88 protein-coding genes and 1 pseudogene (1 of these 89 running past the window's edge) are annotated in these 92,852 nt (G+C 62.8%); 42 read left to right on the top strand and 47 right to left on the bottom strand.

Translation table 11 applies throughout. The annotated features are described in order from the left end of the window. On the bottom strand, window positions 1-738 hold a 738-nt coding region (locus I6F36_RS25820), incomplete at its 3' end, for a mannose-1-phosphate guanylyltransferase (RefSeq protein WP_225172431.1). A 7-nt stretch (window positions 739-745) separates the two neighbouring features. Next, window positions 746-1,735 (bottom strand): SDR family NAD(P)-dependent oxidoreductase, encoded by a 990-nt coding sequence (locus I6F36_RS25815; protein WP_225129368.1) that lies wholly within the window; start codon window positions 1,733-1,735, stop codon window positions 746-748. 225 nt (window positions 1,736-1,960) lie between these two features. Here I6F36_RS25815 and I6F36_RS25810 point away from each other — a divergent pair, with 225 nt between their 5' ends. Together I6F36_RS25810 and I6F36_RS25805 are read left to right on the top strand one after the other, a co-directional pair. After that, the gene (locus tag I6F36_RS25810; protein ID WP_225114168.1) at window positions 1,961-2,920 is read left to right on the top strand and encodes a lysylphosphatidylglycerol synthase transmembrane domain-containing protein; all 960 of its coding nucleotides are present in this window, start codon (window positions 1,961-1,963) and stop codon (window positions 2,918-2,920) included. Continuing rightward, window positions 2,917-3,936: a glycosyltransferase family 4 protein gene (locus tag I6F36_RS25805; RefSeq protein WP_225135851.1), complete on the top strand. Its 1,020-nt coding sequence runs from the start codon at window positions 2,917-2,919 to the stop codon at window positions 3,934-3,936. Before I6F36_RS25810 ends, I6F36_RS25805 begins: the two co-directional genes overlap by 4 nt. Here the strand turns inward: I6F36_RS25805 and I6F36_RS25800 are convergent. The 5 genes from I6F36_RS25800 to rfaD form a co-directional block, all read right to left on the bottom strand. After that, on the bottom strand, window positions 3,924-4,871 hold the full coding sequence (locus I6F36_RS25800; protein WP_225135849.1) for an NAD-dependent epimerase/dehydratase family protein: 948 nt from the start codon (window positions 4,869-4,871) through the stop codon (window positions 3,924-3,926). The genes I6F36_RS25805 and I6F36_RS25800 overlap by 13 nt on opposite strands. Window positions 4,872-4,906: 35 nt before the next feature. Next, entirely contained in the window at window positions 4,907-6,820 is a 1,914-nt protein-coding gene (locus tag I6F36_RS25795) for an SDR family NAD(P)-dependent oxidoreductase (RefSeq protein ID WP_198400047.1), read from the bottom strand. An 84-nt stretch (window positions 6,821-6,904) separates the two neighbouring features. Beyond that, complete coding sequence (locus tag I6F36_RS25790) at window positions 6,905-8,191, bottom strand: O-antigen ligase family protein (protein ID WP_225135847.1); 1,287 nt, start codon at window positions 8,189-8,191, stop codon at window positions 6,905-6,907. After that, window positions 8,188-9,672 (bottom strand): D-glycero-beta-D-manno-heptose-7-phosphate kinase, encoded by a 1,485-nt coding sequence (gene rfaE1, locus I6F36_RS25785; protein WP_225135933.1) that lies wholly within the window; start codon window positions 9,670-9,672, stop codon window positions 8,188-8,190. The genes I6F36_RS25790 and rfaE1 overlap by 4 nt, the downstream gene beginning before the upstream one ends. Before the next feature lie 13 nt (window positions 9,673-9,685). Further along, entirely contained in the window at window positions 9,686-10,666 is a 981-nt protein-coding gene (gene rfaD / locus I6F36_RS25780) for an ADP-glyceromanno-heptose 6-epimerase (RefSeq protein WP_225135846.1), read from the bottom strand. 158 nt (window positions 10,667-10,824) lie between these two features. On the opposite strand from rfaD, the gene waaF reads away from it, so the two are divergent. Next, entirely contained in the window at window positions 10,825-11,886 is a 1,062-nt protein-coding gene (waaF, locus tag I6F36_RS25775) for a lipopolysaccharide heptosyltransferase II (protein WP_225135844.1), read from the top strand. 184 nt (window positions 11,887-12,070) lie between these two features. Here the strand turns inward: waaF and I6F36_RS25770 are convergent, their stop codons facing one another. Next, complete coding sequence (locus I6F36_RS25770; protein WP_225135842.1) at window positions 12,071-13,108, bottom strand: glycosyltransferase family 4 protein; 1,038 nt, start codon at window positions 13,106-13,108, stop codon at window positions 12,071-12,073. 126 nt (window positions 13,109-13,234) lie between these two features. Here I6F36_RS25770 and galE point away from each other — a divergent pair, with 126 nt between their 5' ends. The 3 genes from galE (at window position 13,235) to I6F36_RS25755 (ending at window position 16,905) form a co-directional block, all read left to right on the top strand. Next, window positions 13,235-14,248 carry a UDP-glucose 4-epimerase GalE gene (galE, locus tag I6F36_RS25765; RefSeq protein WP_225135840.1) on the top strand — a complete coding sequence of 338 codons (1,014 nt, stop codon included), beginning with the start codon at window positions 13,235-13,237 and terminating at the stop codon, window positions 14,246-14,248. A 119-nt stretch (window positions 14,249-14,367) separates the two neighbouring features. Next, window positions 14,368-16,170: an ABC transporter ATP-binding protein gene (locus I6F36_RS25760; protein ID WP_225135838.1), complete on the top strand. Its 1,803-nt coding sequence runs from the start codon at window positions 14,368-14,370 to the stop codon at window positions 16,168-16,170. Between the two features lie 33 nt (window positions 16,171-16,203). Next, a complete protein-coding gene (locus tag I6F36_RS25755; RefSeq protein ID WP_225135836.1) occupies window positions 16,204-16,905 on the top strand; it encodes a fumarylacetoacetate hydrolase family protein in 702 nt (233 codons plus the stop codon). Window positions 16,906-16,977: 72 nt separating this feature from the next. Here the strand turns inward: I6F36_RS25755 and I6F36_RS25750 are convergent, their stop codons facing one another. Then, a complete protein-coding gene (locus I6F36_RS25750) occupies window positions 16,978-17,436 on the bottom strand; it encodes a nuclear transport factor 2 family protein (RefSeq protein WP_036015790.1) in 459 nt (152 codons plus the stop codon). A 166-nt stretch (window positions 17,437-17,602) separates the two neighbouring features. On the opposite strand from I6F36_RS25750, the gene I6F36_RS25745 reads away from it, so the two are divergent. Further along, window positions 17,603-18,151 carry a Spy/CpxP family protein refolding chaperone gene (locus I6F36_RS25745; protein ID WP_036015773.1) on the top strand — a complete coding sequence of 183 codons (549 nt, stop codon included), beginning with the start codon at window positions 17,603-17,605 and terminating at the stop codon, window positions 18,149-18,151. A 93-nt stretch (window positions 18,152-18,244) separates the two neighbouring features. Here the strand turns inward: I6F36_RS25745 and I6F36_RS25740 are convergent, their stop codons facing one another. From I6F36_RS25740 to I6F36_RS25730, 3 genes are all read right to left on the bottom strand, one after another. Continuing rightward, a complete protein-coding gene (locus I6F36_RS25740) occupies window positions 18,245-19,174 on the bottom strand; it encodes an aspartyl/asparaginyl beta-hydroxylase domain-containing protein (protein WP_036043270.1) in 930 nt (309 codons plus the stop codon). A gap of 142 nt (window positions 19,175-19,316) precedes the next feature. Then, window positions 19,317-19,472, bottom strand: a complete 156-nt coding sequence (locus I6F36_RS25735; RefSeq protein WP_007612486.1) for a hypothetical protein — start codon at window positions 19,470-19,472, stop codon at window positions 19,317-19,319. A 146-nt stretch (window positions 19,473-19,618) separates the two neighbouring features. Then, the gene (locus I6F36_RS25730; protein ID WP_225135834.1) at window positions 19,619-20,542 is read right to left on the bottom strand and encodes a LysR family transcriptional regulator; all 924 of its coding nucleotides are present in this window, start codon (window positions 20,540-20,542) and stop codon (window positions 19,619-19,621) included. A 212-nt stretch (window positions 20,543-20,754) separates the two neighbouring features. Between I6F36_RS25730 and I6F36_RS25725 the strand changes: the two genes are divergently transcribed. From I6F36_RS25725 to I6F36_RS25715, 3 genes are all read left to right on the top strand, one after another. Beyond that, window positions 20,755-21,465 (top strand): SDR family NAD(P)-dependent oxidoreductase, encoded by a 711-nt coding sequence (locus I6F36_RS25725; RefSeq protein WP_225172430.1) that lies wholly within the window; start codon window positions 20,755-20,757, stop codon window positions 21,463-21,465. Window positions 21,466-21,481: 16 nt separating this feature from the next. Further along, entirely contained in the window at window positions 21,482-21,718 is a 237-nt protein-coding gene (locus I6F36_RS25720) for a 4-oxalocrotonate tautomerase family protein (protein ID WP_225135829.1), read from the top strand. 184 nt (window positions 21,719-21,902) lie between these two features. Further along, entirely contained in the window at window positions 21,903-22,187 is a 285-nt protein-coding gene (locus I6F36_RS25715) for a YbfB/YjiJ family MFS transporter (protein WP_346656676.1), read from the top strand. A 16-nt stretch (window positions 22,188-22,203) separates the two neighbouring features. On the opposite strand, the gene I6F36_RS25710 is transcribed toward I6F36_RS25715, so the two are convergent. The 7 genes from I6F36_RS25710 to I6F36_RS25680 form a co-directional block, all read right to left on the bottom strand. Next, window positions 22,204-22,533 carry a phasin family protein gene (locus I6F36_RS25710; protein ID WP_225172429.1) on the bottom strand — a complete coding sequence of 110 codons (330 nt, stop codon included), beginning with the start codon at window positions 22,531-22,533 and terminating at the stop codon, window positions 22,204-22,206. Next, complete coding sequence (locus tag I6F36_RS25705) at window positions 22,530-22,823, bottom strand: hypothetical protein (protein ID WP_225172428.1); 294 nt, start codon at window positions 22,821-22,823, stop codon at window positions 22,530-22,532. Before I6F36_RS25705 ends, I6F36_RS25710 begins: the two co-directional genes overlap by 4 nt. Continuing rightward, on the bottom strand, window positions 22,792-23,454 hold the full coding sequence (locus I6F36_RS25700) for a ParA family protein (RefSeq protein ID WP_225135825.1): 663 nt from the start codon (window positions 23,452-23,454) through the stop codon (window positions 22,792-22,794). Before I6F36_RS25700 ends, I6F36_RS25705 begins: the two co-directional genes overlap by 32 nt. A gap of 142 nt (window positions 23,455-23,596) precedes the next feature. Then, window positions 23,597-25,057 (bottom strand): NAD(P)/FAD-dependent oxidoreductase, encoded by a 1,461-nt coding sequence (locus tag I6F36_RS25695; RefSeq protein WP_225135823.1) that lies wholly within the window; start codon window positions 25,055-25,057, stop codon window positions 23,597-23,599. A gap of 159 nt (window positions 25,058-25,216) precedes the next feature. Beyond that, entirely contained in the window at window positions 25,217-26,638 is a 1,422-nt protein-coding gene (ahcY, locus tag I6F36_RS25690) for an adenosylhomocysteinase (protein ID WP_036015760.1), read from the bottom strand. Between the two features lie 123 nt (window positions 26,639-26,761). Beyond that, window positions 26,762-27,958: a methionine adenosyltransferase gene (gene metK, locus I6F36_RS25685; protein ID WP_128266405.1), complete on the bottom strand. Its 1,197-nt coding sequence runs from the start codon at window positions 27,956-27,958 to the stop codon at window positions 26,762-26,764. 60 nt (window positions 27,959-28,018) lie between these two features. Next, window positions 28,019-29,374, bottom strand: a complete 1,356-nt coding sequence (locus I6F36_RS25680) for a hypothetical protein (protein ID WP_225112032.1) — start codon at window positions 29,372-29,374, stop codon at window positions 28,019-28,021. A gap of 318 nt (window positions 29,375-29,692) precedes the next feature. Here I6F36_RS25680 and I6F36_RS25675 point away from each other — a divergent pair, with 318 nt between their 5' ends. Then, window positions 29,693-29,839 (top strand): hypothetical protein, encoded by a 147-nt coding sequence (locus I6F36_RS25675; RefSeq protein WP_157784118.1) that lies wholly within the window; start codon window positions 29,693-29,695, stop codon window positions 29,837-29,839. A gap of 160 nt (window positions 29,840-29,999) precedes the next feature. Here I6F36_RS25675 and I6F36_RS25670 read toward each other — a convergent pair whose 3' ends face one another. The 6 genes from I6F36_RS25670 to I6F36_RS25645 form a co-directional block, all read right to left on the bottom strand. Then, the gene (locus tag I6F36_RS25670) at window positions 30,000-31,118 is read right to left on the bottom strand and encodes a cobalamin-independent methionine synthase II family protein (protein WP_036043303.1); all 1,119 of its coding nucleotides are present in this window, start codon (window positions 31,116-31,118) and stop codon (window positions 30,000-30,002) included. A 19-nt stretch (window positions 31,119-31,137) separates the two neighbouring features. After that, window positions 31,138-31,854 (bottom strand): ABC transporter ATP-binding protein, encoded by a 717-nt coding sequence (locus I6F36_RS25665; protein ID WP_036029900.1) that lies wholly within the window; start codon window positions 31,852-31,854, stop codon window positions 31,138-31,140. Beyond that, window positions 31,847-32,602, bottom strand: a complete 756-nt coding sequence (locus tag I6F36_RS25660; protein WP_036015732.1) for an ABC transporter ATP-binding protein — start codon at window positions 32,600-32,602, stop codon at window positions 31,847-31,849. Before I6F36_RS25660 ends, I6F36_RS25665 begins: the two co-directional genes overlap by 8 nt. After that, window positions 32,599-33,627, bottom strand: coding sequence for a branched-chain amino acid ABC transporter permease (locus I6F36_RS25655; protein ID WP_225172427.1), 1,029 nt, complete (start codon window positions 33,625-33,627; stop codon window positions 32,599-32,601). The genes I6F36_RS25660 and I6F36_RS25655 overlap by 4 nt, the downstream gene beginning before the upstream one ends. An 8-nt stretch (window positions 33,628-33,635) precedes the next feature. Next, a complete protein-coding gene (locus tag I6F36_RS25650; protein ID WP_036015727.1) occupies window positions 33,636-34,505 on the bottom strand; it encodes a branched-chain amino acid ABC transporter permease in 870 nt (289 codons plus the stop codon). A gap of 162 nt (window positions 34,506-34,667) precedes the next feature. Beyond that, window positions 34,668-35,837: an ABC transporter substrate-binding protein gene (locus I6F36_RS25645; RefSeq protein WP_225135817.1), complete on the bottom strand. Its 1,170-nt coding sequence runs from the start codon at window positions 35,835-35,837 to the stop codon at window positions 34,668-34,670. A 576-nt stretch (window positions 35,838-36,413) separates the two neighbouring features. Here I6F36_RS25645 and I6F36_RS25640 point away from each other — a divergent pair. After that, window positions 36,414-36,695, top strand: coding sequence for a hypothetical protein (locus tag I6F36_RS25640; RefSeq protein ID WP_036015722.1), 282 nt, complete (start codon window positions 36,414-36,416; stop codon window positions 36,693-36,695). 72 nt (window positions 36,696-36,767) lie between these two features. On the opposite strand, the gene purU is transcribed toward I6F36_RS25640, so the two are convergent. Continuing rightward, complete coding sequence (purU, locus tag I6F36_RS25635; RefSeq protein ID WP_036015720.1) at window positions 36,768-37,631, bottom strand: formyltetrahydrofolate deformylase; 864 nt, start codon at window positions 37,629-37,631, stop codon at window positions 36,768-36,770. A gap of 141 nt (window positions 37,632-37,772) precedes the next feature. On the opposite strand from purU, the gene I6F36_RS25630 reads away from it, so the two are divergent. Together I6F36_RS25630 and I6F36_RS25625 are read left to right on the top strand one after the other, a co-directional pair. Continuing rightward, window positions 37,773-38,615: a uroporphyrinogen-III synthase gene (locus I6F36_RS25630; RefSeq protein WP_225135815.1), complete on the top strand. Its 843-nt coding sequence runs from the start codon at window positions 37,773-37,775 to the stop codon at window positions 38,613-38,615. 124 nt (window positions 38,616-38,739) lie between these two features. After that, entirely contained in the window at window positions 38,740-40,002 is a 1,263-nt protein-coding gene (locus I6F36_RS25625; RefSeq protein WP_225172426.1) for an MFS transporter, read from the top strand. Between the two features lie 19 nt (window positions 40,003-40,021). Here I6F36_RS25625 and I6F36_RS25620 read toward each other — a convergent pair whose 3' ends face one another. From I6F36_RS25620 to I6F36_RS25605, 4 genes are all read right to left on the bottom strand, one after another. Then, window positions 40,022-40,429, bottom strand: coding sequence for a DoxX family protein (locus tag I6F36_RS25620; RefSeq protein ID WP_225135814.1), 408 nt, complete (start codon window positions 40,427-40,429; stop codon window positions 40,022-40,024). A gap of 3 nt (window positions 40,430-40,432) precedes the next feature. After that, a complete protein-coding gene (locus I6F36_RS25615; RefSeq protein ID WP_036015710.1) occupies window positions 40,433-40,651 on the bottom strand; it encodes a DUF4287 domain-containing protein in 219 nt (72 codons plus the stop codon). A gap of 61 nt (window positions 40,652-40,712) precedes the next feature. Then, window positions 40,713-41,420, bottom strand: a complete 708-nt coding sequence (locus I6F36_RS39895; protein ID WP_036029878.1) for a helix-turn-helix domain-containing protein — start codon at window positions 41,418-41,420, stop codon at window positions 40,713-40,715. A gap of 22 nt (window positions 41,421-41,442) precedes the next feature. Beyond that, window positions 41,443-42,123 carry a Crp/Fnr family transcriptional regulator gene (locus I6F36_RS25605; RefSeq protein WP_225135812.1) on the bottom strand — a complete coding sequence of 227 codons (681 nt, stop codon included), beginning with the start codon at window positions 42,121-42,123 and terminating at the stop codon, window positions 41,443-41,445. A gap of 333 nt (window positions 42,124-42,456) precedes the next feature. On the opposite strand from I6F36_RS25605, the gene I6F36_RS25600 reads away from it, so the two are divergent. From I6F36_RS25600 to I6F36_RS25575, 6 genes are all read left to right on the top strand, one after another. Beyond that, window positions 42,457-43,278, top strand: a complete 822-nt coding sequence (locus I6F36_RS25600) for an ABC transporter ATP-binding protein (protein ID WP_225135811.1) — start codon at window positions 42,457-42,459, stop codon at window positions 43,276-43,278. Further along, window positions 43,275-45,206: a long-chain fatty acid--CoA ligase gene (locus I6F36_RS25595; RefSeq protein WP_225135809.1), complete on the top strand. Its 1,932-nt coding sequence runs from the start codon at window positions 43,275-43,277 to the stop codon at window positions 45,204-45,206. Before I6F36_RS25600 ends, I6F36_RS25595 begins: the two co-directional genes overlap by 4 nt. A 118-nt stretch (window positions 45,207-45,324) precedes the next feature. Then, window positions 45,325-46,218, top strand: coding sequence for a branched-chain amino acid ABC transporter permease (locus I6F36_RS25590; RefSeq protein ID WP_036029874.1), 894 nt, complete (start codon window positions 45,325-45,327; stop codon window positions 46,216-46,218). 3 nt (window positions 46,219-46,221) lie between these two features. Further along, a complete protein-coding gene (locus I6F36_RS25585) occupies window positions 46,222-47,295 on the top strand; it encodes a branched-chain amino acid ABC transporter permease (protein ID WP_036015700.1) in 1,074 nt (357 codons plus the stop codon). Between the two features lie 42 nt (window positions 47,296-47,337). Then, window positions 47,338-48,621: an ABC transporter substrate-binding protein gene (locus I6F36_RS25580; protein ID WP_036015698.1), complete on the top strand. Its 1,284-nt coding sequence runs from the start codon at window positions 47,338-47,340 to the stop codon at window positions 48,619-48,621. A gap of 160 nt (window positions 48,622-48,781) precedes the next feature. After that, a complete protein-coding gene (locus I6F36_RS25575; protein WP_225135808.1) occupies window positions 48,782-49,621 on the top strand; it encodes an ABC transporter ATP-binding protein in 840 nt (279 codons plus the stop codon). Between the two features lie 12 nt (window positions 49,622-49,633). Here I6F36_RS25575 and I6F36_RS25570 read toward each other — a convergent pair whose 3' ends face one another. Beyond that, window positions 49,634-50,785 carry an AGE family epimerase/isomerase gene (locus I6F36_RS25570; RefSeq protein ID WP_225135805.1) on the bottom strand — a complete coding sequence of 384 codons (1,152 nt, stop codon included), beginning with the start codon at window positions 50,783-50,785 and terminating at the stop codon, window positions 49,634-49,636. An 86-nt stretch (window positions 50,786-50,871) separates the two neighbouring features. Here I6F36_RS25570 and I6F36_RS25565 point away from each other — a divergent pair, with 86 nt between their 5' ends. Next, the gene (locus I6F36_RS25565; protein WP_225172425.1) at window positions 50,872-52,095 is read left to right on the top strand and encodes a phenylacetate--CoA ligase family protein; all 1,224 of its coding nucleotides are present in this window, start codon (window positions 50,872-50,874) and stop codon (window positions 52,093-52,095) included. 147 nt (window positions 52,096-52,242) lie between these two features. On the opposite strand, the gene I6F36_RS25560 is transcribed toward I6F36_RS25565, so the two are convergent. The 3 genes from I6F36_RS25560 to I6F36_RS25550 form a co-directional block, all read right to left on the bottom strand. Then, on the bottom strand, window positions 52,243-52,677 hold the full coding sequence (locus I6F36_RS25560) for a hypothetical protein (RefSeq protein WP_225135801.1): 435 nt from the start codon (window positions 52,675-52,677) through the stop codon (window positions 52,243-52,245). Between the two features lie 155 nt (window positions 52,678-52,832). After that, complete coding sequence (locus tag I6F36_RS25555) at window positions 52,833-53,405, bottom strand: hypothetical protein (protein WP_225172424.1); 573 nt, start codon at window positions 53,403-53,405, stop codon at window positions 52,833-52,835. 611 nt (window positions 53,406-54,016) lie between these two features. Further along, on the bottom strand, window positions 54,017-54,226 hold the full coding sequence (locus tag I6F36_RS25550) for a helix-turn-helix transcriptional regulator (protein WP_225135797.1): 210 nt from the start codon (window positions 54,224-54,226) through the stop codon (window positions 54,017-54,019). A 128-nt stretch (window positions 54,227-54,354) separates the two neighbouring features. Here I6F36_RS25550 and I6F36_RS25545 point away from each other — a divergent pair, with 128 nt between their 5' ends. From I6F36_RS25545 to I6F36_RS25530, 4 genes are all read left to right on the top strand, one after another. Continuing rightward, complete coding sequence (locus I6F36_RS25545) at window positions 54,355-55,194, top strand: YqaJ viral recombinase family protein (protein ID WP_225172423.1); 840 nt, start codon at window positions 54,355-54,357, stop codon at window positions 55,192-55,194. Beyond that, entirely contained in the window at window positions 55,178-56,344 is a 1,167-nt protein-coding gene (locus I6F36_RS25540) for an ERF family protein (RefSeq protein WP_225135795.1), read from the top strand. Before I6F36_RS25545 ends, I6F36_RS25540 begins: the two co-directional genes overlap by 17 nt. Before the next feature lie 348 nt (window positions 56,345-56,692). Continuing rightward, the gene (locus tag I6F36_RS25535) at window positions 56,693-58,348 is read left to right on the top strand and encodes a recombinase family protein (protein WP_225135793.1); all 1,656 of its coding nucleotides are present in this window, start codon (window positions 56,693-56,695) and stop codon (window positions 58,346-58,348) included. Window positions 58,349-59,052: 704 nt separating this feature from the next. Continuing rightward, window positions 59,053-59,259, top strand: a complete 207-nt coding sequence (locus tag I6F36_RS25530; RefSeq protein WP_225135791.1) for a hypothetical protein — start codon at window positions 59,053-59,055, stop codon at window positions 59,257-59,259. Between the two features lie 108 nt (window positions 59,260-59,367). Here the strand turns inward: I6F36_RS25530 and I6F36_RS25525 are convergent, their stop codons facing one another. Further along, window positions 59,368-59,577, bottom strand: coding sequence for a hypothetical protein (locus I6F36_RS25525; protein WP_225172422.1), 210 nt, complete (start codon window positions 59,575-59,577; stop codon window positions 59,368-59,370). 789 nt (window positions 59,578-60,366) lie between these two features. Here I6F36_RS25525 and I6F36_RS25520 point away from each other — a divergent pair. Continuing rightward, entirely contained in the window at window positions 60,367-60,537 is a 171-nt protein-coding gene (locus tag I6F36_RS25520) for a hypothetical protein (protein WP_225135789.1), read from the top strand. A 516-nt stretch (window positions 60,538-61,053) separates the two neighbouring features. Here the strand turns inward: I6F36_RS25520 and I6F36_RS25515 are convergent. From I6F36_RS25515 to rfbF, 7 genes and pseudogenes are all read right to left on the bottom strand, one after another. Further along, window positions 61,054-62,163: pseudogene (locus I6F36_RS25515) on the bottom strand (IS3 family transposase). A 36-nt stretch (window positions 62,164-62,199) separates the two neighbouring features. After that, window positions 62,200-64,407: a hypothetical protein gene (locus I6F36_RS25510; RefSeq protein ID WP_225136913.1), complete on the bottom strand. Its 2,208-nt coding sequence runs from the start codon at window positions 64,405-64,407 to the stop codon at window positions 62,200-62,202. Window positions 64,408-64,619: 212 nt separating this feature from the next. Continuing rightward, entirely contained in the window at window positions 64,620-66,695 is a 2,076-nt protein-coding gene (locus tag I6F36_RS25505; RefSeq protein WP_225136917.1) for a hypothetical protein, read from the bottom strand. Next, complete coding sequence (locus I6F36_RS25500) at window positions 66,692-67,516, bottom strand: glycosyltransferase family A protein (protein WP_225136919.1); 825 nt, start codon at window positions 67,514-67,516, stop codon at window positions 66,692-66,694. Before I6F36_RS25500 ends, I6F36_RS25505 begins: the two co-directional genes overlap by 4 nt. Before the next feature lies 1 nt (window position 67,517). Beyond that, entirely contained in the window at window positions 67,518-68,816 is a 1,299-nt protein-coding gene (locus I6F36_RS25495) for a class I SAM-dependent methyltransferase (protein WP_225136921.1), read from the bottom strand. Further along, window positions 68,740-69,846: a CDP-glucose 4,6-dehydratase gene (gene rfbG, locus I6F36_RS25490; RefSeq protein ID WP_225136923.1), complete on the bottom strand. Its 1,107-nt coding sequence runs from the start codon at window positions 69,844-69,846 to the stop codon at window positions 68,740-68,742. The genes I6F36_RS25495 and rfbG overlap by 77 nt, the downstream gene beginning before the upstream one ends. Further along, a complete protein-coding gene (gene rfbF, locus I6F36_RS25485; protein ID WP_225136925.1) occupies window positions 69,843-70,652 on the bottom strand; it encodes a glucose-1-phosphate cytidylyltransferase in 810 nt (269 codons plus the stop codon). The genes rfbG and rfbF overlap by 4 nt, the downstream gene beginning before the upstream one ends. A 135-nt stretch (window positions 70,653-70,787) precedes the next feature. Between rfbF and I6F36_RS25480 the strand changes: the two genes are divergently transcribed. The 5 genes from I6F36_RS25480 (at window position 70,788) to I6F36_RS25460 (ending at window position 75,407) form a co-directional block, all read left to right on the top strand. Then, window positions 70,788-71,648, top strand: a complete 861-nt coding sequence (locus I6F36_RS25480) for an NAD-dependent epimerase/dehydratase family protein (protein ID WP_225136927.1) — start codon at window positions 70,788-70,790, stop codon at window positions 71,646-71,648. Continuing rightward, window positions 71,648-72,682: a glycosyltransferase family 2 protein gene (locus I6F36_RS25475; protein ID WP_225136929.1), complete on the top strand. Its 1,035-nt coding sequence runs from the start codon at window positions 71,648-71,650 to the stop codon at window positions 72,680-72,682. The genes I6F36_RS25480 and I6F36_RS25475 overlap by 1 nt, the downstream gene beginning before the upstream one ends. 103 nt (window positions 72,683-72,785) lie before the next feature. Beyond that, window positions 72,786-73,910: a DegT/DnrJ/EryC1/StrS aminotransferase family protein gene (locus I6F36_RS25470; protein ID WP_225172421.1), complete on the top strand. Its 1,125-nt coding sequence runs from the start codon at window positions 72,786-72,788 to the stop codon at window positions 73,908-73,910. A 4-nt stretch (window positions 73,911-73,914) separates the two neighbouring features. Beyond that, complete coding sequence (locus tag I6F36_RS25465; RefSeq protein WP_225136931.1) at window positions 73,915-74,661, top strand: formyltransferase family protein; 747 nt, start codon at window positions 73,915-73,917, stop codon at window positions 74,659-74,661. Next, window positions 74,658-75,407 (top strand): cephalosporin hydroxylase family protein, encoded by a 750-nt coding sequence (locus I6F36_RS25460; protein ID WP_225136932.1) that lies wholly within the window; start codon window positions 74,658-74,660, stop codon window positions 75,405-75,407. The genes I6F36_RS25465 and I6F36_RS25460 overlap by 4 nt, the downstream gene beginning before the upstream one ends. 94 nt (window positions 75,408-75,501) lie before the next feature. On the opposite strand, the gene rfbC is transcribed toward I6F36_RS25460, so the two are convergent. After that, window positions 75,502-76,047 carry a dTDP-4-dehydrorhamnose 3,5-epimerase gene (gene rfbC, locus I6F36_RS25455; RefSeq protein WP_225136933.1) on the bottom strand — a complete coding sequence of 182 codons (546 nt, stop codon included), beginning with the start codon at window positions 76,045-76,047 and terminating at the stop codon, window positions 75,502-75,504. A gap of 240 nt (window positions 76,048-76,287) precedes the next feature. On the opposite strand from rfbC, the gene I6F36_RS25450 reads away from it, so the two are divergent. The 11 genes from I6F36_RS25450 (at window position 76,288) to pseF (ending at window position 88,960) form a co-directional block, all read left to right on the top strand. Beyond that, window positions 76,288-78,516 carry a hypothetical protein gene (locus tag I6F36_RS25450; RefSeq protein ID WP_225172420.1) on the top strand — a complete coding sequence of 743 codons (2,229 nt, stop codon included), beginning with the start codon at window positions 76,288-76,290 and terminating at the stop codon, window positions 78,514-78,516. Between the two features lie 310 nt (window positions 78,517-78,826). Then, window positions 78,827-80,203, top strand: coding sequence for a CBS domain-containing protein (locus tag I6F36_RS25445; RefSeq protein ID WP_225136935.1), 1,377 nt, complete (start codon window positions 78,827-78,829; stop codon window positions 80,201-80,203). Window positions 80,204-80,225: 22 nt separating this feature from the next. After that, window positions 80,226-82,145, top strand: a complete 1,920-nt coding sequence (locus tag I6F36_RS25440; RefSeq protein WP_225136936.1) for an N-acetylneuraminate synthase family protein — start codon at window positions 80,226-80,228, stop codon at window positions 82,143-82,145. Continuing rightward, a complete protein-coding gene (locus tag I6F36_RS25435) occupies window positions 82,145-82,834 on the top strand; it encodes an acylneuraminate cytidylyltransferase family protein (RefSeq protein WP_225136937.1) in 690 nt (229 codons plus the stop codon). Before I6F36_RS25440 ends, I6F36_RS25435 begins: the two co-directional genes overlap by 1 nt. After that, window positions 82,827-83,591 (top strand): SDR family oxidoreductase, encoded by a 765-nt coding sequence (locus I6F36_RS25430; protein ID WP_225136938.1) that lies wholly within the window; start codon window positions 82,827-82,829, stop codon window positions 83,589-83,591. Before I6F36_RS25435 ends, I6F36_RS25430 begins: the two co-directional genes overlap by 8 nt. Next, a complete protein-coding gene (locus I6F36_RS25425) occupies window positions 83,588-84,436 on the top strand; it encodes a TIM barrel protein (protein ID WP_225172419.1) in 849 nt (282 codons plus the stop codon). The genes I6F36_RS25430 and I6F36_RS25425 overlap by 4 nt, the downstream gene beginning before the upstream one ends. Further along, window positions 84,433-85,194, top strand: a complete 762-nt coding sequence (locus I6F36_RS25420; RefSeq protein ID WP_225136940.1) for an SDR family NAD(P)-dependent oxidoreductase — start codon at window positions 84,433-84,435, stop codon at window positions 85,192-85,194. The genes I6F36_RS25425 and I6F36_RS25420 overlap by 4 nt, the downstream gene beginning before the upstream one ends. Window positions 85,195-85,207: 13 nt before the next feature. Further along, window positions 85,208-86,047: an SDR family oxidoreductase gene (locus I6F36_RS25415; protein WP_225136941.1), complete on the top strand. Its 840-nt coding sequence runs from the start codon at window positions 85,208-85,210 to the stop codon at window positions 86,045-86,047. Between the two features lie 50 nt (window positions 86,048-86,097). Then, the gene (gene pseB, locus I6F36_RS25410; protein WP_225172418.1) at window positions 86,098-87,099 is read left to right on the top strand and encodes a UDP-N-acetylglucosamine 4,6-dehydratase (inverting); all 1,002 of its coding nucleotides are present in this window, start codon (window positions 86,098-86,100) and stop codon (window positions 87,097-87,099) included. Then, complete coding sequence (pseC, locus tag I6F36_RS25405; RefSeq protein WP_225136944.1) at window positions 87,096-88,274, top strand: UDP-4-amino-4,6-dideoxy-N-acetyl-beta-L-altrosamine transaminase; 1,179 nt, start codon at window positions 87,096-87,098, stop codon at window positions 88,272-88,274. The genes pseB and pseC overlap by 4 nt, the downstream gene beginning before the upstream one ends. Then, window positions 88,271-88,960 (top strand): pseudaminic acid cytidylyltransferase, encoded by a 690-nt coding sequence (pseF, locus tag I6F36_RS25400; protein WP_225136946.1) that lies wholly within the window; start codon window positions 88,271-88,273, stop codon window positions 88,958-88,960. Before pseC ends, pseF begins: the two co-directional genes overlap by 4 nt. A 33-nt stretch (window positions 88,961-88,993) precedes the next feature. Here the strand turns inward: pseF and I6F36_RS25395 are convergent, their stop codons facing one another. From I6F36_RS25395 to I6F36_RS25380, 4 genes are all read right to left on the bottom strand, one after another. Beyond that, the gene (locus I6F36_RS25395; RefSeq protein ID WP_225172417.1) at window positions 88,994-89,758 is read right to left on the bottom strand and encodes a class I SAM-dependent methyltransferase; all 765 of its coding nucleotides are present in this window, start codon (window positions 89,756-89,758) and stop codon (window positions 88,994-88,996) included. 116 nt (window positions 89,759-89,874) lie between these two features. Continuing rightward, window positions 89,875-91,083 carry an HAD-IIIA family hydrolase gene (locus I6F36_RS25390; RefSeq protein ID WP_225136949.1) on the bottom strand — a complete coding sequence of 403 codons (1,209 nt, stop codon included), beginning with the start codon at window positions 91,081-91,083 and terminating at the stop codon, window positions 89,875-89,877. A gap of 16 nt (window positions 91,084-91,099) precedes the next feature. Beyond that, a complete protein-coding gene (locus I6F36_RS25385) occupies window positions 91,100-91,948 on the bottom strand; it encodes a hypothetical protein (protein ID WP_225136952.1) in 849 nt (282 codons plus the stop codon). After that, window positions 91,941-92,852, bottom strand: the 3' portion of a protein-coding gene (locus I6F36_RS25380) for a DUF6418 domain-containing protein (protein WP_225172416.1). 519 nt of this gene lie beyond the right edge of the window; only the last 912 of its 1,431 coding nucleotides appear in the window; the start codon falls outside the window, past its right edge; its stop codon occupies window positions 91,941-91,943. The genes I6F36_RS25385 and I6F36_RS25380 overlap by 8 nt, the downstream gene beginning before the upstream one ends.

Genomic DNA, 92,852 nt, shown 5'->3' with positions numbered 1-92,852 from the left:
CGCCTTGGCCGCGCCGAACGCCTCGGGCTCCAGCGTGACGAAGCCGAGATCGCGGCCGGCATTGTTGACGGCATTGGTGACGGCCTCGACGCTTGCCGCATCGACCCTGCGATATTCGTCGAGCAGCACGCTCGCCGGGAACATGAAGTTGCCGCTGTTCCAGAGATAGCCCGAATTGACGTAGTCGGAGGCCTTCACCGCATCCGGCTTCTCGACGAAGCGCGCAACCGCCTGCACCTCGCCCGCGATCACGTCGCCCGGATTGATGTAGCCATATTCCGTTGCCGGCCGTTCCGGCTTGACGCCGAAGGTGACGATGCGCCCGGCATTCGCGGCGGTGAGGCCCTCGCGACAGGCGGCGACGAAGGCAGCATTATTCTGCACGACGTGATCGGCGGCGAGCGCGAGCACGATCGCCTCGCTGGCGCGGTTCTGCGCGAACACCGCGCCGGCCGCGATGGCAGGGCCGGAATCGCGCCGCATCGGCTCGAGGATCACGTCGGCCTCGAAGCCGATCTCGGCGAGCTGCTCCAGCACCATGAAGCGATAGGAGGCGTTGGTGATGACGATCGGCCGGTCGAACAGGGCAGCGTCGGACACGCGCAGCAGCGTGTCCTGGAACGTCGAGCGCGTGCCGAACAGCGGCAGGAACTGCTTGGGCCGAACCTCGCGCGAAGCGGGCCACAGCCGCGTGCCGGCACCGCCGCACATGATCAGGGGGATTATGCGTTTGTCCATCGTGATCTCAAACCTTGAAATGGTCCCGATACCAGGTGACGAAGTTATGAACCCCATGCTCGATCGGCGTTGACGGTGCAAAGCCGGTGTCGCGCGAGAGATCCTCGACATCCGCGAACGTTTCCAGCACATCTCCCGGCTGCATCGGCAGCAATTCTTTGATCGCCGTCCGGCCCAGCTCCCGCTCCAGAAGACCGACGACGTGCATCAGTTCCTCCGGATGATGATTGCCGACATTGTAGAGCTTTGACGGCGCATTTGCGGCAGCCGGATCGTCCGCAGGCACGAGATCGATCAGCTTGGACACGACGCGCGTCACATCGTCGATATAGGTGAAATCGCGGCGCATTTTGCCATGGTTGAAGAGCCGGATCGGCTTGCCGGCCATGATGGCGCTCGCGAACAGAAACATGGCCATGTCGGGGCGGCCCCATGGCCCGTAGATGGTGAAGAACCGCAGCCCCGTGACCGGCAGGCGATAAAGATGGCTGTAGGACTGCGCCATCACCTCGTTCGCCTTTTTGGTCGCGGCGTAGAAGCTGACCGGATGGTCGGTGCGGTCCGCAACCGCAAATGGCAGTTTTGTGTTGGCGCCGTAAACGGAGGATGACGAGGCGTAGACCAGATGACCGCAGCCATTGTTGCGGCAGCCCTCCAGCACGTTGAGAAAGCCGACGAGATTGGAATCGGCGTAGGTCTGCGGCTGCTCGATCGAGTAGCGCACGCCGGCCTGCGCGGCCAGATGCACGACTTTGGCAAAACGATGCTGCGCGAACAGCGCCGCCATGGTCTCGCGGTCGGCGAGATCGGCCTCGACGAACGAGAAACGCGGTTGGTCCCGGAGCAGAGCAAGGCGCGCTTTCTTCAGCGCCGGATCGTAATAGCTGTTGAGATTGTCGAGCCCGACGACGGCGCGACCTTCGCCCAGGAGCTGCCGGGCGACGTGGAAGCCGATGAAGCCGGCCGCACCCGTGACCAAAATCGCCCGATCCGTCATCCTGTTCCCTGGGTGATCCCTCGCCCGATCCTGTCTAGCCGCCACCTCGACGGGGTCGCAATAGGCTCCCCGCTCCTTCACGCGGTCTCCTCATGGCGTCCTTAACGACGGCTCCTCGACGAGAGCTATTGCAAGATCGGCGCCAAAACCATACCAAAGCGGCCGAATTCGGCGCCTCGCGTCGGGTTGCCTCCAATCTTAGCAAACCCTGTTCATGCGGACGAGATGCGCCGAATCCTGTTGTCGACGGCCAAGATCCTGATTTCCGCGGCGCTGCTCTATCTGGCGCTGCGCAAGGTCGACCTGTCCGAGCTGTTTTCCCGATTCACCCTGACCAGCCTGTTCTGGCTCGGTGTGGCGATCGCGGTCACGTTCCTGCAGATCTTCGTCGGCGTGCTGCGCTGGCGCGAGATCAGCGCCGCCTGCGGCGCGCCGCTCGAGCTCGGCCGCGCCATGCGATACAACGTGATCGGCTCGTTCTTCAACCAGACGCTGCCGTCGGCGATCGGCGGCGATGCCGTGCGCCTGTGGCTGGTCGCCCGCGCCGGCGCCGGCTGGCGCACGGCGACCTACTCGATCTTCGTCGACCGCGCCATCGGCCTGGTCGCGCTCGCGATCTTGATCGTCGCCAGCCTGCCCTGGAGCTACACCCTCATCACCGATCCGCACGGTCGCTCGGCGCTGCTGCTCATCGACCTCCTGGCGCTCGCCGGCGGCCTCGGCTTCCTGATCTTCGGCGCGCTGAAATGGCGCTGGCTGAAGACCTGGTGGGCAACGCATCACATCCACGCCTGCGCCGTCATCGCCAATCGCGTGATCTTCAGCGGCACAAGCGGCCCCGTCGTCGCGATCCTGTCGGTCCTCGTTCACGTGCTCGCCGTCGTCATCGCCTGGTGCGTCGTGCAGTCGATTGGGGCCCCGGTTCGCTTCAGCGACGTCTTTCTGCTCGTGCCGCCGGTGATGCTGATCACGATGATGCCGATCTCGATCGCCGGCTGGGGCGTGCGTGAGGCCACGATGAGCCTTGCGTTCGGCTTCGCGGGACTTTCCGCCAACGAGGGCGTCAACGTCTCGCTGCTGTTCGGCGCCGTGTTCTTCCTGGTCGGGGCAGTCGGCGGCCTGGTCTGGATCCTCAGCGCCGAGAAAGCCGCGCAAGGGTCGGCCCCGATCGGAGTGCCGGAGTGAATTCGGCTGCCGATGCGCTCGCCGGCGCGGCCCTGCTGCTTGCCGTTGCGGCGGCCGCGCTGATCTCGGCGCTCGTGACCTGGACCAGCCGCCCCCTGCTGCAGCGCTACGCGCTGGCGCGGCCGAATGCGCGGTCCTCCCATCGCGTCCCGACCCCGCAGGGCGCCGGCATCGCGGTGATCGCCGCGACGCTGATCGTTGCCTCGCTGTGGGGGGTCTCCGCCAATGTCGCGATCCCGCCGGCGCTGGTCGCTGCGACAATCGTGATCGCGCTGGTCGGCTTCGTCGACGACATCGTATCGCTGCCCGTGCTGGTGCGCCTGGTGCTGCAGGCCGCCTGCGTCGGCGCCGTGGTGTTCACCGCCCCCGACACCGCGCGCATCGTGCCGGCGCTCCCGCTCGCGCTGGAGCGCGGCCTCATCGTCCTTGCCGGCGTCTGGTTCGTGAACCTCGTCAACTTCATGGACGGGCTCGACCTGATGACGGTGGCGGAAGTCGTTCCGGTCACCGCTGCGCTGCTGCTGCTGGGAATGCTCGGGGATCTCCCATGGCCGGCCGTGCTGATCGCCACCGCGCTGTGCGGCGCCATGCTCGGCTTTGCGCCGTTCAACCGTCCTGTCGCAAAAGTCTTCCTGGGCGATGTCGGCAGCCTGCCGATCGGCCTCCTGCTCGGCTGGTGCCTGCTCGAGCTCGCCTGGCACGGACAAGCGGCTGCGGCGCTGCTGCTGCCGGCCTACTACCTCGCCGATGCCACCATCACGCTGTTTCGGCGCATCGCGCGCCGCGAGCCGTTCTGGTCGGCGCACCGTTCGCATTTCTATCAGCGCGCGACCGACAACGGTTTCTCGGTGTCCCGGGTGAGCGGCGAAGTCTTCCTGCTTAACCTCGTGCTCGCAGGGCTGGCGATCCTCGCCGTTCGCGCCGCGACGGTGGCCGTCACGCTGCCCGCGCTGATCGCCGGCGCGATCGCGGTCGCCCTCCTGCTGCGCCGCTTCTCCCGCCCTCAGGCGTCCTGAGCCGACACGGCGAGCCGCAGCCCCTCATCGAGCGAAACCTCCGGCCGCCACCCGGTCGCGAGCGCCTTCGAGACGTCGAGCTCGAGCGAGCCGATCAGGCTGTCATGCATGTCCTGCCGGCCGATCATTCGGAAAAGCGCGCTGAGCAGGCCCGGCGGCACGCCGAACAGTCGCGGGCGCTTGCCGGAGGCCTTCGCCAGACGCGCGATGAATTCGGGCGTCGAGAACTGCTCGCTGTCGGCGAGCAGGAATATCTCGAAATGGCCGGCCGCATCTGGATGAGCGAGCCGGTGCAGGATGAAGGAGGACAGGTTCTGCACGGCAAGGAAGGCGCGGCGATTGCGGATCGCGGCGAACGGCAACGGCACCCCAAGGTTCATCGCGCGCGTCAACAGAGCGAAACTTCCCTTGGCGCTCGCGCCATAGACCATGGGCGGCCTGATCACGGAGATCTTCATGTCGCTCTCGCCCGCGAGCGTCCTCAGGCCCGCCTCGGCCGCCGCCTTGGACGTCCCGTAGAGGCCGCGCGGCGTCGGGACGTCGTTCTCGCTGAACGGGGCCCTGCCCTCGTTGCTGCGGCCATGCACCAGCACGGTGCTGATGAAGATGAAATGGCGCACGCCCGCCCTCGCCGCGCAGCGCGCCAGGTGCACCGTGCCGGCGGTGTTGACGTCCTGGTAGAGCTGGGCTGCATGCTCCTCGCGCCTGTGATGCACGCGCGCGGCAAGGTGAACCACCGCCTCCACCCCCTCGAGCGCGGCCCGCCAGTCGGTGTCGCGGCCGATCGATTCGATCACGACCTCGCCGTCGATGCCCTGCCGCTTGCGGACGACGGGGCGGACCGACCATCCCTTGCGCACCAGCGCCTGCCCGAGGTGACGGCCGATGAAGCCGCTCGCTCCTGTCACCAGCACGACCGGTTTGCGTTCGCTCATCGTCGCTCCCCGAGCGCTGGATTGCGCAACAATGGTCAGGCCGCCGTGGATCCAAATTCCGGCACGGCATCCTTCAGGATGGTCCTGATGGTGGCGCGATCGTCGCGCGCGATCGCCTGCTCAAGCGCCGCATTCCATTTGCGCAGCGTCTGCATCGGCGGCTCGTTCGGCTGCGCGGCCATGATGCCGGGCACGCCGATCTCGCGGGTCGGCTCCTCCGAGGCAAACAGGATCTCGTGCAGGCGCTCGCCCGGCCGCATGCCGGTGAACACGATCTCGATGTCGTAGCCCGGCTGCAGCCCGGACAGGCGGATCATGCGCTCGGCGAGATCGACGATCTTCACCGGCTGGCCCATGTTGAGCACGTAGACCGAGACGTCGGGACGCTGCGTCCCAAGCGCATGCGTCGCCGCGGTGATGACGAGATCGCAGGCCTCGCGGATGGTCATGAAGTAACGGACCATGTCGGGATGAGTTACCGTCACCGGCCCGCCGGCCTCGATCTGGGCCTTGAACTTCGGCACCACCGACCCGTTCGAGGCCAGCACGTTGCCAAACCGGACCGAGATCAGCCGCATCGGCGGCTTGCTGCCGTTCGCTCCGGCTGCGAGGTCGCGATCGAGCGCCTGGCAGTACATTTCGGCAAAGCGCTTGGTGAGGCCGAGCATCGACACCGGCTCGATTGCCTTGTCGGTAGAGATCATCACCATCGCCTCGGCGCCGGCGGCAACGGCGGCGTCCGCGACGTTGATGGAACCGAAGATGTTGGTTTTGACGCCCTCACTCCAATCGCGCTCGAGGATCGGCACGTGTTTGAGCGCCGCGGCATGGAAGACGATGTCGGGCTTGAACTCGGCCATCAGGCGCATGACGCGCTCGCGGTCGCGAATGTCGGCAATCCGGCCTTCGATCTGTGCGGTGGCACCACGCGCGGCCAGCGCCTCGGTGACCGCGTAGAGAGCCGGCTCGGAATTTTCCACGATCAAGAGACGTGCCGCGCCGAAGGCGACCACACGCTCGCAGATCTCGGATCCGATCGAGCCGCCGCCGCCGGTGACGATCACGGCCTTGCTCCTGATCAAGGCCTCCAGGCGCGCATAGTCGATCTTCTCGCTCGGACGCAGCAGGAGGTCCTCGACCGCAACCGCCGTGAGCCTTGGCGTATCGCCGCTCTCCAGCGAGGGCATCCGGCTCACGATCACACCCAGTTTGCGCGCCCGCATCAGGATCGATTCCGGATGCGACTCCGGCTCGAAAGCCGATGGTGTCATGATGAGGCGCGCGATGGGCTTGTCGCGCTTGGCGAAATCCGAGATCACGTCCTCGACGTCGTCGATGCCGCCCAGCACCGGCACGTTGCGAATGAGCTGGCCCCGATCGGCAGGCGATGGTGACAAGACGCCGATCGGCCAGATGCGCTTGATCGCTCCGCTCTCGATGCCGCGCAGCAGCACTTCGGCATCCGCGGCGCGGCCGATCAGCAGCGTCGGCGCGGCCTCCCCGCCCCTCGCGTGACGCCGCACCCGCGTATAGCGGAAGTAGCGGTACGCCATGCGCAGCGCGCTGAGGAAGAAGATCTCGAGAAACCAGTAGAGGACGATCGTCACCTTGCCGAGAAAGAAGGCGCCGCGAACGTTGGGGGCAACGAGGATGTAGTCGAGCACGAGCAGCGCAACCGTGAGCACGGTCGCCGCGCGAATGATGTTCAGCGCATCAGGCAGCGAGATGAAACGCCATTTCGTCGTGGTCAGATTGCAGAGGAAGAACACGACCACGCTGAAGGCGAGGAAGTAGGGCAGGATCTGGAACAGCAGCGGCAATCGAGCGTAGAAATCGTCGCCACCCTCGAATCGCAGATAGAAGGCGGCAAAAAGCGCCGCCGTGGTCGCCAGCAGGTCGTGGAGCGCGATCAGGAAATTGCGCGAGGTGAGATGCGAAAGTCGCGTCATCCGCCGACCGATGAAAACCCAGTTAAATGCAACTTGACCGCGCTGATAGCCCATCTCGACAAGACTTGCCAGCCGCGTGGCCCCTCAGGAACCGGCTTCCCTCATCTTCGCCCCGAGCTGTTGTTCCCGGATCACCATTCCGCCGGCGACGCCGACGCCAATGACGTACATCCAGCCCTCGTGGAAGTCGAACAGATGCGAGTTGAACAGCGAGGTAAAGACGTTCTGCACCACGACTAGGAGTCCGATCCAATTGGCAAGCCCGTCGCCGCGAAACAACCGCAGATGCAATATCCAAATCGCGTAGAGAATGGCGACACCGATCGCGCCCCATTGCACCGCAACGTTCAGCGTCTGGTTGTGCGGGTTGCCGATCACCTCGGCTGACGCCCGCCCCTGACCGGCGGGCGTCGCGACGCGTTCGAACAACCCGCGGGTCGAACCGGTGCCGTGCCCCAGGATCGGCGCCTCCGCGAAGAAGCCGAGCGACTTCCGCCAGAACTCGAGCCGCATGCCCATCGAGGTTGCCTCGCCCCGTTCCACATAGCCGGTGTAATCGGTGGTAAACCTCTCGGCGGTGTGGCGCAATTGCGGCGAGGCCTGCCAGGCGAGAACGGCGCCGACGAGCAGCGCGCCGGAGATGATCGCGATGCTGCGCCATTTGAGGTGAAGCAGTGCAAACACGCCGAACATGATCGGAATGGTGACGAGCGCGGTGCGCGACACCACCACGAAGGTCATATTGATGAAGAAGCTAAGCGCCAGCGCCGTCAGCAACGCGGCGAACCAGTATCGCTTCTCGCGCAACAGCATCACGATCGGATAGGCGAGCGCCACCGCGCAAAGCGCGAATTCCTGGCTCTGGTCAATGTAGTTCTTGACGAAGATGCCGCGCTCGGGCGGATCGGTCTTGAGCGCGAGGTTCGGGTAGAAGGCGACCAGCCAGGACATCACCGACAGCAAGGCGCAGGACACCAGGAAGGCGATGAATATCCAGTGGCCACGCGGCGAGCGCTCGAAATGATAGAGCAGGACCGGCAGCACGAGCAGCTTGACGGTCGGATTGACCGCGTAGAAGCGCGCACCCCAGGCCGCGTCCGACCATAGCGTCCCCAGCAGCGCGAGAACGACCAGCGCGATCGGCGCAATGCAGATCGGACGCTTCAAGGACTGCAGGAAGTCGCGTAGATCGAGGAACGGCACCATGCAGATCAGCATCAGCGCGTTGAAGATCCCCGCAAGCGATGTCGACCAGGGCAGCGAGGCCGCAGTCAGGATCGCAAACAGATCGACTGTTTCACGCCAGGCCGCCGGACTGCGCAGGCGCCGCCGCAACATCTGGCCGGGGGTCTCGCGTGCGAGCGCCGTCACTTGCCCCCTCCCCGGGCGCGATGAACCAGCGCCGTCGTGCTGAAGCCCTGGAGAATGTCGACCAGCACGACCGCCCCGCCCGCGGCCTCGACCACCTCATGGCCGACGACCTGTTCGCGTGTGTAATCGCCGCCCTTCACCAGCACGCCGGGGTTGATCCTGGTGATCAGGTCGATCGGCGTGTCCTCAGTGAAGATGACGACGAGATCGACGGCCTCCAGTGCGGCGAGCACCTCGGCACGCGCGCGCTCGTCCTGGACCGGACGATCGGCACCTTTCAGCCGCCGCACCGAGGCGTCGCTGTTGAGCCCCACGATCAGGCGGTCGCAGGCGGCGCGCGCCGCGGTCAGCACCTTGACGTGGCCGGGATGAAGGATGTCGAAACAGCCGTTGGTGAAGCCGACGCGCAGGCCCTGCCTTTTCCATTCGGCGAGCTGCGCGTCGAGTGCTGCCGGGTCGAGCACGATCTTCTCTTCGGCCGCGAGCGTGGCATGCGGCAGGATCTTGCGTCGCAGCTCGGCCGCGCTGACGCTGGCGGTGCCCTGCTTGCCGACCGCGACGGCGGCGGCGGCGTTGGCCATGCGCAGTGCCGTGTCCCAGTCCGCGCCGGCCGCGAGCGACACCGCAACCGCAGCGGCGACGGTGTCACCGGCGCCCGAGACGTCGCGCACCTTCACCGGGACGGCCGGCACGTGGACGGCCCCGCCATTCCGCGGCACCAAGGTCATGCCGTGCTCGCCCTGGGTGACCAGGATCGCCTCGCAATCGGCGAGCCGCATCACGTCCTCGCTGGCCTCGACGATGCTCTGCACCGTGTCGGCGCGGCTGTGGGTCGCTTCCGAGAATTCCTTGCGGTTGGGCGTGAGCAGCGTGGCGCCGCGATAGATCGCCCAGTTCAGGCTCTTGGGATCGACGATGACGGGCTTGCCGAGCTTGCGCGCGGCATCGATGGTGTGGCGGATCACGCGCGCCGTCAGCACGCCCTTGGCATAGTCGGACAGCAGCACGATGTCGGCGCGCGCGATCTGCGGCAGGATCGCGTCGATCAACTTCGTTTCGACCTCCTCGGACGCAGCCAGCGCCTGCTCCCAATCCGCGCGCAGCATGTGCGTGGAAAAATGTTCGGAGACGAAGCGGACCTTTCGCGTGGTCGGCCGCGAGGCGTCGCGCACCAGCACGCTCTCGATGCCGGCTTGATCATTGAGCGCGGCCTCGAGCCGCGTGCCGGCGCCGTCCTCGCCGACGAGGCCGACGAAGATGCAGCGCGCGCCGAGCGAAGCGACGTTGCGCGCGACGTTGCCGGCGCCGCCGACGTGGATCTCGCTGCGCTGGGCGGCGATGACGGGCGCCGGCGCTTCCGGCGAGATCCGCGACACCTCGCCGTAGACGAACTCGTCCAGCATGATGTCGCCGATGCACAGCACCGTACGGCCTGAGATGGCTTGCGCGAGGGCATCGAAATCGAGAATGGGCGTCGGCATGGTCGAAAGGGCCTCAGCGAAAGCGGTCGGGCCGGTCGAGATAATCCCCGACATAGGCCTTCACCGCGTCCTCGAGCGTCGTGAAGCCGCCGTTATAGCCGGCGCGGAGCAGACGATCGACCTCGCTCTGGGTGAAATACTGGTAAGCGCCGCGGATCTGCTCGGGCATGTCGATATATTCGATGTTGGGCCTGGTGCCGAGCGCGGCATAGGCAGCCAGCATCAGGTCCTTGAAGCTGCGCGCCTTGCCGGTGCCGACGTTGAACAGGCCGGACACCGACGGCGTCGCGAGCAGCCACAGGACCACGCGCACGACGTCGTCGACATAGATGAAATCACGGCGCTGGTCGCCGTCCTCGATGCCCTCGCGATGCGACTTGAACAGCTGCACGACGCGGCCTGCCCTCACGTCGTCAAAGCGCCGCGCCAGCACGCTCATCATTGAGCCCTTGTGATATTCGTTGGGGCCGAACACGTTGAAGAATTTCAGGCCGGCCCATTGCGGCGGGAGCCGATCGCCGCGCGCCACACGTTCGGCGACAGCGAGATCGAACAGGTGCTTGCTCCAGCCGTAGAGATTCATCGGCCGCAATTTCTTCAGCGCCGAAAGCGAGGAATCGTCGTCGAAGCCTTCCGTGCCGTCGCCATAGGTCGCCGCCGAGGACGCGTAGATGAACGGCACCGCGTTCATCGTGCACCAGTCCAGCAGGCGCATCGACAGGCGGAAATTGGTCTCGACGACGAGATCACCGTCGGTCGCCGTGGTCGCGGAAATCGCCCCGAGATGGATCATGGCCTCCAGCTTGCGGCCCTTTAGCCAGTCAATCAGCTCGGTCGGGGGAACGATATCCACAAGCTGCCGCTTGGCGAGATTGCGCCACTTGCCTTCGGTTCCGAGGAGATCACAGATCACGACGTCGCTGCGACCGGCCTCGTTCAGCGCGGCCACGACATTCGATCCGATAAAACCGGCCCCGCCGGTCACCAGCAACATTCCACCTACCTGCCCGATTTTAGGTGCCCGATCCTGCCCTAGCGCATGATCCGCCAAAGTGTAAGCTGTTTTGGGATTGCTCTTCTGCCGCCTTTACCTGCCGGCCCGGAGCGGCTAACCGAGCCGCCATATCGGCACGTGTTCGGCCCTCATAACGAATGAATATTGATTCGCAACTTGGTAGTGATGCAGATCGGAGCGACACACGCCCGATCCTGATCGTCCCCTACATGTGGATCGGCGATTTCGTGCGGAATCACACCGTCGTGCGGGTCCTGAAGGAGCGCTGGCCGAATCGGCCGGTCGATCTCCTCACCACCTCCCTGTGCGCCCCGCTGGTGGACTACATGCCCGGGGTGCGCGCCGGCATCGTCTGGGATATGCCGCGCAGCCGGCTGGCCGTCGCACGCCAGTTCGGCTTGGCAGGGCTGCTGCGGAAACAGAATTACGGCACTGCCCTGGTGCTGCCCCGGACCTGGAAAGCGGCCATCGCGCCGGCACTCGCCGGTATTCCTGAACGGATCGGCTTCGTCGGCGAGCTCCGGTTCGGCCTGCTCAACCGCTGGCGCTGGGGTGAGAAGAAGCTGCCCCGCTTCATCGACAAGAACGCCGCCCTCGCCCAGCCCGACGGCGCGCCCCTGCCCGCGGAATGGCCGGTGCCGCAACTGCGCGTCCCGGCCGAACAGATCGCCCGCTGGCGCGAGGCCAATGGTCTCGGCGCCGGCGCTGCGGTGGCGCTCGCCCCGGGCTCGGTCGGCGTCTCCAAGCGCTGGACCTCTTATCCCGAAGCCGCTCGCCTGCTGGTCGAGCGCGGCCTCGAGGTCTGGGTGGTCGGCGGTCCCGCCGAAAAGGAGCTCGCCCAGGAGATCGTCGCCGCCGGCGGCCCGGGCGTCCGCGATCTCACCGGCTCGGACTTGCGCAATGGCATCCTCGCCATGGCCGCCGCCGGCGTTGCCATCTCCAACGATTCCGGCCTGATGCACATCGCAGCCGCCCTGGGCACGCCGACCATGGGCATCTTCGGTCCCACCAGCCCCTATCTCTGGGCCCCGCTGAACGGCCTCGCCGCGACACTGGTGCAGGACAAGGAAAAGCTGTCCTGCCAGCCCTGCCAGAGCACGGTCTGCAAGGTGAACGACCACCGCTGCATGCGGAATATTGCGGCAAGCGAGGTGGTGGGGATTGCGGAGAGGGTGCTGGGGGAAGCGGGAAGCGGGTGACGAACTGAGGCGATCGTGGCTCGCCCGATGATGACATCCTGCCACTGTTTTGCCCGACGAGTCAAAATTCGTTCGAAAAATCCGCAATCTCTCGAACTCTCCGCCAACTCCTTGATTTTGCTGACCCCGGCTACTGTGCATGGGGTTGTTTTCGCGGTTTTGTTTGCGACAGGCGAAAACGGCCTCAGAGCAGCGGCCGATAGACCGCGCCGATCCGCGCCGCCTCGGCATCGAGGCTGAACTTCTCGAGCACCCGCGCCCGCCCGCGCTCGCCCATCGCGATCGCCACGGCCACATCACGCATCAGCGGCTCGAGCGCCGCAGCGAGCGCGTCGGCATCTCCCGTCGGGATCAGCACGCCGGTGACACCATCCTCGACGACGAGCTCCGCCGCGCCGGCGCGCGCGGCCACGAGCGCGCTGCCCGCCGCCATCGCCTCGATCAGCGTCAGCCCAAAGCCTTCGTTGCGCGAGGTGAAGGCGTAGATGGTCAGGCGCTGATACCAGCGCTGCACTGCTTCGATCGGCAGCTCGCCGGTGATGACGACGCGCGATTGCAGGTTTGCTGCCTCGATGCGCTTCTTCAGGTCGTTGGCAAAGGGCGTCTGCTCGGCCGTGACCTGCCCGACGATGACAGCGGTGAAATCCGGATAACGCGGCAGCAGACGGCACATCGCATCGACGAACAGATCGGTGCCCTTCTGCGCCCGCACGCGGCCGAAACAGCCGATGGCGTAGCGGCCGGGCAGCGCGGCTTCCGCGAAAGCCGCAGCGCGATCGGCGGGCGGCGCGTAGACGTCGGTGTCGACGCCGTGCGGGATCACCGTCGCCTTCACCTTCAGGAACGAGGCCGAGAGATCTGACGTTGCGATGATCGCGTCCATGCGCCGGATCAGCCAGCGCGTGATCCAGCTGTGATGCCGCTGCGCCGCCGAGGTGAACACGAGCTTGAGCGGCCAGCCGAGCGCGCGCAAGCCAACGCCCGCGATCATCTCGTTGTTGCGGCGCGCATGCCAGATCACAGGCCGCGTGCGGCGCCAGAGCTTGAGGAGATCTCCGATGCTCAGGCGCGCGATCCCCGCCGGCGCGTCCGAGCCGAACCAGGCGGCGCGGTACAGCTTTGCCAGCCGCGGCGCCACCATCCGGTTGGTCGCGGTGACCCCGGAATAGCGCCTGTGCAGATTTGGCACGATCAATTCGAGATCGCCGGGGAAACCCGCCACGTCACACTCCATTTCGCAAAGTCCCTATACGCAACATTAAGCATAGTGACCAGTTCAGCTGTGCCGATACCCCCTCTTCACCACGCAAGCGCTAGCCTTGCGCGTTGATCGAAGACGGGTGAGATCATGACTGTGCTAGTCACCGGCGGCGCCGGCTATATCGGAAGTCATACGGTCCTGGCGCTGGCGGAAGCCGGCGAGGACGTCGTCGTGATCGACGATCTCTCCACCGGTTTCTCGGCCTACCTGCCCGAAGGCGTGCCGCTGTTCATCGGCGATGCCGGCGACGAGAACCTGCTCGAAGGCGTGATCGCCCAGCACGACATCGAGAGCATCATCCATTTCGCAGGCTCGGTCGTCGTGCCGGATTCGATGCGCGATCCGCTCGGCTATTACCGCAACAACTTCACCACCGCGCGCAACCTGCTCAACGTCGCGGTCAAGCGCGGCATTGGCCGTTTCATCTTTTCCTCGACCGCTGCGGTCTACGGCAATCCGGACCAGGTGCCGGTGCCCGAGCACGCGCCGACGCGGCCGCTATCGCCTTACGGCTCCTCGAAGCTGATGACCGAGATCATGCTGCACGACGTTGCAGCCGCCTACGGCATGCAATACGTGACCCTGCGTTATTTCAACGTCGCCGGCGCCGATCCGCAGGCGCGCATCGGGCTAGCCACCGTCGGCGCCACGCACCTGCTCAAGATTGCGGTTGAGGCCGCCACCGGCCAGCGCGCCAAGATTGACGTGTTCGGCACCGACTATCCGACCCCGGACGGCAGCTGCATCCGCGACTTCATCCACGTCACGGACCTGTCGCAGGCCCATCGCTCGGCACTCGCTTATCTGCGCAATGGCGGCGCCTCGTCCACGCTCAATTGCGGCTATGGCCGCGGCTATTCGGTGCTGGAGACCATCGACGCGGTGCGCCGGGTTTCGGGCCGCAGCTTCGCCGTGCAATACGCCCCGCGCCGGCCCGGCGACATCATGACCATGGTCGCCGACACCAGCCGCATCCGCAGCCTGCTCGACTGGCGGCCGCAATACGACGACCTCGAGACCATCGCAGCCCATGCGCTGGCCTGGGAGGACAAGTTGTTCCGCGAGCGCCACGGCGAGTTCCGCCACGCCGCCTCCGCCTAGAATCATCCCAAGCGCAAGCCCTTAATTGGGCTTGAAAAACCCGGCTTGAGCGGGCACAGAGGCCCATCGATCCCTGACGCGCGGGCAGGCTTTTGTCCTGCGCCGTCAATGGACACCGGATGGCCCAGTTTCCAAAGAAAATCACCGACGATCCCTACGCGGCAGCGGTCCTGATTCGCCGCCTGATCACGGAACAGGGCATCGTCTATTGGCGGCGCTATCTCGTCGCCTTCGCGCTGATGGCGCTCGCCGCCGGCGCGACCGCAGGCGCGACCTACGTGCTCGGCCAGGTCATCAACCAGGCCTATGTCGACAAGAACATCCCGGGCATCGCGATGTTCTCGGGGATCACGGTCGTTCTGCTCTTCATCAAAGGCGTGGCGACCTACGGCCACATGGTGATCCTGACCAAGATCAGCAACGCCATCCTCGCCACCAACCAGCGCCAGCTGTTCGCCAAGCTGATGCGCGAGAGCGTCGGCTTCTTTTCCGAGCGGCACTCCTCCGAATTCCTGGCGCGGCTGACCGCCGGCGCCAAGTCGATCACCGACGTCCTCAACATGCTGGTCAACGCCGTCGGGCGCGACCTCCTGATGCTGCTCGCCATGATCGGCGTGATGGTGTGGCAGGATCCGCTGATGTCGTTCATCGGCCTCGTCGCAGTGCCCCCGGCGATGCTGGTGCTGCGCAAGCTGGTCAAGCGCATCAAGGGCCTCGCCTTCAACCAGTTCACCGGCACCGCCGACATCATGGAGACGATGCAGGAATCACTTCAGGGCATCCGCACCGTCAAGGCGTTCACGCTCGAAGAGACCATGCAGAGGCGCATCGACGAGAACATCGCGGTCGTCGAACGCAACGCCAACAAGATGGCCCGCGTCGCCAACCGCTCCAACCCGCTGATGGAGATGCTGGGCGGCTTCGCCGTCGCGGGCTGCCTGATGTATGGCGGCTATGCCGTGGTCGCGCTCAACGCCACGCCCGGCGCGTTCTTCTCCTTCATGACCGCATTCCTGATGGCGACCGAGCCGGCCAAGCGGCTGGCCCGGCTCAACATCGATCTCAACAGCCAGCTCGTCGGCGCCCGTATGCTGCTCGAGGTCGTCGACAGCCCCGCGAGCGAGCAGTCCGACGATGACAAGCCGGCGCTGAAGCTGACAGATGCCCGTATCGAGCTGCGCGATGTCAGTTTCTCCTATCGCTCGGGCGAGACGGTGCTCAACCGGATGAGCTTCGTCGCGGAGCCCGGCAAGGTGACTGCGCTGGTCGGCCCCTCCGGCGGCGGCAAGTCGACCGTGCTGGGCCTGCTCCTGCGCTTCTACGAGGTGACGCTGGGCGACATCGTGATCGACGGCCAGCCGATCTCGTCGGTCTCGCGCAAATCGCTGCGCGCCCAGACCGCCTATGTCGGCCAGGACGTCTATCTGTTCCGCGACACCATCCGCAACAACATCGCCTTTGGCAAGCCGGACGCCAGCGAGGACGAGATCGTCGAGGCGGCGAAGGCGGCCTGCGTGCACGACTTCATCACAGGCTTTCCGCTCGGCTACGACACGCCCGTCGGCGAGCACGGCACCCAGCTCTCGGGCGGACAGCGCCAGCGCATTGCGGTCGCGCGCGCGCTGCTCAAGAACGCGCCGATCATCCTCCTGGACGAAGCCACTGCCGCGCTCGATTCCGAATCCGAGCGGCAGGTGCAGGAGGCGATCGAGCATCTCTGCCAGAACCGCACCACCATCGTGATCGCGCACCGCCTGCACACCATCATGCACGCAGACAGCATCCTGGTGGTCGAAGGCGGCGAGATCGTCGAGCAGGGCCGCCATGACGAGCTGCTCCGTCGCGGCGGCCGCTATGCCTCGTTCTTCCGCCTGCAGCATCACGACGCCGGCGCTCTGGCGCCGATCAGTGCAACCGCATAAAGTTCGTTCCACCTCAAGAGCAGCGAGACCCGCATGAACGCCGCCTCCTACGTCATCCCGCTTCCGCCCCAGGCTTCGCTTCCCGTCGTCGGCGAGAGCGGCCGTTATCCGGTACGCCGCATCTGGTGCGTCGGCCGCAACTATCTCGAGCACATCCGCGAGATGGGCAATGACGAGCGCGCCCCGCCGTTCTTCTTCGCCAAGCATGCCGACATGCTGGTGCCCGACGGCGCCACCATTCCCTATCCGCCTCTGACCAAGGATCTGCATCACGAGGTCGAGCTGGTCGTCGCGATGAAGAGCGGTGGACTGAACATTCCCGCCGACAAGGCTCTGGACCACGTCTACGGCTACGCCGTCGGCATCGACCTCACCCGGCGCGATCTCCAGATCGCCTCGCGCAAGAAGGAGCGCCCGTGGGAGATCGGCAAGTCGTTCGACTATTCGGCGCCCTGCTCCGCGCTGCAGGCGGCCTCGAAGATCGGTCATCCCTCCAAGGGCAAGATCTGGCTGACGGTCAACGGCAAGGAAGCGCAGAAGGGCGACCTCACCGAGTTGATCTGGAATGTGCCCGAGATCATCTGGCAGCTCTCCCAGCAGGTGAAGCTCGCCGCCGGCGACATCATCATGACCGGCACGCCCGCCGGCGTGTCGCAGCTCCAGCCTGGCGACAAGCTCGAATGCGGCGTCGACGGCATCGGCACGCTGAAGGTCAGCATCGGCCAGCCGGAATAAGGCTCGCTGCAGCTCGAACTCAGAAGGCCCCGGAATGGGGCCTTTTGCATGTCGATCGTACACGCGGTCGAGCTACCAGGCCTTTACCGGCCGATTGGCGTGGCTCGCCTGCGGCACACCGCGATTGAGCGACATGTGCGAATGCACGCACAGCCAGCCATCGCCGTTCCTCGAAAACACCATCGTCGCGCGGCCTGGGCGCGCGAACGTACTGCCATCGGGATGATAGCCCGTGCTCGTCCACGGCGCGACGACGGTTGCCATCATACCGTCCGGTGATGCCAGAACGGAGGTCTGATCGAGGACGAAACGGAAGTCGGTCGTCTTCGGCCAGACATTGTCCCATTGGGTTTTGACCCATTGATCGAGGCCGGGGATGACGTCGCTATGGGTGCCGAAGGCGAGCACGTCCGGATCGAAGAGCGGCCGCGCCGAGGCGTAATCGACCTCTCGGACATAACCCGCGAAGGTGTCCAGCCATCGGCGGAAGAACTGCGTGATCTCAGTATTCGCGGTCGGCAAAGAGGCCATCACCTGCTCCACATTCTGCAACTCAATCACGGCGATCTTTGTTGCCATGGGCCGGACGATCCAGCAAGATTTGTGCTCCGGGATCACTCGATCGCGACAGGTGTCACGTCACAGCCGGGTTCGATGCTTCGACATCGGCCGGCTCCATTTTGTGGGAGCCAGATTCATGAACCGCGTCCTTCTGCTTGCAGCCTCCCTCCTCCTCACGGGCAGCACAGCCGGCGCGCAGTCCAGTCAACCCTATGCCGGCCTTGAGAAGCGCCCCATCAAGGCGCTGTCACAGCAACAGATCGACGATCTCCGCGCCGGACGCGGTATGGGCTTGGCTCTCGCTGCGGAGCTCAATGGATATCCCGGTCCCAGCCACGTCCTCGAGCTCAGTGATCGTCTCGGCCTGACCGCCGATCAGCGCGCCGAGGTTCAACGGCTGTTCGATGCCATGAAACAGGAAGCCGTTCCGCTGGGTAACAAGCTCGTCGAGCAAGAGAGAGCGCTGGAAGACCTCTTCTCTTCCCGCAGGGTCACATCGGAAGCGCTCAAGACCAGCATTGGCGCCATTGCCGAAACTCAGGGGCAGCTCCGCGAGAGCCACCTCAAATACCACCTCTCAACCGCTGCCGTGCTCGATCAGAGCCAGATGCAGCGATATGCAGAGTTACGGGGCTATCAGCGTCCCGACGGCTCCGCAGGGCACAAGCACAAGCACCATCACTAGACAATGCCGACCGAGATCAGACGATCGCGCTAGGGCGGATCGAGATGAGGCAACGGCCGACCAAGCTTCGCTGATCCGCCCCGCGCATTTGCCTCAATTCAGTGCCGAATACACGATGAGGCCGAGGATCAAGGCCGTCAGCGAGTATTTGAGCGTGTAGTAGACGTTGCGGTTCCACTCCTTCACCTTGCGGCTGGCGAGGTGGATCTCGTAGAGCTTGCCGAACACCTTGTTGAGCACGCCGACGTGCTCACCGTCGACATTCTGGGTCGCCGACGCCTTGACGATGTGATGGCTGACCCAGCGGTTGATCGCGGTCATGAAGCCGTACTTCATCGGGCGCTCGACGTCGCAGAACAGGATGATGCGGTTGACGTCGGTCGCATTCTCGGCGCTGTGGATGAAGGTCTCGTCGAACATGAAGGCCTCGCCATCACGCCAGACGCATTCGACGCCATCGACGAGGATCCGGCACTTGTTCGAGTTCGGCGTGACCAGGCCGAGGTGATAGCGCAGAGACCCGGCGAAGGGATCACGGTGAGCGCCGAGCTTGCCGCCGGGCGGCAGCATCGCGAACATCGCGCCATGCACGCTCGGGATCGATTTGAGTAGCTCCACCGTCTTCGGGCACAGCGTGTTCGCCGACGGCAGGAAGTCGTCGTACCATTTCAGGTAGAACCGCTTCCAGCCGCTCTTGAAGAACGAGTAGAAGCCCCAATCGTTGTTCTTCGCCGCCGCGCGGATAAAACCTTCATCGAACAGGCGCACAGCTTCGTCGCGGATGGTCTCCCAGTTCTCGCGGAGGGGCTTCAGCTCCGGAAACTGATCGACCGAGATCACCGGCTTGTTCGGCACCGCCGAGCCCGCATACATCAGCACATTGTAAGGTGCGAGATAGGTCGAGTGATCGCCGAGCTGGCGCGCGAAGCGCAGCCGCTGCTTGCCGCGGAAGTGGACGTAAATCGTCGAAGCCGCAAGCACGTACAAAATGACGAGCTGCGGCGCAAAAAGCTGTTTCAACATTTCCCCAATCCCCAAGTGACCCAGCCGGGGTGTCGTGTAGCCCGACCCGGCCGGAGCGGCAAGATATTCACCGCTGGGTTGCAATCACGCCGGGGAGAGCAAGGGGATGGACTGGGGTCTAAACCGGCCGAAACGAGCCGAATCAAGCCCGCGACAGCGCCTGCAGGCCCTTGAAGGTCAGGCGCTTGGGGTCGGTGACGCCGGCGAGATAGAGGCGGCGGATGAAGGCGATGACGGCGTCGCGGTCGCAATCGGTCAGCGCGACGACGGCGTCGACCGCTATTCTCTGGGCTTCCATTGGGCTCACCTCGGCCTTACGAGTAACCCCGGCCGAGACAGGGTAGGACTTATCCGTTAAATCGGCGTTAACCGTTCAGGAACCATCGCCGATTCAGCCGCCCCGCCGTATACGCGAAAACGCGCATTGCGGGGGCATGAAGCGGCTCAACGCGCCTTGGTCCTCTGCTTCAGCAGCGCAAACTGCTTCTTCAGCCGGGGCACGGCGAAGTCGGTGAAGGCGCGCACCTTGGGCACCGAAAGCCGGCCCTGCGGGCAGATCAGATGCGCCGGCATCTCCGGATCCTCGTCGTCCGCCAGCACGATCTCGAGCTCGCGGCGCGAGACCTGCTCGGCCACTTGGTACGAATACATCCGCGCCACGCCGCGCCCGGCCACAGTGGAGGCCACTGCCGCATAGGTGCTGTTGACGACGAGCCGCGGGGTGAACTGCACGGTGCGCGGCGCCGATGAGCCCGGCTGCGGCGCAAAGGTCCAGGAATTGGGCAGATGCGCCATCGCGACGATCTGGTGTTTGGCGAGATCGCCCGGCTCGGTGATGCGCGGATGTTGTTTCAGGTAGCGGGGAGCTGCCACCACGACGCGGCTGATCCCGCCGACCCGCATCGCCACCATCGCCGAATCCGCCAGCGGACCGATGCGAAGCGCGATATCGACGCCTTCCTCGATCAGATTGACCGCACGGTCGAACAGCAGGAGTTTTGCCGATACGGTCGGATAGGCGTCGAGAAACGTGTCGAGGATCGGCCGCAGTACCATCTCGCCGGAGACCACCGGAGCGGTGATCGTGAGCAGACCACGCGGAGCCGTGCGCGGTCCGGCCGCGATGTCCTCGGCCTCCTCCAGATCGGTGAGCACGCGGCGGCAGATCGCGACATAACGCTCGCCTTCCTCGCTCAGCTTAATCGAGCGTGTCGTCCGGTGCAGCAGCTCGGCGCCGACCCGCTGCTCCAGAAAGGCGATGGCGCGGCTCACCGCAGCCGGCGATCGGCCGAGCTTGCGTCCTGCGGCAGCCAAGCTGCCCTCGTCCACCGCAAGGACAAACACCTTCATCGCGTCCAGACGATCCATGCGCTCGCCGCAGCCCCCTGAGATTTCGGCTGAAAGCTAGGCGTTTGCGCCGGCTGCGACAACCTCCGCAAGGATCGATCCGGCATTCGTTCGCGTCGCGAAAGAGTGTCTGCCGGGCAGCGGATATTCGCAAGCAAGCCGCCGCAGCGTACCTCAACGCCCAAGCCAGCCGCCGCTGGCGCAGGTTTTCAAGCCAACAACAGGAGCCCGTCATGGGTATCGAGCAGAAGGTCGCCATCATCACCGGTGCATCGCAGGGTATCGGCGCCGCCCTGGTCCAGGGTTTTCGCGATCGCAACTATCGCGTCGTCGCAACGGCGCGCTCCATCAAGCCGTCGGGTGACGACGACGTCCTCGCCGTTGCAGGCGACATCGCCGAGCGGTCCACCGCAGAGCGCGTGGTGTCGCAAGCGATCGCCCGCTTCGGCCGAGTCGACACGCTGGTCAACAACGCGGGCATCTTCGTCGCAAAACCGTTTACCCAGTACACGGCCGAGGACTATGCCGCAGCTATGGGCACCAATGTCGCGGGCTTCTTCAACATCACGCAGCTTGCCATCGCCGAAATGGAGAAGCAGGGGTCTGGCCACGTCGTCCAAATCACGACGACGCTGGTCGATCAGGCCAATTCGAATGTGCCCTCGGTGCTGGCCTCGCTGAGCAAGGGCGGGCTGAACGCCGCGACCAAGTCGCTCGCGATCGAATACGCCAGGCGCGGCATCCGCGTGAATGCGGTGTCGCCCGGCATCATCAAGTCGCCGATGCACCCGATCGCGACGCATGCCCAGCTCGACGCACTGCACCCGGTCGGCCATATGGGGGAGATGTCTGACATCGTCGATGCCGTGCTCTATCTCGAGGGCGCCTCCTTTGTCACCGGCGAAATTCTGCATGTCGACGGCGGCCAGAGCGCCGGCCACTGAGCGGAGGAGAACGACAATGCCCATCGTCACCATTCAAGTGACCCGCGACGGAACGGCGCCGGGTGCGGCGTCGCTCACGGCGGAGGAGAAGGCCGCACTGATCAAGGGCTCGAGCGAGCTGCTGCGCGACGTGCTCGGCAAGCCGCTCGAGTCCACCTTCGTCGTGATCGAGGAGGTCGACACCGACAATTGGGGCTGGGGCGGCCTGCCCGTGCAGGAATTCCGCCGCCACCGCGCCGCCCAGGCAGGATGATCTGCACGCCGTCGCGCGCAAGAGGATGACATGACCTCGGCACGATCGTCAGCCCGCTCGTCACCGGCCATCTCGGCGACCGCTCGGGTTTTGGTCCCGCCCTTCGCGCGGCATTCCTGATCGAGGCCGCGGCCGTGCTGTTGCGACCGCCAGCACCGCGCCGCTGTCGCTGATCGTGTTGAGCGTGGTGGTCGGCGGCTTCACGCCGGCCATCGTGATGCTGGTGCTCGGACGCATCCACGAGTTCGTGCCTAATTCGACCGAACAGCAGCGCACGACCTGGAGCTACGCCACCACAAGCTTTGCGCTGTTTCAGGCGGCCGCCGCTTACGGCTTCTCCTGGATCGATGCGCAAACCGGCGGAGACTATCTCGTCCTGTTCGGCCTCGGCGGCGGTGCGGTGGTGCTGGCACTGGCAATCGATCTCGGCCGCGCCCTGATCGTTGCGCGCAGATCCTGCGTGCGATGATGGCAGGCGAGCTGCATCACCTGGCACTGGGCTTTGCCATGCTTTGAGCAAGCGACCTCAGCAACTCGGTTTGCTTCAGGACCAACTCACATTGCTTTCGCGCATGCGTGCCCGACAGCTCAACCAACTCTGCCAGAGTCTTTGCACGCCCTAGCTCCCGCGCATACTCCAAGGTCGCGCCTGCATTGACCTTCATCAGTTCGAGCACGACGGTGCGACACTCGGCTGCCGTCCCAATCGCGTCGATGAGATCGCTTTCCACGACGACGGTTTCATTGGCCTCTGATGTCACACTGGCCAGCCGTGATTTTGCGAGGTCGTTGGCGAAGTTGAGCGTAGCGCTCATGCCAAAGCGCAGGCTTGATATCCCTTAGCCATGTCCACGATGAGATCAGTGCTGCTCGAAGGTTCAGGTCTTGCAACGATGACGCTGGCCGCTTCTTGTACCGGAACAGTCATCGGAGCAGGCGCTTCTTGCGCAATCTGCGGCGCATCTTGGGGGAAGACGGCGACTGAGCCCTGCGGCATGGCCAAGCCCTCGTCGACCGCACGGCTCACTTCCTCCGCCAGTTCCAGCAGCGAGCGACGCCCGGTGCGTGCAACGTCAGCAGGCAGCTTTGAGCGCGCCTTTCCCATAATCATCCGACTCCTCGGCCAAGTGCGCCGCGATCCAACCCCACAAACTTACAATTTCGTCCGAAGCTTTGTCCGCCGGTGCGAACTCCGTCACGCCCAACCCTGCTCCGAGTGCATCCTGGTGATCGTTACGCTGCGCAATAAACGGGAGTGCAAGCACGCCGAGCGAGCTTAGCGATGTGGCAGCTTCGCTCAGCCGGCACCCTCGCGTCGGTGTCTGATTGAGGATAAAGGCAAATCGGCGGTTGAGTCTGCGAATGGCGATCAGTGTAGGAATTGCGGCTTCGATATCGGCCGGGCTCGGGCGCGCCGGGATGAGACAGAGATCGGCGCAGGCGATGACGCGCATCGCCAGGCTGTTGGTCGTGGCAGCTGTGTCGATGATGGCAAGCGAGACGCCTTCGGCCTTCAGGCGCGCGATCAACGGTTCGATCTCGGCAGGATCGGCAACGCGCTCGACGCGGGGGTAGGGATGATCGCGGCGCTCTTTCCATTTCGAGATCGTACCTTGCGCGTCCGCCTCAATGAGAGCCACGCGCTCAGCGCGCTGCATTGCTGCCACCGCCAGTCCAACGGACAGCGTACTCTTGCCGCTTCCGCCTTTTTGCGTGACCAGGGCAAGGACGTGCATGTCCTGCGCTCCCCTTAGATGGCAACGACGCGGAACTCAGACGTTGCCGGAAATAAACTTCTTGCAGCGCAAAAAATACTACCGCAAGTCGCGATTCGTCTCAAGCGAACGCGAGGCTATCCCGGTATCCTACGTAGCAAGATCAGGAATACTGCATCACGCCATCGTCGATCCGACCGAAGCGCAACGAGACGATGTCGAGCGCGTAGTTCTGGTGGAGCCGCCAGGGCCGCTTCGAGCCCTGCTTCGGCATTTTGGCGATCGAGCGCTGCACGTAGCCCGAGGTGAAATCGAGCGAAGGCTGTGCGGTGATGGTGGGATCATCGTTGTGCGGCATGCACTGGCGGAAATTGTGCCGGTCCATGTAATTGATGAGGCGGCAGACATATTCGCAGGTGAGGTCGCATTTCAGCGTCCAGGACGCGTTGGTGTAGCCGAAGGCCGAGGCCATGTTCGGCACGTCGGCATACATCATGCCCTTGTAGGTCAGCGTGTTGGCGAAATCGACGGAGCGGCCGTCGACGCTGACCTCGAGGCCACCGGCGACCTGGAGCACCAGCCCGGTCGCCGTCACGATGATGTCGGCCGCCAGCTCGCGGCCGTCCTTCAGGCGGATGCCGTCATGCGTGAAGGTGTCGATCTCGCTGGTGACGACGCTGGCGCGCTGCTCGCGGATCGCTTTGAAGAGGTCGCCGTCGGGCACGAGGCACAGCCGCTGGTCCCAGGGATTGTAGCGCGGCGTGAAGTGGGTCGCGACGTCGTAGTCCGGGCCGAGCGCGATCCTCACGCCCTTGAGGATGAGATCCTTCACCTTCGCCGGTCTGCGCCGGCTGAGCTGGAAGAAGAACATCCCCCACATCACGTTGCGCCAGCGGATCAGGTGATAGGCGAACTTCGCCGGCAGGTTGCGGCGCAGCTTGTTGGCGACGGGATCCTGCGCCGGCCGCGACACCACATAGGTCGGCGAGCGCTGCAGCATGGTGACCTGCTCCGCCTGCTTGGCGAGCTCCGGCACCAGCGTTACCGCTGTCGCGCCCGAGCCGATCACGACGACACGCTTGCCCGCGTAGTCGATGTCCTCGGTCCATTTCTGCGGATGCACGATGCGGCCGGCGAAATCAGCGGCGCCCTTGAACTCCGGCGTATAGCCCGCTTCGTATTTGTAATAGCCTGAGCACATGAATAGAAAGTTGCAGGTGAAGCGCACCAGCTCGGTCGCGCCCTCGCCCGTGATGCGCTCGGCCTCGACGGTCCAGCGCGCATCCGGCGTCGACCACGCCGCGCGCTTGACGCGGTGGTGGAAGCGGATGTGCTTGTCGATGCCGTTCTCGCTAGCAGTCTCGCGCACGTAGTTCAGGATCTGCGGCCCGTCGGCGATCGCCTTCGGATCGGTCCACGGCTTGAACGAATAGCCGAGGGTGAACATGTCGCTGTCAGAGCGGATGCCGGGATAGCGGAAGAGGTCCCAGGTGCCGCCGATGCAATCGCGTCCCTCGAGGATGACGTAGCTCTTGGCCGGACACTTGGTCTGCAGATGATAGCCGGCGCCGATGCCTGATAGCCCGGCGCCGACGATCAGCACGTCGAAATGTTCTTGTTGCATGGTTTCCTCCGCCGGGGCGGATTGTCCGCCTGCCGCTGCTGGCCGTCAATCGGCAATCAACGTGCCGCAACTGCAAAGCGAGTTGAATTCCATGTCCCGAAACAACAATGCCCCGGATCGCTCCGGGGCTTTGCGTCGATGGTTGGTCGAACCGGTGGCTCAGTAGCGGTAGTGGTCCGATTTGTACGGGCCTTCCTGCTTCACACCGATATAGTCGGCCTGGTCCTTGCGGAGCTCGGTGAGCTTGACGCCGATCTTGGAGAGGTGCAGGCGGGCGACCTTCTCGTCGAGCGTCTTGGGCAGCACGTAGACCTTCTTCTCGTACTTGCCGTCCTTGTTGTTGGCGAACAGCTCGATCTGCGCCAGCGTCTGGTTGGTGAAGGACGCCGACATCACGAAGGACGGATGGCCCATCGCGTTGCCGAGGTTCACGAGGCGGCCCTCCGACAGCAGGATGATGCGGTGCTTGTCGGGGAACTCGATCTCGTCGACCTGCGGCTTGATGTTGGTCCACTTCAGATTGCGCAGAGACGCGATCTGGATCTCGTTGTCAAAGTGGCCGATGTTGCAGACGATGGCGCGATCCTTCATCGCGCGCATGTGCTCGATGGTGATGATGTCCTTGTTGCCGGTGGCGGTGACGAAGATGTCGGCCCGCGGCGCGGCGTCTTCCATGGTCACGACCTCGTAGCCTTCCATCGCCGCCTGCAGCGCGCAGATCGGATCAACCTCGGAGACCATGACGCGGCAGCCGGCCTGGCGCAGCGAGGCGGCCGAGCCCTTGCCGACGTCGCCGAAGCCGGCGACCATCGCTACCTTGCCCGACAGCATCACGTCGGTGCCGCGGCGGATGCCGTCGACCAGCGATTCACGGCAGCCATAGAGGTTGTCGAACTTCGACTTGGTGACGCTGTCGTTGACGTTGATGGCCGGCCACAGCAGCGTGCCCGCTTTCTGCATGTCATAGAGACGATGCACGCCGGTGGTGGTCTCTTCGGAGACGCCCTTGATGCTGTTGGCGATCCCCGCGAAGTAGCCCTTCGGCTTTTCCTTGAGCTGCTTCTTCAGAAGCGCGAAGAATACTTCCTCTTCCTCGGAGCCGGGCTTGTCGAGGAAGGCGGTGTCGCCGTTCTCCGCGCGCAGACCGAGATGGACATACATGGTGGCGTCACCGCCGTCATCGAGGATCATGTTCGGGTGACCGCCGCCGTGCCAGTCGAACAGCTTGGCGGTGTAGTCCCAGTACTCGGTCAGCGTCTCGCCTTTGACGGCGAAGACGGGAATGCCGGCGGCGGCGATCGCAGCGGCAGCGTGATCCTGCGTCGAATAGATGTTGCAGGAGACCCAGCGGATGTCGGCGCCGAGCGCGGCGAGCGTCTCGATCAACACGCCGGTCTGGATCGTCATGTGCAGCGAGCCGGCGATGCGCGCGCCCTTCAGCGGCTGCTTCGGGCCGTACTCCTCGCGGGTGGCCATCAGGCCAGGCATCTCGGTCTCGGCCAGCGAGAGCTCCTTGCGGCCGAAATCGGCGAGCGAAATGTCCTTGACGATGTAATCGGTGAAGCCGGGCTTCGCGTTCATGGCGAGTGTCCTGTTGTTGAACTCGTCATTCCGGGGCACTTCCAAGAGGCGAACCCGGAATCTCGACGTGATAGATGAGGATCCCGGGGTCGCTCGCGTACGCGCCCCGGGATGTCGCGTTTATTAGAGCGCGCGCTTGAGCTGCTCGACGAGGTCGGTCTTCTCCCAGGAGAAGCCGCCCTCGTTGTCGGGCGTGCGGCCGAAATGGCCGTAGGCCGAGGTGCGCGCGTAGATCGGCCGGTTGAGATCGAGATGGGTCCGGATGCCGCGCGGGGTGAGGTCCATCGCCTTGGCGGCGGCCTTCTCGAGCTGGTCTTCCGAAACCTTACCGGTGCCGTGGGTGTCAATGTAGATCGACAGCGGGCGCGCCACGCCGATGGCGTAGGCGAGCTGCAGGGTGCAGCGGTCGGCAAGACCGGCGGCGACGATGTTCTTGGCGACGTAGCGCGCAGCATAGGCCGCGGAGCGGTCGACCTTGGTCGGATCCTTGCCGGAGAACGCGCCGCCGCCGTGCGGGGCCGCACCGCCATAGGTGTCGACGATGATCTTGCGGCCGGTCAGGCCGGAATCGCCGTCGGGACCGCCGATGTAGAACTTGCCGGTGGGGTTGATGTGCCAGATCGTCTTCGCGGTGATCCAGTCCTTCGGCAGCGCCTCGCGCACATAGGGCTCGACGATCTCGCGAACCTGGTTCGAGCTGAGGTCGGGAACCAGATGCTGGTGCGACACGACGATCTCGCGCACGCCGACCGGCTTGCCGTTCTCGTACTGCACGGTGACCTGGCTCTTGGAGTCCGGACCCAGCACCTTCTCCTTGCCGGAGTGGCGGGCTTCCGAGATCAGGCGCAGGATCTTGTGGGCGTAGAAGATCGGCGCCGGCATCAGATCGGGCGTCTCGTTGGTGGCGTAGCCGAACATGATGCCCTGGTCGCCCGCGCCTTCTTCCTTGACCTCGCCCGGCTGCAGCGCATCGACGCCCTGGGCGATGTCGGCCGATTGCGGATGCAGGAGGATCTCGATGTCGCAGGTCTTCCAGTGGAAGCCTTCCTGCTCGTAGCCGATGTCCTTGATCGCGCCGCGCACGACGCTCTCGATCTGCTCGTTGGTCACCGACTTCGGGCCGCGGGTCTCGCCGGCGATCACCACCTTGTTGGTGGTCGCGAGCGTCTCGCAGGCGGCGCGGATTTGCCAGGGGTCGATGCCCGCCTTAGGCCCTTCACGGTAGAACAGGTCGACGATCTCATCGGAGATCCGGTCACAGACCTTGTCCGGATGGCCCTCGGACACGGACTCGCTGGTGAAGAGATAGGACGCGCGCATCAGTAACCCCTTGTTCCGCCGCTAGCCGGCGGGCGTTTGCGATGTTTACTTTTGATGATGTCAATCACGCCGGCGCGAGATGACGTAGGATTCGTCGAGAAACCAGAGCCCGTTGTACTTCCGCAGCACATCCCTGGCGGCATCCAGAGTGCGGCCGTTTTGAGTCATTTCTGTCAATCGGTCGTCCTCAATCTGAGCCACATACACCGCCGCATTCCACGCTGCAAAGGCCGTCGAGGTTCCGATGGTGCCGGTGACCTCGTTGGGCAGCGCTTCCATATCATACCTGAAGATCGAACGATTGTCCGCGTATGCATTAAAATTTAAGTCGCGGCCCACCGATCCAAGTTCATACTTAACGGCACGCAGTAGCTCATGACGGCTGACTGAGAAAGGATTTTCTCCCGGCCAGATCGCCTGGATCATTTCCATGCCCGGATCCTGCCCATGGGAGTGGATACCGATCAGCCTGCCGCCCGGCCGCAGCGCCCGCGCCAGAGGTGCAATGATCCGCTTGGCCCGGAAATTGACCGATGACAGGGCCCGGTACGGCTGGGATGCGATGACGAGGTCGAAATTGGCCTCAGTCTGGCCTGGCCGCGGAATGGTCGAATCCAGCAGGAACCTGTGGTCCTCGCGATAGAGCACGAGGACGACCGGCCGCTCGTAGAGCGGCATGGCCGTGCGTGGGCTGATCGCAGCGCGCCAGTTCTGCTCCAGAAAGGGCCTCAGCTCCGCGATCTGCTGCTCGAACTCGCCCGACGAAGCGCCGCGGAGCGGCACCTCGTGCCAGACGGTGGCGGCCGCCGCGGCGGGCGACGCTGGCGTCAGCCAGGGCGCCTCCGCGTAGAACATGTTGGTGAACACAAACACCGATGCCGGGTGCTCGAAAATGCGGTCCGGCACCTTCTCCAGCGTCAGGCGCAAATCCTCCAGGCTGAGCTCCTTGCCCGCGACGTAGAACGGCATGTGCGGAAAGCGCTGGTGCGTGGCGCGCAGCACCCGCGCCAGCACCGTTCCGTCGCCGACGCCGGCGTCGAACAGACGCAGCGCCGGCGGGCGCGGATGGATGGAGCTCAGCTCCAAGGCAACCCTGTCTGCGATCACCCGCTTTTCGCTGCAGGTGTGGACGAACAGTAGGTATTTCTGGCGGTTCTCGAAGAAGCGGAAATTGCCGCGTGGATCGCGCTTCTCGGGCGGCACCTGAAGTCCCCGCGGCGGCGGCACGCCGCCGGCCATCGAGGCCGCCATATAGGCCTGGATCCGCTCCAGCGTGTCGATGGTGATGCGCTTTCCCTCGCGCAGGCGATGCACCAGCTTCCCATCGTTCACTGCGCGCCGGCCGAACGTCGATTCCGCCATGTCCGCCTTGCGGCAGAAGTCGGTGATCTGGCTCAGGATTTCGTCGTTCTTCATGAGTGGGAAATCGGTGGGCAGACGGATTGGGACCAATCTCCTAGCAAAATCTGCCCACTGAGGGAATAGCGGATCCAAGCGCCTCCTTCACAGTTTGCTCCGGCCGCGAGCCGCGCCCCACTCTGGCCCCGCCGAGCAACAACTGGCGCTTCTCCTCTGATCGCCTCCTTACCGTGCGCGCCTGCCCGGTCGCCCTGCTCGCCGCGCTCCTGTGGTCCGCCCGCGGTCGCGCAGGCACGCGCAATCAGCTCGAGCCGAGCTGCACGGCGGACACGACGCCGCAGACAAGATGATCAATGCCTGCGAAGGAATCATCGCGTGGGAGGTGCAGGGGCACGGCCCGCCGAGCGGCACGAGCTCAATCGCGGCAAGGCCAGGCGCGGCAAGGTGATCTCGACCCCGAAGAACAAGCATGTGCCCATGGTCGAACTCCTCTCTGTGGGGGTCTATCTGGCGGAGAAGTGACTCGTGCCCGGACGCAGCGCAGCGCTTCTCAGCGGTGCTCTGCAGAGCTGAGGCCTATAGCTCCGCGCAGCAAGTCGAGCAGCATGGGTCCCGGCTCTGCGCAGCAACGCTGGAGCGTTGCTGCGCGTCCGGGACACGGGTGAGCCTTAACGGCGGAGCCTTACTGCCCCCACACTTCCTTCGCGATCTCGACCGCGAGGCTGAGCTTGGCCCACTGCTCCTCCTCGGAGAGGATGTTGCCCTCTTCCGTCGAGGCAAAGCCACATTGCGGCGACAGCGCGAGCTGCTCCAAGGGCGCGAACTTGGCGGCTTCTTCCAGGCGGCGCTTGATGTCGTCCTTCTTCTCGAGCTCGCCGAACTTCGAGGTGATGACGCCGACCACGACGACCTTGTTGCCCTTGGGCAGGAAGCGCAGCGGCTCGAAACCGCCGGCGCGGTCGCTGTCGTACTCCAGGAAGTAGCCGTCGTAATTGGTGCCGGCGAGCATGGTCTCGGCCACCGGCTCGTAGCCACCCGAGGAAATCCAGGTCGAGCGGAAATTACCGCGGCAGACGTGGGTCGTCACCACCATGTCGGCCGGCTTCTCCGCCAGCGCGTAGTTGATGATGCGCGCATAGATCTGTTGCAGCCCATCCGGATTATCGCCGCGCTCGCGTGCCTTCTGCAATTCGTCCTGCGAGCAGAGATAGGCCCAGACGGTGTCGTCGAACTGGAGATAGCGGCAGCCGGCGTCGTAGAACGCCTTCACGGCCTTGCGGTAGGTCTTGCCGAGATCTTCGTAGAAGGCGTCGAGATCGGGATAGACGTCCTTGGAGATCGACTTGCGTCCGCCGCGGAAGTGGAGCACTGCCGGCGAAGGGATCGTCATCTTGGCGGTGACGTGAGCCTGGTCGGCGACCTTCTTCAGGAAGCGGAAGTGGTCCAGCATCGGGTGGCTGTCTGGAAAGTCGAGCTTGCCGATGACGCGGACCGCATCGTGACGGGTCTGCACGCCCGTGAACTGGATGCCGGTGTCGGGGTGAAACAGCTCGCAGCCGGTGAGCTTGGCCAGGAAGTCGAAATGCCACCAGGAGCGGCGGAATTCGCCGTCGGTCGCGAGCTTCAGCCCGATCGAGGCCTGCTTGTGCACGACCTTCTCGATCTCCATGTCCTCGATCTTGCGCAGATCGTCGGCCGAGATCTCGCCCTTCTCCAGCCGGCTACGGGCTTCCTTGATCTTGAGCGGACGCAGGAGGCTGCCGACCTCGTCGGCGCGGAAGGGGGCTTTGGTTCGCTGCATGTGTTACTCCCTGGACATCTTAGTGGGCCGCCGCCCCGGCGACGCCGAGATGGCGCTCCAGGACAGAGGGGTCGGTCTTCAGCGCGGCGCTCGGAGCGTCGTGGACGATCGTTCCGCGCTCCAATATCACAACGCGATCGGCGAGCCCCAGAATCTTTTGGGCATTCTGCTCTACGATGATCGAGCAGATACCTCCGGACCGGGTGATGGTCCCGATCGCCTTCAAGAGTTCCTCGACGATGATGGGCGCAAGGCCCTCCATCGGCTCGTCCAGCAGCAGGACTTTCGGATTGAGGGTAAGTGCGCGACCGATCGCCAGCATCTGCTGCTCGCCGCCGGAGAGCTGGTTGCCGAAATTGCTCCGCCGCTCCTTCAGCCGCGGGAACATCTCGTACACCTTCTCGACCGTCCAGGGACCGGGCTGCGCTACGGCGGTCATGTTCTCTTCCACCGTCAGCGAGCGGAAGATGTTGCGCTCCTGCGGCACCCAGCCGATGCCGGCGCGCGCCCGCTGGTCGGGCCGCATCGCCGTCACATCGGTGCCGGCCAGCGCAATGGAGCCTGCGAAGCGGCGCGTGACGCCGACGATGGAGTTGATCAGCGTGGTCTTGCCGGTGCCGTTGCGCCCGAGCAGCGCCAGCACCTGTCCTTCGGCGAGGCGGAGCGTCATCTTCGGCAGCACCACCGCCTCGCCGTAGCCGGCGCGAAGCGAATCGATCGCGAGCAGGTCAGACATCGACCGCCTCCTCGCCGAGATAGACCGCCTTCACCTGCGGATCGCGCGCGACCTCTTCGGGCGGGCCTTCGGTCAGCAGCGCGCCCGAGACCAGCACCGAGATGCGATCAGCAAAGGAGAACACGAGGTCCATGTCGTGCTCGATCAGGAGCACGGTGACGTCCCGCGGCAGGCTGCCCACGACGGCGAGAATGTCGTGGCGCTCGCTCTCGGGCACGCCGGCGGCGGGCTCGTCGAGCAGCAGCACGCGCGGCTTGGCCGCAATGGCCACCGCGATCTCGAGCAGGCGCTGCTTACCGTAGGGCAGCGTCACGGTCTCTTCGTTCATGACGTCGAGCAGATGGAAGCGGGAGAGCAGATCGGCGGTCTCGCCATTGACGTCACTGCGCGTGCCCATCCGTCGCCACCAGTCGCCGCCATGGCCGAGGCGCTCGGAGACCGCGAGCCCGATGGTCTCCAGGGGAGTCAGGTCCGGGTAGAGCTGGTTGATCTGGAACGTGCGCGACAACCCGCGCAGCACGCGCTTGTGCACCGGCAGATCGGTGATGTCCTGGCCTTCGAGCAGGATGCGGCCCGAGTTCGGCTTCAGCACGCCCGTGAGCTGGTTGATGACCGTGGTCTTGCCGGCACCGTTCGGACCGATCAGCGCGTGGCGGGCGCCCTGCTCGACCTTCAAGGACAGATCGCGGGTGACGCGCAGGCCGCCGAACTGCTTTTCGAGATTCTGGGTTTCGAGCGCGATGGTCATGAATCGCTCTCCGGCACGGCAACGATCGCCTTGCGCCCCGCAATCCGCCTGATGATCAGGTTCGGCACATACAGCACCCAGCGATGCAGGCGCTGGCGGCCGACCAGCACGATCACGACCAGCACGAGCCCGATCCAGAACTGCCAATATTGCGGCGTGATGGTCGAGAACAATTCCTGGAGCATGCGGAAGATCACCGCGCCGATCAGCCCGCCGTAGAGATAGCCGGTGCCGCCGATCACGAGCACCAGCATCAGGTCCGCGGAGCGCTCCATGGAAAACACGTCCAGCGAGGCGATCGCGGTCGTCTGGGTGAACAGCGCCCCGGCAATGCCGGCATAGAACGCAGCCAGCGTATAGATCGCGATCAGGCGACGGTTGACCGGAATGCCAATGGCGGCGGCACGGAGCGGATTGTTCTTGATGGCGCGCAGCGACAGGCCGAACGGGGAATTCACGACGCGGCGGGCCAACAGGAACAGCAGGAACAACACGGCGAGCGAATAGAAGAAGCCGGCCTTGCCGAACATGTCGAACGGGATCTTGCCGAAGATCGGCTGCATCTCGATGCCCTGCAGGCCGTCGGTCCCACCGGTGATATTGGAGAAGCGCTCGGTGAGCGCTTCCAGCAGCAACGCAATGCCGAGCGTCACCATCAGGCGCGTCAGGTCGACGCCGCGGATCACCAGAAAGCTGGTGGCAAAGCCGAGCACCATGGCGGCAAGGCCGGCGACGATCAGCGCCAGCACGGGCTCCTTGACGATGCCGTGCAGCGCCAGCAGCCCCGCAGCATAGGCGCCGACGCCGAAGAAGGCGGCATGGCCCAGCGAAACGATGCCGGCATAGCCGAGGATGAGATCGAGCGACATCGCGAACAGCGCGAGGCGCAGGATGTCGGTCATGATCAGATAGCGCGACGGAAATGCGAAACCGCAGGCCAGCACGATCAGCCAGAAGGCGATTTCGCCGTAGTGCCAGCGCGCCTGGCGCTGGGCATGGTAGCCGACGTCGGAAGCAGCGCTCATCGGTGAACTCAACGCGCGGCCGTGCGGCCGAACAGGCCGTTCGGGCGCCAGATCAGGATCACGATCATGATGGTGTAGATCACGAAGGGGCCCATCTTCGGCACGTAATATTTGCCGGCGACGTCGCCGATGCCGAGCAGCAGCGAGGCGAGGAACGGGCCCGTTATCGAGGAGGAGCCGCCGACGGTGACCACGATCAGGAAGTAAATCATGAACTTCAGCGGGAAATACGGATCGAGGCCGAGGATCTCGGCGCTGAGCGCGCCGCCGAGGCCGGCGAGCCCGCAACCGAAGGCAAAGGTGAAGGCGAACACCTGCGGCACGTTGATGCCGAGACCGCTCGCGGCGCGGGGGTCATCGACGGCCGCGCGCAGGCGGCTGCCGAAACGTGTCTTCGCCAGCACCATTTGAAGCGCGATGGTCAGCAGGCCGCAGATCACGATGATCATCAGCCGGTAGCGGCCGATACCGACGCCGAACAGATCGAACTGGCCTTGGAGCGCGGCGGGCAAATTGATGAAGACCCGCGAGGATCCCTGGATGTAATCGACGGCTGCCACCGACATGAAGGTCAGGCCGATCGTGAACAGCACCTGGTCGAGATGGCTGCGGGCGTAGAGATGACGGTACAGCGTCCGTTCGAGCGCGATGCCGATTGCAGCCGAGGAGACGAAAGCGAGCGGCAAAGCGGCGAAGAATGGCCAACCCATCCGGTTGACCAGCACCATGCAGATATAGCCCCCCGCCATCGCGAAGGCGCCGTGGGCGAGATTGACGAAGTTCATCAGGCCGAGCGTGACCGCGAGCCCGCAGGCGAGCACGAACAGCAGCATGCCGTAAGCGACGCCATCGAACAGGTTGGTGAGGATTGCGGTCATGGTCTCAGCTTGAGTTAATCCGTCATGGCCGGGCTTGTCCCGGCCATCCACGTTCTTGTCTGGGCCGCCGCGTGGATGGCCGGGTCAAGCCCGGGCATGACGCTGGAGAGAGATCCCCGGGGTTCGCGCTCATGCGCGCCCCGGATGACGCGCTTTCGCGCGTCACTTCTTGGTCTTGCCGAGATCTTTGACAGCCTCGAAGGTCGCGAACTCGACATTGTAGAGTTCGCCATCCACTTTCTCGACCTTGCGGATGTAGATGTTCTGCACGATGTCGCGGGTCTCGGGGTCGATCGAGATCGGACCGCGCGGGCTCTCCCACTTCTGGCCCTTCATGGCCTCGATCAGCTTGTCGCCGTTGGTGTCGCCACCTGTCTTCTTCAGCGCCTCGTAGATCAGGTGGATGCCGTCATAGCCGCCCACGGCCATGAAGCCCGGACGGTTGCCGAAGGCCTTCTTGTAGGCCGCGACGAAATCCTTGTTCATCTGCGAGGGGTGCGCCGCGGAATAGAGATGCGCGGTGACCGTGCCGAGCACGGCGTCGCCCATGTTGTTGAGCAGATCGTCGTCGGTGACGTCGCCCGGCCCGATCACCTTGATGCCGGCCTTGTCGAGGCCACGCTCGGCATATTGCTTCATGAAGTTGCCGCCCTGGCCCGCCGGCACGAACACGAAGATCGCGTCCGGCTTTGCGTCCTTCATGCGCTGCAGGAACGGAGCGAAGTCGGGGTTCTGCAGCGGCACCTTGACTTCTTCGACCACCTCACCGCCGCCGGCCGTGAAATGCTGCTTGAAGAAGTTGAGGGCGTCATTGCCCGGCGCGTAGTCCGAGGTCAGCGTCGCGACCTTCTTGATGCCGTTCTTCACCGCCCAATCGCCGATGATGGTCGAGGACTGCGCCAGCGTGAAGCTGGTGCGCACGATATAGGGCGAACGTTCGGTGATAATGGAGGTGCCGGCCGCCATCACGACTTCAGGAATCTTGGCCTGGGTAGCCAGCGGCGCGGCGGCGAGCGCGGCCGGCGTCACGCCGAAGCCGGCGATGAAGTTGACCTTGTCGTTGACGATCAGCTCCTGCGCGGCAGTCTTGGTCTTATCCGGGATCGCCGCGTCGTCCTTGACGATGATTTCGATCTTCTTGCCGGCGACGGTGTCGCCCTTCTGCTGCATGTAGAGCTTGATCGCGTTCTCGATCTGCTTGCCGGTCGAGGCCTGGCCGCCGGTCATCGGCAGGATCAGCCCGATCTTGACCGTGTCTTGCGCCTTGGCAGGCGCGACGGCCGCGAGGCCCGCGATCGCAACGACCGCTGCGGTGCGTAAGCGTTCGAACATCAGATGTCCCTCCCCTTCATTCCTCACCTCTTGTGCGGCGGACCGAGTACCCGGTCCTTGCCGCGCTTCACTCACGGACAAGCCATGCCGTGCGGCCACATGGCGTCCTCTGTAACCCCGTTGTCAATCGAACGTTGGGCGACCATTCGGCGCAAGCCGCGCAATCTGCCTCAACAACGGCGGAGAGCTATTTGTACGATTGTACAAATGAAATGGTCCTGTCAACGAAAAAGCCTTGTGACACTGGGCCGGAGGGCGATGGCCTTGCCACCCTACGAGGGCCGCACCACACCGGGGATGGAGGATTCAGTCTCTCATTTGCAGAATCCGGACATCTTAAGTGCGTCCGTGGCATGCCCCGTCCTACGATCCGTCCAATGACAAATACCCGGTGTATACCGTACCAACAGCGGTGACCTCATCAAGTGCAAAATATGCCTATTATAATACCTTCTCTGTATACAGCTTTGCCCTCCCTCGAATAGGCCAATTTTACCTATTGAGAGATATGGTTGCCGCTAACGCCTATGGCGCTCCACCATCCGCGCCCCGTCGGGGGCACGACCAGAGATATTCATGCGTTCTCGCTCGCTTTCGATCGCCGCCGCACTCGCCCTGCTCAATCTCGCAGGCTGCGGGACGGTCAACGAGAAGCTCTCCGCCGGGATGGGCGACTACGTCCCGCAATGGGCCGGCGGCCTGCCAGCTGATGCGCCGCCGCGGCCCGGCACGCCGCAATACGATGCCTACATGAAGGAGCGCGAGCGCAAGCGGCTGATGCCGGCGACCGATCGCGAGAAGGAAGAACAGGCCCAGAAGGGCGCGACGGGGACGACGTCGGCTGGCGCGGGGCGCTGAGGAAGCGAATGGCGAACAGGGAGTAGCGAATAGGACGCGCTCCCCCTCCACTCACCTTTCGTCCCCCATTCGCTAATCCACGAACACCACGGTCTTGCGGCCGTTGAGGATGACGCGGTCGTCGAGATGGTAGCGGATGGCCCGGGCCAACACGCGGCGCTCGATGTCACGGCCTTTGCGGACCAGATCTTCCGGCGTGTCGCGATGGCTGATGCGCTCGACGTCCTGGTCGATGATCGGGCCCTCGTCGAGGTCGCGCGTGACGTAATGCGCGGTGGCGCCGATCAGCTTGACGCCGCGCTCATGGGCCTGGTGATAGGGCTTGGCACCCTTGAAGCCCGGCAGGAATGAGTGGTGGATGTTGATGCAGCGCCCCGACAGCTTTGCCGAGAGATCGTCGGACAGGATCTGCATGTAACGGGCGAGCACCACTAGATCGGTCTTCGTCTTGCCGACGAGGTCCATGATCTGTGTCTCCTGCTCGCGCTTGGTCTCCTTGGTGACGGGCAAATGGTGGAAGGGGATGCCGCCGAAATCGAGCCCGGCATAGACCTCGCGCGGGTGATTGGAGACGATCGCGGTCGGAATCATCGGCAATTCGCCGGTTCGCCAGCGATAGAGGATGTCGACCAGGCAGTGATCGGACTTCGAGACCAGCAGCATCACCTTGCGATGCGCAGCGCGGTCGCGCATCTGCCATTCCATGCCGAAACGCTCGGCGATCGCGGCGAAGCCGGTCTGCAGTGCCGCGAGTTCCACGGCAAGATCGGCCGCTGTGAACACCACCCGCATGAAGAACTTCTTGGTCTCGACGTCGTCGAACTGCTGGGCGTCGAGGATGTTCTGTCCGTTATGAGCGAGAAACGTCGAGACCGCCGAGACGATTCCTGGGCGATCCGGACAGGACAGGGTCAGGACGTATTGATGGTCGGGCAAGGCTCGGCTCTTGATGAAGGTTTGTGCAGCGGAACGATCCAGCGGATTGCGCCCTGCTCTAGCACCGACCCGCCCTTGCGCCAATCCCAACCGCGGAGTCAGGATGAACGGACAATTGCGAATTCTCAACGGAGCATACCCATGGCCGACCGCTTGAACGGCTACCGCATCCTGATCCTGGAAGCGCGCGAGGAGGCGCAGTTTTCCAAGCTTCTGGCCGAGCAAGGCGCCGAGGTCGTGCAATGCCCGATGTTCACCATCCATGATGCGCCGGATCCGGCTCCAGTCGAGGCTTGGATTCGCCGTGCCATCGACAAGCCCTTTGACGATCTCGTGCTGATGACCGGCGAAGGCCTGCGCCGCATCATGAAGCTCGCCCGCGCCCGCGGGCTCGACGCTGCCCTTGTCGCGGCGCTCGCCCAGGCGCGCAAGTTCACCCGAGGCCCGAAGCCGGGCAAGGCGCTGCGCGAGATCGGCCTCGAGACGCAGCAGACCACGGAGAAGCCGACCACCGAAGGCGTAATCGAGATGCTGGCCAGACTCGACCTTAAGGGGCGGCGCCTCGGTCTGCAGCTCTATCCCGACAAGGATCATAGCGCGCTGACCGGCGCGCTGGCCGCGCAAGGCGCCGACGTCGATACGGTGCTGCCCTACGTCTACGATTCCAAGGCTGCCGATGCCAACATCGTCGCCGCCATTGACGACATGGCAGAGGGACGTATCGACTCGATCGCCCTGACCAATCTCGGCCAGGTCCGCCGGCTGATCGAGGTTGCCAAGGCGCGCGGCAGCGAGACGAAGCTGCGCGCAGGTCTCGAACGCACGCTGATCGCATCGGTCGGCCCGGCCGTTTCCGGCGAGCTAGCAGCGCATGGCTTGCGCGCGGACGTCTCGCCCGCCGACGAAGCCTATTTCATGCGTCCTCTGATCTCGGCCATGGCAAGTGCGTTAGCCGACAGGAAAGCGGCCAGCGCCGCGAGGTAAGAGCCGAGCGCGGGGGCGGCCTGCGGCGACTGCGATTGACACCGGCATCGCCAGCGTTAGGTTGCGCCACAGCAAGAAGAAACAACAAGGTTAAGGAAATCGCCGTGACACGCGTCATCGCGTCGTGAGCGCCACTGCACGACCTTCGGCGCTCGCGCCATTCCGCATCCGCAACTACCGCTTCCAGTGGCCGTCCGATCTGCTCACCTCCTGGGCCTTCGAGGTCGAGACGCTGGTGCTCGGCTGGTACGTCATCGTCGAGACCGGCTCGGTGCTGCTGCTCACGCTGCTGGCTTCACTCCAGTTCGTCGGAACATTGGTCGCGCCCGTGTTCGGCATGATCGGCGACCGGATCGGCCATCGCGATCTCCTGGTCGTCATGCGCCTTGCCTATGCGGCGCTGTCGTCGACCATCATGGTCCTCGCGCTGAGCGGTCATCTGTCGCCGCTGAGCGTCATGATCATCGTCACGATCATGGGCTTGATCCGCCCCTCCGATCTCGGCGTTCGCGGCGCGCTGCTCGCCGATATCATGCCGGCCGAGCAGCTGGTGGGCGCCATCAGTGTTGCGCGCACGAGCCAGGACAGCGCGCGCATTGCCGGAGCGTTGACGGGGGCCGGGCTGTTCGCCGTGCTCGGTATCGGCCTCGTTTATGTGGCGATCGCCTGCCTTTACTTCACGGCAGCGCTTCTCATGCTCTGCCTGACCCAGCCGAAAAGGACCGTCACCACGAGCGATCTTCCCGCAAGCAGCCACACCGTTTCGCGGCTGCTTGGCGACCTCAAAGAGGGGATCGTCTATGCCTGGAACGGGCCGGCAATGCGCGCGGCGCTGTGCGTCGCTTTTCTGGCGAATCTCACCGCATTTCCTTTCACGGGCGGATTGTTGCCCTACATCGCGCGGGAGATCTTTCACACTGATCAGACCGGCCTCGGATATCTTTCGGCGAGCTTCGCCGTCGGCTCGCTAATCGGCTCCATCACGCTCAGCCTGGTCAGTGGCGTACGCATTGCCCGGCTCCTGATCGGCGCAACGCTGGCCTGGTACGCAATGCTGCTGGTGTTCGTCGAGGTCAGGACGATGCCGGTGGCGATGGCCTGCCTCGTCCTCGCCGGTATCGCCCAGAGCATGTCGATGATCTCGGCTGCCGTCATCCTGATGCGCACCGCGAGCGCACATCTGCGCGGCCGTGTCATGGGCGTGCGCATGATGGTGATCTATGGCTTGCCGATCGGACTGCTCGCGGCCGGCAGCCTGATCGACGTCATCGGCTATTCCGCGACGGGCTCGCTTTATGCCGGCGCAGGATTCGTCGCGATGGTGGCAATCGCGATCCGCTGGCGCGCCGATCTGTGGCCGGCGCACGCGCCGGCCAATGCGCGATGACGGCGTCCCCGTAACGACGTCAGACCTCCACCGTTGGCGATCTCAGAGGAAGCAACGCCGCCACCCGCGAATCGCGCAAATAGAGACCGCCCCAGGCAAGACCAGCAAGATAGACGCCGAACAGCATATGGCTGAAGAGCGGGTTGCCGACCCGCAAGTGAACAGCCACCGTGCCGCCCATATAGGCGGTCAGCAGGATCGCACCGAGCACGGCCGTTCGCGGGAGGCCGTAGAGCGCGGTGCAGGCCAGCGCCACCACGCCCAGCGCGCGGGCCAGATCGGCCGACGGGGGATAGCCGAGCTCGGCGGTCGCGTTGATCACGACGTCCAGCGGGACGAGCTTCATCCCGGCATCAAACAGCATGAAGGCAATCACGAGCCCGCTCATGACGGAGCCGGCCACATGTCTCGACTTGGACATCGTCATCACCTACGACGCCTTCCCCTTGAGAAGCGCGACGATGGCCATCGCATGGCCATGGCCAAGGCCGAACTCGTCCTTGAGCGCGGCCACGATGGCACCCGCTTTCACGCCGGCGGCCAATCCCGCCCCGGTCGAAAAACCCCGGTCCTTGCCCCATTTGCGAAACTGGTCCGGGCTCTTGCCGGTCTTGGCCTGGATATTGTCGAGATAGGCCTTAAAACTCACCGCAGCGCTCCTCCGATGTTTGCTCCACCAGCGCGGCCGGAGCGATCCAGGCATATTGCGATCAGGACGTAGTCGTCTTGTATGAAAACGACAATTGCGGCCGCTCGCGCGAGAGGCGCGCAGGCGTCATGCCGATCAGTTGCCTGACCGAGCGGGTAAGATGGGCCTGATCGAAATAGCCAGCGCCCGATGTCGCGTCCAGAACGGAGCTGCCGCTCACCAGCAAGGCCGCGGCGCGACGCGCCCGCTCGATCTGCTGATGGCTGCTGAACGTCATGCCCGTAACGCGGCGAAAGTGGCGCTGAACCGAACGCCGGCTCATCCAGTCGACGTCGCCGTCGATCGCCGCATCGGTCGCGTGGCTGCGTGCGATGACACCCGCGCGCGCCATGCGAGCGACGAGACTTTCCGCATCGTCATAGCCTGGAATGTCCCAGCTCAGACCCGAAAACAGAAAACGGCCGTTGGGCAGCACCGGCAACTGCATGTTTTGATGGTCGATCAGTGCGCTCGTCGGTATCTCCGGCAGGTAGGTTCCCAGCCGAAACCGGATCGCCAGCCATTCGCCGCTCGCGGGACATTCGACGAGTGTCCCGCGGGTGACCGGCCCTCGGAGCGTCACCGCCAGAAGCTCCGGGAGCCTGGTGACCACAAGCTCGATATTTCCCTCGGCCATCGACAGGAACGAGCCGCCACGCCGGCTCCGGCTGCGCCATACCCGCTCGACGTAAGGCGAGTCCGACGCGCGATGGTCGAACTCTATGAGCACTGAAGCACCGGGAATGCGCAGATCATCGTTCCTCCCCGTAGCTCCCGAGCCGCGCGATATCGAGGATCGTGACCCCGCCATATTCCAGCCGCAGCAGCCCCTCCTTCTCCAGCCGGTTCAGCGCGCGGTTGGCGTTCTGGCGGGACATGCCGGAGAGCGCGCCGATCTCCTCCTGGGTGATCTCCAGATGCGCAGTCGATTCCGGATAGAGGATCGGGTTGAACAGCGAGGCGATGCTGCGGGCGAGGCGCGCGGTGGCATCGAGCGTGCGGTTGACCTCGAGCATGCCGATGAACTGGCCCAGCCGCTCGTTGAGTTGGCGCACCAGGAAGCGGTTGAAGCCGACGCTGTTCTCGAACAGCCACATGAAGGCGCTGCGTTCCATCAGCGCGATGCGGCTGTCGCGCAGCGCGACCACGTCGTAGCGGCGCGGCTCGTTCTTGAGCACGCTGCCCTCGCCGAACCAGGCCCCTGCCGTCAGCCCGGCAAGGCTGGTCTCCTTGCCGTCGCGCGAGACCCCACCCATGCGGGCAAGGCCGCGCACCATGCCGGCCCAATAGGCAAAGATATCACCGCGCATGAACACGCTCTCGCCGGTGCCGTAGGACCGTTCCGTAATTCCGGCGCGCGCGACCTCGATCTCGGCTGGTGTGAGCTCACGCGACCAGGCGGCAATGCGCTTCAGATGATCCTCTGAAATCATGATCTCGAAGCCAGCCGCACCGTTCAGTCACCCCATGCTCCTGTTGCACTGCAACAGAATCGCTTCGGCCATCCATCCGACGAAAGATGAAGACCCGCTCGGCCCGACAACTTTGTCGCAGAATTGTCAGGCCGGAGACATTTCAAAATAGCGCTTTCCCCTATTGAGGACCACCTCGGGCGATGCGGCTTTTGATCCCTCACGGGAACGAAGGTGGCGCCGGTCCGGTCGAGACCAATAGCTGCATGGTCTGGCCGGCACGACCGTACTAGGATCGCCTGACAGGAACGGAAGAGCGCCAATCAAGCGCCATCACCGGGAGGGATTCGTTTGGTGGCTACCAGTCTCGAAGTGCGCGGCGTGTCCTTACGATTCGGCGGCGTCCGCGCGCTGACCGACGTCAGCTTCGCCATCAGGGAAGGCGAGCTGTTCTCGATCATCGGCCCCAACGGCGCCGGCAAGACCTCGATCGTGAACTGTATTTCCGGTCGCTATAAGCCGACCGAAGGCCAGCTGTTCTATCAGGACCGCGACATCACCGGCTTGACGCCGAATGCCCGCGCCTCACTCGGCGTCGGCCGCACCTTCCAGAATCTCGCGCTATTCCACCACATGAGCGTGCTCGACAACATCATGGTCGGCCGCCATCACCTCTTGAAGAACAATTTCCTCACGGGCTCGCTGTACTGGCTCACCGGCGCGCGCAAGGAGGAGCTCGAGCACCGTCGCAAGGTGGAAGAGATCATCGACTTCCTCGATCTGCAGCCGGTGCGCAAGGCCACCGCCGGCACCCTCCCCTACGGCCTGCGCAAGCGCGTGGAGCTCGCCCGCGCTATGGCGCTGGAGCCGCGCCTGATCCTCCTCGACGAACCGATGGCCGGCATGAATTTCGAGGAGAAGGAAGACATGGCCCGCTACATCGTCGATCTCAACGAGGAGTTCGGGATGACGGTGGTGATGATCGAGCACGACATGGGCGTGGTGATGGATATCTCGCATCGCGTCATGGTGCTGGATTTCGGCAAGAAGATCGCCGAGGGCGATCCGACGACAGTGCTCGCCGATCCGCACGTCAGGCGTGCCTATCTCGGCGAAGAGGACGAGGTGCTTGTCGATCCCGATGATGCCTCTCCGGCGCAGGAGAGCGCGGCATGATGGATTATGCGGGCCGCGTCGCGCAGGCCGACACCTATCCGAAGATGCTCCGGCTCAATGCCAGGGAGCACGGCAACGAGATCGCAATGCGCGAGAAGGATCTCGGGCTCTGGCGCATCTTCACCTGGAACGACTATCAGGCCCGCGTGCGCGATTTCGCGCTCGGCCTCATCGAGCTCGGCCTGGGCCGCGGTGATGTCATCGCCATCATCGGCGACAACCGGCCCGACTGGGTCGCGGCAGAAGTTGCGACGCATGCCATTGGCGGCCTCAGCCTCGGGCTCTATCGCGACGTCCTGGACGAGGAAGCTTCCTATCTCCTCAACTACGGCGAGGCGCAGCTGGTCTTTGCCGAGGACGAGGAGCAGGTCGACAAGCTGCTCATCCTTGCAGAGCGCGTGCCGAAGCTGAAGCACATCATCTATTCCGATCCGCGTGGGATGCGGAAATACGACGACCCGCGCCTGATGCCGGCGGAGAAATTCGCCGAGCTCGGCCGCGCGCGGGCCGCACGCGAGCCGGAGCTCTACGACAGACGGGTCGATGCCACCAGGGGCGAGGACGTCGCGATTCTCTGCACGACGTCGGGCACCACCTCGCATCCGAAGCTCGCGATGCTCGCCGCCGGCCGCGTGCTCGGCCATTGCGCCACCTATCTCGCCTTCGACCCCAAGGGTCCCGACGATGAATATGTCTCGGTGCTGCCGCTGCCCTGGATCATGGAACAGGTCTACGTGCTCGGCAAAGGTCTGCTCTGCCGGATGAAGATCAACTTCGTCGAAGAGCCGGACACGATGATGAACGATCTGCGCGAGATCGCACCGACCTTCGTGCTGTTCGCGCCCCGCGTCTGGGAATCGATTGCCGCCGACGTCCGTGCCAAGGTGATGGACGCAACGCCCTTCAAGCAGCGCCTGTTCGACATCGGCATGAAGTCGGGCCTTGCCGCGCTTGAACAGGGCAAGCGCTCGGGCTTTGCCGACGCGATCCTGTTCCGCGCACTGCGCGATCGCCTCGGCTTCACCCGGTTGCGTTCGGCCGCGACCGGCGGCGCGGCGCTCGGGCCTGACACCTTCAAGTTCTTCCAGGCCATGGGCGTGCCGCTGCGCACGCTCTACGGTCAGACCGAGCTGCTCGGGGCCTACACGCTGCATCCCGAGGGCAAGGTCGATCCTGATACCACCGGCGTACCGATGGCCGACAATGTCGAGATCCGTATCGACAATGCCGACGTCCACGGCGTCGGCGAGATCGTCGTGCGGCACCCCAACATGTTCCTCGGCTACTACAAGAACCCCGAGGCCAGCGTCGCCGACATCAAGGACGGCTGGATGTGCTCGGGCGACGCCGGCTATTTCAACGCCAACCACCAGCTCGTCGTGATCGACCGCATCAAGGATCTCGCCGAGACCTCCCGCGGCGAGCGCTTCTCGCCGCAATTCATCGAGAACAAGCTGAAATTCTCGCCCTATATCGCCGAAGCCGTGGTGCTTGGGGCCGGCCGCGACGCGCTCGCGGCAATGATCTGCATCCGCTACTCCATCATCTCGAAATGGGCGGAAAAGAACCGCCTCTCCTTCACGACCTACAGCGACCTCGCCTCACGGCCGGAGGTCTACGCGCTGCTGCAGAAGGAGGTCGAGACCGTCAACGCCACGCTGCCGCCGGCCCAGCGCATCTCGCGCTTCCTGCTGCTCTACAAAGAGCTCGACGCCGACGACGGCGAGCTCACCCGGACGCGAAAGGTGCGCCGCGGCGTCATCAACGAGAAATACGCCGGCATCATCGACGCCATCTACCGCGGCGATTCCGACATCCCCGTCGACACCGTGATCCGCTTCCAGGACGGCACCACGCAGCGGGTGCGAACGACGCTGCGCGTGGTGGACCTCGGCGGGCACGGGCACATGGCGGAGGCTGCGGAGTGATACAGATCCTCGTCATGCGCGGGCTTGACCCGCACATCCATCCTCTTCCGAACAGTCTTCCTTCCTCATCGATGGATTGCCGGGTCCAGCCCGGCAATGACGGGCTGAGTCACCCAACATGAACACCGCCTTCCTCATCCAGCTCCTGGTCAACGGCCTCGTGGTCGGCACGCTCTATGGCGTAGTCGCGATGTCGTTCGTGCTGATCTACAAGGCGACGCAGGTCGTCAACTTCGCGCAAGGTGAATTGCTGCTGGTCGGCGCCTGGGTGTGCTGGGCCTTGCTGGCGAAATACCAGGTGCCGTTCTGGATCGGCATGCCGATCACGCTGGTGTTCATGTTCGTGTTCGGCATCGCGGTGCAGGTGCTGATCCTGCGGCCGATGATCGGCGAGCCCATCATCTCGGTGATCATGGTGACGATCGGCCTCTCCACCGTGCTGCAGGCGACGCTGAAATGGATGTTCGGCGTCAATCCGCAGCCGTTCCCGCGCGTGTTCGAGAGCCAGTCGGTCGACCTGTTCGGACTGCAGATCCAGACCGTCTACGTCATGAGCCTCGTGGTGTCGGTCGCGATGATGATCGGCATGGCCTGGTTCTTCCGCGCGTCGAAGTACGGCCTTGCGATGCGCGCCACCGCGTTCAACCAGCAGGTGGCGCAGTCGCTCGGCATTTCCGTCAAGAGCGTGTTCGCGATGGCCTGGGCGATCTCGGCGACCGTCTCGGCGGTCGCCGGCGTCGTCGTCGCCGTCGTCAATGGCGTGTCCTCGGGCCTTGCTGCCTACGGCATCAAGGTGTTTCCGGCGGCGATCCTCGGCGGGCTCGATTCCGTCGGCGGCGCGGTGCTCGGCGGCATCATCATCGGGCTTTTGGAGAACGTCGCCCAATATGTCGACAGCGAGTATCTGCACTGGGGCAATCTCTACGAGATCGCGCCGTTCTACGTTCTCATCATCGTGCTGATGATCAAGCCCTACGGCCTGTTCGGCACCCACGACATCGAGCGGATCTGATCCATGGCCGGCCCTGCCCTCATTCCCGCTGGTGATTTCCGCACCACTTACGCCGCGGACACCACGATCTTCCCGACCACCACCAGCCGCAACTTCGCGATTCTGGGCGTCGCGCTGCTCTGCCTCGCGCCGCAACTCTTCAGCGGCTACTGGCTCAGCATTCTGATCCAGATCGGCATCTTCTCGATCGCGGCGCTCGGCCTCAATATCCTGGTCGGCTTCACCGGCCAGATCTCGATCGGACACGCGGCCTTCTTCCTGCTCGGCGCCTTCACCTCGGCCTACATCTCCAATAATGCGCCGATCCCGGTGTTCTTCGCGATCCCGCTCGCGGGACTCGTGACGGCGCTGGTTGGGTTGATCTTCGGCATCCCCGCGGCGCGGCTGAAGGGACTCTACCTCGTCATTGCAACGCTGGCCGCTCAATACATCCTGCTCGACTTCTTCTCGCGCGCCGAGTGGTTCTCCGGCGGCTCGGTGCCGGCGAGCGCCGAGCCGTTCTCGATCTTCGGCTACACGCTGCGGGGCGACAGGCAATATTTCTACGTCGTGCTGGCCTATGTGCTCTTGAGCTACATCCTCGTCACCAACCTGATGCGCACGCGCGATGGCCGCGCGCTGGTGGCGATCCGCGACCATTATCTCTCCGCCGAGATCATGGGCATCAACCTCACCAGGTACCGCACGCTGTCGTTCGGTCTCGCCGCCTTCTTCGCCGGCATCGCGGGCGCGCTCTACGCGCACTATCAGCTCGTGGTCTCCCAGGAAGGCTTCGGCATCGAGCGCTCAATACTGTTCCTGGCCATGATCATCATCGGCGGCACCGGCTCGATCATGGGCACGCTGATGGGCACCGCCTTCGTGGTGCTGCTGCCCGAGGCGATGGAGTTCATCAGCCATCATTTGAAGGGCGGCGCGATCGACAAGGCGCTCTCGCTTAACACCAACATCACCTTTCTGCGCGAGATCGCGATCGGGGTGATCATCATCGCATTCCTGATGTTCGAGCCCGATGGGCTCGCGCATCGCTGGCGACAGATCAAGGCGTATTGGAAACTCTACCCGTTCTCGCATTGAGCACGGCTACTTCACTTAAACGATAACAGGAGGAACCAACCCATGAAGACCAAATCGCTTTTAAGCACCGCGTCGCTCGCGTTTGCGATCGCTGGTTTTGCGGCCAGTGCGCAGGCCCAGATCGCCGTCGGCCATCTCGCCGACTACTCCGGTGCGACGTCGGACGTTGGCACGCCCTACGGCCAGGCCGTCGCCGACACCTTTGCCTGGATCAACAAGAACGGCGGTATCGGCGGCAAGCAGGTCAACCTCGATACCAACGACTACGGCTATCAGGTGCCGCGCGCGATCGCGCTCTACAAGAAGTGGTCGGCGCCGGATGGCAAGGTTGCAACGATCATGGGCTGGGGTACCGCAGATACCGAAGCGCTGACCGGCTTTGTTGCGCAGGACAAGATTCCCTATATCTCCGCCTCCTACGCGGCGGCGCTGACCGATCCGGAAGGCGTGAGCGGCAAGGCCAAACCCGCGCCCTACAACTTCTTCTACGGCCCGAGCTATTCGGACGCGATGCGGGCATTGGTGACCTGGGCGGCGGAAGACTGGAAGGCCAAGGGCAAGAGCGGTAAGCCGAAATTCGTCCATATGGGCGGCAATCATCCGTACCCGAACGCGCCGAAGGCCGCCGGCGAGGCGATCGCCAATGAACTCGGCTTCGAAGTGCTGCCGCCGATCGTGTTCGCGCTGACGCCCGGCGATTACTCCGCGCAATGCCTCAGCCTGAAGAGCTCCGGCGCCAACTACGCCTATCTCGGCAACACCGCAGCCTCGAACATCTCCGTGCTCAAGGCCTGCAAGACCGCCGGCGTGGACGTGCAGTTCCTCGGCAATGTCTGGGGCATGGACGAGAACGCCGCCAAGACCGCGGCTGACGCCGCCGACGGCGTCGTCTTCCCGCTACGCACGGCCGTAACCTGGGGCGGCAACGCGCCAGGCATGAAGACGGTGATGGAAATCTCGAAAATATCGGATGCAAGCGGCAAGGCCTATCGACCGGTGCACTATATCGCAGGCGTCTGTAGCGCTCTCTACGCCAGGGAAGCGCTCGACTGGGCCGCCAAGAACGGAGGTGCCACCGGTGAGAACGTCGCCAAGGGCTTCTACCAGAAGAAGGACTGGGTGCCGGCCGGCATGGACGGCGTCTGCAATCCCTCGACCTGGACCAACAAGGACCATCGCGGTACCCTCAAGGTCGATCTCTATCGCACCAAGGTCTCCGGTTCGACCAATGCCGACCTGAACGACCTGATGGCCAACGGCACGATCAAGCTCGAGAAGGTCAAGACCGTCGAGCTGCCGCGCAAGCCGGAATGGCTGGGGTGGTGAGCCCGGCTTTCACCACGCGAACACTGTCATCCCTCGCGTTGTGCGCAATTGCGCACCTGGGCGGGGGATCCAGTACGCTGCGGCTTCTCGATGAATCTCAGGCGCCTCTGGACTACTGGTCGCCCGGTCAAGCCGGGCGATGACAGCGGAGTTTTGAAGCATGACCGACACCCTCGAAGCATCCCGCGCCAAGCCAACCGCCGTGGCACCCGCTCCCCTCCTCGCCGTGCGCAACATCGAGGTCGTCTATGACGATGTGATCCTGGTGCTGCGCGGCCTCAGCCTCGACGTGCCCAAGGGCGCGATCGTGGCGCTGCTCGGGGCCAACGGCGCCGGCAAGTCCACGACGCTCAAGGCGATCTCGGGGCTGCTCAAGACCGAGGACGGCGAGGTGACGCGCGGCGAGATCCTGTTCGAGGGCGAGCGGATCAACGGCATCGATCCCGACAAGATCGTCCGCCGCGGCATCTTCCAGGTGATGGAGGGCCGGCGCATCGTCGCCGACATGACCTCGCTCGAGAATCTCAAGCTCGGCGCCTTCACGCGCCGGGACCGCGAGGTCGACGCCGACCTCGACATGGTCTTCAGCTATTTCCCGCGCTTGAAGGAACGCACCGGCCTTGCCGGTTATCTCTCCGGCGGAGAGCAGCAGATGCTCGCAATCGGCCGCGCGCTGATGGCGCGCCCGAAAATGATCCTGATGGACGAGCCTTCGATGGGCCTCTCGCCGCTGCTGGTGAAAGAGGTGTTCTCGATCATCCAGAAGATCAACCGCGATCTCGGCGTCACCATCCTCCTGGTCGAGCAGAATGCGCGCGCGGCGCTCTCCGTGGCGAGCCACGGCTACATCATGGAGCAGGGCAAGGTCGTGCTCGACGGCAGCGCCGACGCATTGCGCGACAACGAGGACGTCAAGGAATTCTACCTCGGCGGCGCCGGCGACCAGCGCAAGAGCTTCAAGAACCTCAAGAGCTTCAAGCGGCGCAAGCGCTGGCTGTGATCCACAAGGAGCCTAGCCGAGCACCTGCTCGGCTTCCGTGACCGCGCAGAGAACATGATAGAACGACGACGCAGGAATGGTGTCGATCAGCGATTTGCCGTCGCGATCGAACTGGTCGTACCAGCCGCCCTTGACGGGATGGCTGAGATAATGCCGTTCGAGCCGCACCAGCGCCGCGCGCGCCTCGTCCGCCGCACCCGCCTCGCCGGATTCGGCCTGCGCGATCCACGCCTTCGCGATCTCGGTTTGCGGCCACAGCCGGCGCGTGCTGCGGCGGATGCTGCCGCTTGCATCGCCCTCGTCGACGAGGCAGCCCGTCGCCTCGTCACGATAGCGCAGCGAGGTCTCCAGCAATTCCGCACGACGCTGGCCGGTCGGGCATCCCGTGATGCGTTCAAAACTCTTCAGCAGCCAGACCCATTCCGCCTGGTGACCCGGCTCGACGCTGACCGGCTCGATCTTCGACCAGTCCTCCTCGAAATACTCCGACAAGACGTGCTTCTGCTTGTCGTAGAGGTTGGCGAGGAACAGTGCGAAGAATTCTCCGGCACGGTTCTGGAACGACAGATCGTGGGTCGCCTCGAAGCACGCGATCATCGCCTCGAACAGATGCATATGCGGGTTCTGCCGGCGCGGCAGCGAGACCGGAAGACCTTCGTGAACGCCGCCATGCGGCGAGCGCAGGTGGCCGTCGACGAAGGCGAGCAGCGCATCGATCTCGGCGCGGACCTGCGCATCCTGGTCGAGCGCATAGACGCTGGCGAGCGCAAACAGGATGAAGGCGTGGTCATAGGCATCACGCCGGGCATCCAGCACCGATCCGTCCGGCGTCAGCCGGTGCACATAGCCAGGCCGGCCATCGGGCGCCTTCGCTTTGGCCAGCAGGTGCTCCAGCCCCTTCAGCGCAATCGCGCGCCCCTCGGGATACCAGCCCATCTGTGCCGCCTTGGCGTAGCACCAGATCTGGCGGGCCTGCACGAACACGCGCCGGGGCGCGGCGACATCCGCCGCACCGTCGCGGTGCAGCCGGTCGATGAAGCCGCCTGCGGCGTGATCCCAGCCGACCGTCGACCACAGCGGCAGCGCCTCGTCGATCATACGGCGCTTCAGGCGCGCAACGACGTTCGACGCCTCGTCCGCCGCAATGATTCCTTCGTCCGCCATCGGGTCCCTTTCAAGCCTCGCCACTGGCGGTCTGATAGCCATGCCGGTGGCGGCGCGCAACGGATGCCAACACGGAAAGAACAGCCATGACCGCCCATTACGACGCCCGCGAGACGCGTGAGCAAGCCGCGCGCGAGGCCGACCTGTTCGCCCGCCTGCCGGAGGTGCTGCGAGCCGCGATGGCCGCCCCGGCCTATGCCGAGCGGCTGAAAGGCTTCGATCCCGCCGCCGTGACCTCCAGGGCGGCTCTGGCGGATTTGCCGGTGTTGCGCAAGTCGGAACTGCCCGCCCTGCACAAGGCCTCCGCGCCCTTCGGAGGCTTCGTGGCGGCGGCGCCTGGCTCGTTCGCCCGCCTGTTCACCTCCCCCGGTCCGATCTTCGAGCCGGAAGGGCGACAAGCCGATCCCTGGCGCGGCGCAAGGGCGCTGTTCGCAGCCGGGTTCCGCCCCGACGACATCGTCCTCAATACCTTCAGCTACCATCTCACCCCCGGGGGATTCATCTTCGATGCGTCGGCGCGGGCGCTCGGGTGCGCGGTGATCCCCGCCGGCCCCGGCAACACAGAGCAGCAGTTCGAGCTGATCGAGGCCTACCGGCCGGTCGGCTACAGCGGCACGCCGGACTCCTTGAAGATCCTGCTCGATGCCGCCGCAAGCTCGGGGCGTGACGTTTCCTCGATCAAGCGCGCGCTGGTCTCGGGCGCAGCGTTTCCGCCCTCGCTGCAGGCCGAGATCAAGGGGCGCGGCATCGATGCCTACCAGGCCTTCGGTACCGCCGATCTCGGCCTCATCGCCTTCGAGACCGAGGCCCGCGAAGGCATGGTCGTGAACGAGGACCTGATCCTGGAGATCGTCAAGCCCGGCACTGGCGATCCGGTCGCACCAGGTGACGTCGGCGAGATTGTCGTGACTTCGCTCGACCCGCACCATCCCTGGATCCGGCTCGCGCTCGGCGACCTCACCGCGGCCTTGCCCGGCACGAGCCCGTGCGGGCGCACCAACATGCGCATCAAGGGCTGGATGGGCCGCGCCGACCAGACCACCAAGATCAAGGGCATGTTCGTCCGTCCCGAGCAGATCGCCGAGATCGGCAAGCGCCACGCGGGGCTCGGAAGACTTCGCCTCATCGTCACGCGCCAAGGCGAGACCGACGCCATGACGTTGAGAGCGGAAGCTGCGCCCCCTAGCGACTCGCTCCGCGACGACATCGCGGCCAGCTTGCGCGCGATAACGAAGCTCGGAGGAGCCGTCGAGCTGGTCAGTCCCGGCACGCTGCCGAATGACGGCAAGGTCATCGTGGACGAGCGCTAACGCCATCCTCGCCGAGATCAATGGTAACCCGCTGGCACGGTGTTGCAACGGCCAGCAGCGTTGATCTTGCAGGGAATATTGAATTTAAAGGGAAAAATTGGCTTGGTTTTGCCAAAACCACCATCTCTACTTAAGATTGCTATCTAGCTATTTCTCAACTTCTCCGGATTGGCTGAATTCCATCGTCCATAGAGCGCGAAGCGCGCGGTTGCGCCGGCCGATCGCACGGAATTCATAGCGCTCCAACTTGGCCAATTCGGGCAGCGCCCGTCGGATCGCCTCAACCACACGTTCTTGAGCGTCGGCCGGCATGGTCTTCGCCGGATCGGGCGGTATGGGCAGAGGCAACCAGGTGTTGTTGTTACGCAAGGAGGCCTTGATGTATCGCCATTCCTCCTTCCATGAGTTGAAAACCCTTGGCGGGTCGACCGATCCGAACTCCGCGACTTGGCGGATCAGTTCGGCCTTGACCCGGCGAACACGGGCAAGGTCGAACTGTGCGACCGCGGCTTCCCGCGCGAAAGCAAGCGCGAGGCGCTCCTGACGGGAGCCCGCGATTTGCTGGGCGAGTTGGTCAATCATCGCAGCCTCCGCCGGATTGGCCGCATAGCTCGTCGCCAATCCATGTCGGAGTGCGTTGCCGCTTGTGCGTTTCTTAGCGCCGGGCGATTGAGGCCCGGTGCTCTTGCGGGCGTTCCGTCGATTTGCGGCGATCTGCCGATCCGTCGCCATCGTCCCTAGCCGGGCCGGGATTCGAGGCGGGGCCGCTGCTCGGTGCGAGCGATCGCCTCATCTACCCGAATCGCGAAGCTCTTGCGGTATTTGACAAGGCTACGGAGAAGCTTGTCACGCAGCGACTGTTGCAAGCTGATCATTCGATCAAGTTGACGGAGATCGTTGTACACCGCTCGGGTCGCTTGCGCGACGATCGCGGCTTCGTCGAGCTGAATGTCGGAAAGCAACTCAGCTACCTCGCTTTTTGCTTCTGGCTCGCTAAACCAATTGCGAGCCAGTACAATGCAGTCCGTCGAGTCGTCCGGATCTACGATTCGAATAAGGAGCTGTGCCAGCGCGTTCTCGAGGGCCATGTTGATGACCAGCGTTCTGCAGCGCTGTAGTCTACAGATCTCCCAGGTATGAGCCGCTAACTCAGCCGCGAAGATCTCCTCCAGAATACCGCGCGGGTTGATCTCGCGGGTCAGCTGATCCCGAAATGAAACAAAGTCCCCTCGCTCCTCGGTCAAAAGCAACGGCATGTCGAAAAAGGAGGCGTCTGCGATGTGTTGCTTGCGGACGTATCGCTCTATCATGACTTGCTCTCCTCATAATTTGAACGGCACGAGGCCCAACCCTCAGACTCTGCTGCTGCGGCAAGGCGCACGAACTCGAATGGGCTGGAGCAGAGCTCCTAGCCCTTTGGAGTATTTGGATGTTCAGAAAATTCGTCGACCTCCGCGGTCCGCGAGGTCGGCGTCGCCTCCATCGGAGGCCTCAGCCATCAACGTGCCTCCATCGGAGGCCCTGGCCGTCAACGTGCCTCCATCGGAGGCCCCAGTAGTCCGCGTGCCCCATCGGAGTCCGCAGCACGAAATCTCGCGCGCTAATAAATTAGAACCGTCGGCCGCCAAAGTCCAGAGATCTAGTCAAAAATGATGTGCGGTGCCCGAGGGCCCCAGCTTAAGCGAGGCATCAAGTGGAAATCGGAGAGGGCACTGGCGAGCTTCGGCGCCAAGGACGAGCAAACACAAGAGTTCTCGGCTAAATTGGCCTTCTTCGAACCTGCGTAAATCGAGTTCATCGGTCTACTTTGCGCAAGCAGCAAGATCCCCAACTCGCTTCCGCGTGGGGCGACCGCAAGCAATCTGCTTCGAGCCTCCCCCTGCCCAGTTTGGATTGAGCCTGAGCTCCAACATTACCGCGCTTAATCGCGACGCTTCGTAATCGAATCCGTCGATCGCAACCGCACGCCCTGTCCGCCGCCGTTGTCCCAGATGAACTCAATGCCGGCCTCCGTTAGGGCCAGCTGTATCTTCAGGATTGCTTCTTCCGACACCGTTCGGCGTTCTCGCTCAAAATCGACGATCGTGGAAAGGCCGAGGTCAGCTAGGGCTGCCAACTCAGGCTGCGTCATACTGAGCAGCGCCCTGGCACCGCGACACTGAGGCGGAGTCATTCTTCTCAACATTTTATGTTGACACCCATAGCCCAACGAGCTATCAACATTTTATGTTGATCTCGTTTCGTGCTTGGGAGAGTGCCGTGATTCCCAGCAAAAAACTGCAACTTTATTCGGAAGAGGACCGTGGAGGCTTTATCGGCGGCTCTGATGCTCGGGTCATCATGGGTGACAACGAGGGCGCGCTCCTTCGGCTTTGGCATGAAAAGCGTGGAGAGGTTGAGCGACCAGAGCTGTCGGGCAATCTCATCGTTCAGCTCGGCCGTTGCACCGAAGATTTGAATCGCACTTGGTACGAGCGGAGCAGCGGCCATAGGATCGGAGACGTTCAGCGAAGAGTTCGGCACCCCATCCACAAATGGATGGCAGCCACGTTGGACGGCCGCGTCGAGCAGACGGGGGCGGTCTTCGAATCAAAATTCATGCTGCCTTGGAATTTTTCCGAGGAAGCCGCAGCCGAAAAACATATGGCGCAGCTGCAACACAACATGTGGGTTGTCGCTGCGCCCAAATCGGTGCTCTCGATCATTACCGGCGGTGGCCAGTGGGTGGAGATCAAGATCCACGCGGATCCGCTCTATCAGCACCTCCTCCTCACGGCTGAGAAAAAGTTCTGGCGCTGCGTGCAGAGCGGCGAGCCGCCCGTTCTGTTCAACATCGAGACGCCCCGCCCGCGGCTCGCGGCGGTTAAGGTCGTCGACATGTCCACGTCCAATCACTGGGCGGAGCTGGCGGCCACTTATCTCCGCACCCGGGACGCGCATGGCGAGCATGAGACCGCCAAAGCCGATCTGAAAAGGCTCGTGCCGGAGGATGCCAAGGAGGCGACCGGCCATGGCATCAAAGCCAAGCGCTCCAAGTCTGGCGCGATCAGTTTCGAGGCCGCCGAGGTGACGGAGGGCTCCGATGCACCAGTCCAGTGAGAGGATCGGAACTATCGCAGCCGCCCTCGCCCGCGCCCAGGCTGAACTGGTGAACCCTGAGAAGACGCTGACCGCTGTGATCCGATCATCATTCCCGCGGGAGGAAAATCGGACTTTCCGCTACGCGTCCCTCGCGGCTGGCCTCGACATCGTCCGCAAGACGCTGAGTCAGCAGGAGATCGCCACGATCCAGACCACCCGGATCGAGCAGGGCTCGGGCCAGATCCATTTGACGACCCTGCTGGCCCATGCGTCGGGCGAATGGATCTCCTCGGATCTTCCGGTCTGCCCCAGTAAAGACGTCGAAGCGCCACACCGAATGGGCGCGGCCCTCACCTATGCCCGCCGGTATGCCCTGTTCGCACTCGTCGGAATCGCCGGGGAAGACGATTTAGATGCGCCTGATGTCTCGACACAGCTTGCAGTTGCCATCGAGCCGCAGACTGCACTTGGATCGACGGGAAAGTCCCGGAAAGGAGTCCTGAACCGCCATCCTGTCTTATCCGCCGAACAATCCGCCGAGCTCCTGCAGCGCCTCCTGGGCGAGCTCGCTAGCCAGGACGAGAGCGGCGGATTACTTGCCTGGGCCAAAGCCACGCTCCCCCTCAAGAACACTCTTCTGGAGGCGGATGCTCACGTTCTTGAGGCCGCCTATCAGAAGCAGTTCGAGCAAGTCGCCCTTCCTGAACTTAGCGCCGACCCAGCGAGCGACCTCGCTTTTCCGAAGGAACCGCCGCGAAAGCGCAACAAGCAGCATCTGGTGTTCGTCCGCAGCCAAGCCTGCCTCGTCTGCAAGAAGAGCCCAGTTGATGCCCATCACCTGAAGTTCGCCCAGCCGCGAACGCTGGGGCGCAAGGTCAGTGACGAGTTCACCGTCCCGCTTTGCAGGTTTCACCATCGGTCCTTGCATCGCCACGGCGACGAGAGAGCTTGGTGGGCGAACATGCAAATCTCTCCTCTACTCATTGCGAAAGACTTGTGGGAGGCAAGCTCAGCCCATCGCGATACTGTTCCGCTCCGCCGGGAAACCGCAGCGGATGGTAGGCTTCTTGGGGATCGCGAAACGCCCGTGGACACGGCCATACCGAAGACACCGCAACTCCTCGATCCAAGCGGAGGCTTCCCAAACGGAGTCCCGCGAGCCGAGTGATTTCGAGCTGCTTGGTCGAATAGCTTCCAGATACCGACCGCGATCTTCTTTGGTCGACGACGAGCTCGGGTGAGCACGTGAAGGAGCTTGGGTCGATAGCCCAAGCTAAGAGGTCGAGGAAAGCACGGTGGTTCAGGCCCGCGCAAGAGCAGATGAGCCTTGGGAGACCTACAGGCCGGTCGGCTGCCGCTGTGCTCTTGGCCAGCTAGTGGTGGCGCCGAACTATTCAGCGCAACGGCTGCTCTTGAACAACGCACGGCTTAAGCGACGCGGCTAGCTGATTCATCTTGAAGGCCCGAGCGCCAAGTAGTTCTATGCTTTAGCAGTGGCGCCTGATGAGGTGAAGAAATGAGTAACGCGCTCATCGTTCACAAAGCTCATCTGCCAAAATCGCTCCTCAGCGTACGGGCAGCGCAATATGTCCGCATGTCGACCGATCGGCAGCAGTACTCAATTGAAAATCAGGCTGCCGTCATCGCCGCCTACGCCCATGCTCATAATCTCACGCTGGTGCGAACCTACAAGGACGAGGGCGAGAGCGGGTTGCTGCTCAAGAACAGGACCGGGCTCCTCCAATTGCTTGAGGACGTCGGGAGCAACCAGGCCGACTTTGGCCATCTCCTCGTCTTTGACGTAAGCCGATGGGGTCGTTTCCAGGACATCGATGAAAGCGCGCATTATGAGTTCGTTTGTCGGCGCGCTGGGATCAAGGTTGCTTATTGCGCGGAGCAATTCGAGAACGATGGAAGCATGCTCGCGAGCATCGTCAAGAATATCAAGCGCGTGATGGCCGCCGAGTACAGCCGCGAGCTATCAGCGAAGGTCTATGCCGGCCAATGCCGTTTTGCGCGGCTGGGCTACAAGCCTTGCGGACGGGCCGGCTACGCGCTCGTGCGGGAGCTCGTCGACGAAAAGATGCAAACCAGACGAGTGATGAAGAAGGGCGAGCGAAAGTACATCCTGACCGACCACATTCGTATTAGACCGGGCGCCCCCATGGAAGTCGCGGTCGTGAAGTGGATCTTCGAACGGTTTTTGGAGGTTAGATCCGAGACGGTCATCGCGTGGGAGCTCAACCAGAAGGGGCTCGTCTCGAGTACCGGCGCGGCGTGGACCCGCGCTGCGGTTGGCACTGTTCTCAGAAACGAGAGCTATATCGGAAATCTCATTTTCAACCGAAAGTCCCAAAAGCTCCGACAAACGGCCGTGAAGAACCCGCCCGAACAATGGATTAGAAGCGAGGGTTGCATCGAGCCCATCACAGATCGCGAGGTCTTCTTCAGCGTTAGGAAGATTATCGAGGAGCGCCGGGTTGATCTGTCAGAGGAGGAGATGCTCTCCCGCTTGCGCAAAGCACTTCTTAGAGAAGGCCGCTTGACACCGACCATTATCGATCGAACGCCGGGGCTGCCCTGCTCCGCGACCTGCCAAACCCACTTTGGCAATTTTCGCAATCTGTATCGGCTGCTCGGCTACACCCCGAAGCGAAACTACGAGTTTCTCGACGCGCGGCCTGTCTGGTCTGAGTTCAGGTCAAAGCTCGTCGAACAGGCCACCGCTGCCATTAAGGCGGCGGGCGGGCGGATCAGTTCGGGGGGCTGGAGCGATTGCGTCCGAGTGGACGGGATGGCCTGTCTTTCCGTCAGGGCCGCCCGTTGGACCCCTGGCCAAAAGCCAACGCATGCACCGTACTGGAGTATCGAGCGCGAGGCGCGCCTCCCTCACGGCTGGATCGCCGCCGTCCGTTTGGCCGAGCACAACAAGACAGTACTCGATTACGTCCTATTGCCTACCGACGGCAAAATGAAACGCACAATCCGCTTTTCCGAAAAGTCACGAGCGCGGCGGGGGATTGCGCGTTTCAAGACAGTCGATGGCCTCATTCAAGCCGTCGTCCGCCGATTCATAAAGCCGGATCCTACTTCTCACATCGCGCAAGGGCCTAGGAGCAAGCGGCCAAAAGCACAACGATCCAAGACCAAAAACATCCGCCAGCGGCGCTGATTTAGCAAGCCGGATTTGCGACCTTGCGCTGGCGCTCGGGCTGAGCTTTGATGCTCGCATTTGGGAAATGCCTACTATGAGTGTTAAGTCGATTGTCGCGAAAATCCTCAGGGATGAACTTGCGTCCATGGGCATCCGATCGCTGACCGTCCAGGAGTCGGAGAGGATCGCCGCTCACATCTTCGAGCGGATCACTGACCTTGAATTGGAGCTTGCCGCGCGCGACCTCGCCTCTGCGAGCCGATATCGCGACTAGCCTTTTGGCGCTTTGCGCGCTGCGTTGCTTCGACGAGCAAGTATCCGGTGCCGTCCCGACTTGCGCATGACAAATTGCAGAGCGGATTGCGTCAGGCCGAAAGGAAGGATGTTGCTGAGGCTGGCCGTTGGCGGTCAAAAGCGCGAACTAGGGCCCTCTCTAACCGGGCGCCTCGTATCGGCTGCAGACTGTGCATGGACGAGCTAACAAACGGGTAGGCTACCCCGTTCACGCCAGCGAGCCGCCGTGCTATCCTCACTGGCGGCCACTCATCGGTCGTAATCTCAGTTAACTCCCGCTTTCGAGTCGGCGGGCTTTTCTATGAACCTTGACCGATGAATGGGTCAGTTCAGACTCGCGGACAGTAACTACGCTTTAACGCGTGTTGTGCGGTGGCGCCGGGTCATGTAGATAAGGCCTGTGCTAACGTCAGTTGCGTTCGAGTTTCATGATCACGTACAAGCAGTATCACATCCAGCGGTTCGAGCACGGCCATAAGCGCTGGATTGCTCGCATCACACGGGCGGATGGCCAAAACATTCGCACCATCCTGCCCGCTTCTGAGCATCCGTACCTTGATACGAAACCCACCGCCTCCGCCGAGGAAGCCGAGGAGCTTGCCAAGGAAGGCATCGATTTTGGGGGTATGGTTTAAGCGGCTCTGCAAAACCGGAGTTGGCTTCCCGTTTGCACGTGAGATCGAGGGTTCCCGTATCGGTTTTCCGACGCCAATCACGTTCGTTAGGAAGCGTCACCTGGCTGCTCACGGCAGGATCGGTTTCCCAACCCAAGCCAGCGCAGTGGAGCAAGCGGCTGAAAACAATGCTGTCCAAAACCAGGAACGGCCACGGGCGGCGCTGATTGAGCGAAGGTACAGGAAGGCTCCGAGAACCTTTCCGTAATTCCTTCGGAATTCTCCGTTAAGCTTGGCTACTTCAGGCAGATCGGACAAAGTCTTGCATTCGTCGGCCATTGGCTGGGCTCCATATGCGGGGGACCAGCACCCTATGAACCACTGTTTTGCCCGACGATGCAAGTTCCATTTCGGTTTTCTTGATTTGCCCTGCAAAGTCGGCTGATGAGGCCAGATTGCCCATCGGAGATCAAGTCCTAGCTGGATTGGCCGCTTACCTCAGGCTTGAATCGGGCCAATGGGGACCCTCCTCGACCGTCCGAGATCGCCGCAAGGTTGGCCGCACCATCGCGTAGAGCACGAAGAGACCGATTGTAATCGCGACTGCCAGCAGGGAAAAACGTATTTCATGACGCCTCCTAAACTAGCACTAGCGACGACGCGGGCGGTCCCAACGTGAAATGGGCCAGTTCAAAATGTAAGCTCGACTACAGACCGCAATTAAAGGGCCGAATGAAAGGCGTCTTCACCATCGCTGTTGAGCCCAGCGACACTGCTGAGCGCGCGGGCGTTTGACCCGTAAGGCGACTCCCGGCCCCAGAAACGGGCCGGGAGGCATTACGATACTGGGCCTCCAGACAGGCTTTTGCCCTTTAAGTCGAGACCGTGGACGCAGGACACAAGCTAGCCAGCGGATGGACGTTCCCACCGCTCCTGCAATCTCTTTAGCTTCGAGTCGATTCCTAACGGTGAACCTTCCGAGCTGTCTACTCGGCCAATCAGACAGGAAATTAGGCATGATGGCGTGGCAGCTGGGCGGTTTGGCTCATCCTGGCGATATTCACTTTAAGCGTAGCGCTCGGCTACCTGCTTGCTCGCTGGAACATCGATCTCCAAGGATCGACGTGAATGGGCGGGCTGACCATGGCTGTTGGCGGACCAACCCTCGATATCGCCCGCATGGCCCGCCAGCGCCAACTTGAACCGCTGGATCGTCCAAATGGCTTGAATGAAACGCAGTCGAGAACCAGCCGCTCGTCGCTCTCTGTGGCAGTCGTCTATCCAACATCGCCGGCATAGAATAGCCAAAAAGACCAAGCAAACTGAGGGTCCGCTACGTCAGAAAAGCAATCCTATTGAGTATCGGCTTGGGCACCGGTCTTGCGCGCAAGTACGGCAAGCCGACGATTTGATCTCCGCGCCGAGGCGGCCTGCACCACAATGCACCATTGGCGATGACTCGGGACGCCCTTGCGGTTGAGCAGGGTCGTCGATACCATCAATACTAGCCGCCAGCGTGAACCGGGGGGTCTCTGAGGGCGGTCTTGTAAGCGACGTCTGCAAAGGGTCCCGTCCATGACGTCGGGAGGCTGCTACTTCGCCACCGTCCTTTGGAGCTTGACCGGACATTGGGCGGCCAGCCGCATACGGCTACACGGCGAGCCCTTCTCGCGCTTCGCGCTGTGCCGGTTTGACGAGCAGCTATGCAGGTATTGGCGTCATCCGATCTCCGCTGGCGAATGACCGACGGGATCGCGTCCGATCCCAAAGGAAGAGCATTCTTGTAGGCGGCTCGGCTCCGCGAGCTGCTGCCGGTTATGGATACATGGTCAAAGCCAATCCTATCTTGAGCTCTAACTCAACCGAGCCGAGATAGCCTAAAGTCGAGTGCCTGCGGGTCGTGTCATAAACTCGTTCGACGGAGTCGAACACATCGGCTCGTTCCTCGTATCTGGTACGGTAGATCTTGTTGGCGGTCCCTTCTGTCTTGAGCGAGAGAGAAGAAGCTTTCCTCGTTGTCCAGACGTTGTCAGAGCGGCTCATGCTGACGATGCTCGTCGGCCATCACATGCCACGCCGCCAAATGGCCAACAGCAGCTTATCCGTCACGAGTTGGGCCATCATGGCGGCGCTATCGACCAGCCCACCACGCGAAGCGAAAACAGGTTGATGACCGGCGTCACACAGAGCCAGCCCTTCGGCTGTCCGGAGATCTGAAGTCGGCGATCCACTTCTGCTCGGTCGCTAGACTAGGCGGTGAACTCCCGGTCCAGCAGGTTCGCGGGCACGGTCTCCAGCCGCCGATCGCCGCTGTCCTTCGGCAGGCGTCGCCAGCGTGGCAATGCCCCCAAGCCCGGCAGGCGCACTAGCCGTTTGATCGGATGCAGGCCGCAGTCGCCCCGTCGGGGAGCAAACCGCCATACCTGGCGCGCGCCATAGGTACGGTCGCGGGCGGCGAAGCTGGCCATGACCTTGGAGCCGAGTTCTTCCTCGCTACGGGATCTGGCCCTACAAGAACGGTTCAGCCAGACATAGAATCTCGACGGTGCCACCCCGCACGGCGCATAGCCATGTCACCGGCCAGTTGGTGCGGTGCGATGAAGCAGAACTTCTTGTCGCTTCCTTCGCTAAATACGCTGCGGCACTTCTTGGATATCCCGCTCAGCTTCAGCTTGGCCACCTTACGGCGTAGCCGTTCGATCGTCTGCTGCTCCGGCTCATGTGCCCGCGGCTAGGAAACGCTCCATAGGGTCGGTGCGCCGAACTCCTTCACCCAATATCTGCTGAGAACGTTCTCAGAAACATCGAGGTCGCTCTTGCTTGCGCCACCGACACCCCGCGCTCCCTGGCCGACTTAACCGTTCCGACCTGAATTCGCGACTGAACTTCCTCTCTTAATCTCCCACCTACGGCTTTATGAAACACCAAATCTCGGTGTCCGTTAAACCGGCAGCAGCTTAATCACCGCAATAACTCTTCCAACTGTGGGCCGGCGAGGAATTTCGCCGCCACCTGTCGCCGGACCCCTATGATCTGCCTGATCGGGGTTGGAAAAACAAAGCGAAAGCGCGGATCGGGCGTCAATGCGAGAGCGATCTGCGACGCACCTGCTTCGAAGTCCACCGTTATCGCCAATGCGTCATCCCCGAGTGGACGGGGCTTGAGAATTGCGGAGCCGTGCTGGATACGCTGAACGCGCCTGGTAATCGACCTTCCAGCAAGAAGGACGAGATATGGCCCCGCCTGCGGCGCGACAATCGGAAGCGACAGAAAAGGAGTGGTGTAGGACGCTGCGCCAAAATAAAGCAGATCCGGATCCGGGTTGGGCACGCCTTGCCAAAGCATGCCGCCGTCGGCTTGAAAGATTGGGGTCATGCCGAGAGCCGCGGCGCGCTCGGCGAGATAGCTATCTTGCGGGCCACGAAAAGATGCAAGCAAGTTGACCTTATACAGTGAAAGAACGTCGAGCCCGGTATTGGTGAGGATCAAGTTCGGCGCAATTTCCCTTTGAGTTTCGCTGCACAGCCGCAGCGACGTATGCGCGTCCATGTGCCGATAAGCAGGGAAAAGGCTGCAGAACACCGCGACCCGGTCCGCATATAGATCCCGCCACATAATGTATCGCGGATCAGGGATAAGGCTTGGAGATCGTGAAACAGCGAGAAGCAAGCCATTCCTATAGGCTTGCTGCGGATACTCGTATTCGGGTGGCACGAGCAATCGGCTCCCTTCCGGAGATTCTGCCGTGTGAGTCCGAAGACGGTCCAGCAGCGCCGAAGCTCCCTCCGGCAACGGGATTGCGCGACCAAGATATGTGAAGGTCCCGACTGATCTGCCAACCGAGTCAGGCAATGCGCCCGCTGTCGCCCACTGATTACGGAGCACGCCCAGCATGAGAAGGGGCAACGCCGCAAAAATTGCGATCCTGCGGTTGGTCGAGGGCGGAATCATCAGGATGAAGCCCGAGACGACCGCAAATGGGAAAATGGCGTTGGTCAGAAAACGGTATTCATGGTTCTGGAACCCGAAGATCTTTCCGTAACCCATCGCAATCGAAACGACCAACATTGCGGCAATCCAGATCAAAGCGTCGGAGCGCTTGAGCCGTGGCGCGCTCAGGAAAACCAGCAGGGCACAAAGGATGTAGGCGAGATAAAACAGAACGAACTCGGTTTTGGGCAGAGGCGAATCGTAGGACTGGAATGCACTGCCCTGCAACCCGAGCTGCCAGACCTGAAGCAAATAGGGAGACGCAACGACCAGTGCTGCAGAACCATAAACCGCGGCAAAGCGCAGACTTCTCAAGTCCGTGAGCGAGATGACGAAGCAAAAGGACCAATAAACCGCGAAATTGACCATCGATACGCCGGTTCGTCGGCTGACGAGAGCGATGCCAGTTGTAAGCACCAGCATTGCCGCAACCCTCAAAAGGGCATCGATCGGTCGTCCATCTCGGATACGGACCGCGATCGTGTCGAACACCACATAGACACTTGCCGTCGTCGCGACCTGCAGAAAGGTCAGCGTGTGGGCCAGGCAGCAGACGCCAAGCAACGCCCCCGCGAACAAGGCAAGCAACACTCCGCCTTGCCGTCGCGCACGGTAGAGCGCTGCGAGTGAAGGAAGAAACCAGCCCCAACCGAAACCTTGCGAAGAGGCAATGCCGATCGCCTGCGCCGGAGGGATCAACGTCTTGGTGGACGCTTGCAGCCCCGAGACCGGTTCGAGCAAGGTATACAGATAGTGAACGAACGGGGTTTCGGCCGACGCAAGGGCAAGAATGGCCGAAAGCAACGCCGCTCCCCGATCGCCCCCGACTGCGCGGACGGACCAGTAGGTGCCGAGAAAGATGAATGCGATCAGAAACGGAACGTAGATCAGCGCCTGAGCTGAATAGGTTGGGAGGCCAGTCGCCCACGCTAGTAAATTTATCAGCCAGTCGGATAGAAAATTATAGAAGGTCGGGAATTCCCCGGAATAGGCATCCGTCACGAGCGCGACGCCATGGAAACGGCCATACAAAGAGAGCGAAACAGATTCCGTCTGGCCCACGGTGTCGACCTGTCCGTGCCACAGATCCAGGAACTGACGGCCAGCAAAAACGCTGATGAAGACAAACAGGAAAACTAAGACCAGGGCGGGATGATGAGCATCGCGATTGGCTTGCATGCCCACAATTTGCCTGTCTATGATTATCCAGTAAACAAGGGATTTTCATCTTCCACTCTCACAACGTCCACTGTGAGGATCCGGTCAGCTTCCCGTCGCACAGCAGGACGGCTCACGGTCGTGATGGCAGTGCTTGATGTCGGAGCTGATCCCAATCACATTCGTGCGCACTACGGCACCGCCAGCATCGGCAGATGCCCGAATGACCAGCGTCACTTCAGCGGACAATCGATCCTGCGTGCGATGGCCGGGGCCTCCATGACGATGACCGTTGTCAGGTTTGACTTGGCAGCCCTCGAGCAGAGCTGCGCGTCCGTCGTTGGGGCAGAGCTGGCATCCGGGAGATAGACGGGTGGAGAATAAAGGCCGCATTTGAGAGCAGATGGCGTGAGACCCCTTAGCAGCGGCACGCCGATGATCGCCGAGGCAAAGAAGGGATTGCCGCGACAATCCACATTGGTGCTCCAGAATGCCGAATTGTCCGGAGGAACGAAAACGGCAGCATAGCGGTCCTGCGCCAGTCCTGCAGACAACAACGTTTGCTTCGCCTGGCCTCCTGGTGTACGCTTGATGTCGGTAGCCAACGCCGTACGAGCGGGATGGCCAGGAGCCACGAGCTCAAAAAGTCCTTGCCATGGCGTGATGTTGGGGCCGGCACTTTCTCCGTTCAGCATGCGCATACGCGTCCGAAGGTCTTCGAGCTGGAGCGCAACTTTCTTAAGGCTGTTCCTCTTCTCGCCGGTGGCCAGCGCCACGAGAACGATAGCCAGAATGACGATGGCGGGCGTCAAAAGGCGAACGCGCGGTTCTCCCAAAATGGCCGGGCCGTAGGCACTCACGAACACGATGCAGCCCCACGTCCCCACATTCACGAAATAGTAGGCGGTGTCGTAGATGTCCAGTAGCAACGCCGGCACGAGACAACCGATCACAAGGATGACAAACGTCTCCGCAACTTTCCTGTCGCGCGCCGAGCCCGATAGCCACACCTTCGCTGCAGCACATAGCAGCACGAGATTTGCCGCGATGTTCGGCCATGCGCCCCGCGGGTAATCCACGACGAAACGAAAGAGGCTGAACCCCCGAGAATATGAGCCTGCATCCGGTGAAAAGATCGCGGCCAGCGGCGCGACGAGCAGCAGAATCGGCAGAGCCAGGGCGATCAGGTTTCGAAGTGTCAAACCCTGCTGTCGCCACAGCAGATATCCGGTAGCGCCCCAGAATATAACGCCCACGGAAACCTTCGAGAGCTGGATCAGGATGCCGGTGATGACGAGCGCCGCGATCTGCAAGCCGGGACGCAACCGAAAGTCGTCTTCAGCAATTTCTGCCAACAACGGAAACGCGAGCAGAAGCAGGGTGATCGACAGACAGTAAGACTCTGACACGAGATAGGAGGTCCATCCCCAAAGGTCAGCAGTGACCAGGAGCAAAAGCGGAACCAATGTGACGAAGGCGCCATCAAACGATTCCGCTTTCGTCGGCCGTAGCAAGTGGACCGCCAAGGCCAGATTGAAGAACAACACCGGAATGGCCACGATCTGCGTGCCGATGTAGTAGGCGTCCAACGTGGGGACACGAAGCCAGATACCGAAACACCCCAGCCAGATGTGCGAGAGCACGTGGTATTTGATCGGCGTCAGCCCATCGAGGCCGAAGCTGAGCGCGCCATACTTGAGCAGCATGTTGGCGATGGCAGCATGGAAGAACGTGTCGAGATGCTGGGTACCGATCACGGCCTGTTCCGGCGTGAGAACCGTCGCATAGCCCTTTGAATTTACCACGAAGAAGTAGCCGATGCCGGAGGCGCAGCCGCCTATCAGCGCCAGCATGAAGTGGCTGCTCGGCAGTTCGCGGGCAGCTACCACCTGTCGCACCCCGATTGCCACCAGCCCGAGCAGCAAGGGATAAGCGACAATGTCGGTCGCAGCCCCGATTAGCCAGGCAAGACACGGCAGGAAAATCACCGCGAGCGTGAACAGGAGCACCGGAGCATAGCCACTGCGCCGCTGCTCGACGAATCTGACCGTCAGCAGGGTTGCACAGGATATGATCGCGGCAGCGAGCAAGAACGCCTTGACGAAGACGAACCAATCAGGGCCGCCCAACGGCATGCGCACGACGGCGCATATGACCGCTGAAACCGCCGACATCGTCCAACCGAAGATGGCGGAGAAGTAGATGGGACTCGAGGTCAGCGTAACATGCGACTCGTCTCCGCCGAGCTTCGAGGGCGGCGCCCCGAACAATCGTTGACTGATCAGCACGTTCGCGAGCCCATTCCTCATGCTCGCCGCGAACGCCAGCCGGCATAGCGCATAAACGCTGCCTTGCTCAGCACCGTCTTGTGGGTCTGCAGCCGCTGTAGCGCTCGTTCAGCCCATGACAGCTTGATGCCGAACTCGTCGGCCAATGCGTTGAACTGCAGCAAGCTCAAATGATAGAGCTTGCCGGTCGCGTTGCCCCCTGAGTATCGATTGTGAATGAGCTGCCGCGGTAGATGAAACAGTGAACCGTGCTCGGCGCATTTGGCCGAGTGATACACATCCGCGAGATAGCTCAAATGGCCGGGATAAGTGATGGCGGCGCCCGCCGACCGGCGGTGTAGCAGCGGAATTCCGAAGAGATTCCTGCCCGATATGATCGAGGCCTTCAGCGTGGCAGCGGTGTCGAAGCGGCCTACACGGTTAAAGCGCCGCGCTGCAAGCGTCCTACCCAGTGCATCGATGTAAAGCAGATCGCAATACACCGACACGACGTCAGGCGTATCCGTCATCACCTTCAACGCGCTGCTCAGGGCATCGGTCGCACCGAGGCGATCGTCACTGCAGAGGAACATATAATAGTCGGCAGTGACCAACTCTCCGATACGATTGATGTTATTCATCATCCCCTGGTTCTCGCGATTGCGATGAACCGAGAGACGAGGCTCCATCGAGGCTGCGTTTGCCAGCCATTCCGAGGTTCCATCGGTGCTTGCATTGTCGCTGACAATCACCTCGACTTCGACATCCTGTTGCATCAACACGGATGCAACGGCGTCAGGCAGGAACCGAATATCGTTGTAGACAGGGATATAGACCTGAATTGTCTTGTTTGATCCAGCCATCCTAAACGATCTCGAGCTCAGGTACCGCGAACACGATTTTGGTGCCTTGCTCACGACGTGCAGCGAACAGCCGCAACAACTCCTCCCGAAGATTCCACGGCAACACCAGCACGAAATCCGGCCGCTCGCTGTCGAGAATGCTCGGCGCAAAGACCGGCACATGGACGCCCGGGATCAGCAATTCCTGCTTGCTGGGATTGCTGTCGACGGTGAACGGCAGCAGATGCCTGGTAATGCGGGCGTGGTTCAGCAACGTGGTCGCCTTTGCGGGGGCGCCGAAGCCGGCAACCTTGCGTCCCGAGCGACGCGCATCGATGAGGAAGCGGCGCAAATCCTCGCTGATGCGATCGATGCGATCCCGAAAGGCGGCGGCGTTCGAAGTCGCCTCGGAGAATTCGGCTTCCTCACGCAACAGCGTCTCGGTGAAGTACCGAGACGGCGCAAAGGACGCCGCTTCGCGGCAGACGTACAAGCGTATCGAACCTCCATGCGTCGGCAGAAAGTCGACGTCATAGACGCGAAGACCGTGCCGCTTGAAAAGCTCGACCGCAGCGCGAACCGTATAGTAGCTGTAGTGCTCGTGGTAAAATGAATCGAACTGCGCGTTCTTGATCAGCGAAAGAAAGTAGTGCACTTCGACCGTCAGCACACTCTCGCCCTGCAGGAGCCGCGCAAAGCCCGCAGCGAAGTCGTTCAGGTCGGGAACATGCGCAAATACGTTGTTCGCCACCATAAATTTGGGTTTCAGCCCACTGGCCGCCAACCGCTCGGCAGTTTGTAATCCGAAAAACGCCGTCTCGGTTGGGATGCCCTTCTGACGCGCCGCGTTTGCGACGTTTTCCGATGGCTCGACGCCGACCACCTGCATCCCCCGGTTCTTGAAGAAATTCAGGAGATAGCCATCATTGGAGGCAACTTCGGCGACGACATCGCCTTCCTGGAGCGAAAAGCGTTGGATGGCCTGGTCGGCGAACGCCTCGCAATGGGCGAGCCAGGAATTTGAGAAGGATGAGAAATAGGCGTAGTTGCCGTGAAAGTGCGTATCCGCCGGAAGGTCTTCCGCGAGCTGGACCAAGTGGCACGCCTCGCAAGCCATGACTCGCAATGGATAAAACTTTTCACCCAAAGCGATGTCCTGCGGAAGCAGCAGCGCATTCGAGATTGGCATCGCGCCAAAATCGATGAGCTCTTGTCGCAGTTCCGCTCCACAGGAGCGGCAACGGCTAGATCGGAGTATGGGCGGGGGCAAGTCGATGCTCAATCTGTTGTTGGCAAAGCTCAAATGGGTCTTTGCCAGCATGGAATGCTTTATACCAGGATATGCTTTCGGCGACAGCCTCTCGGGAGGACATGCGAGGCTGCCATCCCAAGACGCCGACGGCCTTGCGGGAGTCGAGCTGCAAGAGCTTGCTTTCCTTCATTGCACGATCGCCGGCGACGACGTTCCAGCTGAAGCGCTCGGGCCAGATCTCGGCAATCCAGTTGCAAACCTCCGAAACCGCGGCGCTGGGTTGATCGGGCAGCGGGCCGAAATTGTACGCGGCGTCGTTGGGATCTGCGAATACCTGCCTTTGCCGGCTGCCATGTTCGATCAGCATCAGATAGCCGACTAGGGCGTCGAGCACAAACTGCCAGGGCCGGGTCGATGACGGGCTTCGAACGCTCAATGGAGTTTGGCCAAGAGCGGCGCGAACGGCGTCCGGGATCAGGCGGTCCTGGGCCCAGTCGCCGCCACCGACGATGTTGCCAGCCCGCGCCACCAGCGAAATCACGCCACTCGGCTGCTGATAGGAGGCGCGATAGGCCGCGATGACCGCCTCGGTGGCAGCCTTGCTCGCGCTGTAGGGATCATGGCCACCTAGGCGATCGCTCTCGATGAAGTGCCGCCCCAGCTCCTGATTGTAATAGACCTTGTCGGTCGTGGTCGTCAGAATCGCTTGCAACGACTTCTGCCCACGTAGCGCTTCGAACAGATTGACGGTGCCGATCACATTCGTATCGAAGGTGACGGCAGGGAATTGATATGCGAAGCGGACCAGCGACTGGGCGGCAAGATGGATAACGATTTCCGGCTGCTCTGCATCCACGATGGCCTGGATCTGCTTCACATCCCGCAAATCTGCCACATGATGGGCTTCGATGCGCTTTGCGAGCCCGGCCTGCTCGAACAGACTCGGCTTTTCGGCCTCGAGTGAGACCCCAGCAACGCGCGCTCCGAGGCTGCGGAGCAACATGGTCATCCACGCGCCCTTGAAGCCCGTGTGCCCCGTCAGCAGTATCTTTTTCCCGTTCCAGAAATGGCGATCCAGAACCGCATCGGCTTCGATCATGACTTCCACATTCGCCACGCGGCCCGATCTTCCGCCCACAACTGCTCGAGCAACTGCATCTCGCGGAAGGTGTCCATGCATTGCCAGAAACCGCTATGCCGATAGACGCTGACCTGGTTTTCCCGGGACAGCGTTTCGAGCACGGACGTTTCGAGAGGATCGTTGCCGTCACTCGCAAGCATTTCGAACGCCGACCGCTCGAAAACCATGAAGCCGCCGTTGATCCAGCCGGACCCCACTTGCGGCTTCTCGACGAAGCTTCGCACTGTGTCCCCCTCGAGATCGAGTTCGCCGAACCTTGAAGACGGCCGAACCGCTGTGACTGTCACCAGCCTGCCCGAGGCGAAATGATGCTCGAGCAGGCGATCGACGTCGATGTCGGCCACGCCGTCGCCATAGGTCAGAAAGAAGCGCTCGCCGTCGAGAACGCTGAGCGCACGCTTCACGCGCGTTCCTGTCAAGGTCTCGATACCGGTATCGAGCAAGGACACCCGCCAGTTCTCCACCCGCTCCTGTGCGCCGAGGTGTTCGACGTGATTGTCGGCCAGGTGGACGCGATAGCTGCCAGTGTTCGATCGGTAGTTCAAAAAGTAGTTCTTGATGATTTCGGCCTTGTAGCCCAGGCAGAGATGGAAATCGTTGCAACCGAAATGATTGTAGATCCGCATGATGTGCCAGAGGATCGGGCGCCCCCCGATGGTGACCATCGGCTTCGGTTTGAACTCGGTCTCCTCGCGCAGGCGCGTGCCCTGTCCGCCGCAGAGGATTATGACCCCAAGGTCACTGCTCTTCCCGGAACGCTTCATCGATCCTCCTATGCGGGCGTACCTTGACGTCAAAGGCAGTCCTCTATAACCATTTCCGCGGTCGCTCAAGCAAAACGCGTATTTTGGGGCACGGTCCCGGGGGGACTCGAAAGGCCAGATTGATCCAAGGGTGACATGAACGGCGCCAATCGCAACGCTGTACTGATTGGACATTCGGGCTTTCTCGGTACTGCGCTAAGAGCCGCAATCGAGGCGCGGCCAGGGGCTCGCGTCGAACTTGCGAGACGTAACTTCGTCAAGCAAGTCCTGGAAGGAAACGGAGATCAGGCCGTCTCGTCCATGCTCGTGCCTGGCGTCGCTCAGGACTGGATTTGCGCGGTAGGCATCGTCAATCCAGGCGCCGACCCCGCCGTGATCGAGGCCATCAACGTCGAGTTTCCGCGGCGCCTTTACGCTCTTCTCGGTAACTTGACACTGCCAGGCGGGGTACGTTTGGTGACAATCGGATCGGTGCTCGAAAGTCACGGTGCGCTGGCGTCGTCCAATGCCTATTTGGCGTCCAAGTCCCGTATGTTTGAGGCCCTCTCAGGCGCAGGCGACGCATTGCGCTGGCACCACATCCGGCTGCACACGCTCTATGGTGGGAGCAAGAAGCCACATCCCTTCATGTTTGCCGGTCAGATGTTCGAAGCCCTCGTTCGGAAGGAGCGGTTCAAGATGAGCGGCGGCACCCAGCTGCGCGAGTATCATCATGTCCAGGATATCGCGGAGAGCGTCTCGTCGTTTCTCTCCAGCGACGGTCAGGACAGAATAATTGAACTGAGTTCCGCGGAGCCGATCCGCCTGCGTGAGCTCGCCTCCGCCGTATTCCAATACTTCAACGAAATCGATCTGCTGGAAATCGGTTCCAAGGTCCATTCTCATGGCGAAGTGTTCGAGAGCATCTATCAGCGCAGCCCTTATCTTGCCGCGAGTCGTGATCCGATCGAGGGAGTCATTTGCTGGTTCAAGGAACTGAACGTGGTGAGGTCCTGATGGCCGGTCTGGTCTCCATTATCGTTCCAGCCCTGAACGAGGAAGGGAACATCGAACCCTTGTTCCAGCGGCTGGCCGCGCTGGCGCGGCGCATCCGCGAAGAGTTCGATATGGCAACCGAGGTCGTTGCCAACGACAATTGTTCTGTCGATAAAACGCTGGAGGAGCTCAAGCAGCAGGCGCGTCTGATCGACCCCAGCGTGCTCACTGTTCGAATCTTTCGCTTCTCGCGCAACATTGGATTCCAGAAATCCATTCTCGTCGGCTACCACAAGGCGCGAGGCAACGCGGTCGCGCAGATCGACGCCGACATGCAGGATCCGCCGGAGCTTCTGCTCGAGTTCCTGGGGAAATGGAAAGAGGGATATCACATTGTCTACGGCGTGCGGCGGCGCCCCGAGGAAGATCTGCCGACGAAGGCCGCGCGGATGGCTTTCTATCGCCTCATCAATCATTTGAGCGACGATGCCCTACCGCACGATGCCGGTGATTTCCGTCTGCTGGACCGGCAAGTCGTGGACGTGGTCTGCGCATTGCACGACAATGATCCTTATCTGCGCGGCACGATCGCCAGTCTTGGCCTGAAGCAGATCGGAATCACATACGAGCGCTCGTCGAGAGCGCACGGGCAATCGAAGTTCGGTTTTTCACAGCTGTTGAAATTGGCGATCGACGGCATCACCAACCACACCACCATTCCGTTGCGGCTTTCGAGCTATCTGGGGCTGATCCTGGTGGCTGCGGCGAGCGTGCTGGTGTGTGTCTATCTGTTCGCCTGGATCACGAGCGACAAGCCAATGCCACTCGGATTCATGACGCTGGCACTGCTTCAGCTCGGAACGATGGCCACCGTATCGTTTTTGTTTGCAATTCAGGGATTCTATATTCAGCGGATCTACAATCAGGTCAAGGACAAGCCGCTGGCGATCATCGAGCACTCCATCCAACAAGGGACCCATGGCGGTGCCGAGGCCAGGAGCGGCCAGCCGATCGAGGTTCTCTGGACCGGAAATCACGACAGGCCGGGGAGGTGATGCGATGATCAATTGCCCGCCCGCCCCCCATGATGCGACGACACGATCCTGTCTTCGTTCTTCAGAACCGGCTCTGATGGGTCGCAATTCGGAGCAAGCCGGCATGGATACCGCTAAGCCATCGCGTATTCTCTACACCAAACCCTCCATTACCGAGCTGGAAGTTCGATACGCCACGGACGCCGCCGCAAACGGCTGGGGCGAGCGCTGTTATGACTACATCAATCGCTTCGAAGCCGCGTTCAGAGCCCACCTCGGCACATCGTATGCGATTACCACGTCCAGTTGCACCGGAGCGCTCCACATGGGAATGGCGGCGCTGGGGATTGGTCCCGGCGACGAAGTCATCATGGGCGATACCAACTGGATAGCGTCAGCCGCGCCGATCACTCATCTCGGGGCCAAGCCGGTGTTTGTCGATATCCGGCCGGACAGCTGGTGCATTGATCCCGATCTGGTAGAGGCTGCGATCACGCCGCGGACGAAAGCCATCTTGGCCGTCCATCTTTACGGCAACTTGTGCGACATGGATCGCCTCCTCGTTATTGGCGAGAAACATGGTATTCCCGTGATCGAGGACGCTGCGGAAGCGATCGGCTCCCTGTATTTCGGCAAGCGCGCAGGCAGCATGGGCGCGTTCGGGGCCTTCTCCTTTCACGGCACGAAGACGGTGACCACCGGCGAGGGTGGCATGTTCGTGACCAACGACGGCGCGCTCTACGAGCGGGTGCTGACGCTCTCAAACCATGGCAGATCGCCCACGCAATCCAAACAGTTCTGGCCCGACGTGGTCGGATTCAAGTACAAGATGTCAAACATCCAGGCCGCCATGGGCTGCGCCCAGATGGAGCGCATTGACGAGTTGACCGGTCGCAAGCAGCAGATCTTTCACTATTACCGGGACCGCCTGCAGGACTTGCCCGGCGTGCGGATGAACCCGGAGCCGACCAACATCGTCAATGGCGCCTGGATGCCCACCGTCGTGTTCGACCCATCGAGCGGGGTCACGCGCGAGAGGCTGGTCGCGGCTTTCGCAGCGAACAACATCGACGCGCGCGTCTTTTTCTATCCTCTGTCGGGACTGCCGATGTTCGAGGAAGTGCCAGACAACAGGCATGCGCACGACATCCCGGGCCGTGCGATCAATCTGCCAAGCTATCATGACATGACGCGAGAGGACCAGGATCGCGTGATCGCGGTGGTGCGCGGAATGTTGCGAGTGGAGTGAGTCGTTGATCAAGCTCTTGCTGTTTGCGGACGGCCATGTCGGCTGCGAGGTCGCCCGCTGGCTGATCGCCCACTATAGGAGCGATATCGCGCTGGTGGTCACCACGACCGACAACGATATCGCTGCAAGTGCCCGCAATGCGCAGCTGCGCACAGTGGCGTTCGAGTCTTCCGAGCAGGTCTTGCGCTTTGCCAAAAGCGAAGGGCTCTCCTTCGATCTCGGCCTGCTAGCGTGGTGGCCGAAACTCATCCGGCAGCCGCTGCTCTCGCTGGCTCGGCGCGGCTTCATCAACACCCACCCGAGTCTGCTGCCTTACGGCAGGGGCAAGCACTACAATTTCTGGTCGATCGTCGATCGCGTGCCCTTCGGCGTCAGCCTGCACATGGTCGACGAAGGGGTGGACAGCGGCGATATCGTCGCGCAGCTCGAAATTCCCTACGGCTGGGAAGACACCGGCGGATCGCTGTACCGCAAGGCAATTGATGCGATGTTGACGCTAGTTCAGGAAGCGTACCCCCGGCTGCGCAACCTGGATTTCGAGACCCGACGTCAGGACCTCGCGGCCGGCACGTTCCATCGCGGATCCGAGCTGGAGCCGGCGAGCTCGATCCCCTTGGACCAGACCTGCGAGGTGCGCGATCTGCTGAACCGACTGCGCGCCCGTACGTTTCCCGGCTATCCCGCCTGCACTTTCACGGACGGAGACGACGTGTATGAAGTCCGGGTCGATATCAAAAGGAAACCGCGATGAGCGAGCATGAGAAATTCAAGCGCGAATGCGCCGATGAGATCACCCGCATGGGCGATGATGCCGAGCTTGCCGCCGCAACGAGGTCGTGGATGGATCGCGCCAATCGCGCGAAATATTCGTACCACTTCGAATGGATGGGACGTCCCGTCATACAATATCCGCAGGACGTCCTCGCCCTCCAGGAGATCATCTGGTCGGTCAAACCGGATCTCGTGATCGAAACCGGCATCGCGCACGGCGGCTCGCTGATTCTGTCCGCGTCGATATTGGAGCTGAACGCGATTTCGGGCGGACCGCAAGACGCGCAAGTGTTGGGCATCGACATCGACATCCGCGCGCACAACCGCGCGGCGATTGAAGCCCATCCGATGGCACGACGCATTTCCATGATCCAGGGCTCGAGCGGCGCGCCCGACGTGGTTTCCGCGGTCAGGGAGAAGGCCGCCGGCAAACGCAGCGTGCTCGTCATCCTCGACAGCAACCACACGCACGACCACGTGCTTGCCGAGCTGGAGGCCTACGCGGACCTGACGACGGTTGGAAGCTATTGCATCGTGTTCGATACCGTCATCGAGGATATGCCGGAAGACGCCTTCACCGATCGTCCCTGGGGCAGAGGCAACAATGCAAAGACTGCCGCGCGGGATTTCCTCAAGCGCCATCCGGAGTTCGAGATCGACAAGACTATCCAGAATAAGCTGCTGATCACCGTGGCTCCAGACGGGTATCTGAAGCGGATCCGTTGAGCTCGAAGCGGCCGCAAGGCGGCCGACGCACATCGTCGGCATGCCCATCTTCGGTCGTCAGAACGCGTGGCGCAACACAGCCGCTCGCTCTCACTTAGGATGCATCGCGCCATGTCTTCAATGTCGGCAGCGAACGATCCTTTGCCGATATGACGATCGGTTCGAATGGCCAGTTGATGTCAAGATCGGGATCGTTCCAGACGATGCCTGCCGCCGATACTGAAACGAAAGGATCGGCCATCTGGTAGAGTAGCTCCGTTTCGTCCACGAGGGTCATGAACCCATGGGCAAAGCCCGCGGGGACATAGAGGCTAAGACCGTTCTCCTCGCTCAAATGCACGGCATGCCAGCGGCCATAGCTGGCTGAACCATCACGAACATCGACGATGATGTCATGGACTTGGCCACGAACACAGCGGATCAGCTTGGTTTCACCGTGGGGATGGCGCTGCAGGTGCAGTCCGCGGAGGGTGCCTCTGCGCGCATTGAACGAGGTCGAACACTGCAGGCTGCAGTCTTTCAGGCCTTGTGCCAGAAAAGTCTCCCGGCAGTAGGTGCGCGCGAAGTAGCCCCGCTCGTCGGCGTGGCGATCCGGATGGATCAGCAGCGCCCCGTCAAGCATCAGTCTTTCGAACATCATTGGGGCTGGCTCCTCACTTCAATAACGGTTGCCATTCTTCAGCTTGAGTGACGCACGGTGTTCTCTAGTTCAGGTCATCCGCCTCTCGATTTCGCAGGCAGCCGGGTCGGGACACCTTATCAAAAGGTGGCATTGGGACCACAGATTTGCTACCTGCCTTTTCATTCCGGATCGCGCGAAAATTCAGCGCTCTATCGCAAATATTGAAGAGCGGGCTCTAAGACCAGCTTTGACGCCAGGATGAGGAATGTGACTCGCAATCAACCTACCCTCGCTGGGGCTTGCCTGCTTGCTTTCGTTGGTCTCTTTATTTTCGTCTTCGCTGGGCCGCAAATCACGGACTTCTGGCACGGCAACGCCGACACCGTTCGGCACATCGAGTCGGTCTCCCTGTCTCTGTACGGCCGTTTCCACGGCACAGCCTTCGTGACCGACGCGTATTCGGGAGAGTTTCCGACTTACTACAATTTTCTCTCCGACTGGCTGATCAATCTGATCGCTCACGCGACTGGCCTACCTCCATTTGAGGCACAGGCGGTTATCTATGTTCCGCTTCTGGTAACGCTATTGTTTCTCGGAACCTATTTGTCCATGCGCGCGCTCGACATCGAGCGAGGCGTTGCGTCGTTCATGGCGCTGCTGGTGGTCGGAGCTGGAGAAACGCCATTCGTCCACCACCTCTATCGTGTTTTTGAGCGCTTTTCCGGCGTGTCACAGGCGAGCGGCAACTTGATCCCGCCTGCGGGGAGCATGGGCGTTGCATCCTCACAGGATTTAGGATGGGTGCTGTTTCTTCCAGTACTTGCATCTCTTTACTGCGCAAAGCGAGGTAACCGCCCGATTGTCACCGTTGTCGCCGGCGCCCTGCTCGGCATAGCCTGCCTCGCCCACACCCTCACCTTTCTTCAGCTCGCAACCACCGTATGCGTTTGTGTCGCCGCCGACGGCATCGCCAACCTGATCCGGGCTGGACGAATTGGTTACGCCATGGCCCGGGCCGGCGCGATTGTCGTCGTCCTCGCCTTGATGATCGTTCGAGGCAATATGGTTGGGCTCTCCATGAGCAGCTTCGTGATATTCTGGTCCACCTGCTTCCTGGCTTCGCTAGTGGATGCGCGCAGCGTGCGATTCGCGGTCCTTTACGGCGCCAGCGCCGCGATCGTGGCGTCCCCCTATGCCCTTCAAGTTTGGCAGCTGTCGCTGCAAGCCGGGCGCTTTGAAGAAGTCGATTCCTACGCCAAGGTCCCGACGATTGAATTTATCCTGTTTCATCTTGTCTATATCGCGTCAGCCGTGATCGTATTTCTCAACGCTCGTAGGCTGGGCAGGCCAGATCTGCTGATCTGGTTGTCGGTGATGCTGCTCGTTTCCGTGGGCATGGGGCTCGGAACGTTCGGGCTGAACAGCCATGCCTACAGGTTCTGGACCAACGCCATTATTCCGTTTGCCCTGTTTGCCGGCTTGTCGCTTGCTGTCCCGCCCTCACCGAGCCGCAGGTTAGTGATGGGCCTGATCGTGCCGCTCTTACTGATTGGCGTCGTCAGGAATTTGTGGGTCGTGCGTTATCCGCTGCCTGAGGCGGTCAGCCGAACCGTCGGCTCCGTCGAGAGCTACAACGGAGCACGCCCCCTGCCGGCTGGGGCGTCGGCGCTGCTCGATCAACTTCGAAACCGGACCGCCCCACTTCCCTCTGGCAGCCGATTGCTCGTGCCTCCGGAATACGATTACCCGCAGCAGGCATACAGAAATGGCTTGATGTTGGCTGTCTCAAGCGTTCCCAGCTTCGTGCCCGACCCGCGCTATATCATCTGGCACGATCTTTACGCGGATCGTGTCGCCGTCTTCTGCAGTCTGTTTCCCACTTATCCGCAATTCGACACGCATACGAAGGCGAGGATCTGTGAGCAGACGCCGAAACAGCTCGCTCCGGGGCACCTCGACCTGATCGACGCGCGCGCCGCAGCCGACGTGCTGGCGCTTTACCGCATCAGGTTGCTTGCCGTGCTTCAAGGTCTTCCGACCGACCCCATGATCGACCAGGCTCGGCGGCTGGGCCTGAAACCGGTCTACGACGGTAGCGGCAGCATGGTTTGGGACACAACGTCCCAATCCGATCCGGACAGAATTTCCTTCGGCGCGGCGACGTATCGCGAGCCCGAGCTGTCGATCGCAATGGTGGCGCCGCAGGCGGGACGCTACATCGTCGTTTTGGCCGGAAGGGCAATTGCGACCAACGTTCGTCAGCTCCGGTCGGGTCAGCTACTTGCTGAGCTTCATCCGCTTGGGGCAGATGCCATAGCCGTAACGATGGATCTGCCTGCCGGATCATCTGAGATGACGCTCACCTTGCCGCCCGACCGCCGTCTCCGGACTGTGTTTCCCACTCCGATCCGATTGATTGTGGGCGTCAAGCAAGAGGCTGCTCAGAAGGTCATCACCGGCCCGTCGCTCCAGCAATTATTGCGGTGACAATTTGCAGTGAGCCACCCCTGCCTTGCTCAGGATGCGGCGGCGCAAGGCGCGGCATCGGTGAAATGACGGGCGATGGCCGGATAGCCATTCAGGCATCGCGACCCATGTGGCGCCCCGAAAACCAGCCCAAATGTGGAACCGCCGGAAATTCGTGTCGGCATATGGGTGCCCATCAGGATTGCACCCCCTGCGGCACCTTGCATCGTGCGCCTGCCTTGACGTATCTAGAGGTCAGTATCCGAACCTTTTCCAGCGAATGGCGCCGGGGGTAAGTACCGGAATTGCCTGCGCTTTTGGACCCCTGGCCTTGATTACTGCGAGCCTCATCACCATCGCCGAGACCGAGACCATTGAGGAAGCCTTCCGGCGCCTCAACGCGAACATGCTTGGCATCTTGTTCGCGCAGGACGCGAGTGGGCGAATTGTCGGCGCCGTAACGGACGGCGACATCCGCAGGCGCATGCTGACCGGCATCACGATCCGGGACCGGGTTGTATCCTGCATCAACCGCAACTTCGTTTGGGCGCCGACCGGCGGACCACGTGAGCAGATCCTCAAGCTGCTCGACCAGCGCGTCCACGTGGTGCCGATCCTCGATGGCGAGGGGCGGCTGGTCGACGTGTTCAGCCGCGAGCTGTTCAATCTGTCGGAAGAGAGCGAGGTGTTCGCGCGCGCCCGCTCGCCGGTGCGGATCAGCTTCTCCGGCGGCGGCACCGACCTGACGCATTACTTCGTGGCGAATGACGGCGGCGCGGTCATCAGCGCCACGATCAAGATGTACGCTCACGCGACGCTGCGGCGCCGGAGCGATCCCAGCATCCGGATCTACTCGCACGACTTCCGCCGCACGATCGAGGCCGATAATCTCGCAGAGCTCGGAACGGGCGGAGATCTCGCACTGATCAAGTCGGTCGTACGCCTGATCAAGCCGAGTTACGGCTTCGAGCTCGAAGTGTCCGCCGACTTCCCGGTCGGCTCCGGGCTCGGCGGCTCCGCGGTGGTCTCGTCGGCGATCATCGGCTGCTTCAATGAATTTCGCAGCGATCAGTGGGACCGCCACGAGATCGCGGAGATGGCCTTCCAGGCCGAGCGGCTGATGCTCAACATCCCCGGCGGCTGGCAGGATCAGTACGCCACCGTGTTCGGCGGATTCAATCACATGGAATTCTTCTCCGACCAGAACACCATCGTGCCGCTCCGCCTCGATCCCAACATCATCGCCGAGCTCGAGGAGAGCCTGGTGCTCTGCTACGTCGGCGCGGGGCGCGATTCCGGCGCCATTCACCGCGACCAGAAGGCTCAGCACGAGACCAGCGACGCTGTGGCCGCAGCTGCCAAGCAGAAGGAAGTGACGCGCGACATAAGACGGCATCTGCTGCGCGGCCAACTGCTGGAATGCGGCCGGCTGATCGACGAGGCATGGCACGCCAAGCGGAAGCTGAGCTCCAAGATCTCGTCGGACGCAATCGACGCGATCTATGATTTTGCCAAGCAGCATGGCGCGGTCGGCGGCAAGTTGCTTGGCGCCGGCGGCGGCGGTTACTTCATGTTCTTCGTCCGCCCGTTCGAACGCTACCAGCTGATCGCGGCGCTGGAACAGCAGGGGCACAGCTGTTCGCGCATCATGTTCGAGGAGAACGGGCTGCGGACTTGGAAATCGCGTGTTCCCGCCCAGCTAGCCTGACGCATATGAGACGAGAATGTTGATGACATCGCCCAAACAGCCTGCTCCGGTCCGCATCGGCAACCGTCTTCTGGGCGATGGCGAACCCTGCTACGTCATCGCCGAGATTGGCAACAACCATAATGGCGATTTCGACCGCGCCATTGCGCTGGTCGATGCCGCGGTCGCGGCCGGAGCCGATTGCGCCAAATTCCAGATGCGCAAGCTCGACGAGGTCTATCGCGCCTCGAGCCTATCAGGGAAAGACGACGACCTCGCCGTCGAATATACGCTCGATCTTCTGCGCCGCTTCGAGCTGCCGACCGCGCAGCAAAAGAAGATCGCCGAATATTGCGCAGCCAAGGGCATCGAGTACCTCTGCACGCCCTGGGACGCCAAGAGCGTCGCCGTGCTCGAAAGCTTCGGCGTAGAGGCCTACAAGGTCGCGTCCGCCGACCTCACCAACCTGCCGCTGCTCGCCCGCCTCACCGCCACCGGAAAGACGCTGATCGTCTCGACCGGCATGAGCACGACGGAAGAGATCAAGGCCGCGGCAAAGTTCCTCGACGACCGCAATGCCAGCTATGTGCTGCTGCATTGCCAGAGCACCTACCCGGCCGCGCTCCACAACATCCATTTGCGTTTCATGGAAACGCTGCGCGAGATCCATCCGGTCGTCGGCTATTCCGGCCACGAGCGCGGCATTGCCGTTTCGACCGCGGCCGTCGCGCTCGGCGCCGTCGTCATCGAACGCCACATCACGCTCGACCGCGAGATGGAGGGGCCGGACCATGCCGCGAGCCTGGAGCCGGAGGAGTTCAAGGCGCTCGTCTCCGGCATTCGCGAGGTGGAAGCGGCCCGCGGCGAGAAGCTCGCCGAACGCGCGCTGAGCCAGGGTGAGCTGATCAACCGCGAAAACCTCGCCAAGAGCCTGGTGGCCGCGCGCGACCTGTCGGCCGGCACCGTGATCTCCGAAAGCGACATCGCCGTGAAGAGCCCGGGACAGGGCCTGTCGCCGCTGAAGATGCCGGCGCTGCTCGGCCGCAAGCTGACGCGAACGATGGCGGCCGACGACTATTTCTTCCAGAGCGACCTCAATGAAGGCGCCGCGAAGGCGCGGCGCTACCGCTTCGACCGCCCCTGGGGCGTGCCGGTGCGCTATCACGATACCGAACGCTTCCTGGAGATCTGCGAGCCCGACATCATCGAATTCCATCTCAGCTACAGCGACATGGAGCGCGATCCGGCGGCCTATCTGTCGGGCACCTATGATCTCGGTTTCGTGGTGCATGCGCCGGAGCTGTTTGCCGGCTCCAAGCTGATGGACCTCGCAACGCCCGACGAGGCGCTGCGGCGCTACTCGCTGGAGCAGACCCAGGCGGTGATCGACATCACCCGCGGCCTGAAGAAGTTCTTCCCCAACACCAAGCGTCCGCCCATCGTCGCCAATATCGGCGGCTTCACCATGGACGAGCCGCTGCCGCCGGAGGAGAAAGCCGGGCGCTACCGCATCTTTGCGCAGAGCTTGACCGAGCTCGACATGGAGGGTGTCGAGCTGACGCCGCAGACCATGGCGCCGTTCCCCTGGCATTTCGGCGGCCAGCGCCACCAGAACATCTTCATCTTCCCGGAGGAATCGGCCGCGTTCTGCGCCAAGCATGGTTTGCGCATGTGCGTCGATATCTCCCACACCAAGCTCGCCGCCAATCATTTCGGCTTCGACTTCGCGCAAGGCCTCGCCCAGCTCGGGCCGCATACCGCGCATCTGCACTTCGGCGATGCCAAGGGCCTCGACGGCGAAGGTCTTCAGATCGGCGAAGGCGAGATCGATTTCGACGAGATCGGACAGGTGTTGCGCAAGCATGCACCGACGGCATCGTTCATTCCCGAAATATGGCAGGGCCACAAGAACATGGGCGAAGGCTTCTGGACCGCGCTCGAGCGTCTGGAGGGACACATCTGATGGCGCGCAAGACGCTGGCCGTGATCGCCGCGCGCGGCGGCTCCAAGGGCATCCCGCACAAGAACCTGCTCGATCTCTGCGGCAAACCCCTGATCGCCTGGACTGTCGAACAGGCCCGCGCGGCGCGCGGCGTCGACGTCGTGGCTGTCTCGTCGGACAGCGAGGCGATCCTCGCCGCGGCCGAGGCCGCCGGCGCGGTCGGCGTGCGGCGCCCGGACGACATTTCGGGCGACCTCGCTTCCTCCGAATCCGCCTGGCTCCATGCCCTCGATGCGACCGAGGCGCGACTGGGCCGGTTCGAGCGCGTGGTCGCGCTTCAGGCCACATCGCCGATCCGCGAGCCCAGCGACATCGAGAACGCACTTGAGACCTTCGATCGCGACCATCTCGACAGCCTGCTGTCGGTCTGCGAGGTCGAGGACTACTTCAACTGGCGGATCGGCGCGAACGGCCCGGAGCCGATCAATTACGACTATCGCAACCGCCGCATGCGCCAGCAGATCGAGAAGCGCTACCTCGAGAACGGCTCGTTCTACGTCCTGATCCCATCCCTCCTGCGCGAGCAGAACAATCGTCTCGGCGGCAAGATCGGCTTCCACGTCATGGATCGTCACAAGATGTTCCAGATCGACCGCCCCGAGGACGTCAAGCTTTGCGCCGCCATCATGCGCAGTTACGGCTATGCCTGATCTCAGCGCCTTCTCGCTCGCAGGCAAGATCGCGGTGGTCACCGGCGCCTCGCGCGGCATTGGCGCGGCGATCGCGAGCGGCCTCAAGGATGTCGGAGCCACCGTGTTCGGCCTCAGCCGGTCCGGAACCGCGCCGCAGGGCGTCACCGCCATTGCCTGCGACCTCTCCGACGACAGCGCGATCGAAGGCGCATTCCGCAGCATCGCGGCAAAAGGCAATCGGATCGACGCACTCGTGAACGCCGCCGGCATCAGTCTTCCGGCCCAAGGCGGCGAAAGCGAGCTCGCACGCTTCCGTGCCACGGTCGCAACCGATCTCACCGGCGTCTATGCCACCATCCTCGCCGCCTATCCGCTCCTGAAGAACGCGGGCTCGGCGGCGATCGTCAACGTCACCAGCATCAATTCTGTGCGCGGCTTCCCCGGCAATCCCGGCTACGTCGCGGCAAAGGCGGGTCTTGCCGGCTTGACCCGCGCTCTGGCCGCCGACTACGCACCGGACGGCATCCGCGTCAACGCACTTGCGCCGGGCTACGTCGCGACCGAGATGACCGCGAAGAGCTATGCCGATCCCGTCATGCACGAGGATCGGCGCCGCCACACCATGCTCGGCCGCTGGGGGCAGCCCGCCGACATGGTGGGCGCCGCCGTCTTTCTGGCCTCGGAAGCCTCCGCCTATGTGACCGGCCAGGAAATCTTTGTCGACGGCGGCTGGATCGCCAAGGGCCTCGCCATCAGTTCGGATAGCACATCGTGACCGCAACGCTCGAACGCATCGGCTTCATGCAGGGACGCCTGTCGGCCCTGGTCGACGGCAAGATCCAGGCGTTCCCGTGGAACGAATGGCGCGAGGAATTTCCCCGCGCCAAGGCGCTCGGCCTGACCCGGATGGAATGGACCATCGACCAGGAACGGCTACGCGAGAACCCGCTGATGACCGAGCCGGGACAACAGGAGATTCTGACGCTGGCACGCGAAAACGGCGTGCGCATCCCGAGCCTGACCGGCGATTGCTTCATGCAAGCACCGTTCTGGAAGGTCGATGCGGTCGTGCGCGATGCTCTCGTCAACGATCTCGATCTCCTGATTGCCGCCTGCAGCCGCATCGGCATCGAGTTCATCGTGGTCCCGCTGGTCGGCAACGGCAAGATCGAGCGCGAGAGCGAGGCCGACACGCTCAAGCGGGTGCTGATCGCCCGCCGCGAACAGCTCGTGAGACAGAACGTCAAGATCGTCTTCGAGTCCGATCTGCCGCCGCGCGACCTCGCCCGCTTCATGGAGGCGTTTCCCGCGGAGGTCTTCGGCATCAACTACGACAGCGGCAACAGCGCCTCGCTGGGCTACGACAGCGCCGAGGAGATCGAGGCCTACGCGCCCCGTATTCTCAATGTCCATGTGAAGGACCGCGTGCGCGGCGGCACCACCGTGCCGCTCGGCACCGGCAACGCCGATCTCGCCAAGACGATCCGGCTGATCGAACACTCAGGCTACAAGGGACAGTACATCCTGCAAACTGCGCGGGCCGGCGACGGCGATCACGCCGGCGCGCTGGCGACATATCGCGACATGACGGTTCGCTGGATCGAGGATGCCGCGCGATGAGGCTCGAGCTGGAGGATCGCGTCGCGCTCGTCACCGGCGCCAGCCGTGGCATCGGGCTCGCGATTGCGACAACGCTCGCAGCAGAAGGCGCCAGAGTCGCGCTCGCCGCTCGCGGCGCAGATGCGCTCGACGTCGCGCGGTATGCGGTCGGCGGCAGCACGTCGGTCCACGTGGCCGATGTCACCGATCCGGCTGCCGCAGCGAGGCTGCTGCACGAGGTCGAACGGCAGTGGGGGCGCCTCGACATTCTCGTTTGCAACGTCGGCAGCGGCGCTTCCGTGCCGCCCGGGCAGGAGAATGCAGCGGAATGGTCGCGGGTGATGGACCTCAATCTCTTCGCCGCGACCAACATGATCGAGGCTGCACGGCCGCTGATGGCGCGCGGCAGCGGCGACCGGTCGATCGTCTGCATCTCCTCGATCGCCGGCATGGCAGCGCTGGGCGCGCCCGTCACCTACTATGCCGCGAAGGCGGCGCTGAACGCCACCGTGCGCGGGCTGGCACGCCCGCTGGCGCTCGAGGGCATCCGCATCAATGCGGTCGCGCCCGGCAACATCCTCGCCGCCGACGGCACCTGGGCGCGCAAGCTCGCCGAGAACAGGGCCGCTGTCGAGGACATGCTTATGCGCGAGGTGGCGCTGCGCCGGCTCGGCAAGCCGGAAGAGGTCGCCGACCTCGTCGCATTCCTCGCCTCGCCGCGCGCGGCGTTCATTACCGGCAGCGTCATGGTCGCCGACGGCGGCCAATTGCGCGGCTGAACAGGAGCTCCCGATGGCAAGCCCGTCCTCACGCTATGACCTGACCGGCCGCACCGCTCTCGTGACCGGTGCAGGCGGCCTGCTCGGCCGGCAGCATGTCGCCGCGCTCTCCGAGGCCGGCGCGCGCGTCGTCGTCACCGACGTAGGGCTTGCGCAGGCCGAAGCCGCCGTTGCCGCACTCAAGCAGAATGCGCCGTCCGCCGACCTGATCGCGCTTGCGATCGACGTCACCGCACTCGATTCGGTGCGTGCTGCGCACGAGCAGCTTTCCGGCCGCGGCGTCTCCGTCGACATCCTCGTCAACAACGCGGCCATCGATCCCAAGGTGACCTCCGCACCCGGCGTGATGCATTCCTCCCGCTTCGAGGCGTTTCCGGTGCCGCAATGGCAGACCGAGATCGCCGTGGGCCTGACCGGCGCGATGCTGTGCGCGCAGGTGTTCGGCGGCGCGATGGCATCGCGGGGCCGCGGTGTGATCCTCAACATCGCCTCCGATCTCGGCGTGATCGCGCCGGACCAGCGGCTCTATCGCCAACCGCAGGTGACGCGCGAGGAGGAGCAGCCGGTGAAGCCGGTGACCTACTCCGTGATCAAGCACGGCTTGATCGGGCTGACGAAATATCTGGCGACGTACTGGGCCGATCACGGCGTCCGCGTCAACGCGATCTCGCCGGGCGGGGTCTTCAACAACCAGGATCCGGCATTCGTGGAACGGCTGACGCGTTTGATCCCCATGGGCCGCATGGCCGATGTCGACGAGTACCGCGCGGCGGTGCAGTTCCTCTGCTCGGACGCTTCGAGCTACATGACCGGGCAGAACCTGGTCATGGACGGCGGCAGAAGTGTATGGTAACCAGCGCCATTCCCCATTTGTGCAAACGACGGCCCGACGCAAGAGCGAACATGTTCAACGATAAAGCAATTCTGATCACCGGAGGCACGGGATCGTTCGGGAAGAAGTTCGTCGGTTGTCTCCTAAAGGACTTCAAGCCGCGTCGCGTCGTCGTCTATTCGCGCGACGAGCTGAAGCAGTACGAGATGCAGCAGGAGTTCAGTCAGCCCGAAATGCGCTACTTCATCGGCGACGTGCGAGACGGCAAACGCCTGCGTACGGCCATGAGGGGGATCGACTACGTTGTTCACGCCGCTGCACTGAAACAGGTGCCGGCCGCCGAATACAATCCGATGGAGTGCATCAAGACCAACGTCCATGGCGCCGAGAACGTCATTCAGGCGGCACTCGAGGCGGACGTCGAGAAGGTGATCGCCTTGTCCACGGACAAGGCCGCGCAACCGATCAATCTCTACGGCGCAACCAAGCTCGCCTCGGACAAGCTCTTCATCGCGGCCAACAACATGGCTGGCGGCCATCGCACGTCGTTTGCGGTGGTGCGTTATGGCAACGTGGTCGGTTCGCGCGGCTCGATCGTGCCGCTGTTCACCAGACTGATCGCCGAAGGTGCCGACCACCTGCCGATCACCGATCCGCGGATGACCCGGTTCTGGATCTCGCTTCAGCAAGGCGTTGACTTCGTCATCAAGAGCTTCGACCGCATGTCGGGCGGAGAGCTGTTCGTTCCCATGATCCCCTCGGTGCGTATTCCCGATCTGGCGGCGGCGATGGCCCCCGCCCTGCCGACGCGGGTTATCGGCATCCGACCGGGCGAGAAGTTGCACGAGGTCATGTGCCCGACCGATGATTCGCACCTGACGTTGAAGTTCAATGATCACTTCGTGATCAAGCCGACTATCAAATTCTTCCGTCGCGACGTCGACTACCTGACCAACCAGATCGGCGAGCGCGGCGAAGCCGTATCTGACGGGTTCGAGTATAATTCGGGCAGGAACGACCACTTCCTCGACGTGAACGAGATCAAAGAATTCAACATGCTCGCATTGCAATGATCCCCTACGGTCGCCAGGACATCTCCGCCGAGGACATCGACGCAGTCACACAAGTACTGCGGTCGGACTGGCTCACCCAGGGGCAAGCCGGCCCTCGCTTCGAGCAAGCAATGGCGGACTATTGCGGCGCCCGCAGCGCGGCCGCCGTTTCGAATGCGACGGCGGCGCTTCATATTGCCTGTCTCGCGCTCGATCTCGGTCCCGGTGATACCTTGTGGACGGTCCCGAACACGTTCGTCGCCTCGGCAAATTGCGCGCTTTATTGCGGCGCAAGCGTCGACTTCGTCGACATTGATCCCCGCACCTACAATATGAGCGTCGCCGCGCTCGCTGAGAAGCTCGCGCAGGCGAGCGCCCAAGGCAAGTTGCCGAAAATCGTCGTTCCCGTCCATTTCGCCGGCCAATCCTGCGAGATGACGGAGATTCGTGCCCTCGCGGATCGTTACGGATTTCGCATCATCGAAGATGCTTCCCATGCGGTTGGCGGGGACTATCTGGGGCGGAAGATCGGCTCCGGCCATCTCAGCGACGTCGTGGTGTTCAGCTTTCACCCCGTGAAGATCATCACGACCGGCGAGGGAGGCATGACGCTCGCGAACGATCCCAAGCTCGCCGAGCGTCTCGCTTACCTGCGCACCCACGGCATTGTCCGGCCCGTTCAGTCCGATCCGGCGGATGCACGGCGCTCCAACGAAGACCGCTATGGTCCATGGACGTACGAACAGGTCGAGCTCGGGTTCAACTATCGCATGACGGACATTCAGGCGGCGCTCGGCGCCAGCCAGCTTGGCCGGCTCGATGCCTTTGTCGCGCGCCGGCGCGAGCTCGCTGCGCGCTACGACACGCTTCTGGCGAAGCTGCCGGTGACCTGCCCGTGGCAGCACCCGGACACGAATTCGGCCTGGCATCTCTACGTGATCCGGCTGCGGCGGAACGAGATCAAGCTCACCCGGCGTCAGGTCTTCGAGGCGCTGCGCGCGGCAGGCATCGGTGTCAACGTTCACTATATCCCGGTGCACACCCAACCCTATTATCAACGTCTCGGCTTCAGCACCGGCATGTTCCCGGAAGCCGAAAGCTACTATCAGGATGCGATCACGCTACCGCTCTTCTCAAAGATGACGGACGCCGAGCAGGACGCCGTCGTCGCCGCGCTTACGACGATTCTCTCGTGAGAATAGCGGTCATCCCGGCGCGCGGTGGCAGCAAGCGGATCCCCCGCAAGAACATCCGCCCGTTCTGTGGCAAGCCGATTATCTCTTATTCGATCGATGCGGCACGGCAAAGCGGCCTGTTCGACGAGGTCATCGTGTCGACGGACGACGAAGAGATCGCCGCCGTGGCGCGCCAATGCGGTGCAACGACGCCCTTTGTCCGACCGAAGGAAATTTCAGACGATTTCACCGGCACCAATGCGGTGGTCAAACACGCCGTCGCGTGGTTCATCGAACGTGGCGGCGAGATCAGCCACGCCTGCTGCATCTATGCCACCGCTCCGCTGATCCAATCGCGCTATCTGCGCGAGGGGCACGATGCGCTCAGCGGCTCGGACGCGGCCTTCGCCTTTTCAGTCACGAGCTACGCATTTCCGATCCAGCGGGCCGTTCGCATCACGACGGCGGGACGGGTGGACGCCATCCACCCTGAACATCGCATGACCCGCTCTCAGGACCTCGAGCCGGCCTACCACGATGCGGGTCAGTTCTACTGGGGAACCGCCGCCGCGTTTCTCGAAGATTTGCCGCTTTTCTCGGACCGGTCGATCGGGATCGTTCTACCCCGGATGTACGTGCAGGACGTCGATACGCTCGAGGACTGGGAGCAGGCGGAATACATGTTCCGCGCGATCAACCGTGGTTAAAGCGCCTCGTCAGTTCTCGATCAACACCTGCAGTTAGCCGGCCGGCGGGACTGCATCCTTCAGATGGACGATCACGAGCCCCGTCACATCGCTGACCATCACACGCCCAATATTGTCCATGAAGTTGATATCGAGCGGAACGCCCAGGGTTTCAATGCGATCGACCCTCGGATGTCCCCGATACTCTCCGGCATAATCGCGGATCCACCTGTCGCTGACGAACGAACTTCGCCAGTTCCGCCAATTATAGAGGTCGGCAGGACTCCATGCGTTGAATTCGAGATGCACGATCGCCTTTTTGGCAAGCGATAGCGCCGCATCCTTGGCCGCAGCAAAAATGCTGTCGTCGCAATGCATTGCGGCTGCCGAGCTGAAAACGACGTCGACTTCCCCGATACCGCGTTGCTGCATGAGCAGCTTGGCGTCAGCCATGGACCCCTGGATCAGCTGAGCATTGTTTCCAACGACGCTGTCAATTCCGTATTTGATCGCCCGATCATTCAGCTCGATTCCATACAGAATGGCAGATGGAGCCAGCGCATTCATTTCACGAAGATTGGCGCCGACATTGCACCCGAGTTCCAGGATCGATGCGGGCTGAAGAGCAATGACCTGCCTTGCAAACCACTTCTTGAGCGGCGTGGATGCTGCGTATCCGCCGAACTCGTTAGCGTGCAGCTTCTCTTTCCAGTGCCTTTGCCAATAGCCCGAATCTCGCGCCTTGGCGAATATCGGAAACGGCGTTGCCCGCATGGCGGCACGCCAGATGTGATGCTTGAGATTTGAAGACAATCGCATGTGCGCCAGCCGTGACCGGTTGTTTCCCCACCTGACGTAGCACCACACTCCTCGACCGTGCAACCGCAGCGTCAATTCGGCCGTTTCGCCGAGCGTTTGCCGGGCTGACCGCGCCGCTAGGACGCGGCCTGGGCGCGGAGAAGGGGACGAAGGAATGCTGCCAAATTGCCGTCTCCGAACAGGTGCCCCGGTATCCCTGCGGCATGGGCGGCTTCGATGTCCCGGACATTGTCGCCGACGAGGAGGCTTCCCTCCTTTCTAACCGGCCAGGCCTTCAGACAATCCAGGATCATGCCGGGCGCGGGCTTACGCCGGTCGCTTGCGCCCCTGTAGGCCTCGACCGTGCCGTCCTCGTGGTAGGGACAGAACTGGTAGTCGTCGATATGCGCGCCGATTTCCGCAAACTCACCGGTCATCCAGTCGTGCAGCCGGCCAACGTCGTCAACGCCATAATAGCCGCGCGCCACGCCCGACTGGTTGGTAACGATGAAAGTATAGTAACCGAGGTCGTTGCAAAGCTTGATCGCCTCACGCGCCCCCTCCACCCATTCGAAATCCTCGATCCGATAGACGTATGCCTTGTCGATGTTCAGCACGCCGTCCCGGTCGAAAAATACGGCGGGCCGCCATAACCTCTCCGGCAACTCGTGCTGGACCCGCTCGAAATCCGTGGGAATGCCGATGTCGATGAAAAACCCGTCGTAAAGATCTGCCGTGAGACGTCTCTCGGCGACCAGCTTTGGAAACACTTGCTGTTCAAGCGAGCATGGCATCCCATCGATGTAAAGGAGAATCGCCCGGTCGACACAATAGACGCCCGTGTTGATCGGTCCGAAGGGCTGGGCACCGGCCGCCAGAAAACTCCTGACGCGATTGCTCTCGAGCAGCACACGGCCATAGCGATCACCCGCCTGATCGCGCTTAAGCGCCATATGGACAATCGCGGAGGAGCTTTGCGCGCGCAGAGCGAGATCCAGCAAGTTGAAATCGAACCAGGAGTCGCCGTTCAGAAGAAAGAAACGATCCTGCAGCGCTCCGCCGGCATGCTTCAACGCGCCGCCTGTACCGCACGGCGCCGGCTCGCAAACGACGGTCACCGAGGCACCGCGCCAGCGCTTGCCGTGGTAGGAATCAACGACGACATCGGCACGGTGCCCGGCGAGCAGCACGATCTCCTCGATCGTCGGGTAGCGCGTCAACTCGTCGAGCAGGTAGTCGAGGAAGGGCCTGCCGCCGACTTCGAGCAGCGGCTTGGGAACAAGCCGCGTTCGCTCACCGAGTCGTGTCCCGAGACCACCGACCAGAATTACGGCCTGCCTCAACATGGTTCGCGCTGCGTCCCTAATCCGCGCGGGTCGAGCCCGGCATGCGGATCATGGCGTACAGGAGCAGAGCCAGCAATGCAATTGCCCCGGCAAAGATCGCATGCCGGACCGGCCGGGGCGAGGCCTGGACGACGACCACGTCGTCACTCAAGGACGCGGGATAGGTGTTCGCGGGCCCCAGCCTGCTCACCAGCCTGCGCCGCTGTGCATTTGCGGCAAACAGGCTTCTTTCGTTTTTCGTCGTGAGATCCAGCAGCCACACGCGCCGCCACGCAAGCGCCAACGGGTCGCCGGCGGCTGATGGCGTGATCGAATCGCTCGTCGCCAGTGATTCCCGAATACGCGTCAGGCTGGCGATGTTTGCATCTGCCAAAGCAAGTAGGGCCTCGATATCGGAGACCAGAGGAGCGCGCAGCTTCTCCTGTTCCTTATTCAGCTGCCTTACCGCCGCCTCCAACGCATCGCCAGCCTGCTTCTCGTCCGCTGCCGTCACGACAAGCGTCAAAGTACCGGCGGTGTTAGGACGTGCATTGAAGCTATCCAGGATGAGCTTCCGGCCCCGATCGTCTGGCCCCGTTACCAGGCCCGCAGCATCGAGCGCACGAACCTGGAAGGCCCGCAGATTCATCTGGGTGGCCGTCGCCTGTGGTGTCAGCAGGTCTTCATCATCAACACGAGCCAGGCGAACACTGGCCGTCGCGGTGTAGCTCGCTGGAATCATCTGGCTGACGAGGAATACGGTGAACATCACAGCGACCGTACCTAGCGCAATCGCGCTCAGCCGCTTCTGAACCGAGCGCCGGAGAAATGCGGACATACCGCTGACATATTCGGCGATCGATATTCGCCCCTGTCCCTCACTCATACTGCGGTCCCCTCTGGTCGTGCTCGGCAAGTTCACCGCGGATCGACGCCGCTCCCGTGATCAAGCTCCAGCGCCATCTGTCCTCCAGCACGTACGCGAACACGGCCGCGGCGAGCTTTACCATGAATGTGAGCTGGATAAAGGAATTGGCCATCCCGGATACGAGGAAGATCGAAATCGCATAGAAGATCGGGATCAGGAAAAAGCACGTGACGTAACGCTCCTCCACAAGGCAGCGCGTCAGTAAGAACATGAATTCAGAGAATAGTATAGCCGAGACGGCCACGAGACAGAAACCCTCGACCGGCCCTCCGAGCTCGAAAACGACTTCAGGCCAGCCGCCGGTGTAGGCCGCCCCCTGCTGAAGGATGAAATGGGCGCGTTCAAGCGGCAACCCGATTTCCATCAGGAACGGCAGGGTCGTGTTGCGGTTCGGATCAAATGGGGCGACGAACAACTTGAAGATCGCACGAGCGCTATCCCAGTCATTGCGCAGGAAGACGCGCTCATAAGTCATCCACCACATCTCGCCTTGCTGAACCAAGACACGCTGGACGAGCTTGGCCTCGAGGACGCCCAGGTCGCTGGCTCGAACGACGACGTACGAATAGATCAGCGCAAGTGCGACCAAAAGGGCAACGCCGAGCGCTGGCAGCCAGATGCTGCGCAACAATTTCGGCAGGGAGATTGGGCTGATGGACTGCCTGCCGAGCAGCACGGCTCCCAGCGGGATCACGAGGAACGAGAGATAGAGATAAAACGACGAAAAGCGATGCCCGACCGCGAACAAGTACAGCAACAGAGCCGCAAACAGCGCTCCAAACCGTTTGTCCAGAGGCTTGCCGTGTAGCGCGGGCAGAGCCAGGAAAATACCGAGCTGAAACGCCAGCATCGGCCCCCATTC

Origin of the sequence: Bradyrhizobium sp. BRP19 (assembly GCF_020194195.1) — a bacterium.
GTDB classification, from domain to species: domain Bacteria; phylum Pseudomonadota; class Alphaproteobacteria; order Rhizobiales; family Xanthobacteraceae; genus Bradyrhizobium; species Bradyrhizobium yuanmingense.
The sequence above is the reverse complement of the archived record's forward strand: the minus strand, read 5'-3'. Positions and strand labels throughout refer to the sequence as shown.

Bases quoted from the DNA above. Each gene is read 5' to 3' on its own strand.
- I6F36_RS25815 (WP_225129368.1), bottom strand. From the start codon at position 1,735: ATGACGGATCGGGCGATTTTGGTCACGGGTGCGGCCGGCTTCATCGGC.
- I6F36_RS25810 (WP_225114168.1), top strand. From the start codon at position 1,961: ATGCGCCGAATCCTGTTGTCGACGGCCAAGATCCTGATTTCCGCGGCG.
- I6F36_RS25800 (WP_225135849.1), bottom strand. From the start codon at position 4,871: ATGAGCGAACGCAAACCGGTCGTGCTGGTGACAGGAGCGAGCGGCTTC.
- I6F36_RS25795 (WP_198400047.1), bottom strand. From the start codon at position 6,820: ATGACGCGACTTTCGCATCTCACCTCGCGCAATTTCCTGATCGCGCTC.
- rfaE1 (WP_225135933.1), bottom strand. From the start codon at position 9,672: ATGCCGACGCCCATTCTCGATTTCGATGCCCTCGCGCAAGCCATCTCA.
- rfaD (WP_225135846.1), bottom strand. From the start codon at position 10,666: ATGTTGCTGGTGACCGGCGGGGCCGGTTTTATCGGATCGAATGTCGTG.
- waaF (WP_225135844.1), top strand. From the start codon at position 10,825: ATGAATATTGATTCGCAACTTGGTAGTGATGCAGATCGGAGCGACACA.
- galE (WP_225135840.1), top strand. From the start codon at position 13,235: ATGACTGTGCTAGTCACCGGCGGCGCCGGCTATATCGGAAGTCATACG.
- I6F36_RS25760 (WP_225135838.1), top strand. From the start codon at position 14,368: ATGGCCCAGTTTCCAAAGAAAATCACCGACGATCCCTACGCGGCAGCG.
- I6F36_RS25755 (WP_225135836.1), top strand. From the start codon at position 16,204: ATGAACGCCGCCTCCTACGTCATCCCGCTTCCGCCCCAGGCTTCGCTT.
- I6F36_RS25750 (WP_036015790.1), bottom strand. From the start codon at position 17,436: ATGGCCTCTTTGCCGACCGCGAATACTGAGATCACGCAGTTCTTCCGC.
- I6F36_RS25745 (WP_036015773.1), top strand. From the start codon at position 17,603: ATGAACCGCGTCCTTCTGCTTGCAGCCTCCCTCCTCCTCACGGGCAGC.
- I6F36_RS25740 (WP_036043270.1), bottom strand. From the start codon at position 19,174: ATGTTGAAACAGCTTTTTGCGCCGCAGCTCGTCATTTTGTACGTGCTT.
- I6F36_RS25735 (WP_007612486.1), bottom strand. From the start codon at position 19,472: ATGGAAGCCCAGAGAATAGCGGTCGACGCCGTCGTCGCGCTGACCGAT.
- I6F36_RS25730 (WP_225135834.1), bottom strand. From the start codon at position 20,542: ATGGATCGTCTGGACGCGATGAAGGTGTTTGTCCTTGCGGTGGACGAG.
- I6F36_RS25725 (WP_225172430.1), top strand. From the start codon at position 20,755: ATGGGTATCGAGCAGAAGGTCGCCATCATCACCGGTGCATCGCAGGGT.
- I6F36_RS25720 (WP_225135829.1), top strand. From the start codon at position 21,482: ATGCCCATCGTCACCATTCAAGTGACCCGCGACGGAACGGCGCCGGGT.
- I6F36_RS25710 (WP_225172429.1), bottom strand. From the start codon at position 22,533: ATGAGCGCTACGCTCAACTTCGCCAACGACCTCGCAAAATCACGGCTG.
- I6F36_RS25705 (WP_225172428.1), bottom strand. From the start codon at position 22,823: ATGGGAAAGGCGCGCTCAAAGCTGCCTGCTGACGTTGCACGCACCGGG.
- I6F36_RS25700 (WP_225135825.1), bottom strand. From the start codon at position 23,454: ATGCACGTCCTTGCCCTGGTCACGCAAAAAGGCGGAAGCGGCAAGAGT.
- I6F36_RS25695 (WP_225135823.1), bottom strand. From the start codon at position 25,057: ATGCAACAAGAACATTTCGACGTGCTGATCGTCGGCGCCGGGCTATCA.
- ahcY (WP_036015760.1), bottom strand. From the start codon at position 26,638: ATGAACGCGAAGCCCGGCTTCACCGATTACATCGTCAAGGACATTTCG.
- metK (WP_128266405.1), bottom strand. From the start codon at position 27,958: ATGCGCGCGTCCTATCTCTTCACCAGCGAGTCCGTGTCCGAGGGCCAT.
- I6F36_RS25680 (WP_225112032.1), bottom strand. From the start codon at position 29,374: ATGAAGAACGACGAAATCCTGAGCCAGATCACCGACTTCTGCCGCAAG.
- I6F36_RS25670 (WP_036043303.1), bottom strand. From the start codon at position 31,118: ATGCAGCGAACCAAAGCCCCCTTCCGCGCCGACGAGGTCGGCAGCCTC.
- I6F36_RS25665 (WP_036029900.1), bottom strand. From the start codon at position 31,854: ATGTCTGACCTGCTCGCGATCGATTCGCTTCGCGCCGGCTACGGCGAG.
- I6F36_RS25660 (WP_036015732.1), bottom strand. From the start codon at position 32,602: ATGACCATCGCGCTCGAAACCCAGAATCTCGAAAAGCAGTTCGGCGGC.
- I6F36_RS25655 (WP_225172427.1), bottom strand. From the start codon at position 33,627: ATGAGCGCTGCTTCCGACGTCGGCTACCATGCCCAGCGCCAGGCGCGC.
- I6F36_RS25650 (WP_036015727.1), bottom strand. From the start codon at position 34,505: ATGACCGCAATCCTCACCAACCTGTTCGATGGCGTCGCTTACGGCATG.
- I6F36_RS25645 (WP_225135817.1), bottom strand. From the start codon at position 35,837: ATGTTCGAACGCTTACGCACCGCAGCGGTCGTTGCGATCGCGGGCCTC.
- I6F36_RS25640 (WP_036015722.1), top strand. From the start codon at position 36,414: ATGCGTTCTCGCTCGCTTTCGATCGCCGCCGCACTCGCCCTGCTCAAT.
- I6F36_RS25630 (WP_225135815.1), top strand. From the start codon at position 37,773: ATGGCCGACCGCTTGAACGGCTACCGCATCCTGATCCTGGAAGCGCGC.
- I6F36_RS25620 (WP_225135814.1), bottom strand. From the start codon at position 40,429: ATGACGATGTCCAAGTCGAGACATGTGGCCGGCTCCGTCATGAGCGGG.
- I6F36_RS25605 (WP_225135812.1), bottom strand. From the start codon at position 42,123: ATGATTTCAGAGGATCATCTGAAGCGCATTGCCGCCTGGTCGCGTGAG.
- I6F36_RS25595 (WP_225135809.1), top strand. From the start codon at position 43,275: ATGATGGATTATGCGGGCCGCGTCGCGCAGGCCGACACCTATCCGAAG.
- I6F36_RS25590 (WP_036029874.1), top strand. From the start codon at position 45,325: ATGAACACCGCCTTCCTCATCCAGCTCCTGGTCAACGGCCTCGTGGTC.
- I6F36_RS25585 (WP_036015700.1), top strand. From the start codon at position 46,222: ATGGCCGGCCCTGCCCTCATTCCCGCTGGTGATTTCCGCACCACTTAC.
- I6F36_RS25580 (WP_036015698.1), top strand. From the start codon at position 47,338: ATGAAGACCAAATCGCTTTTAAGCACCGCGTCGCTCGCGTTTGCGATC.
- I6F36_RS25575 (WP_225135808.1), top strand. From the start codon at position 48,782: ATGACCGACACCCTCGAAGCATCCCGCGCCAAGCCAACCGCCGTGGCA.
- I6F36_RS25570 (WP_225135805.1), bottom strand. From the start codon at position 50,785: ATGGCGGACGAAGGAATCATTGCGGCGGACGAGGCGTCGAACGTCGTT.
- I6F36_RS25565 (WP_225172425.1), top strand. From the start codon at position 50,872: ATGACCGCCCATTACGACGCCCGCGAGACGCGTGAGCAAGCCGCGCGC.
- I6F36_RS25560 (WP_225135801.1), bottom strand. From the start codon at position 52,677: ATGATTGACCAACTCGCCCAGCAAATCGCGGGCTCCCGTCAGGAGCGC.
- I6F36_RS25555 (WP_225172424.1), bottom strand. From the start codon at position 53,405: ATGATAGAGCGATACGTCCGCAAGCAACACATCGCAGACGCCTCCTTT.
- I6F36_RS25550 (WP_225135797.1), bottom strand. From the start codon at position 54,226: ATGACGCAGCCTGAGTTGGCAGCCCTAGCTGACCTCGGCCTTTCCACG.
- I6F36_RS25540 (WP_225135795.1), top strand. From the start codon at position 55,178: ATGCACCAGTCCAGTGAGAGGATCGGAACTATCGCAGCCGCCCTCGCC.
- I6F36_RS25535 (WP_225135793.1), top strand. From the start codon at position 56,693: ATGAGTAACGCGCTCATCGTTCACAAAGCTCATCTGCCAAAATCGCTC.
- I6F36_RS25530 (WP_225135791.1), top strand. From the start codon at position 59,053: ATGATCACGTACAAGCAGTATCACATCCAGCGGTTCGAGCACGGCCAT.
- I6F36_RS25525 (WP_225172422.1), bottom strand. From the start codon at position 59,577: ATGGCCGACGAATGCAAGACTTTGTCCGATCTGCCTGAAGTAGCCAAG.
- I6F36_RS25520 (WP_225135789.1), top strand. From the start codon at position 60,367: ATGGGCGGGCTGACCATGGCTGTTGGCGGACCAACCCTCGATATCGCC.
- I6F36_RS25510 (WP_225136913.1), bottom strand. From the start codon at position 64,407: ATGCAAGCCAATCGCGATGCTCATCATCCCGCCCTGGTCTTAGTTTTC.
- I6F36_RS25505 (WP_225136917.1), bottom strand. From the start codon at position 66,695: ATGAGGAATGGGCTCGCGAACGTGCTGATCAGTCAACGATTGTTCGGG.
- I6F36_RS25500 (WP_225136919.1), bottom strand. From the start codon at position 67,516: ATGGCTGGATCAAACAAGACAATTCAGGTCTATATCCCTGTCTACAAC.
- I6F36_RS25495 (WP_225136921.1), bottom strand. From the start codon at position 68,816: ATGCTGGCAAAGACCCATTTGAGCTTTGCCAACAACAGATTGAGCATC.
- rfbG (WP_225136923.1), bottom strand. From the start codon at position 69,846: ATGATCGAAGCCGATGCGGTTCTGGATCGCCATTTCTGGAACGGGAAA.
- rfbF (WP_225136925.1), bottom strand. From the start codon at position 70,652: ATGAAGCGTTCCGGGAAGAGCAGTGACCTTGGGGTCATAATCCTCTGC.
- I6F36_RS25480 (WP_225136927.1), top strand. From the start codon at position 70,788: ATGAACGGCGCCAATCGCAACGCTGTACTGATTGGACATTCGGGCTTT.
- I6F36_RS25475 (WP_225136929.1), top strand. From the start codon at position 71,648: ATGGCCGGTCTGGTCTCCATTATCGTTCCAGCCCTGAACGAGGAAGGG.
- I6F36_RS25470 (WP_225172421.1), top strand. From the start codon at position 72,786: ATGGATACCGCTAAGCCATCGCGTATTCTCTACACCAAACCCTCCATT.
- I6F36_RS25460 (WP_225136932.1), top strand. From the start codon at position 74,658: ATGAGCGAGCATGAGAAATTCAAGCGCGAATGCGCCGATGAGATCACC.
- rfbC (WP_225136933.1), bottom strand. From the start codon at position 76,047: ATGATGTTCGAAAGACTGATGCTTGACGGGGCGCTGCTGATCCATCCG.
- I6F36_RS25450 (WP_225172420.1), top strand. From the start codon at position 76,288: ATGAGGAATGTGACTCGCAATCAACCTACCCTCGCTGGGGCTTGCCTG.
- I6F36_RS25440 (WP_225136936.1), top strand. From the start codon at position 80,226: ATGACATCGCCCAAACAGCCTGCTCCGGTCCGCATCGGCAACCGTCTT.
- I6F36_RS25435 (WP_225136937.1), top strand. From the start codon at position 82,145: ATGGCGCGCAAGACGCTGGCCGTGATCGCCGCGCGCGGCGGCTCCAAG.
- I6F36_RS25430 (WP_225136938.1), top strand. From the start codon at position 82,827: ATGCCTGATCTCAGCGCCTTCTCGCTCGCAGGCAAGATCGCGGTGGTC.
- I6F36_RS25420 (WP_225136940.1), top strand. From the start codon at position 84,433: ATGAGGCTCGAGCTGGAGGATCGCGTCGCGCTCGTCACCGGCGCCAGC.
- I6F36_RS25415 (WP_225136941.1), top strand. From the start codon at position 85,208: ATGGCAAGCCCGTCCTCACGCTATGACCTGACCGGCCGCACCGCTCTC.
- pseB (WP_225172418.1), top strand. From the start codon at position 86,098: ATGTTCAACGATAAAGCAATTCTGATCACCGGAGGCACGGGATCGTTC.
- pseC (WP_225136944.1), top strand. From the start codon at position 87,096: ATGATCCCCTACGGTCGCCAGGACATCTCCGCCGAGGACATCGACGCA.
- I6F36_RS25395 (WP_225172417.1), bottom strand. From the start codon at position 89,758: ATGCGATTGTCTTCAAATCTCAAGCATCACATCTGGCGTGCCGCCATG.
- I6F36_RS25390 (WP_225136949.1), bottom strand. From the start codon at position 91,083: ATGTTGAGGCAGGCCGTAATTCTGGTCGGTGGTCTCGGGACACGACTC.
- I6F36_RS25385 (WP_225136952.1), bottom strand. From the start codon at position 91,948: ATGAGTGAGGGACAGGGGCGAATATCGATCGCCGAATATGTCAGCGGT.